The organism is Fibrobacter sp. HC4 (genome assembly GCF_023373925.1).
Classification (GTDB): Bacteria; Fibrobacterota; Fibrobacteria; order Fibrobacterales; family Fibrobacteraceae; genus Fibrobacter.
Map to the genome: position 1 here is coordinate 1 of NZ_JALCZV010000013.1, position 112,487 is coordinate 112,487.

90 protein-coding genes and 3 tRNA genes are annotated in these 112,487 nt (G+C 49.1%); 65 read left to right on the plus strand and 28 right to left on the minus strand.

Annotated features, from left to right (window positions below):
- The 3 genes from MMG03_RS09595 to MMG03_RS09605 all read left to right on the plus strand — a co-directional run.
- On the plus strand, positions 1-1,026 hold a 1,026-nt coding region (locus MMG03_RS09595), incomplete at its 5' end, for an FISUMP domain-containing protein (RefSeq protein WP_249506162.1).
- A gap of 60 nt (positions 1,027-1,086) precedes the next feature.
- On the plus strand, positions 1,087-1,185 hold the full coding sequence (locus tag MMG03_RS16125) for an LEPR-XLL domain-containing protein (protein WP_158535447.1): 99 nt from the start codon (positions 1,087-1,089) through the stop codon (positions 1,183-1,185).
- A gap of 147 nt (positions 1,186-1,332) precedes the next feature.
- Complete coding sequence (locus MMG03_RS09605) at positions 1,333-2,418, plus strand: FISUMP domain-containing protein (protein ID WP_249506163.1); 1,086 nt, start codon at positions 1,333-1,335, stop codon at positions 2,416-2,418.
- 307 nt (positions 2,419-2,725) lie between these two features.
- On the opposite strand, the gene thrH is transcribed toward MMG03_RS09605, so the two are convergent.
- From thrH to sufB, 4 genes are all read right to left on the minus strand, one after another.
- Positions 2,726-3,343: a bifunctional phosphoserine phosphatase/homoserine phosphotransferase ThrH gene (gene thrH, locus MMG03_RS09610; RefSeq protein WP_073159879.1), complete on the minus strand. Its 618-nt coding sequence runs from the start codon at positions 3,341-3,343 to the stop codon at positions 2,726-2,728.
- A gap of 97 nt (positions 3,344-3,440) precedes the next feature.
- Entirely contained in the window at positions 3,441-4,361 is a 921-nt protein-coding gene (locus tag MMG03_RS09615) for an Hsp33 family molecular chaperone HslO (RefSeq protein ID WP_249506164.1), read from the minus strand.
- Between the two features lie 101 nt (positions 4,362-4,462).
- A complete protein-coding gene (locus tag MMG03_RS09620) occupies positions 4,463-5,026 on the minus strand; it encodes a DJ-1 family glyoxalase III (RefSeq protein WP_073160043.1) in 564 nt (187 codons plus the stop codon).
- Between the two features lie 445 nt (positions 5,027-5,471).
- The gene (gene sufB, locus MMG03_RS09625) at positions 5,472-6,887 is read right to left on the minus strand and encodes a Fe-S cluster assembly protein SufB (RefSeq protein WP_249506165.1); all 1,416 of its coding nucleotides are present in this window, start codon (positions 6,885-6,887) and stop codon (positions 5,472-5,474) included.
- A 98-nt stretch (positions 6,888-6,985) separates the two neighbouring features.
- On the opposite strand from sufB, the gene MMG03_RS09630 reads away from it, so the two are divergent.
- The 3 genes from MMG03_RS09630 to MMG03_RS09640 all read left to right on the plus strand — a co-directional run bounded on the left by MMG03_RS09630 (position 6,986) and on the right by MMG03_RS09640 (position 9,775).
- Positions 6,986-8,026, plus strand: a complete 1,041-nt coding sequence (locus MMG03_RS09630) for a histidine phosphatase family protein (protein ID WP_249506166.1) — start codon at positions 6,986-6,988, stop codon at positions 8,024-8,026.
- A 21-nt stretch (positions 8,027-8,047) separates the two neighbouring features.
- Positions 8,048-9,457: a sodium-dependent transporter gene (locus tag MMG03_RS09635; protein WP_249506167.1), complete on the plus strand. Its 1,410-nt coding sequence runs from the start codon at positions 8,048-8,050 to the stop codon at positions 9,455-9,457.
- A 150-nt stretch (positions 9,458-9,607) separates the two neighbouring features.
- The gene (locus MMG03_RS09640; protein WP_158535448.1) at positions 9,608-9,775 is read left to right on the plus strand and encodes a hypothetical protein; all 168 of its coding nucleotides are present in this window, start codon (positions 9,608-9,610) and stop codon (positions 9,773-9,775) included.
- 6 nt (positions 9,776-9,781) lie between these two features.
- On the opposite strand, the gene MMG03_RS09645 is transcribed toward MMG03_RS09640, so the two are convergent.
- Entirely contained in the window at positions 9,782-12,853 is a 3,072-nt protein-coding gene (locus MMG03_RS09645; RefSeq protein ID WP_112132051.1) for a type IA DNA topoisomerase, read from the minus strand.
- 33 nt (positions 12,854-12,886) lie between these two features.
- Complete coding sequence (locus MMG03_RS09650) at positions 12,887-13,351, minus strand: hypothetical protein (RefSeq protein WP_249506168.1); 465 nt, start codon at positions 13,349-13,351, stop codon at positions 12,887-12,889.
- 739 nt (positions 13,352-14,090) lie between these two features.
- Between MMG03_RS09650 and leuA2 the strand changes: the two genes are divergently transcribed.
- The 4 genes from leuA2 (at position 14,091) to MMG03_RS09670 (ending at position 19,169) form a co-directional block, all read left to right on the plus strand.
- A complete protein-coding gene (gene leuA2, locus MMG03_RS09655; protein ID WP_249506169.1) occupies positions 14,091-15,662 on the plus strand; it encodes a 2-isopropylmalate synthase LeuA2 in 1,572 nt (523 codons plus the stop codon).
- Positions 15,663-15,728: 66 nt separating this feature from the next.
- Positions 15,729-16,106 (plus strand): hypothetical protein, encoded by a 378-nt coding sequence (locus MMG03_RS09660; protein WP_073159892.1) that lies wholly within the window; start codon positions 15,729-15,731, stop codon positions 16,104-16,106.
- A 12-nt stretch (positions 16,107-16,118) separates the two neighbouring features.
- Positions 16,119-17,792 carry an alpha-glucosidase gene (locus MMG03_RS09665; RefSeq protein WP_249506170.1) on the plus strand — a complete coding sequence of 558 codons (1,674 nt, stop codon included), beginning with the start codon at positions 16,119-16,121 and terminating at the stop codon, positions 17,790-17,792.
- Between the two features lie 3 nt (positions 17,793-17,795).
- Positions 17,796-19,169 (plus strand): pyridoxal phosphate-dependent aminotransferase, encoded by a 1,374-nt coding sequence (locus MMG03_RS09670; protein ID WP_249506171.1) that lies wholly within the window; start codon positions 17,796-17,798, stop codon positions 19,167-19,169.
- On the opposite strand, the gene mqnE is transcribed toward MMG03_RS09670, so the two are convergent.
- The 8 genes from mqnE to MMG03_RS09710 all read right to left on the minus strand — a co-directional run bounded on the left by mqnE (position 19,166) and on the right by MMG03_RS09710 (position 27,505).
- Positions 19,166-20,206, minus strand: coding sequence for an aminofutalosine synthase MqnE (gene mqnE, locus MMG03_RS09675; RefSeq protein WP_073159896.1), 1,041 nt, complete (start codon positions 20,204-20,206; stop codon positions 19,166-19,168). The genes MMG03_RS09670 and mqnE overlap by 4 nt on opposite strands.
- Complete coding sequence (locus MMG03_RS09680; protein WP_073159898.1) at positions 20,194-21,945, minus strand: ATP-binding protein; 1,752 nt, start codon at positions 21,943-21,945, stop codon at positions 20,194-20,196. Before MMG03_RS09680 ends, mqnE begins: the two co-directional genes overlap by 13 nt.
- 142 nt (positions 21,946-22,087) lie before the next feature.
- Positions 22,088-22,161 (minus strand) — tRNA-Met (locus MMG03_RS09685).
- A gap of 100 nt (positions 22,162-22,261) precedes the next feature.
- Positions 22,262-23,437, minus strand: a complete 1,176-nt coding sequence (gene pgsA / locus MMG03_RS09690) for a CDP-diacylglycerol--glycerol-3-phosphate 3-phosphatidyltransferase (protein ID WP_073159900.1) — start codon at positions 23,435-23,437, stop codon at positions 22,262-22,264.
- Positions 23,438-23,468: 31 nt separating this feature from the next.
- Positions 23,469-25,121, minus strand: a complete 1,653-nt coding sequence (gene recN, locus MMG03_RS09695; RefSeq protein ID WP_249506172.1) for a DNA repair protein RecN — start codon at positions 25,119-25,121, stop codon at positions 23,469-23,471.
- A 58-nt stretch (positions 25,122-25,179) separates the two neighbouring features.
- Positions 25,180-25,956: a tRNA (guanosine(46)-N7)-methyltransferase TrmB gene (trmB, locus tag MMG03_RS09700; RefSeq protein ID WP_249506174.1), complete on the minus strand. Its 777-nt coding sequence runs from the start codon at positions 25,954-25,956 to the stop codon at positions 25,180-25,182.
- A 20-nt stretch (positions 25,957-25,976) separates the two neighbouring features.
- On the minus strand, positions 25,977-26,867 hold the full coding sequence (locus MMG03_RS09705; protein ID WP_249506175.1) for an MBL fold metallo-hydrolase: 891 nt from the start codon (positions 26,865-26,867) through the stop codon (positions 25,977-25,979).
- Positions 26,868-26,911: 44 nt separating this feature from the next.
- The gene (locus MMG03_RS09710; RefSeq protein WP_073159906.1) at positions 26,912-27,505 is read right to left on the minus strand and encodes a hypothetical protein; all 594 of its coding nucleotides are present in this window, start codon (positions 27,503-27,505) and stop codon (positions 26,912-26,914) included.
- Positions 27,506-27,734: 229 nt separating this feature from the next.
- Here MMG03_RS09710 and MMG03_RS09715 point away from each other — a divergent pair, with 229 nt between their 5' ends.
- Positions 27,735-28,541 (plus strand): exodeoxyribonuclease III, encoded by an 807-nt coding sequence (locus tag MMG03_RS09715; protein ID WP_249506176.1) that lies wholly within the window; start codon positions 27,735-27,737, stop codon positions 28,539-28,541.
- Between the two features lie 2 nt (positions 28,542-28,543).
- Here the strand turns inward: MMG03_RS09715 and MMG03_RS09720 are convergent, their stop codons facing one another.
- Positions 28,544-29,611 (minus strand): spermidine/putrescine ABC transporter substrate-binding protein, encoded by a 1,068-nt coding sequence (locus tag MMG03_RS09720; protein WP_249506177.1) that lies wholly within the window; start codon positions 29,609-29,611, stop codon positions 28,544-28,546.
- Between the two features lie 261 nt (positions 29,612-29,872).
- On the opposite strand from MMG03_RS09720, the gene MMG03_RS09725 reads away from it, so the two are divergent.
- From MMG03_RS09725 to MMG03_RS09750, 6 genes are all read left to right on the plus strand, one after another.
- Positions 29,873-37,774, plus strand: coding sequence for a cadherin repeat domain-containing protein (locus MMG03_RS09725; protein ID WP_249506178.1), 7,902 nt, complete (start codon positions 29,873-29,875; stop codon positions 37,772-37,774).
- A 105-nt stretch (positions 37,775-37,879) separates the two neighbouring features.
- Positions 37,880-38,206, plus strand: a complete 327-nt coding sequence (locus MMG03_RS09730; protein WP_073159914.1) for a translation initiation factor — start codon at positions 37,880-37,882, stop codon at positions 38,204-38,206.
- Positions 38,207-38,324: 118 nt separating this feature from the next.
- Entirely contained in the window at positions 38,325-39,959 is a 1,635-nt protein-coding gene (locus MMG03_RS09735) for a FecR domain-containing protein (RefSeq protein WP_073159916.1), read from the plus strand.
- Entirely contained in the window at positions 39,959-43,060 is a 3,102-nt protein-coding gene (locus tag MMG03_RS09740) for a right-handed parallel beta-helix repeat-containing protein (RefSeq protein WP_249506180.1), read from the plus strand. Before MMG03_RS09735 ends, MMG03_RS09740 begins: the two co-directional genes overlap by 1 nt.
- Before the next feature lie 2 nt (positions 43,061-43,062).
- Positions 43,063-43,896 carry a deoxyribonuclease IV gene (locus MMG03_RS09745; protein WP_073159920.1) on the plus strand — a complete coding sequence of 278 codons (834 nt, stop codon included), beginning with the start codon at positions 43,063-43,065 and terminating at the stop codon, positions 43,894-43,896.
- A 58-nt stretch (positions 43,897-43,954) separates the two neighbouring features.
- Positions 43,955-45,715, plus strand: a complete 1,761-nt coding sequence (locus MMG03_RS09750) for a glycoside hydrolase family 9 protein (protein ID WP_249506182.1) — start codon at positions 43,955-43,957, stop codon at positions 45,713-45,715.
- Here MMG03_RS09750 and MMG03_RS09755 read toward each other — a convergent pair.
- The 4 genes from MMG03_RS09755 to MMG03_RS09770 form a co-directional block, all read right to left on the minus strand.
- On the minus strand, positions 45,695-46,516 hold the full coding sequence (locus tag MMG03_RS09755) for an ElyC/SanA/YdcF family protein (RefSeq protein WP_073159924.1): 822 nt from the start codon (positions 46,514-46,516) through the stop codon (positions 45,695-45,697). The genes MMG03_RS09750 and MMG03_RS09755 overlap by 21 nt on opposite strands.
- Positions 46,517-46,532: 16 nt before the next feature.
- Entirely contained in the window at positions 46,533-46,976 is a 444-nt protein-coding gene (gene rimI, locus MMG03_RS09760; RefSeq protein ID WP_073159926.1) for a ribosomal protein S18-alanine N-acetyltransferase, read from the minus strand.
- Between the two features lie 18 nt (positions 46,977-46,994).
- Positions 46,995-47,642 carry a tRNA (adenosine(37)-N6)-threonylcarbamoyltransferase complex dimerization subunit type 1 TsaB gene (gene tsaB, locus MMG03_RS09765; protein ID WP_073284775.1) on the minus strand — a complete coding sequence of 216 codons (648 nt, stop codon included), beginning with the start codon at positions 47,640-47,642 and terminating at the stop codon, positions 46,995-46,997.
- Between the two features lie 168 nt (positions 47,643-47,810).
- Positions 47,811-48,845, minus strand: coding sequence for a D-alanine--D-alanine ligase (locus MMG03_RS09770; RefSeq protein WP_073159930.1), 1,035 nt, complete (start codon positions 48,843-48,845; stop codon positions 47,811-47,813).
- A 264-nt stretch (positions 48,846-49,109) separates the two neighbouring features.
- On the opposite strand from MMG03_RS09770, the gene MMG03_RS09775 reads away from it, so the two are divergent.
- Positions 49,110-50,030 carry an NAD(P)-dependent oxidoreductase gene (locus tag MMG03_RS09775; protein ID WP_073159932.1) on the plus strand — a complete coding sequence of 307 codons (921 nt, stop codon included), beginning with the start codon at positions 49,110-49,112 and terminating at the stop codon, positions 50,028-50,030.
- A gap of 117 nt (positions 50,031-50,147) precedes the next feature.
- Here the strand turns inward: MMG03_RS09775 and purF are convergent, their stop codons facing one another.
- A complete protein-coding gene (gene purF, locus MMG03_RS09780; protein WP_073236773.1) occupies positions 50,148-51,533 on the minus strand; it encodes an amidophosphoribosyltransferase in 1,386 nt (461 codons plus the stop codon).
- Positions 51,534-51,777: 244 nt separating this feature from the next.
- Positions 51,778-52,653: a geranylgeranylglycerol-phosphate geranylgeranyltransferase gene (locus MMG03_RS09785; protein WP_249506183.1), complete on the minus strand. Its 876-nt coding sequence runs from the start codon at positions 52,651-52,653 to the stop codon at positions 51,778-51,780.
- Between the two features lie 107 nt (positions 52,654-52,760).
- Here MMG03_RS09785 and MMG03_RS09790 point away from each other — a divergent pair, with 107 nt between their 5' ends.
- The 12 genes from MMG03_RS09790 (at position 52,761) to MMG03_RS09845 (ending at position 64,622) form a co-directional block, all read left to right on the plus strand.
- The gene (locus MMG03_RS09790; protein WP_073236767.1) at positions 52,761-53,138 is read left to right on the plus strand and encodes a desulfoferrodoxin family protein; all 378 of its coding nucleotides are present in this window, start codon (positions 52,761-52,763) and stop codon (positions 53,136-53,138) included.
- 93 nt (positions 53,139-53,231) lie between these two features.
- Positions 53,232-53,561: a hypothetical protein gene (locus MMG03_RS09795; protein ID WP_073159940.1), complete on the plus strand. Its 330-nt coding sequence runs from the start codon at positions 53,232-53,234 to the stop codon at positions 53,559-53,561.
- Entirely contained in the window at positions 53,551-54,816 is a 1,266-nt protein-coding gene (gene rsgA, locus MMG03_RS09800) for a ribosome small subunit-dependent GTPase A (RefSeq protein ID WP_073159942.1), read from the plus strand. The genes MMG03_RS09795 and rsgA overlap by 11 nt, the downstream gene beginning before the upstream one ends.
- A gap of 1 nt (position 54,817) precedes the next feature.
- Positions 54,818-55,225 carry a hypothetical protein gene (locus MMG03_RS09805; RefSeq protein WP_073236762.1) on the plus strand — a complete coding sequence of 136 codons (408 nt, stop codon included), beginning with the start codon at positions 54,818-54,820 and terminating at the stop codon, positions 55,223-55,225.
- Complete coding sequence (locus MMG03_RS09810) at positions 55,222-55,851, plus strand: hypothetical protein (RefSeq protein WP_073159946.1); 630 nt, start codon at positions 55,222-55,224, stop codon at positions 55,849-55,851. The genes MMG03_RS09805 and MMG03_RS09810 overlap by 4 nt, the downstream gene beginning before the upstream one ends.
- A complete protein-coding gene (locus MMG03_RS09815; protein WP_073159948.1) occupies positions 55,841-56,482 on the plus strand; it encodes a nicotinate-nicotinamide nucleotide adenylyltransferase in 642 nt (213 codons plus the stop codon). The genes MMG03_RS09810 and MMG03_RS09815 overlap by 11 nt, the downstream gene beginning before the upstream one ends.
- Before the next feature lie 197 nt (positions 56,483-56,679).
- Positions 56,680-57,672, plus strand: coding sequence for an RluA family pseudouridine synthase (locus MMG03_RS09820; RefSeq protein ID WP_073284780.1), 993 nt, complete (start codon positions 56,680-56,682; stop codon positions 57,670-57,672).
- Between the two features lie 91 nt (positions 57,673-57,763).
- A tRNA-Asn gene (locus MMG03_RS09825) sits at positions 57,764-57,836 on the plus strand.
- 84 nt (positions 57,837-57,920) lie between these two features.
- On the plus strand, positions 57,921-58,319 hold the full coding sequence (locus tag MMG03_RS09830; RefSeq protein ID WP_073159952.1) for a hypothetical protein: 399 nt from the start codon (positions 57,921-57,923) through the stop codon (positions 58,317-58,319).
- A 32-nt stretch (positions 58,320-58,351) separates the two neighbouring features.
- Positions 58,352-59,770 (plus strand): MBOAT family protein, encoded by a 1,419-nt coding sequence (locus MMG03_RS09835; RefSeq protein ID WP_249506184.1) that lies wholly within the window; start codon positions 58,352-58,354, stop codon positions 59,768-59,770.
- Positions 59,771-59,828: 58 nt separating this feature from the next.
- Positions 59,829-62,924 carry a hybrid sensor histidine kinase/response regulator gene (locus MMG03_RS16130; protein WP_249506185.1) on the plus strand — a complete coding sequence of 1,032 codons (3,096 nt, stop codon included), beginning with the start codon at positions 59,829-59,831 and terminating at the stop codon, positions 62,922-62,924.
- Positions 62,925-64,622 carry a Na+/H+ antiporter NhaC family protein gene (locus tag MMG03_RS09845; protein ID WP_073159958.1) on the plus strand — a complete coding sequence of 566 codons (1,698 nt, stop codon included), beginning with the start codon at positions 62,925-62,927 and terminating at the stop codon, positions 64,620-64,622.
- A gap of 87 nt (positions 64,623-64,709) precedes the next feature.
- Here the strand turns inward: MMG03_RS09845 and metK are convergent, their stop codons facing one another.
- Entirely contained in the window at positions 64,710-65,906 is a 1,197-nt protein-coding gene (gene metK, locus MMG03_RS09850; RefSeq protein WP_073236749.1) for a methionine adenosyltransferase, read from the minus strand.
- Between the two features lie 200 nt (positions 65,907-66,106).
- Positions 66,107-66,179 (minus strand) — tRNA-Asn (locus tag MMG03_RS09855).
- Between the two features lie 395 nt (positions 66,180-66,574).
- On the opposite strand from MMG03_RS09855, the gene MMG03_RS09860 reads away from it, so the two are divergent.
- From MMG03_RS09860 to ribD, 7 genes are all read left to right on the plus strand, one after another.
- Entirely contained in the window at positions 66,575-67,336 is a 762-nt protein-coding gene (locus MMG03_RS09860) for a Nif3-like dinuclear metal center hexameric protein (protein WP_112132060.1), read from the plus strand.
- Positions 67,337-67,603: 267 nt separating this feature from the next.
- Positions 67,604-68,524 carry a M23 family metallopeptidase gene (locus tag MMG03_RS09865; RefSeq protein ID WP_073160051.1) on the plus strand — a complete coding sequence of 307 codons (921 nt, stop codon included), beginning with the start codon at positions 67,604-67,606 and terminating at the stop codon, positions 68,522-68,524.
- 84 nt (positions 68,525-68,608) lie between these two features.
- Complete coding sequence (locus MMG03_RS09870) at positions 68,609-70,048, plus strand: lamin tail domain-containing protein (protein WP_249506186.1); 1,440 nt, start codon at positions 68,609-68,611, stop codon at positions 70,046-70,048.
- An 8-nt stretch (positions 70,049-70,056) separates the two neighbouring features.
- Positions 70,057-70,770, plus strand: coding sequence for a hypothetical protein (locus tag MMG03_RS09875; RefSeq protein WP_073236740.1), 714 nt, complete (start codon positions 70,057-70,059; stop codon positions 70,768-70,770).
- Positions 70,771-70,791: 21 nt separating this feature from the next.
- Positions 70,792-72,030, plus strand: coding sequence for a PAS domain-containing protein (locus MMG03_RS09880; RefSeq protein WP_073284789.1), 1,239 nt, complete (start codon positions 70,792-70,794; stop codon positions 72,028-72,030).
- Positions 72,031-72,043: 13 nt separating this feature from the next.
- Positions 72,044-72,487 carry a rhodanese-like domain-containing protein gene (locus MMG03_RS09885; protein ID WP_073159969.1) on the plus strand — a complete coding sequence of 148 codons (444 nt, stop codon included), beginning with the start codon at positions 72,044-72,046 and terminating at the stop codon, positions 72,485-72,487.
- 43 nt (positions 72,488-72,530) lie between these two features.
- Positions 72,531-73,892 (plus strand): bifunctional diaminohydroxyphosphoribosylaminopyrimidine deaminase/5-amino-6-(5-phosphoribosylamino)uracil reductase RibD, encoded by a 1,362-nt coding sequence (gene ribD / locus MMG03_RS09890; protein WP_073284792.1) that lies wholly within the window; start codon positions 72,531-72,533, stop codon positions 73,890-73,892.
- Positions 73,893-73,918: 26 nt separating this feature from the next.
- Here ribD and MMG03_RS16295 read toward each other — a convergent pair whose 3' ends face one another.
- Positions 73,919-74,293 carry an FISUMP domain-containing protein gene (locus MMG03_RS16295; RefSeq protein ID WP_073284795.1) on the minus strand — a complete coding sequence of 125 codons (375 nt, stop codon included), beginning with the start codon at positions 74,291-74,293 and terminating at the stop codon, positions 73,919-73,921.
- 370 nt (positions 74,294-74,663) lie between these two features.
- Here MMG03_RS16295 and MMG03_RS09895 point away from each other — a divergent pair, with 370 nt between their 5' ends.
- From MMG03_RS09895 to MMG03_RS09945, 11 genes are all read left to right on the plus strand, one after another.
- Entirely contained in the window at positions 74,664-75,263 is a 600-nt protein-coding gene (locus tag MMG03_RS09895) for a riboflavin synthase (RefSeq protein ID WP_073159982.1), read from the plus strand.
- Positions 75,250-76,461, plus strand: a complete 1,212-nt coding sequence (locus MMG03_RS09900; protein WP_073159984.1) for a bifunctional 3,4-dihydroxy-2-butanone-4-phosphate synthase/GTP cyclohydrolase II — start codon at positions 75,250-75,252, stop codon at positions 76,459-76,461. The genes MMG03_RS09895 and MMG03_RS09900 overlap by 14 nt, the downstream gene beginning before the upstream one ends.
- 9 nt (positions 76,462-76,470) lie before the next feature.
- Positions 76,471-76,932 carry a 6,7-dimethyl-8-ribityllumazine synthase gene (gene ribH / locus MMG03_RS09905; protein ID WP_073159986.1) on the plus strand — a complete coding sequence of 154 codons (462 nt, stop codon included), beginning with the start codon at positions 76,471-76,473 and terminating at the stop codon, positions 76,930-76,932.
- Positions 76,933-76,979: 47 nt separating this feature from the next.
- Positions 76,980-77,417, plus strand: a complete 438-nt coding sequence (gene nusB, locus MMG03_RS09910) for a transcription antitermination factor NusB (RefSeq protein ID WP_073159988.1) — start codon at positions 76,980-76,982, stop codon at positions 77,415-77,417.
- A gap of 22 nt (positions 77,418-77,439) precedes the next feature.
- Complete coding sequence (locus tag MMG03_RS09915; protein ID WP_073284827.1) at positions 77,440-80,505, plus strand: DUF2723 domain-containing protein; 3,066 nt, start codon at positions 77,440-77,442, stop codon at positions 80,503-80,505.
- Positions 80,506-80,541: 36 nt separating this feature from the next.
- Positions 80,542-81,465, plus strand: a complete 924-nt coding sequence (locus tag MMG03_RS09920) for a glycosyltransferase family 2 protein (RefSeq protein WP_073159990.1) — start codon at positions 80,542-80,544, stop codon at positions 81,463-81,465.
- A gap of 55 nt (positions 81,466-81,520) precedes the next feature.
- Positions 81,521-82,237, plus strand: coding sequence for a polyprenol monophosphomannose synthase (locus MMG03_RS09925; protein WP_073159991.1), 717 nt, complete (start codon positions 81,521-81,523; stop codon positions 82,235-82,237).
- Between the two features lie 18 nt (positions 82,238-82,255).
- Positions 82,256-83,842 (plus strand): glycosyltransferase family 2 protein, encoded by a 1,587-nt coding sequence (locus MMG03_RS09930; RefSeq protein ID WP_073284801.1) that lies wholly within the window; start codon positions 82,256-82,258, stop codon positions 83,840-83,842.
- A gap of 61 nt (positions 83,843-83,903) precedes the next feature.
- Complete coding sequence (locus tag MMG03_RS09935) at positions 83,904-84,149, plus strand: Trm112 family protein (RefSeq protein WP_073159995.1); 246 nt, start codon at positions 83,904-83,906, stop codon at positions 84,147-84,149.
- 14 nt (positions 84,150-84,163) lie between these two features.
- On the plus strand, positions 84,164-87,058 hold the full coding sequence (locus MMG03_RS09940) for a tetratricopeptide repeat protein (protein ID WP_101478923.1): 2,895 nt from the start codon (positions 84,164-84,166) through the stop codon (positions 87,056-87,058).
- Positions 87,058-88,167 (plus strand): type IV pilus twitching motility protein PilT, encoded by a 1,110-nt coding sequence (locus tag MMG03_RS09945; RefSeq protein WP_073159999.1) that lies wholly within the window; start codon positions 87,058-87,060, stop codon positions 88,165-88,167. Before MMG03_RS09940 ends, MMG03_RS09945 begins: the two co-directional genes overlap by 1 nt.
- 186 nt (positions 88,168-88,353) lie before the next feature.
- Here the strand turns inward: MMG03_RS09945 and MMG03_RS09950 are convergent, their stop codons facing one another.
- Positions 88,354-90,513: a carbohydrate-binding domain-containing protein gene (locus MMG03_RS09950; RefSeq protein ID WP_249506187.1), complete on the minus strand. Its 2,160-nt coding sequence runs from the start codon at positions 90,511-90,513 to the stop codon at positions 88,354-88,356.
- 362 nt (positions 90,514-90,875) lie between these two features.
- Between MMG03_RS09950 and MMG03_RS09955 the strand changes: the two genes are divergently transcribed.
- From MMG03_RS09955 to MMG03_RS09980, 6 genes are all read left to right on the plus strand, one after another.
- Positions 90,876-92,285, plus strand: a complete 1,410-nt coding sequence (locus tag MMG03_RS09955; RefSeq protein ID WP_073160002.1) for a hypothetical protein — start codon at positions 90,876-90,878, stop codon at positions 92,283-92,285.
- A gap of 6 nt (positions 92,286-92,291) precedes the next feature.
- Positions 92,292-93,602: a U32 family peptidase gene (locus tag MMG03_RS09960; protein WP_073160004.1), complete on the plus strand. Its 1,311-nt coding sequence runs from the start codon at positions 92,292-92,294 to the stop codon at positions 93,600-93,602.
- Positions 93,603-93,624: 22 nt separating this feature from the next.
- Positions 93,625-94,065, plus strand: a complete 441-nt coding sequence (locus MMG03_RS09965; protein ID WP_073236721.1) for a hypothetical protein — start codon at positions 93,625-93,627, stop codon at positions 94,063-94,065.
- A gap of 374 nt (positions 94,066-94,439) precedes the next feature.
- Positions 94,440-95,906: a DnaA ATPase domain-containing protein gene (locus tag MMG03_RS09970; protein ID WP_073160008.1), complete on the plus strand. Its 1,467-nt coding sequence runs from the start codon at positions 94,440-94,442 to the stop codon at positions 95,904-95,906.
- Positions 95,907-95,908: 2 nt separating this feature from the next.
- The gene (locus MMG03_RS09975; RefSeq protein WP_073160010.1) at positions 95,909-96,787 is read left to right on the plus strand and encodes an NAD-dependent epimerase/dehydratase family protein; all 879 of its coding nucleotides are present in this window, start codon (positions 95,909-95,911) and stop codon (positions 96,785-96,787) included.
- A gap of 51 nt (positions 96,788-96,838) precedes the next feature.
- A complete protein-coding gene (locus MMG03_RS09980; RefSeq protein WP_101478927.1) occupies positions 96,839-97,993 on the plus strand; it encodes a hypothetical protein in 1,155 nt (384 codons plus the stop codon).
- A gap of 1 nt (position 97,994) precedes the next feature.
- On the opposite strand, the gene MMG03_RS09985 is transcribed toward MMG03_RS09980, so the two are convergent.
- Positions 97,995-100,307: a LysM peptidoglycan-binding domain-containing protein gene (locus MMG03_RS09985; protein ID WP_112132065.1), complete on the minus strand. Its 2,313-nt coding sequence runs from the start codon at positions 100,305-100,307 to the stop codon at positions 97,995-97,997.
- Between the two features lie 5 nt (positions 100,308-100,312).
- A complete protein-coding gene (locus MMG03_RS09990) occupies positions 100,313-100,498 on the minus strand; it encodes a hypothetical protein (RefSeq protein ID WP_139259148.1) in 186 nt (61 codons plus the stop codon).
- Between the two features lie 75 nt (positions 100,499-100,573).
- Between MMG03_RS09990 and MMG03_RS09995 the strand changes: the two genes are divergently transcribed.
- Together MMG03_RS09995 and slyD are read left to right on the plus strand one after the other, a co-directional pair.
- Entirely contained in the window at positions 100,574-102,700 is a 2,127-nt protein-coding gene (locus tag MMG03_RS09995) for a thrombospondin type 3 repeat-containing protein (RefSeq protein WP_112132066.1), read from the plus strand.
- A 78-nt stretch (positions 102,701-102,778) separates the two neighbouring features.
- On the plus strand, positions 102,779-103,378 hold the full coding sequence (gene slyD / locus MMG03_RS10000; protein ID WP_073160026.1) for a peptidylprolyl isomerase: 600 nt from the start codon (positions 102,779-102,781) through the stop codon (positions 103,376-103,378).
- Positions 103,379-103,452: 74 nt separating this feature from the next.
- Here slyD and MMG03_RS10005 read toward each other — a convergent pair whose 3' ends face one another.
- Positions 103,453-104,229 (minus strand): hypothetical protein, encoded by a 777-nt coding sequence (locus MMG03_RS10005; protein WP_073236708.1) that lies wholly within the window; start codon positions 104,227-104,229, stop codon positions 103,453-103,455.
- Between the two features lie 114 nt (positions 104,230-104,343).
- On the opposite strand from MMG03_RS10005, the gene MMG03_RS10010 reads away from it, so the two are divergent.
- The 9 genes from MMG03_RS10010 to MMG03_RS15885 all read left to right on the plus strand — a co-directional run bounded on the left by MMG03_RS10010 (position 104,344) and on the right by MMG03_RS15885 (position 111,843).
- Entirely contained in the window at positions 104,344-105,087 is a 744-nt protein-coding gene (locus tag MMG03_RS10010) for an ankyrin repeat domain-containing protein (protein ID WP_073160030.1), read from the plus strand.
- A 198-nt stretch (positions 105,088-105,285) separates the two neighbouring features.
- Positions 105,286-106,080 (plus strand): DUF3450 family protein, encoded by a 795-nt coding sequence (locus MMG03_RS10015; protein ID WP_112132067.1) that lies wholly within the window; start codon positions 105,286-105,288, stop codon positions 106,078-106,080.
- Entirely contained in the window at positions 106,080-107,585 is a 1,506-nt protein-coding gene (locus MMG03_RS10020) for a MotA/TolQ/ExbB proton channel family protein (RefSeq protein ID WP_083538223.1), read from the plus strand. The genes MMG03_RS10015 and MMG03_RS10020 overlap by 1 nt, the downstream gene beginning before the upstream one ends.
- 12 nt (positions 107,586-107,597) lie before the next feature.
- Positions 107,598-108,356 (plus strand): MotA/TolQ/ExbB proton channel family protein, encoded by a 759-nt coding sequence (locus MMG03_RS10025; RefSeq protein ID WP_088665476.1) that lies wholly within the window; start codon positions 107,598-107,600, stop codon positions 108,354-108,356.
- Between the two features lie 2 nt (positions 108,357-108,358).
- Positions 108,359-108,763, plus strand: a complete 405-nt coding sequence (locus tag MMG03_RS10030) for a biopolymer transporter ExbD (RefSeq protein ID WP_073160035.1) — start codon at positions 108,359-108,361, stop codon at positions 108,761-108,763.
- 185 nt (positions 108,764-108,948) lie between these two features.
- Complete coding sequence (locus MMG03_RS10035) at positions 108,949-109,605, plus strand: TonB family protein (RefSeq protein WP_249506188.1); 657 nt, start codon at positions 108,949-108,951, stop codon at positions 109,603-109,605.
- Entirely contained in the window at positions 109,595-110,605 is a 1,011-nt protein-coding gene (locus MMG03_RS10040) for a tetratricopeptide repeat protein (protein ID WP_073284816.1), read from the plus strand. Before MMG03_RS10035 ends, MMG03_RS10040 begins: the two co-directional genes overlap by 11 nt.
- A 60-nt stretch (positions 110,606-110,665) precedes the next feature.
- Positions 110,666-111,670, plus strand: coding sequence for a hypothetical protein (locus MMG03_RS10045; RefSeq protein WP_249506189.1), 1,005 nt, complete (start codon positions 110,666-110,668; stop codon positions 111,668-111,670).
- 41 nt (positions 111,671-111,711) lie between these two features.
- Positions 111,712-111,843 (plus strand): hypothetical protein, encoded by a 132-nt coding sequence (locus tag MMG03_RS15885; RefSeq protein WP_254917581.1) that lies wholly within the window; start codon positions 111,712-111,714, stop codon positions 111,841-111,843.
- Positions 111,844-112,487 lie beyond the last annotated feature (644 nt).

Below are 112,487 nucleotides of genomic sequence, written 5' to 3' on the forward strand. Positions count from 1 at the left end.
ACCAGTGACGGCAATGGAGACAAATCTAGCAGCAGTGTCTCGTCTTCGACTACGAACAGCTCTTCCTCTGCGAAATCCAGTTCGTCTACAGGAGACAAGAACAGTGGCGGTGAGTCTAGCCCCGCCTCGTCAAGCGTTAAGTCGAGCAGCTCGGGAACGTCTGCGGACTCGTCGGCAGGGAATAGCAGTAGCTCTAGTAAAGCGAGAATCCCTTGCTCTGAAGAAGATGAAATGGCAACACTTAATGGAGTCGATGTTATCTGTCATGACGGCTATTGGATTCCGGCCTCCTCCAGTTCGGCTGTGCCGACCAGCAGCTACTTCGATATGACGGAACAATTCAACAAGAAGGTGTCTTACGGCGAGTTCACCGACCCGCGCGACGGGCAGAAGTATCGGACGGTGAGCTTGTACGACGACACCTTTGAAAGGACCTATGTCTTTTTTGCCGAAAACTTGAATTACGGCAAGATGATATCCGGTGGTTCTGTTCAAGACGATTCAACCAAGTACTGCTACGATGACGATCCGTGGTACTGCGAGAACGGCTGGGGCGGGCTCTATACCTGGAGCCATGCGATGAATTTCCCCACAGTGTGTGATAGTGTGTCTATGTATGCAGAGACTTGTGCACAAAAATTTGTTTATCCCAGCGGTTATGCGCAACCTCAGAACTATGTCCAGCATCAGGGAATCTGCCCGGAGGGCTGGCACATTGTTAATGCTGGAGAATGGGCTCATTTAGACCAGAGAACAGGTGGCAGTGTCGCCCACTATATGGGCTCGAAGGTCGCCGGCTTCGGTAGCAACAACTACGGCCTGTCGATACTGCCTGCGGGGTATTGGAATCCTGTAGCTCTAGAGTATGGATACATTTCAAATTCTGCGTTATATTGGCTGCCGCAACAGTATCCAGAATATGATGATTGCTCATATCGAGTGTCGGTTCGAACGGATGAGTTCAACAGAACTTTTAGAGGTATAAAGACTCAGGGCTTTTCCATCCGCTGTGTAAAAAACTACTAACTATAACAAGATTTTAAACAAATTAACAAAGCCTTTTGGGAGAAAGGCTATAGGGGTTATGTGTCTAAACTCAACAAGAAGAACAAAAAGTCCAAGAAAAACCGTAACAATTACAAGATCGAGTCTCTCGAACCGAGACTCTTGATGGATGCCAATTAATTATGAGGTATGAATTACGAGTTATGAGATTTAGCTACGCGGCGTAGCCGCCAAATTTTAACCTCGAAGCGAGCCTCGCGAGCGCGCTCATACCTCGAACCTCGTGCCTCATCAACAATTTCTATCTTCTTTCTTTGGAGTGAACAAATGAATCGACTGTTACCTTTTGCCCTTGCCCTTGTTGCGGCAACCATGTTCTTTACCGCCTGCGGTGACGACTCCGGGAGTGGCGCAAGCGACGAAATTTCCATGAACTCGAGCGACGACGAAGGCCTCGACGCCGCCTCCAGCAGCGGGAAGACTTCCAAGAATAGCTCCTCGAGCAAGGGAAGCACCGCAAAATCGAGCGAAAGTGCCGCCTCCAGCACAAGTGTCATCCCCGGCACCGACCGGGGATCTAGCAGCAGCGGGGTGGCATCGTCGAGCAGCGTCTTTTTGCCCCGCCGTTGCGAGGAGGGCGCCAAGGACACAGTTGTAAAAGAAAATTCAACTGCGTATATGACGTGTAGGGATAACTATTGGCGAACGGATACGATAATTTACCCACCCAAGCCCAAGGTTTACCCGAACATGGACCGCCAATTCGATACAGAATACGACCCTGTCTATGGAGAATTTACGGACCCGCGCGACGGCCAGGTGTATAAAACGGTCGTTCTCTACGAGTCGTATCAATCAGAAAATACCATCGAGGTTTTCGCGCAGAACCTGAACTACGGCGAGATGGTGGACTCGAGCGTCCACCGGCTGGACGACGGCAAGGTGGAGAAGTACTGCGAGCTGAACGACGAGTGGTTCTGCGAGAACGGCTGGGGCGGCCGCTACACTTGGAGCGAGGCGATGGGGATATCGTCGAAGTACGATTCCGTGCTCTGGAAGGATACGACCGGCGGCAACACCCGCATACACCAGGGCATCTGCCCGGAGGGGTGGCACATCATGAACGGCTACGAGTGGGAAAACTATGCGAAGGGCACCGGCCTGGACATGGCCTCGAAGGCGAACTGGGGCTTTGATAAAATGTATGTAAATTCATCCGGCATGTCCGTGCTGTTCGACATGCGCGACTATGAACTCAGCTGGATGCTGACTGATTTTGTATTGCCTCAAGAAATGAATGACTCATTGGCGAACGTGGTGTCTGTTAATGATGATTACGTGAGTTACGGAAAGAGTGTTGGTGCTTTTAAGAGAATGAACATTCTTTACATCCGCTGCGTCAAGGATTACTAGCCGCCTGACATAATCCAGGCCAAATTCAAGAAATTTTAAACAAAAAAGGCACGGCGATACACCGTGCAGGGGGGAATCTTTGTCCAATATCAATAGGCTATGTTCTTTCAAAGTGTAGATGTAATATAACTATCTAAAAAACACACCCTATTATAATCTGAGATTTACATATCTAAAAACTGTATCTTAGATACTTGGTCTAACCTAATTTTTGTTTGGTTAGACCATTTTTTTTATTTAAAAGTATGCGGAAACAAAAATAAACGCCGCTTTGGAGCGGCGTTTATTAGCAGTAAAGCCCTAATAATTAAAGGGTGTCCTGGAACTTATGGAACTTTTCGAGGAGCTCTGCGTAAGTCTTGGTGGCTTCCAGCTGGGGGAACTGAGCGACGATGGAATCCGGTGCGCAGAAGAAGCAACCCTTGTCTGCCTGCTTCAGCATGCCGGTGTCGTTAAAGGAGTCGCCGCTGGCGAATACCTTGAAGTTCAGGTCTTGCAGGGACTTGACCACCTTGGTCTTCTGGTCGTTCAGACGCAGGTGGTAACCCTTGATCATGTCATTTTCTACAACAAGGTTGTGGCAGAAAATGCTGGGCATGCCCAGGTTCTTCATGATGGGGTAGGCGAATTCCTGGAAGGTGTCGCTGAGGATGATCACCTGGGCTTCGTCGCGGAGTGTGTCCATGAAATCGCGGGCGCCTTCCAGCAGGCCCAGGTTGGCGATTACATTCTGGATGTCGCTGAGCTTGATGCCTTCGCGTTCCAAAATCTTGATACGGCCCTTCATCAGAACGTCGTAGTCGGGAATGTCGCGGGTGGTCAGGCGCAGGTCGGCGATGCCGGTCTTTTCTGCAACGGCAATCCAGATTTCCGGAGCGAGAACGCCTTCAAGGTCCAGGGTGACGACACATTGTTTGGTAAACATAAAAATCCCTTAGATTAGTGAACAATGAACAATGATAGCGTGGCGGCAAAGCCGCGATTATAAAATTGTTAATTGTTAACTGTTAATTGTTCATTCGTTATTTTTCTCTTTCCTTGATTAAATTCTTCAAGTCGTCGATAGTCACAGTGTACTTGGTTCGGCAGAAGTCGCAGACCAATTCAAGATCCTTGCCTTCTTTTTCCAAATCCTTTAAATCGTTGATAGGAAGCGCAGCCAGAGAACTGATGGTTCGTTCCTTGTTGCAGGGGCAGAACGCCTTGGCGCCGAATTCCTTGATGACTTCGATTTCGTAAGGACCTTCAAACTGGTAAAGCAGTTCGTCTAGCATGGTCTTGCCGCCGCTCTGCTGGGTAGCGTACATATCGGCGAACTTAGGGAGGTTCAGCACCACCTGTTCCAAGATGGTAGAATCCTTTTCTTCCATTTCAGGGAAGGCCTCTACATAGAAACCTACGGCGTAGTCCAGCTTGTTTGGGTCCTGCTTGTTGAACTGGGCCTCGATGCCCACTGCAGAAAGAATCTGTTCGGACTGGTACAAGTAGGTAGCCAGGTTCTGGCCCATGGAGGCGCTGACTGCCTGCACCATGCTTTCGTGAACGCGCTTGCCGTATTCATTCAGTTTTACCACCTGGTAGGTCTGGGGAATCAGGGCCGGTTCGTCGCCCTTGATTGCCTCGAGGTCGTCCTGGGGAATCATGGCTCGCACAAAGTAGTAGGATTCATCGCCTTCCTTGCGGCTTATGAGAGGGCTTGTATCTGCCTTGGCGTAGGAGATTTCGCCTCCGAAGGTGGCGGTTACGCTTACTGTACCCTTCATTTTGAGGCTGCTGCTCAAAAAGATGGAGGAAATCGCGGTTTCAGCCAGTAACTTTAGAGAGTAAGACTGGGCGCCGTGTTTTGCGCCAATTTCGTTCATTGTGTTGGTGATGTCCACAAGAACTAGGCGAAAAGGCGCCTTCTTGCCTGTAGAACGAATAATACGATCCTTTAAATTCATAGGGCCAAATTTAGTAAAAAAGCCCCAAAGTTTCACCTTGGAGCTGTCGCAAACTGAGCCGTTTCAAAGGCCTGCGCTTCGGTGGAGCGCGCCCCGAAGTTTTAGCGGGCTACCACCTGCTTGCGGATCTTTTCGGAGGTTTCGCGGTTGGCTGCCTGGGCCAGGCATTCAAAGGCGAATTCTTCGGCGGTACCGGCGCCGCGGCTGGTAATGATGTTGCCATCGACGACTACGCGGTCGGTAAGGAACTGCTTGCAGTCCAGTTCCACTTCGCAGCCCGGGAAGCAAGTACACTTGCGGGTCTTGAGGAGACCTGCCTTGGAAAGAACCAGCGGGGCGGCGCAGATGGCGAAAATCCACTTGCCTTTGGAATCAAAGTCGCGCAGGACGTCGGCAACGGCTGCGGAAGCCTTCAGGTTCTGAACGCCGGGGCCGCCTCCGGGGAGGCAGACTGCATCGAAGTCGGCGAGGCTAGCTGCGGCTCCTGCCATCACGTCTTTCAAGAGAACGTTTGCCTTGATGGCCAGACCATGGGCGCCTACAACTTCCAGGCTATCGCTGATGGAAGCCAAAGTCACATTCAGGCCGCCACGCTGCCAGTAGTCAAAAGGAGTAACGAATTCGGTTTCTTCAAAACCGTTAGCCATCAAGAAAAGAACGTTCATAAATACCTCGTTGTTTGCGGGTTCCATCTAGAGGGGGCCGAAGACCATGCGTTTCTTAGGTTTGTAGGAGTGGAATCCAATTTTTTCACAATATAACAAGAAATGAATCTAATCGGAGTGAAAGTGGTGTCTTTTCGGCAAAATGGGTTACTAAATATGTTTGAAGATGTGTTTTAGCAACCTCTTTTTTGAATAAATTAAACAAAAAGTGCTGGTGAAAGGAGCTTTTCCTGTGTGAGGCTCTTATTGTGGGTTACTAAAATTGATGTGTAAAGGACTTTAGTAACCTTTTAAAGAGAAAATGTTGTAGATAAACTAAATATTGGGTTACCAAAACGTTGAAATTGGTTTGTTTAGTAACCCCTTTTGTAAAAATACGCTCAAAGATGGGGGGCGGTTGTGTTTTCCGGTGACACGCGGAGGGGCGCTCAGGATGACACGCGAGTTACCCCACGCTGTGTTCCAGCTTCAATGTCAGAAGCTGGCGGGCTTCGGTGGCGAATTCGCCGGGGAGTTCCTTGAACACGTCCTTACAGAAACCGCCTACCATGGCCTGAATGGCGTCTTCGCGCTTGATGCCGCGACTCTCGAAATAGAACAGCTGGTCTTCGCTGATGCGGCTGGTGGTGGCTTCGTGTTCCGTCTGTGCGGTGGGGTTTGCCACCGTGATATACGGGAACGTATGGGCGGCGCTCTTGTCACCAACCAGCATGCTGTCGCACTGGGTGTAGTTGCGGGCGCCTGCGGCTCCCTTACGGATAGAAACCTCGCCGCGGTAGGCGTTGCTGGAGTAGTCGGCGCTGATACCCTTAGAAATAATGGTGCTCCTGGTGTTCTTACCGATGTGGATCATCTTGGTGCCGGTATCGGCCTGCATGTGTCCGTTGGTAAGGGCAACGCTGTAGAATTCGCCTACGGAGTTGTCGCCAACCAGAACGCAGCTGGGGTACTTCCAGGTGATGGCGGAACCGGTTTCTACCTGGGTCCAGCTGATGCGGCTGTTCTTGCCGGCGCACTTGCCGCGCTTGGTCACGAAGTTATAGACGCCACCAGCACCAGTTTCGCGATCGCCGGCGTACCAGTTCTGCACGGTGCTGTACTTAATCTTGGCGTTTTCGTTGGCTACCAGTTCTACGATAGCGGAATGGAGCTGCTTGCTGGAAAATTCCGGGGCGGTGCAGCCTTCCAGGTAGCTGACTTCGGCATTGTCGTCGGCGATAATCAGGGTGCGTTCGAACTGGCCTGCTTCCTTGTTGTTGATGCGGAAGTAGGTGGACAGATCCATGGGGCACTTGACGCCTGCGGGAATGTAGACGAAACTTCCGTCGCCAAAGACGGCGCTGTTCAGGGCGGCAAAGTAGTTGTCGCCTGCGGGGACCACGCTACCCAGGTACTGTTCAATCAGTTCCGGATATTCCTTGATGGCGTCGGAAATACTGCAGAAGATAATGCCCATTTCCATGAGCTTCTTCTTGTGGCTTGTATAAATACTGACGGAGTCGAACACGGCGTCCACGGCTACGTTGGCCAGGCGCTTCTGTTCGTCCAGGGGAATTCCCAGCTTTTCGAAGGTGGCCAGAAGTTCCGGGTCCACGTCTTCGATCTTTTCGTGGGATTTCTTGTTCTTGGGAGCGGAATAATAGACGATGTCCTGCAAATCTACAGGTTCAAAATTCAGTTCGCCCCACTTGGGCTGCTCCATGGTCAAGAGCTTTTCGTAGGCCTTCAGGCGGAAGTCCAGCATGAACTGAGGTTCGCCACGGAGAGCGCTGGCACGGCGGATGATATCTTCGTTAAGACCCTTTTCAAAAGCCTCGTTCTCGATATCAGTCACAAAACCATACTTGTAATTTTCGCTCATGATCAACCTACGTTCTTTATAAAATTAGCGGCTCAAATATACAAAAATTAAAAAAGTGGAAAATCTTGAAAAAGATCATCTTACTATATTGGAACATTATGATGAAGAAATTTTTATTGCCCATTTCTATAGCCGCCATGCTCTTTAGTGCATGTGGTAGTGATAGTTCCAATGATTCTGGTGTGGCCGTCAATCCGCCTGCCGATGATCCGCAGACTCCTCCCATAGAAACCCCGGTTAATCCGGCCAGCTCTGCCACGGTTGGTGATGATCCCAACTCGCAGCCCATCGAATCTTCTGCCTCGCTGGAAATTTCTTCTGCATCCGAGATGCCTCTGGACACTTCCTTTGTGCCCGAGGGCGATACCTCTTCTATCAGCGGCATTACCGGTAACGATATGCCCTTCGAAATCCTGACTGAAGAAATCGAAAAGGACCGTCAGTATGTCGCTGCTTCGGCCATTACCGATTACGAAACGGTTCAGTCTGTTTATGAAAGCCTGGAAGAGGGCGACAAGGTTGCCTTTATCATTCGTCATGGCCGTCGCGAAAGTGGTGTCGGTGTTGAATCCAAGCTGACCGAGGCCGGTATCGAACAGTCTCAGCGCCTGGGCGGTTTTTTGGCCAGTTCCGAAGCTTTCTCTTACGGTCATACCGATTTCGTGCGTACTCGCAGTACCGCAATCAACATTGCCTACGGTCGTGGTGAAGATACGACCAGCTTCCAGTCTGTCATTACCAATCGCCTGGTGGCCAGCACCTACATCAAGGACATGGAACTTTTTGAACAGTACAAGAAGGATTCTACCGCCAGTATTAATGAAGGTGAAGTATACTCCCAGTGGGCCTTCGATGGTTTGCTGACCTCTGCCTTCTATGACCTGGAAGCCCGTGCCGTTCAGACGATTGTGCAGGGAATCATTCCCAACATGTCTGAAACCAACCGTGTGAATATCTTTATTAGCCACGATATGTTCCTGATGCCCTTGATGATTTACGTCTCTGACCGTAAGATTGATCGTTTGCGCTACCATGTTTCCAAAAAGGGTGTGTACTACCTAGATGGCGTGGCCGTAGTTATCAAGGCTAACGGAGAACGTCGCTACCACGTTGTGAACGGCATTGAATTTGGAACCTAAGAAATCTGCGGGTTATTGAAAATGAATCAAAGAGAAAATTTTAAATCTCGTCTTGGCTTTATTTTGATTGCGGCGGGTTGCGCCATTGGTATCGGTAATGTTTGGCGTTTCCCCTTCATTACGGGCCAGTACGGTGGTGCCGCATTCATCCTGATCTACTTGTTCTTCCTGGTAATCTTGGGCTTGCCCGCCCTCATTGCCGAATTTGCTGTCGGTCGTGCCAGTAAGCGCGGTATCGGCCGATCTTTCGAAGAACTGGAACCTGCCGGTTCCAAGTGGCATATTGCCAAGTATCCCATGATCGTCGGTGACTACCTGCTGATGATGTTCTACACCACGGTGAGCGGCTGGATGATGTACTACTTCTACCACATGGCGGTGGAAGGGGATATTCATGGCCTGTCTCCTGAACAGGTGGGTGAACGATTCGGCACCATGTTGGGGAATCCCAGCGTGCAGGTGGGCTGGATGGCTATTGCTACCATTCTCGGTCTGGGAATCGTTTCTCTGGGCTTGCAGAAGGGCGTGGAACGTGTAACCAAGAGCATGATGTCTATGCTTTTCTTGATCATGATTATTCTTGCCATCCGCGCTGTGACCTTGCCCGGTGCTGAAGAAGGCCTCAAGTTCTACTTGCTCCCGGACTTTGCCCGTCTGCAGCAGCAGGGCGTTACCGAAGTAATCTTTGCCGCCATGGGACAGGCTTTCTTTACCTTGAGTATCGGTATCGGTTCCATGTCCATCTTCGGAAGCTACATCGGCAAGAAGCATACCCTAGCCAAGGAAGCGGTGAATATCTGCGTCCTGGATACGGTGGTGGCCTTGCTTGCCGGTTTGATCATTATTCCCAGCTGCTTCGCTTTCAATGTGGAACCGGGTGCTGGTCCTGGCCTTGTGTTCGTGACTCTGCCCAACATCTTTAGCCAGATGCCTGCGGGTCGCTGGTGCGGTGTGGCCTTCTTCCTGTTCATGAGCTTTGCCGCCCTGAGTACCTTGGTGGCCGTGTTCGAAAACATTATCTCTTTCTGGATGGACCTGAAGGGTTACGACCGCAAGAAGGTGGTGAAGTGGAACATTCTGGCGATTATCGTTCTTTCCTTGCCTTGTGCTTTGGGCTTTAACGTGCTTTCTGGCTTTCAGCCCTTTGGTGCTGGCAGCGGCGTTCTCGACCTGGAAGACTTTATCGTTTCTAACACCTTGCTGCCTCTCGGTAGCTTGTTCTTCGTGGTGTTCTGCAACTTCCGTTACGACTGGGGCCAGAAGAATTTCTACGATGAAGTCAATACCGGTAGCGGTATGAAACTTCCCGTAAACGGGATTGTCCGTTTTTACATCAAGTGGATTCTGCCCTTGATCGTGCTGGTCATTTTCATTATGGGTTACATCCAGAAGTTCGCTCCGGATTTCTACAACCAGATTCTTGGTAAGTAGTTTTGCAGGCTGTTAAAGTCTAACTGATAAATGATCGACAAATAAGTCCGGCGGGTAAAACCGTCGGTCTTTTTTTGTATATGAAATTGTCAGAAATTGACGCGAATGTAAACCTATATTTGTACACGTAAAAAAGAAAAAGGATTAACTATGCACAATATTCTGAACATCCAGCGCAACAACACTCTCTTCGGTCTTCTTCTGGCAGCAGCTCCCGCTGTTTTCTGTGCAATGCTGGTGGGGGCCGGCAGTGTCGTGGCTGCAGCCGCTGTTACCGTAGCTTACCTGAGCGTTCTTGTGGGCGAACGGATCGATTAAGGTTTGCTATTTCTGCTTGATGACTTCAACAGTCAACTTGTTAAAGCCCAGCTTTCCGCCTTCGCGGATTTCTAGGGCGGCACGGAAGGTGGTGACGTCCTTCTTGAACGGTTCTAGCACCGGCGAGAACTTGTTCTTCAGCAGATTTTCCACTTCTTCGTCAGAGAATTTGCGCTGGTAGAACACTTGCGGAATGCCGTAACCGCATTGCATGCACTGGTAGCCGCCATCTACCTTGCGTAGGAAACCTCCGCAACCGGGGCAGGGGTATTCGCGACGGAGGAACTCAAATTCTACGCGGCCTACGGGGCTCATTTTCAGGAAGGCGTCAAAGTTTTCGCCCTTCTTGTTCTTGAATCCGCTAATCAGTTCCGTTTTTTCGCCGTTGAGCAAGGCCTTGATGTCGGCGGCACGGAGTTTTTTGCCTGCGATGGTCTTGAACAGGGTGAACTTGCAGTCACAGGGATTGCCTTGTTCATCGCGGTCGGAACCTTTACCTGTGCAGAAGATGGCGTTCTTGTTTTCTTCTAGGGTGTGTTTGCAGATGGGGCACTTAAACTTGGTTTCGGTACCGTGGAAGTGTCCGTCATTTTCGAAGGCGAAGGTGGCCTTGTGATCGCTATCCCAGACCACCTTGGCGCTAAAGGCCTGGCCCTTCTTAGTGATAAAGTCGGTGATGACGTCGGTGGTGCCGTTGCTGAACAGCTCCGCCATTTCTTCGTCGCTCATGACGTGGCCGGCGATAGTCTTATAGAAAACGAAATCGCAAGGCTCTTCGCAAATGAGACGGTTGCCTAAACTTTTTAGTTTCTTTTGGCACTTGGGGCAGGTATAGTCTGTGGGGGCTGCGTCCTGGGGTTCGTCGCTAAATTCAAATCCGATGTTGCCGTCTTCGCCAAGAACCAGGTTGGCGCTGAAGGTGGTTCCCTTCTTGCTCTTGAAGCCGCTGAGCAAGTCAGATTTGCCGGTGGCCAGAAGCTTGCCCATTTCGGCGTGGCTAAGGGTGCGGCCTGCAATGGTGTGGCCTGCCTTGAAACCGCATTCGCCATTCTTGCAGACGTATCCCCAGGGGGCGATTTCCATGGGCTGGCTGCACTTGGGGCAGGGGAGAGCTTCTGTTACGGTTTCTCGTTCAAACTGGCTGCCGTATTTTTCGTGAAGCTGAACAAAAAGTTCCTTCACATATTCCACGATGCCGTCGCGGAATTCCTTGGGATCCAGGTTGCCCTTTTCTACTTGGGAAAGCTTGTATTCCCATTCGCCGGTCATTTCGGGGGACTTGACTTTTTCGTCCATGAGGGCGATGACTTCGCGGCCGCGGGCGGTACTGACCAGATTGTTTTTCTGGGCTTCGATGAATCCGCGCTTTTTCAAGGTCTCGATGATGCCTGCCTGAGTGGCTGGAGTTCCAAGACCGCGGTCCTTCATGGCTTCGGCCAGTTCTTCGTTGTCGATCTGCTTGCCTGCAGTCTTCATGGCGGCAAGGAGGGTGGCTTCGGTATAATACTTGGGCTTGGACTTCTTTTTCTTCTGAAGTTCCAGGGCGTCGAAGGGGGCCTTGTCGCCGATTTTCCAGTCGGGAAAGGATTCTACGATATTGGTGATGTCGTCAGAATTGCCGCTGTCGTCGCCGGATTTTCCGTCGGCTGCGGCGGAGTCGGCGCCTGCGTCGCCCTTCTTCTTGGATTTGGCCTTCTTCTCTTCTTTGACTAGGGCACGGAAACCTAAGTCCTCGTTCTGCTTCAGCTTAAGGCGGAAGGTTTCTGCGTCACTGCCCGCAGGGGCGGTCAGTGTCACTTCCATTTCATTCCAAACATAGGGTTTCAGCCATGCCTGGACAAAACGTTCCTTGGCCAGATTGTAGATGTTCTCTTCCATTTCGGGGAGGCCACCCTTGATTTCGTCGGGCTGTTCCCCGGTAGGAATAATGGCGAAGTGGTCTGTGACCTTGCTGGAGTTGATGAAAACGAAGTTCTCCGATTCCGGACGCATGATCCCTTGCTGCTGGGGCGTTGCCAGGCGTTGTGCCAGGGCGTAAGCTTCCTGCTTCATGGTGTCGGGCAGGTAGGCGGAGTCGGTACGGGGATAGGTAAGCAACTTCTTTTCGTAAAGATTCTGGGCGCAATCCAGCACTTGCTGGGCGCTGTACTTAAAACGCTTGTTGCCTTCTTTCTGCAGTTCCGTCAGGTCGAAAGGTTTTTGGGGGAACTGCTTTTTCTGCTGGACGTCAATGCCTGCGATGACCGCATCTTCGGGCGGGGCGCATTTGTCCACTACGGCCTGGGCCGGTTCCTCTTTTTCAAAGACCGCCACTTTCAGGGCAGGGCCTTCTGCGCTGTCCTTGCCAGAATCCTTGGCGTCGCGGTCGGGGCGCAGCAACTGTGCCTGGAATCCTTTCCAGGTTCCCACTACGCTGTAGTAATACAGTTCCTTGAACTGTTCCACCAGGGCGTCTCGTTCTACAATCAAGTTTAAAGTGGGTGTCTGCACGCGGCCCACAGAAATCATCTTGCCGCGGCCAGCCGTAAGCGTATAGGCTCGAGTGGCGTTAAGGCCTACCATCCAGTCGGCGCGCTGACGCAGGCGAGCGGCATAACTCAAGTTTAATCGCTGGGTGGCATCTTCCAGATTTTTCCAGGCCTTGTCCAGATCCTTGGCCACATAGCTGTTCACCCAAAGACGCTTGATCTGCTTTTGCTTAAAGGCGGGGGTAAAATCAAGGACCAGGTCAAAAATCAGATTACCTTCGCGGCCGGCATCGGCGCCGTTCACGAGGACATCCGCCTTACTCATCATTTCTCGCACAACAGTTAGCTGTTTTCTTGTGCTTTCAATCTCCATAAGGCGGAACTTTTCGGGGAGCAAAGGCAAGTTGCCCAACTTCCAGCCCCCTTCGAAACCGGGGTAGGCATCAAGGGGGGCCAGGGTAATCAAGTGACCCACACACCAGGTAATGCAATGGTTCTGCCCAATCAGGCAACCATCTCCCTGTGTGAATTTTTCGCCCTCCAGGCGTTCCAGCATAGGTTTGTAATGTTGGTTTGCAACGGAAGGTTTTTCGGCCACTAATAGAATCATGGGGGCAAAGATAATAAAGTTCGAACTTTTTTATTACAGGATGGGGTCCAAGTTCTGCAAAGCCTTGGCGGCGGCTCCCTGGGCGAATTTCTGTTCCAGATCCGTGAACTTCTCGTTCCAGAATTTTGTTTTTTCGCAGGAGAGGCGCGCTCCCCGTTCATAAATCCACAGGAAACAATCCTCGTCGACGACTTCGTAATCGGATCCGCCGTTGAACACATTGGCTACACCGTAAACTTCGTGGTCCTTGCTCAGGATGACCTTGCAACCCAGAAGCATGGAGAGATTTTGACAAGCCTGTTCCAGGGCGGCATTGTCCAGGTCCTCGCTCTTCATCGAGAATCGGGAAACGTTCCGCTCGTCGATTTTCAAACCCAGGGATTCGAAGTCCTGTTCGACCCAACTCATCTTGTTGATAAACTTGCGAAGCGAAGAAATGTCCTGAACCTGGTCCGGTTCCGGAAAAATTCGCCCTCTGACAGTATACTCGTGTTCCATAAAAAGAAAAGTAGAAAAAACGCAGCGCGATTATAAAACTAGTATCTCCCCGCTTTGTCGCCTTTTACGAAGAAATCCACCTACGTTTCCAAAGCCCGAATACGAGCAGAATGGTCTGCGATATCCGCCTGCTGTTTTATCCATGGGGGCGAGGATCGCATTTCCCGTAGTGCGAAATAAATTCGCGGGCGATTGTCGGGCGATATACAAAAAAGTCGGTGTTTCCGACGGAAAGAATATATGAAATTCAAGAGTCATGTCTGACATCTATGTTTAAGGAAGATATGACCGTTAACAGTGCGTTCTTGTCGGTGAGCATACCATGGAACTGGAAAAGCCGGCCATGTCTGGTATCTATGTCCTTCGTGTCTCGGCAGGAAATTCAAGTCGGAACATGCTGATTAAATTCTAGTAGTCTGGTCTTGTTGAACAGCTACTAAAAAATAAGGAGTTTCCCTTGCCGTGGGGGAAACTTCTTTGTATATTCATCAGCATGAAAATGATCCTAGACCTACAACTTCTACTTTGCACCGCTCTGTGTAATACCGAGGCGAGGTTTTAGGGTATTGAATCAATAAGACTTTTTTTATTGAAATTGAACACTAAAAAGGCTTGCTTCCTCGGGAAAGCGGGCCTTTGTTTTTTGGTCAGAGGGATAAAAAAAGCTATCTTTGAGATTGAAAATTAAATGACTTTGCGTTCCCGGTGAAAATCGAAGGAAGCGGCAAGGAGATGAAAAATGAAGTGCATGATGGATTGTGCCGATCAGGCAAGAAAACCGTTTTTTTACGACGTCACTCTGCGTGACGGTAACCAGGCTCTGCCCAAGCCCTGGAATAACGCCCAGAAGAAGGACGTTTACCTCCAGTTGTTGAAGCTGGGTGTGCAGGGGGCCGAAGTGGGTTTCCCGGCTTCTAGCGAAATGGATTTTGAATCTTGTAAGGAACTGGCCCAGCTCACCGCAAAGATGGCTGAAGAAGGTGATGAAGTCGCCCAGAAGATCGTGGTGGCTGGTCTTGCCCGTTGCGTCCCCAGCGACATTCAGCGCTGCTGGGAAGCGGTCCAGTATGCTCCCAATCCTCGTATCCACACCTTCTTGGCAACTAGCCCCCTCTCCATGGAACATGTGCTGCACATGACTCCGGAACAGGTGAAGGCCAAGGCCGTGGAATGCGTGAAGTTGGCAAAGTCTCTGGTGGGTGACCGCGGTACCGTGGAATTCAGCTGCGAACATTTCGGTGACTGCCTGGAAAACATGGACTTTGTCATTGAAGTTTTGAAGGCCGTGGTGGAAGCGGGGGCAACTACCTTGAACTTGCCCAACACCGTGGAACGTTATCGCCCCATGCTGTACATCTCCCAGATCAAGCAGGTGTACGATGCTCTGCCCAAGAACGTGACTATTTCTGTTCACTGCCATAACGACCTGGGCATGGCAACTGCCGCTACCGTCGAAAGCTTCTTCGTGGGTGCAACCCAGATGGAAGTGGCCTTGAACGGTCTGGGTGAACGTTGCGGTAACACCAACTTCTACGAAGTGGCTGTGGGCCTGCACAACTCCGGTGTAGACACTGGCCTGCATCTGGAAAGAATTTACGAAACCGCCATCCTGATTTCTCAGTGGTCCGGTATCAACATCTACAATCGTGCTCCGTTGATCGGTGCCGAAGCTATCGTCCATCGTAGCGGTATCCACCAGGATGGCGCCAGCAAGACCAAGGACATGAAGAAGGGTGCATACCGCCCCATCGACTACTCCATCATCGGCCGTAACCAGAACGATTCCCTCAGCTTCACCAGCCAGAGTGGTCGTACCGCCGTGTACGAAATCATCACCAAGTTCGGTTACAAGATGAGTCTGGCCGAAGCCGCCGAACTGCAGCCCATCTTGAAGGCTTGCAGCGAAAAGGAAGGCGAGCTGAGCGCCGAACGGGTTCTGGATGTTTTCCGCGAACAGCGCGTTAACGTGAACGGCCGTTTGGTGTTCAACAACATCGAAGTTGTTCCCGATGAAAACCGTTTCGTGTTCCACTTCAAGAAGGACAAGGAGCCCATAATCAAGTCCATCACTGCCGAAGGTCCCATTGAAGCTGGCCTTATGCTCATGCGTGAAATCGGCATGCCGGTGGAACTGGTGAAGTATCGCCAGGTGGTGGTTCCTGAAAAGGATTCCATGTGGGCTGGTCGCGGTCTCAGCCGTATTGTGCTGAAGGCCAATGGCAAGGAAGTGGAAGGCCGCGGTGTTTCTAGCGATACTCTGAAGGCTAACATGCGCGCCCTGTTCGGCGGTGTGAACCTGCTGTACAGGTAGGCTGTAAGTGTCATTCCGAGCGTAGCCACGAAGTGGCGAAGTCGAGGAATCTAGAGTAGAGGAATTATGGATTTAACTGGTAGACTGACACGTCCGTTCAAGAAACGCTACGCCATGTACGCCGACAAGGTCGGTGGTTTTGTGGTGCCGATAAAGGATGCCGTGGCAGGTCTGCTGGGCCACTTTCCCGATGTAAAGGCTTTTGCCGGTTCCGAGGATCTGGCTGATTCCGATGAGGCTTCTGCCGGTGCCGAGGGTGCCGCAAATGGTGCCGCTCCGGCAGGGAAGGTGGGCCTGCTGGATCGCATTAAGAACTTCAAGAAATCCCTGAAGGAAATGAGCGACTTCCAGAAGCTGATCCTTTTGACCATCGCCGTTGTTCTGCCTGCCGGAATTTTGGTGGCCACGATTCTAGTGGGCCTGATCAAGAAGCACAAGAAATAGTTTTGACGTCGTATGCAGCGCTGGAAACATACCATTGCCTACGAAATTTATCCCAGCAGTTTCCAGGACTCCAACGGAGATGGAATCGGGGACCTGAACGGCATTACCAGCCGGCTGGATTATCTGAAGTCTTTGAACGTGGGGGCGATCTGGCTTACGCCGGTGTATGCGTCTCCCATGGTGGATAACGGCTACGACGTTTCCAATTTTTACGAAATCAATCCCCTGTATGGAACCATGGCCGACATGGACAACTTGATTGCCCAGGCCCATAAGCGTGGCATCAAGATTGTGATGGACCTGGTGTTCAACCACATGTCCGATCAGTGTGAATGGTTCAAGGAATCCAAGTCCAGCCGCCACAATCCCAAGAGCGATTGGTTCATCTGGAAAGATGGCGTTGCTGGCGAACCGGGAACGCGACCGGCTCCTCCCAACAACTGGCGCGGTATCTTTGGCGGCTCCGTGTGGGAATGGAATGAAGAACGTCAGCAGTACTACATGCACACCTTCGCCACCCAGCAGCCCGACCTGAACTGGGAAAATCCCGACGTGCGCCAGGCCCTTTTCGACATTGCCAACTTCTGGATTAAAAAGGGCGTGGGCGGTTTTAGAATTGACGCCATTCCCTACATCAAGAAACCGAACGGCTTTGAAAGCGGAACCCCTGATGCAAGCGATGGCCTGGTCAGCGTTCACACCATGACCGTAAATACCCCGGGTGTCCTGGATTTCTTGCAGGAGTTCAAGAAGAACGTGACTCAGGGCAAGGACGTGTTCACCGTGGCCGAGGCAAACGGCGTGGGACCCGACGACTTGAAATATTGGGTAGGGGAGAACGGCGCCTTCGATATGCTCTTCGAGTTTGGCCACCTGCACGATGTTGAAATCTGGTGCAAGCCGTCGCCCTACGGCATCATGGATTTTAAGAAGGCTCTGCTGGCAAGCCAGGAGGCCACTGCGAAGAACGGCTGGTATCCTGCCTTTTTCGAAAATCACGACAAGCCCCGCTGCGTGAACAATTACTTTAGCGAACGGGTGGCTGCCGATCCCAAGCTGCGCGTGTTGGCGGCTAAGGCCATGGCTACGCTGCTCTTGACCTTGCGAGGGACTCCCTTCCTTTACGAGGGTCAGGAAATCGGCATGACCAACGTGCAGTGGAACGACCTGGAAAAGTACGACGAAATCAATACCAAGGCCCAGTACAAGATGGCCCTGCAGGAAGGCTTTTCCCACGAGCAGGCCATGGCCTTCGTAAACCGTTTTAGTCGCGACAATTCCCGCACGCCCATGCAGTGGAACGCCGACGCCAACGCCGGATTCACCACGGGCAAACCCTGGCTCTCCGTGAACGACAACTATGTCGAAATCAACGTGGCGGCCCAGGAATCGGACCCAAACTCCGTGCTGAATTTTTACCGTCGACTGATCGCCTTGCGCTCTTCCAATGCCAATCTGGACGGGGGCCCCTTTACGGCGCTGCTCCCCGAACACGAACAAATGATGGCCTATAGGCGAGGTGACGGCACTGTGGTGCTGGTTAACCTTGGCGAGACGGAAGTTGAATATGATGGACGCCTGGTAGAGAACCGCAAACTATTAATAGGCAATTACGAAGGTCCGTTTGAATCGTCGGGCGTAACAAGAGTTTTAAGACCGCTAGAAGCTGTAATCTATGGGATGTAATAAATGAACCGTTTGAATGTTAGACTTTCTGAAAGGCTTCCCAATGATTTGACTCCCAGCCCCTTTTTCGAAGAGTTGGAAAAATCGAAAAAGGAAAGCGCTCCGTTTATCGACATGACCGTCAGTTCGCCGGTTCGCGTGGGACTGCCTGTGGAATTGGACTCCGCGGTAGACGAAGCCCGCAAACAGTTCGGCCATTGGTCTCCCGATGCCTCGGGCTGGCGTGAGGCCCGAGAAGCCGTTGCCGCTTACTATCGTGAAAGAGGTGGTCGCTTTACTGCAAACCAGGTCATCATTACCGCAAGTACCAGCGAAGCTTACTCTGTACTCTTTAAGACATTCTGCAATCCAGGCGATGCCATCTTGACGCCGATGCCCGGCTATCCGCTGCTGGATACGCTGGCCCAGTTGGAACATCTGGAATGCGCTCCCTATTTTTTGAAACTGATCCGCGAGAAGAAAACTGGGCTAAAGACCGTTCGCTCTTTACGTCAGGAACTTTCCGCGCATCATGCTGAGCAAAGCCCGCGGGGCGGAGTCGATGCATCTTGCCTTCCTGAATCTTCCGCTCCCCAGTTCCGCTTCGTGCTGGATACAGACAGCCTGCTGGCCGCTCCCGAAAACGCCCGCATCCTTCTGCTGGTTTCGCCCCATAATCCCACAGGCCATATTGTGGGCCTCGCCGAGTGGAATGAAATTGTTCGCTTCTGCGAAGAGAACAACTTGATTCTCGTGGTAGATGAAGTCTTCGGCGATTATGGCTTCAGCGACGAAGTCAAACGCAGTTGGCTGTATTTGCGCGGCGGAAACCGCAATGGTCTTGGTGACGGAAACATTAACGCCGACTTCTTTGACTGCGGTGGAAACGACATTGTCTTTGCTCCTGTAAACGGACCCAAGTGTCCCATTTTCTGGCTCAATGGTTTGAGCAAGGCTGTTGGCGCTCCGCAATTAAAATTCGGCTGGATGGCCTTCTATGCCCCCCGTGAAAATTTCGAAGAAATCCGTGCCGCCCTTGAATTCGTTGAAGACGCTTACTTGAGTGCTTCTTCTTGCGCCCAGTCTCTGGCGGCACCGCTGTTGGCTCGCTCCGCCGATTACGAAGCCCAAGTTCGTGAGCGTCTGCAAAACAATTGGGAAACCCTTCGTGCCGCATTCCCCGGCAAGTATTGCCCCAAGGTTCTTGGGGGCTGGTATGCCGTGTTGCATCTGGGCGACGATGACGAGGAATTGACTCTTCGCCTACTTCGCGAAAAGCGTGTGCTGGTACAGCCGGGATTCTTCTTCGATTTCGAAGATGACGGCTGGGTTGTAATTAGCTTGTTGCAAGAGCCTGCGTTGTTCGCCGAAGCGGTCGAACGCATGGTTGAGCTTTAAGAGAATCGTTCGTAAAGAGCGTCGCGTTCCACCGGTTCCAAACCTTCGTTCAAAATCAGCTGACGCATACGTTCCGGACTCATGCCCACGGGAACCTTGGCTCCTGCGGCGTGGGTAATCTTTTCTTCGATGATAGTTCCATCCAAATCGCTGGCACCGGAGTGCAATGCCTTCATGGCGGTCTCGATTCCCATCTGGATCCAGTAAGCCTTGATGTGGGGGAAGTTATCCAGGAACAGTCGTGCCACCGCCACCGTACGCAGAATATCTTCCTGACTGGTCATGTTGGGAACGATGCTGTGAAGGGCGTTGTGTTCCGGATGGTACACCAGAGGAATAAATGCGAAAAAGCCGGGGGCTTCATCTTGCAGGTCGCGGAGCATCTTCATGTGAGCGATGCGATGTTCCGGAGTTTCGATATGGCCGAACAGCATGGTGGCGTTGGTAGGAATGCCAATCTTGTGTGCCGCACGGTGTACATCCAACCATTCTTCGCCAGTTTCCTTACCCGGGCAAATCTGGTCGCGAACACTCTGCACCAAAATTTCGGCACCGCCGCCGGGCAGTGCATCAAGACCTGCGCCCTTCAACGTTTCCATGATCTGCAGGGGAGTCTGCCCAGACAGTTTGGCGAAGTGGGCGATTTCTACTGCGGTAAAAGCCTTCAGGTTGACCTTGGGAAATTCTACGCGAAGCTTGCGCAACATTTCGATGTAATAATCGAAAGGGTGATCCGGATGGAGGCCGCCAACAATGTGCAGCTCTCTTGCACCGCCTTCAATGGCGAAAGCCGCCTTGTCGCGAATGGTGTCGTAATCCCAGTCGTAGGCGGTAACGCTATCTTTCTTGATCTTGCTGAAGGCACAGAACTTACAATGCAGAACGCATACGTTGGTGTAGTTGATCTGGCGGTTGTTCACCCAATAAACTGATTTGCCGTGGCGACGTTCCTTCTCTACATTTGCCCTGGCGCAAAGTTCTTCCAGGGGGGCGTTCAAAAATAAATCAAGAGCTTCGGATTCTGTTAGACGCGACATATAAGATTCTTCGGTAGATATTTCAGTACCATTTTTTCAAGCTGGTCGGCATGGATCGGCTTTGACAGGTAGTCTACAAAACCCTCACTCAGGTATTGTTCCCGTGCGCCTTCCAGTGCGTTGGCTGTCAACATGACAACAGGCGTATTAGGATTCATGTTGTCTAGAGACCGCATCAGACGGAAGGTTTCGACACCGTCCATCTTGGGCATCATGTGATCCAGGAAAATCAGGTCGTACTGTTTTTCGCGAACCATCTTCAAACATTCTTCGCCGCTGACGGCCGTATCGATTTGCATCTGGGTCTTCTTGAGAAGTCCCGAGAAAACCTTCAGGTTCATAGATACGTCGTCGACGACCAGGATGTGGGCGTTGGGGGCGTGGAACTCTTCGTGGTAAGTAGGTTCCTCTTCCTGAACAGAAACATTTATGTCGCCTACCGGTGTTGCAGAAACAATCTTTTGGGGAAGGCTAACCTTGAATGTGGATCCGCGTCCTGCAATGCTTTCGACTTGAATGGTTCCGTTCATCAGTTCGACCAACTGCTTGGTGATGGCCAGACCCAGACCGGTTCCTTCGATATTGCGGTGAAGCCTTTCATCAATTCGGCTAAAAGAATCAAACAGGTACTTCAGATTGTTTTCGGAAATGCCTACGCCAGTATCCTGGACTTCGATAATCAAGTTGATCCAGTCTTTTTCGCCAATGGTCGTATAAACGCGAAGCGTAACGGAACCGCTCTTGGTGTATTTGATGGCGTTGGTCAGCAGGTTGCTGCAAATCTGGCGGATACGGGGTTCGTCGCCTAGCAGGACCGAGGGCGCAGCCTGTTCAACATCTGTTCGCAGTTCCAGTCCCTTGCTTTCTGCTCGGTTAGCAATCAGGTTGAAGGAATCCTTAACCAAAATTCCCAGGTTGTATTCTGTGGGAATGATGTTCAGTTTACCCGATTCGATCTTTGAAAAATCAAGAATGTCGTTAATAAGGGAAAGCAAGGCCTTGCTAGATGTCTTGATATTCTTTGCGTATTCCAGGGAATCAGGTTCCTGGGATTCTCTCAGGATCAGTTCGTCGTTTCCCAGAATGGCGTTAATGGGGGTGCGAATCTCGTGGCTCATGTTTGCGAGAAAATCGCTCTTTGCCTTGCTGGCCGCTTCTGCCTTTTCCTTGTATTGGATGTTCTGGCGGAGCAGGTGGTTCATGTATTTCTTGTTCAAGTTGATATTTCGCTTGAGCAAGATGGCTATGGCGACTTCAGCTGTGTAAATGAAGGGGAGGCGGACGCGTACGGATTCCTGGTACTGGTAGCAGTATTCAAAGACTGGAGTGAAAAAGGCGATGGCTAGGATGGCACCGATGAACAGAGGGAAGCCTACCGCTAACTTTGTGTGGAAACAGTAAAGGGCGATGACAGGGACTAGCACCACCCACATGACACCGAAACCTTCGTGACCGCCATTGATGATGTAGGTGATAATCAGGACGGTCAGCATCAGCATCGTGACGGGGGTTGCAACTTTTAGGGAGTCGAAACGGATGATGGTGAAGTAGCTGAAGAACATGATGAACGCGATACCACCATTGATGGCGGCGATCAGGGGCTCTTTTTGCATGATGTTCACCGCGATGAACATGGTGCAGATTATGGCGAAAACCAATGTCACAATCCTCATTGCGGGAATGTACAGGATTTTATCGTCGTTAATCAGTCTTGAAAAATTGTCGTCTTTTTCCTTCATCGGTGGGCAATTTAGAAAAATATGGATGTTTTTTAGAATACTATCAATTGGGTGTGAGGTTAATAACGTTGTTTTGGAAACAATGCTAACTAGGGGAAATGCAAAAAAGAAAAGAGATCTAAACTAGATCTCTTTTCTTTAGTAGCGGGGGCAGGACTTGAACGCTGCGACCTCCGGGTTATGAGCCCGACGAGCTACCAACTGCTCTACCCCGCGTCGATGTTGAGACCATATATAGAAAAAGCCTTGAACATTGTCAAGGCTTCTTGTGCATTTTTTTTGTCCGTCGGACGTACCGACTAGATCGGTATACCGATTAGACGAACTTCTTAAGGATATGCTTGCTAGAAACGAAGTAGTCTACGCCACTGAGTACAGTCACTGTGGTAATGACGCCCATGACAATCTGCGGGAAGTTTTCCCAGATGCTATCAAAGCCGGGAATCATCATGCGCACGGGGTCAATAGCGCCTAGGAGAATGGCTACAATGCCTGCGCCCTGGAGGGCTGTCTTCCATTTACCGCTGCGACGGGCCGGCATAATCAGACCTTCGCTTGCCGCCAGAGTGCGTAAGGTTTCAACGCTGGATTCGCGGAAGTAAATAATCGCGACCATCCAGACGGGTGCGTAACCTGTTGCGATAAAGCACATGAAAATGGTCATGTTGGAAATCTTATCGCTGAAGGGGTCCAGATATTTTCCGAGGGTGCTGACTTCACCCATTTTGCGGGCGAGATGTCCATCCAGAAAATCGGTCAGCATAAAGCCAAGAACCATCACTAAGGACAAAGTCTTAAAGACCAGGCTGTTGTTGCTGTAGTTCAGGTCGTTGTCGTAGAAGAATACCCACAGGAAGAAAGGCGTCAGAACAATGCGGCTCATGGTGAGCTGGCTAGCAATAGAAAGAGGCTTGCGGTGTGCGGGGTCGCGGTAGTACCAGTAAGCGTAAGCTGCTGTTGCTGCAAGAACCAGCAGGATGCTGGTGACCATGGCAATCTGCTGATAGTCTTCCAGGTTCAGCAGGTAGACACCCATAGTTACTGTAATAGAAATGTTTGAAAGCTTGCTCCAGCGGCGCTTACGGGGAAGTGTCTTTCCTTCGCGAAGAACTCCAAGAGAAAACAGAGTGTGCGCAATGGTTCTTGCCAGTAGAACTACGCAACCTACTGCCAGCAGCTTTTCCGCCTGGTCATTCTGCATCAAGTCGCGAATGAAAATGCTGGTCAGAACGGTAAAGGAGAGCATCCCGTCGATAAAGTTCAGCCACAACCTGTAATAGGGCTTTTCGATTTCCTGGGATCTGAGCTGGTAAAGATTGACCCAACCCATGATCAAGGCGATGCCGACAAATGCACAGGCCGTCTTGGCCATGCCAAGCCAGATGAAGGCGATGACCGCTAAAAAGACAACAGCGCGCATAGCGCTCCAGATACGAGTGCGTAGTCTTACTTCAGATTTTTTCTCTTCAGTTAAGATAGTTTCTTCAGTCATTTTTTTGTTCTCTACAAATTCCGTATAAAATCTACAAGTTTTCGTCCAACAATTGTTTTGCGTGTTCGCGAACTGTATCGGAATCACCCCCTAACATGCGGGATATCTCGGTGATACGCCCATCTCGGTCTAGTTCGACCACAGAAGTGAAGGTTCTGCCGTCAATTTCCTTCTTGCTGACGGCCAGCTGGTTCTCTGCGCGGCTGGCGACCTGGTGCAAGTGGGTGATGGTCAAAATCTGGTGGTGCTTGCCCAACTTGCGGAGTGCGTCTCCGATGCTGTTTCCCACTTCGCCGCTGATACCGGTGTCCACCTCGTCAAAAATCAGCAGGGGCACGCGGTCCAGTTCCGCCATAACGCTCTTGATGGCCAGAAGCATACGGGAAAGTTCACCGCCAGAAACGGCCTTCTGCAGGCTCTTGAATCCTTCGCCGGGGTTGGGGGCCAGCAGGAATTCAATGCGGTCGGCGCCGTTGGGCGTGAGGGCCTGTTCCTCGATGGAGGTCTTGAATTCAGCCTTGGGCATGCCCAAACTATGGAGAATTTCGCTGACGGCGCTGTCGTAACGTTCGGCGGCGTTCTTGCGGGCTTCGGTCAAAAGGCCTGCGATGCGGTTCAGTTCCGCCTGTTCCTTGTTTGCCTGGCGTTCCAGTTCCTCAAGGTCGGCGTCCAGATTTTCAAGACTGTCCAGTTCGGTGCGACGCTGCTCGGTCAGTTCCATAAGGCCTGCCACGTCGGTGCGGTACTTGCGCTTCAATTTCTGGATCTGGGCGATGCGGGCATTGGCGCGATCGATGTCTGCTGCACTTACCGCTGCAGACGGCGACAGTCTCATCAAGTCCTTGCAGATACTTTCAAAGGGGTCCGCCACTTCAACCAGGGCGTTCAAATCTTCGTCGTAGTCGGGAACCTTGGCGGCCAGGGTGCGCATCTTGGCCTGCAGCAACTGCACCTGGTCTAACAGTCCGTTTTCACCGCCGAGAATTCCCTGGACTTCATCCAGGTAACGGCGTTCCGCTTCCACCTTGGAGGCGCTGTTTACCTTTTCTTCAAGAGCTTCTTCTTCGCCTTCTTTCAGGTTGGCCTTAGAAAGTTCCTCGAACTGGAACTTTAAAAAGTCCTTCTGGGCCGCAAGATTCTTGGCCTTTTCTTCGGTTTCTACAATCTTGGACTTGATACCGTTCCATGCAGACCAGTGGCCCGCATATTCTGTCAGCAGGTTTCCGTTGCCGGCGTAGTCGTCCAGCATCTTGGCGTGGGTGCGGGTGTCGCGGAGCAGCAGCTGTTCGCTCTGGCCGTGCATCTGGATCAGTTCTTCGCCCAGCTTCTGCAGGTCAGACAAGTTGACCACGGAACCGTTTACGCGGGCTCGGCCCTTGCCGTTTTCCAGGACTTCGCGGCGGATGATCAGTTCGTCATTTCCGTCGTCCAGTTCCAGTTCCTTGAGAACGTTCCTTACGTCATCTTCGCCAGAAATGTCGAAGGTGGCTTCCACAACGGCCTTGTCGGCACCAGTACGAACAAAGCTCCCTTGAGCCTTGTCTCCGCAAACCACGCGAAGTGATTTCAGGAGAACGGACTTACCAGCACCGGTTTCGCCGGTGATTGCAGTGAATCCCTGACGGAAGGGAACTTCCGCTTCCGAGATCAGGGTGAAACCATTAATAGAAAGCTGCTTTAACATACCGCAAACAAACTAGAAAAAATAGCATGTCAAAAGATGACAAGGACAGGTTGCTTTTTTACTTCTCGAACTCGATGATGGAGCGGTAAATGGGGCGGCCTTCCTTGCGGTACTTCTTTTCAAAGCCGGTCATGATACCTTCGGTAGGCTCAGCTTCGTTGCGGACCAGCACCTTGCAGCCGGGGAAGTTGTCGAACACTTCAAGAGCCACTTCGTTGTATTCCTTGTGGTCGGTGCCCCAGTAGAAAATACGCTTGCCGGGCTTCATCACGCGGGCCACCTGTTCCAGGAAGTCGGGGCGGAGCAGGCGGTTCTTGTGGTGGCGTTCCTTGGGCCACGGATCCGGGAAGTACATGTGGAAGGCGTCTACGGTATTGTCCTTGACGCAATCGCGGAGGAAATAGAATACGTCGCCGCGGAGCATGCTGGCGTTGTTCAGAACGCCTGCCTTGTCCATCTTGCGCTGGGCGAATGCGGCCCAGGTGTAATCCCATTCGCTACCCATAATGAAATAGTCTGGGTGCTTGGCGGCATAGTCCGAAATAAAGCTGCCCTTGCCGGAACCGATTTCCACTTCGATGTGGTCGTTGTGGGTGGGGAACATGTCCTTCCAGTCAAAGTCCAGCTTGTGGGGGAGTCCGTCGGGTGTGGCGATGGGCTTGCGGTCACCGTTGGTGCGGAATACATAGTGCCAAAGGGCCTTGGCGTTTTCGTCTTCCTTCAGGTCGCGGAAAAATTCCGGAATGACCACTTCCTTTTCTGCGGCTGCGGCGGCGCCTTCAACCACTTCTTCAACTTCGTTTTTTGCTTCTTCGTTCATAATTTCTTTTTCCATTTTTATTCGGTTTGCACGCCTTATAGCAGAACCACAATTTTATCCTTGAATTCTTCGGGAATAGCCTTGGCTATTACATCGCGGATGTACTTGTCGGAGTACTTCATGGAGAAATGGCTCAGGATGATCTTTTCGCACTTGACACTGTCGCCCATTTCCTTGAGGGCGTGTACAATGTGGTTGATGTGGCTGTGTCCTTTCTTTACACTCATGGCCTCATCTTCTGGCGAAAGGAATGTGCATTCCGTAATCAAAATCTTGGACTGGAAAACACGGTAGTTGTCCAGCAGGCTTTCTCCCAGGCAGTCTCCCATGAAGCTGACCAGGGGCTCGTAAACTTCGCGGGTGATTTCCACCTTGTTTTCGCGGAGGGCGATCAGCTCGGCAGGGGTTTTCTGCAGGAATTCTTCCTTCAACTTTTTTTTGTAATGGTATATGGTGCCGCCCATAGCCGGTATGGAATGCTTTACTTCAAAGGCTTCCAGGGCCAGGTCCTTACGGTACTCCAGGAACTGCAATTCGTTTGGGGCCACGGGGACAATGGTGGGCAGACGGAACTTGTTTTCGGCGACCCCTTCGAACAGGGCTTCGGCACGGATCCAGTCCTTGGCCCGTTCCGCGATGTTTTCGGGAATGTAATAGACGCTATCCCGTTCTACACCCATCATCTTGCGCAGGCTGTGATGACGCATCAGGCAGCGAGCATGGTCGCCATGGGCGTGAGTCAGAAATACATGATTGATGGAGGTGGCCGACAGGGGGCATTCGCCCAAATCAACGCAGAAATCCAGTTCGGGCATCTGCAAGTAGGTGGCCAGCCCCGAAATAGAGAAACCCGACACAGAAGTGGTCGGTGTTTCTACATGAACTTGCTTCAGGGCATTATGGATGTATTTATTTTCTGCAGCCATTAAAAACCAGTCAATTTTTATGGCGCAAATTTAGAAAAACCAATTTATTTGGTCTTTGCATTCTCTTCGATCAGACGATCAAAGTCGGCACAGCTCAGAGCTTCGATATGGTTACCCATGGCGACGCTACGAGTACGGGCGTTACCCTTCTTTTCGGGAATGCGGAAGCAGAAATTATAGATGTTACCCTGGTCGGTGGGGATGCCCATCTTGAAGACGCGGATACGTTCTGCACCCTTGTTGTAAATTTCGTGATAATCGTAAGTGTTCTTGATCTTCTGCAGGCGCTTTTCCTGGCTGAATTCCATTTCGTCGACGATAGGGCCGTCCAGATAGAGGGGGAGGGAGTTCTGGAAACGGAGCTCCAGCATGTTGCCGCTCTTGACGATGGAAGTTTCCTGAGGCTTGATCAGGTAGCGCTGCTGAGGAATGTTCTTATAGGCGCGGCTCTTGACCGTTCTTACACCGCACATTTCGCGCATATCGGGTTGTTCCACAAAGTCGATGTCTCGGCAGATGGGGGGCAGGTTTGTGGGAACTTCAAGATTCTCTCCGCTGGAAGAACCGGCGCAGCCAGTCAAAAGGGAGATTGCAGACGAAAATACGATGCCAGATAAGAACAGAACTTTAGATTTCATGGTTTTAAATATACGTTTATTATTTGGATTTGCGTTTTTTTTATTAAGATAATTAAAAAAGATTTAACGTTTTTATAAGTACATTTTGTAAACTTAATTTAACAAAGTCGCTTTTTTGTGTGTTTTTGGGCATGAACCTCCCTAAGTGAAAAAACGAACACTTTTTTTGACATTGAATGACAGGCTAAAAAAGCTATCTTTGGCGCCGAAACTAAAGATTAGGTGTCGAATGAACATTTATAGTTGGAACGTCAATGGCTTGAGATCTGCTGCCAAGAAAGGCTTTGCCGATTGGTTTAGCTCCACAAAGCCGGATATCCTCTGCCTGCAGGAAGTGCGCGCAGAAGAAGATCAGATTGACGAAGCTATTGCACATCCCGAGGGCTATTTTGCCTACTGGAACGCCTGTAAGCGCAAGAAAGGCTACAGCGGGGTGGGTGTCTTGTCTCAGATTGAACCTGATCGCGTGAATTACGGCTTCGATATCGAAGAATTTGACGACGAAGGCCGTGTTTTGCAGTTGGTCTTCCCGGACTGGGTGCTGAACTGCATCTATTTCCCCAATGGTGGCTCCGGCGACGACCGCCTCGACTACAAGCTCCGCTTCTACGATGCCTTCCTTGAAAACAGCAAGCGCTGGTTGGACGATGGCAAGCATGTGGTGACCGTTGGCGACTACAATACCTGCCACAAGGAAATCGATATTGCACGTCCCAAGGAAAACGCCGATGTCAGCGGCTTCCTGCCCATTGAACGCGCCTGGATGGATAAGTATGTGGAAAACGGCTTTGTGGATAGCTTCCGCAAGCTGCACCCCGAAACCAAGGACGTCTATTCCTGGTGGAGCAACCGTTTTGGCGCCCGTGCCCGTAACGTGGGCTGGCGTATTGACTATGCCTTTGTAGATGCCGCCCTGGTTCCTAACATTGTCAGCGCCGAAATCCACACCGACGTAAAGGGTTCAGACCATTGCCCCATCAGCATCGAGCTGGAACCGCCCTTTGCCCCTCTTCCGATCAAGAAGAACGAAGGCTAGTTTTATCTTCGTTTGATGTATTCCCAGGCCTGATCGTAGAATTCTACGGCTTCGCCCACATCTTTCAGGAACACCAGTCGAGAAATGTCGCCCCTGGTGGGGTTGACTACATTGTTTTTCTTGAAAACGCTGTCGATGATGTTCAATGAGGACTTGTTGGGGGTGGCGTAATTGATGTATTTGGCCAATTTAGCCCCGGTCTTGGTGTCGAGAATGTAATTCATGAAGGCATAGGCTCCCTCAGGGTTCGGGGCCTTGCTGCTCAGGAGCATGGCGTCTACCCACATGAAGGAACCCTCGATTGGAATGGCGAACTGTAAGGTCGGATCTTCTGTCATGGCGGCCATGGCTTCTCCGTTAAAGACCACTGCGGCCCAGTTTAGCCGAGAAAGGACCTTGTTTTTACCGCTGACAGAGCCGTCAAACCCTAGGAAGTTCTTCGATTTGGTAATGCCCTTGATGTACTCTGCGGCTGCTTTGATCTGTTCGGGATCGGTGGAGTTTGCGTCATACCCCTTGGCCATAAGGGCCATGCTGAGCATGGAACGGCTTTCGTCAAGGAGGCTAAAGGACCCTTTGTTCCTTTTTTCATCCAAAAGTGTGTTGTAGCTGACCTTAGAAGGGCTTAGGGTTGTGTCGCGGTAAAGGATTCCCGTTGTACCCCACAGGTAAGGCACGGAATATTCGTTGGTGGTGTCATAAGGCGGGTTGAGGAACTGTTCTGCAATATTTCTTCGGTTGAACACGTGGTTCGTATCAATTTTTCCGATGAATCCCAGGCGGATCAGCTGCGGAATTACCACGTCGCTGGCGATGATGACGTCATATTGACTGTTGCCGGAGGTCTGTATCTTGCTGATCATCTCTTCCTGGGCTTCGTAAAGTTCCAGGTGGAGTTTGTAGCCGGTCTTCATCTGGAAGTCTGTCAGCATGGACGGGTCAAAGTATTCGCTGTAAATCATTACAGTTACTTTGTTTGGGTTTTGGTCCTTGTTCTGATCGCTTCTGCAGCCAGCCATGAAAACGGCCAGGAAGACGAAAGAAAACGTGATTAGAAAAAACTTTTTCATTTACAAGAGAAAAAATAACAAGGAAATCGTAATAAAAAAAACGCCTTTTGTGTAAAAAATGATGCCTTAGGTCACTGAATACCCGTTTTTTGACGATTTTAGCCCACTTTTGGGGGTGTTGTGTAGATATTCCTGTTGAAAAAAAATTGTAAAACTTTTATATTGACCTATTGTAACTAAAAAAGTTACGGACTAAGTTGTTCGTGGTTGGATTATCTTGGTCGGCATTGGTTTGGTTTTCATCTTAAAGGAGATGAACTAATGTGGTTTGGAAAGAATAAGTTTGCAAAATTTGCCATGGCTCTTGCTATGGCAGTCTCTGCTGTCAGTCTGACTTGGGCTGAAGAAAGCGTTGATATTCGAGATACGCTGTATCCCCTGTACTTCAAGAATGTTACCGAAGATCCGAGAGGGATGCGTGCTGAACAGCAACTTGAATGGAACTACTTGATGAAGTTCAAGATGTTCGGTGCCGAGGGCATTGAATTTGGAAACAAGGACATCAAGATTCCTGATTCCGTTGGCTGGTTTGGTACTGCAACGGGTGACTTCAAATTGGGACAGAATGGTGAAAGTAAGGTGGGTGGTCCCATCATGATTGGCGGTGACGTCATATTTGCCCAAGGTCCTGATACCATCCTGACTGGCCCCATGCGAGTCAATGGGAAAGTTAGTGTTTTGCAGGCGAATAACTTCCAGGGTAAGGAGAACTACATGGTGGGTGTCCATTGTGTAGGGGGGGATTATGCTCCTGAGTATGCCAAGTTTGTTGGCGCGGGGCTTCTGCGGAATATGGCCTCCTGCCCGGATTCCATTCCCGAAGTAAAAACGGATTTGAAAGCCCCTTCGTTTTTTTACGATGCTAAAATGATCGAGGCCGCCGATGGTGGAATGCGTCCGGCTCTGAAGGTGAATGGTGCAGAATGTGCGAGTAGGTTGAAAGATGGTAATGACTTCTGCATTCACTACATCGATGTACCTTATGATGAGTATCGCGATAACCCTTATGATATCTATATCGAAAGTATTTCGATTTCCAACGGTGGTAAGATCGTTTTTAGAATGCAGCCGAAGGGCCGACTGACCCGCGTGTTTTTCCGGGATGGTTTGAATTTGAGCCCTCGTTCCAAGATTCAGATTATGTACATGGACGAAGACGCTAAGTTTGACAAGGACAAGGGCGTCTGGTCTGGAAATGGCTCCATTGTCGAGAATAAGAAATACAGCGGTGAGTTGTTGTTCTTTACACAGAATGACATCATATTTGAAACATTTAATGCAGTTACTGATACATTACAGGGAACCTTTATCTCTGAAAAAACAATCAATGTGGCTCAGCATATGATTCTTGCTGGTCAGCTCCTTGCAAATAAGATTACCGTTGATACGGACTTTGATGGTACCGGCTTCCGTTATGTGCCTTACAACTCTCCCGAAGTAGACATTGAATTTAACAAGGCTGGAGAAGAGCTGTATCTCCTGGCAGAAGGTCATGATGTTGATACCGTTAAGATTCTGCTGGATAAAAAGGCGGAAACAAAGATCTCTCTAGAATATTGCTTTGCCTTTGGCGGTTCCGAAGCTGGCGTAAACTACGCTGACGAAGACGATATTGACCTGGAAAAGGATCCGAAATTCCCCATATGCGGAAAGTCTACGAAGTCGGTTTCTTTTGTTGTTGGTGAAAAGTATTTGGCTACCCCGATCTTGGTTTATATCAAGGATGATAAAGAAATTGAAGAAACTGAACGCATCACTTTCCGCGTCGTAAACTTGTCTGGCGCAAAACTGAAAAAGAATGGTGGCTCTAGTGGTGATTTCCCGCTAGAAATTGAAGATAACGATAAACAGTTAATCAGTATCGATGGTCTTGAAATCAACGTGATCGAAGATGAAAAGTTCATCTTTAGTCGTGATATTTTCCCCATATTTGAAATGGGCGGCGACCCCTGGGCAGGGGATTTCGGTATCTATGTCGTAACTCCCCCGAAGAAAGATAGCCTGAAGACAATGGTTAACTGGGGCGATGATAAGGGTTTGGAAGAAGCTGTTGACTATAATCGTAAGATTGGTGGTAAATATGTTGGCGTTCCCTCTGGAATTTTGGATGGTTCCATGGGTTGGAATCTGGTTTATAATCCGCCCGAGGATGCTTTTGGTGAAAAGTATGATTTCTTGAAGTTTAGGGTTTTGCGTGATGGACTTTTGTCTGATGATACCTATACTCTGTACATCAACATCATTCCTGTAAACGATCCTCCGGATGCTCACGACACTACCTATAATTTCCTCGAAATGGTAGACACTAAGAATGGTGCTGTTCCCGCCAAGGAAACTATTCGTGTCGAAGACAAGGATGATGTTGCTTTCACTTATTCCTTCAGTACAACGTATGAAGACAAATACACCGAAGCAGTTCATGATCGAATTCTTGAACTTTATGAACTGGATCCTACGACCGGTGTCCTTTCTGCCAAGAAGGGTGCTGTTCTTAACTATGAATCTTCTGACAGTGTGTTGGTTGCAAGAATTGTGGTTAGCGATGGTAATGGTCAGACCGATGACGATGACAATATCCTAAGAGATATCATTACTGCAACAATCCGAATTAACGATGATAACGACAAGCCTGTTGTTGTTCAGGGCCAGGTTTTCGTTGTTGATGAAAATGCGGGCAAGATTCCTAGTGTTAGCAGGGAAGCTGTTGCTGTGGATTCTGTGGTTCGTAAGGCTAACAACCAGGATCCGAAGAAGGTGCTGGCTGATGATGAAGACCTTAATAAGAATCCTCCTAAGGGTTGGGGTTACCTGACCTACTCTATCAAGGATGCTTCCGGTAATTTTGAAATCAATTCCAAGACCGGTGTGATTTCTGTTAAGACCGGCGCAGACATTGACTTTGAAGATGATTCCAAGAATTCCTTTAGCGTTACCGTCTACGTTGTTGATGGCGGTGGACTGAAGGATTCTGCCGAAGTGATTATCAATGTGACCGACGGTAATGATATCCCAGAATTTGTGAATGTCGAGGACCTCTATGATACCGATGAACATGTGGCTAAAGAAACCGTTCTTGGCTTGATTGAAATCAGGGATCCGGACGCTAGCGATGCTGAACCGTCTGACTTCAATGTTTCCTTGAAGGACAACAATCTGGCTTGCGGCGCCTCTTGCGCAGAACTCTTGTTCAGTACTAGCGTTATTAAGGATGAAGGCAAACTTTATGTTCAGCTCTTTGTTTTGGATAGCTCCCTGGTAAATTATGAAGATCTTCCCAATGATGTCTTCGATGTGACTCTCACTCTGAGCGACAATGACACCTCCGTTTCCGCAGTGACCAAAATTCAGGTCAATGACATCAATGAACGTCCCTTTGCAAGTAACTTCCTTGATTCCATCGTGGAAAAGTCTCCCAACGGTACTAAGGTGGGTTCCTTGGTGGCAGGTGATCCTGATACAAAGAACAAGTCTTTCAGCACTTTGACTTACACCATTGTTGAATCTGGTATCCCCTTTGAAATGAGTGGTAAGGACATCTTGGTCAAGGATAGCACTGCCTTGAACTATGAAGATGTTACGGACCATCAGTATGTATTCCACGTAACGGTTAGCGATGGTAAACTTGACTCCACCGTCTCCGTGACTGTCAATCTGATCGACAAGAATGAAAAACCGGACATTATAACAAAGTGTGATGAAAGTGATCCTGAATGCAATTCTTGCGATGCTACAATCAAGGATTGCGATAATCCCACCACACCTCCGGATTCCACCTGTAAGGAAAATTGCGGTTATAAGGATCCTGGTTCCGATAAGATTTTCGTGAATGTGGCTGAAAATTCCAAGACCGGTATGGTCCTGTTCGAATACTTGATCGTTGACGAAGATGCCGGTGATATCGAAAAGGATATCGTATCCTTCGAGAATACCAATGGCTCAGGCGCCGATAGCCTCTTCAAGATTGAAAAGGTGAAGGATGGCGATACCTATAAGTTGGTCGTCACCGTGAAGGATGGCTCTAAGCTGGACTACGAAAAGGTTAAGGCAACTCATGAACTTGATCTGGTTGTGTCCGACCCGACTATCTTGACTCTTAGGGATACTGTTAAACGTACCATCAATGTTATCGACGTGAACGAAGCTCCTTCTGCGGAAGATTTCAAGGATTCTATTCCTGAAAATTCCCCCAAGGGCACTAAGGTTGGTACTTTGGTGGCCAGCGATCCCGATACAAAGAACACTGTCTTCGGTACTTTGACATACACCATTGTTGAATCCGGTGTTCCTTTCGAAATGAAGGGCAAGGACATCTTGGTCAAGGATAGCACTGCTCTGGACTATGAAACCGTTCCGGATCATAAGTTCGTCTTCCATGTGAAGGTGAGCGATATCGAATACGATACGACTGTTACTGTAACAATTTCACTGATTGACAAGAATGAAAAACCGGAAATCATTACAAAGTGTGATGAAAGTGATCCTGAGTGCAATTCCTGCGATGCTACGATCAAGGATTGCGATAAGCCCACCACACCTCCGGATTCCACCTGTACTGAAGATTGTGGCTATAAGGATCCCAAGTCCGATAAGATTTTCGTGAACGTGGCTGAAAATTCCAAGACTGGTATGGTCCTGTTTGAATATGTCATCAAGGACCAGGATGCCGGCGACATCGAAAAGGATTCCGTATACTTCGTCAATGTCCAAAACAAGAAGACTGGCGCCGATTCTCTCTTCAAGGTTGAAAAGGTGAAGGTGGGCGATACCTATAAGTTGGTCGTCTCTGTCAAGGATGGCTCGAAACTGGACTACGAAAAGGTTGAGCCGGTTCATGAACTTGTTCTTACCGTATCTGATCCCAAGAAGTCCGACTTGAAGGATACCGTGATTCGTACCATCAACGTTATTGACGTGAACGAAGCTCCGGTTGCAGAAGACTTCAGCGAATCCATTTACGAAAATAGGCCTAAGGGTGCCAAGGTTGGTTCCTTGGTCGCTAGCGATCCTGATACGAAGAATACCGTATTTGGTACCTTGACTTATACCATTGTTGAATCTGGCGTACCTTTCGAAATGAAGGGCAAGGATATTTTGGTGAAGGATAGTGCCGCTCTGAATTATGAAACTGTACCTGATCATAAGTTCGTCTTCCATGTGAAGGTAAGCGATATTGAGTACGACACCACTGTTACCGTAACTATTACCTTGAAGGATTTGAACGAAGGTCCTAAGATTGTGACCGAGTGCGATCCTAGCGATCCCAAGTGCAAGGATCCGGGAACTTGCGATGCTGTGTTCAATGACTGCAGCAAGCCCACTACACCTCCGGATTCCAGCTGCACCGAAAATTGCGGTTATAAGAATCCTGTAAATGATAAGGTTGTTGTAAACGTTCGTGAAAATTCCAAGACCGGTCTTGTGGTCCTTGAATACATTATCGTGGATGAAGATGAAGGCAAGAATGGCATTGATGCCGATTCTGTATATTTCACCAACACCAACAAATCCGGTGCCGATTCTCTCTTCAAGATTGAAAAGGTGAAGGATGGCGATGTGTATAAGTTGGTGGTGACTGTCAAGGATAGTTCTAAACTTGATTATGAAAGCACCGAACATCTCCATGAGCTGACTCTTGTTGTTGTTGCTAAGAATGATCCGACCTTGGTTGATACGGTTATTCGTACCATCAACATTGTTGACGTAAATGAACCTCCCTTTATTAAGGACGGTAACTTCGAAATCAAGGAAAATCTGCCGAAGGGTACAACCGTAGGCCAGGTTGTATTTGGTGATGATAAGGACCTGAAGGGAGTCTCTAACCCGGCCTTCGTGAATAACGTGGTCACTGTCATCGGTGGTGATTCCGATAAGTTCAGTGTTAGCCAGGGTGGCATGATTTCCACCAAGACTGTCCTTGACTACGAAAATGACAAGCATGACTACATTCTGGTTGTTGAAGTCACTGACCGAAATGATCCTACGCTCTCTGCCGTGGATACTATTCGAATCAAGTTGATCGATGTTGTGGAACAATCCAATGTGGAAATCACAAAGGTGGTCACAAAGGATTCCACCTACAAGAATCCCGACACCGTCTATACCAATCAGTCTAATATCACGGCTCACTGGAGAGGTGGATATACTCTGCCGGATCAGAAGACTACCTGGACCGTTAATAACGACACTTCTACTACCTTGGTACCTGGCCGTAACGTGATCCGCGTTGAATATAAGGATCCCACAGCCAACACCTCCGTCGTGGATTCTGTTGTGATTTACTATAGCAACACTCTGCCTACGGTGACCATCAGTGCTAATGGCGATGCTGCAAATGCTCATAACATCTATACCATCGTCGAAACTCCGGATGTTTCTGATACTACGATTTACGTAAATCACGAATCCAACGATGTGGTTATTAAGATTCACGATCCCGCCAAGGAAATGCTGGGCGACAAAAAGTCTGCAGATACCGTTATCGTGATTTCTATGGAATTGGGTACGGCTAAGGTTGATTCCAAGACCTACACCAACCTGGACAAGGTTGTAAAGGAAACTGTGGCCCTGGATCTTGATGCTGCCGCCGATGCCAAGCGCAATGTCAAGGCCGATGGCAAAACCGATGTGTCTTACACCGAAAAGGTGGCTGGCATCCAGGTGACTATCAGCTACACTGAAGACAAGCATGGCGACGTGGTGAAGGTCCCTGTTGTTCAGGATAATGGCAAGGTGGAAAACATCGAAGTCATTAAGGTCAGCTATGTCACTAAGGACCAGAAGGGTAACGAAATCACGGTTTCTTACTATGCCGATGCTTACACTGGAGTGGCCCTCATGTCTGATGCTCAGGGCAACCTGATGACCAGCGGTGCCGCAAGTAAGCAGGAAGGTGCTTCTAGCAAGACTTCTACTGTGGGTATCTACAACGTATCTTACCTGCCTACTATGGAATCTAAGGATACCTTGCTTGTGTCTTACACAGTGGATCGTAAGGGTAACCTGATCAAGAATGCTAGTGGCGATATCGGTTACCATGTGTCTTACACTTATACCGATGCCTGCAACAACTCCATGACCAGTTCCGTATTCATTGTGCTGGATAAGGTTAAACCTGAAGTTGTGATTCTTTCTCCTGCAAACAGGGACATTATCTATTCTAACTTCACGGAAGTGATTTGGACCGTAGATGGTGTTAATCAGGATACGCTTACGACACAGGGATTGCAGCCTGGTGGTAATACCATCGTGCGCTTCTTCCGTGATAAGGCCGGAAATGAGGCTTCCGACACTGTATTCGTAATCATGAAGGACGGCAAGAATGTTGTGCTTTCTGTTGAAAATCCGGTGACCGAAGTTTCTAAGGAAAGGGTTGATAAGTACTACAGCAAGAATCCTCCCTCCGAGGGACAGACTTATGCTGTAACCGTGCAGAATCCCAAGACCGGTAAGGAAGTTGAAACCATTAAGGGTGGCAGCTTCGGTACCAAGAAGGGCAGCGGAAAGGAACCGTATCCGGGTCTTGATGAAGATGAAGGTCACCTCGGTCCCACCTTGGTCATGGAAGTCAAGCTCCCCGTTATCTCCGGTAAGGACGGCCTGGCAACCTTGGACGACATCTTGAGCAAGGATGGTCTGTATGTTCTTAAGGAAGGTATTGACGCCGCTTCTGGTGATATCAAGGGCGTTGATCCTCTGACTGGAGAGGTTCCGGATGACGGCAAGATTCTTATCGCCGACTACGTCAGGGAACATTGCGTTGATGAAGTCCAGAACAGCTACAAGCCTGGCGATGACCTGAGCAAGCTGAACCTGTATGACACCAAGGTGAACATCAAGCTCTGGATCTACACCACGATCGGCGGCTTTGTGGATTACTACACCTTCAGCCAGGATATGAACAACCCCGACTATACCGATGAAACTGGTATGTCGAAGCTGTTCTTTGAACTGAAGCCGGATATCAATGGTAATGTTCGTGCTGAAGATGGACGTCTGATTGCTACGGGCGCCTACCTCTACAAGGTTGAAGCTTCTGTCCGCGCCAAGGCTCGCTGCGACATTCCTTCTCTGACCAGTTCCAACGGTCGTAAGAAGAATGACGTGGTCAAGAACGATGATGACCTGCTGAAGAGCTTCGGTTACAAGCGCCCGACAGAGAAGTAACTCTAACTTTTTAAAAGCGAAGACGCCCGGACATAATCCGGGCGTTTTTGCTATTTCGTGCAAAACTTTTGCTAAAATTGTGAAAAAAACAGAAAAGGGTTTAATATGGGTATTGAAGAACGTTCTACACTTGTCTATTCTACCGGAGTCGGCCGCATTAAGGAAGAAAAGCCTAAGGCTGAACGCCCTAAGGGCGATGGAGTCGTCCGTATCATGTTAAAACGTCTGGGTGGCGGCAAGATGGCTAGCGTGGTCACCGGCGTGCCCATGGACGAGGATGAACTGAAGGAACTGGGACGCCAGTTGAAGCAGAAATGCGGTGTTGGCGGTTCTGTGAAGGACTTTGCCATCGAAATTCAGGGTGATAAACGCAATATTTTGAAGGCTGAGCTGGAAAAACGCGGTTTTACCGTGAAATTAGCTGGCGGTTAGCTTGATTTGTATCACCTATTGTAAAGAATACTTGACGTTTCCCCTCAAAAAAGCATATTTTTAACATAAAAAGTGTACGAGGCGGTGCCAAAGTACGTTCTTTAAAAGTTGAGGGATTATGTTCGGTAAAATCCTTAATTCTCGAGTAAAGTTTGATTTTAGACTGGCTGTCGCTGTGGCCTTGCTTCCGGCGATGGCATTTTCTGCTCCTGCCGTGGGTAAGGTTCGTTCTGCCTTGGGTACTGTGGACCGTATCAAGATTAAGCAGAGTGAATGGTCCGCCCTTCGCGTGGGGGCCAGCGTCTATCAGTCTGACCGCGTTCGTACTGGCGTGGAATCCGAAGTGATTTTTGGCCTTCCTGATGGAAGCTCCATTACTATTGCCGAAAATGCTGAAGTCGAAATGACTAACCTTCTTGAACCAAATAACGAAGGTGGCTTTGAAACCCGCCTCGATATTAAGAAGGGGCACCTTAACTTTGCTGTTCCCAAACTGCTGAAGGACAAGTCCAAGTTCATCTTCAAGACCGGAACTGCAACGGCATCTATCCGTGGTACTGAAGGTTATATTGGCGGCGAAGGCGTTTTCTTTGCTGGTCTGAAGACCGGTAAGCTGGAAATTTCTCCCAACGGTAGCGAACAGAGCGTGGCCATCGTTGCTGGCGAAACGACTTTCGGAACCGACTCCCTGGTAGTCTTGAAGTTGGCTTCTTCCGGTGAAGCTCGCTTTGCCAAGAAAATCGAGAAACTTCTGGCCGACAAGTCCAAGAATGTTGCCGACTTGATTCCCGAAATTCAGAAGGCTGACTCGACCTATCAGGAAGAACTGAAGGAAGAAGCTCGTAAGGCAGCCCAGTCCCTTCCCGAAAACGGTTTCTCTGTTTCTACGAATTCTCCGGTGGATGTCTGTGACCAGGGCCTGATGGTAGAAGGCTTCTACCGTACCAAGGACGAAGCGGCTACCCTTATTCTCAAGGTTGGCAATTCCTATCAGTCTGCAAACCTGATCCGTGTTGCCGATGGCGTATCTCATTCCTTTGCCCAGAAGGTTGTCCTGACCGATGCAAATGGTTTGTGGAATGTCAATAAGGCTACTCTAACCTTTATGAGTGCCGGTTCTGTTACTTCCAAGACAATCGATATCAATGTCAACAAGGCCTGTTCCGAGGTTAACACCAAGGCTCCCGTGGTGACTATTTCTGCCTACGATTCTCTGCGCTGCTCTGCAACTGCCTCGGTGAGCGAAATGCAGAATGATGCAGGCGATGTTTCTGTGGAAATGGAAGGATCTCCTATTTCTGGATTGTCCATTACCAAGAATGCTCAGCATCGTGTCAAGCTGATTCCTGGCAATCATGAATACTTTGTAAGAGTCAAGGATCAGGCCGGTAACGTTTCTACGATTTCCAAGTTTATGGGATGCTATCCCAAGAAGCGTTTCAGCGTAGATGTTATCGGTGGTAATCGACAGCTTCTGAATCCTCCGCCTCCTCCGCCGGGAATGGATAATCGTATCACCCAGACATTACAGTTTAGAATAAAGATGTCTGAAAATAATCCGACTTATCTGTATAAGGTTGTTGTAAAACAGAATGGAAAAACTATATTACAAGAAACCCAATCCCAGATCCAAGGCTTGGATTATCAGATTCCTGTGGAATTGAATCGTGAATCCGTCAACAAGTTCGATATTGAAGTCATTCACAAGAGCGGATATAGGGTAAAGGCTAAGAAGGTTTACGAGGTCCGTTAATGAATTTTAGAGTTCATGCTCTAATGACGATTTTTGCAGCAGCACTCCACGTGAGTGCTTTTGCTGTTGAAACGGAATTGGGGGGCGTTTTTTCGGGTTTCATAAAGAAGGAAGGTTCTCCTTACCTTGTTAAGGAGACGTTGATTGTTCCTGATGGCAAGTCCGTTTTGGTGGAACCTGGTGTTGTCGTGAAATTTGCTGAAGGGGCTGGCCTGGATATCCGGGGTGGTTCCTTGGCTGTCGTGGGCGACTTGAACAAGCCTGTAATTTTTACGTCTGAAGATGAATCGGGTACCTGGAACGGTATTTCCATTACGGGTGTCAAGAAATCTGAAGCGCAGTACCTGCAGGTGGTGAATGCTGAATTTGGCTTTGCTGTAGAAAGCGGTGTGCTGGAACTTCGTGACGTCACCATCGACAATCCGCAGCAGGCGGGTGTCTACGTGCGAAATGGCTCTGCGGAAATGCAGTGGAGCAAGATCCGTAATGGCGTCAATATTGGTGTCTGGGCAACTCAAAGTGCCGAGGTGACTCTTGATGGTTCTACCTTAGAGAATAACCGAGTGGCCTTGGTTTCTGCAGAAGGTTCTTCTGTGATGTTGCAGCGTTCCAAGTTGCTGAACAATAAGATTGCCGTTCTCGACTTTGGACACAACGACCTTAAACAGCGGAATTCCCTGATTCAAGGCAGCAAGATCGGATATTTGTCTAAGGATTTGCCGTCTGCAGACATTAAGCGTTCCTTGAATGACAACGAAACTGCTGTCGCCCAGAATGTGGATGGCGTTGCGGAAAATTTGGGTGATGAACCTCGCAATCCCTATGCTGACGGAACAAAATCGTATAACATGTTTAGCGGAATCGGAGAAGTGGATCCTTGGAAGGTTTCTGGAAACCTGGCTCTCGATGTTGGTTACCATAAGGTGTTGATGCGCCATAATCCTACTGGTGCAGACTACCTTGCTGGTCGTGATACGGTAAAGCCTGGTGACTATTATAAGAACTATTTCCAGGTTCCGGGCTTGTTTGCCAACTGGAATGCCAGCATGGTGATGGAATCTCCTTCGGGCCAGACCATCGAATTTAATGCAGACATTTCTAATGATTCCTGGGATAAGTTTAAGGTATATACTCTGCAGATGGTTTATACCGACCAGATGAATTCCTTTACTTTGGGTGATTTTTCTCTGAGTGCCGGAGACACGTACCTGGCAGGCATTAATGCCTTTGGCGCCATGTATCAGCTGAATCTCTTTAAGAACGCCGCAGGAGAACCTCTGTTTGTGGGTACTGCCTTTGCTGGTGAAGCTCAGGCTCCCAAGATTGTTGGCGAACGCAATTATGACTTGTACAACGAATATATTGAAGACGGCGAAGCCGAAGCTCAGAACATCGTGGTGGGTGGTCGCGTTCGCTGGAATATGCACCGTCGCTTCAATGGAACCTTGGGCTTTATCGGTAGCAAGGATTACCTGGAAGATCCGTTCTTTAGGGATGGTCAGCCTGGTGATGTAAATACCGTGGACCCGCTGGTAACGTCCCGTAATTTCTTCGCCGATGGTAACTGGCTGTTCTTCCCTGGTGATATCAAGTTAAATGGCCAGATTGCTGTTGGTGCCGCAGATACGGCAAACGCGGCGAAGATTCGTGCGATTAACCAGGTGTTCCTGGGCGCCGGTCTGGATGCCTCTAACTTGGGCTTGCTCAATAAGCTGATGAAGAATCCCCAAGAGGTGAATGGCCTGTCTCGCGACCAGTTGGCATCTATTTTTGGCGAAAGCAGCATGCTTACTCCTTCCGAGATGCGTGAAGAATTGCGCAAACTTCTTGACAAGGCTTCTAGAGTCGCAAAGAATACTGTGGTTCAGGATCTTGACCCTACCAGCGGAGAATTGTGGGATCACAACCATGTGGCCTTGGCTGGATCATATGAATGGTCTAACGAGAATACGTTTATTGAAGGCTTCATGCGTTATGTGGGCAAGGAATACTACAGCGCCGGTTCTCCGGACTTGCAGCAGAATTCCCGAATGGTCGGTGGTAATTTGCGACAGAAAATCTTTGACTTCTGGCGATTCTCCTTTGGCTACGTCATGAATGTTGAAAATGCTGCCGGCGAAGGCTCCAGCTATAACATCATGGGCATGGGCGAAGGTACCAAGTGGGGTATGTTCTCTGGTGCAGAAAAGGATTGGCTGGAGGAACATGAACAGGACGAAAATAGAACGCTCTACACTCATGACGCCTATGTAGGAAACCAGTTTAGGCTGAACAAGAATATTGACCTTTCTCTTCGCTATGCCGTGAACTATAGGACTCGCAGTACCGCCCAGAGACTGTACGCCAACTACAGTGTCAATTCCGGTATTTATAACGATGAATGGTTTAAGGCAAGGGATGGCCGTCCTACAGTGGATGTGATTAACGGAAATGACACTTTGAAGATTGACTCTGCCCACTGGGCCCATTACTATGGCTTGTCTAAGTACGAATATCTGGCTACGCAGTTTGATGAAAAGATCTTAAGACATCATGCCCAGATCGGTTTGACATTTAAGTTGCCGATGAACGTTTTGAAGGTTGGCGCCTCCCTTATGGTTCGCAAGGATTATTCGGAATTTGTTCAGGATAAGTTGCTGAACGGTCTGGACTTGTCTGATGAATCTTTCGGTATTCTCGGATATCAATTCCATGGCAGTGAGTTCTTTGAACAGCGCTATCCTATTTCTCTGGCAACGACTGTTGGCGGATTCAAGAATGTGCTGTCTGTGACTCCCCGTTACAAGATTTTCAATCGCAACAACATGACTGAATTTGAATGGATCCTGGATGAAAATATGACGTTCCCCATGGCAAACCAGTTCCTGGAACTGACCTTGAATGGTGGCGTTCGTCAGAATTTCCTGGACTACGAAGTCAGAAAGCAGAAAATGGATGAAATGGAATTGGATCTGAATGGTTCTGTAGCTCTGCGCGTAAATCATTCCGATAAACTTTATACGGTTTGGACTCTTGGTACGGTCATGAATTACAGACCCGACAATCTGGCTGACGAATATAAGGACCTTTATATTATTGCATCCCTGAATTACTCATTCTAGTTATGTTGCATATCGGTTGTCATCTTTCTTCTTCGAGCGGTTTCCTTGCAATGGGGCAGACCGCTCTTTCTATTGGTGCAGATACATTCCAGTTTTTTACCAGGAATCCTCGTGGCGGTGCGGCCAAGCCTTTTGACAAGGCGGATGCTTTAAAACTGGTTGAATTGCTGGAAGCGAATCAGTTTGCCCCCATTTTGGCCCATGCTCCCTATACGTTGAACGCCTGTGCTGCAGATGAAGGCTTGCGTCAGTACGCAGAAGATGTAATGGCCGATGATATTTTCCGTATGGATCATTTTCCTGGAGCGATGTACAACTTCCATCCCGGAAGTCATGTGAAGCAGGGGGCTGAAGTCGGTATCGAATTTATTTCGGCTATGCTGAACCGTCTGCTGAAACCGTCCCAGAAGACGACTGTCCTGCTGGAGACCATGGCTGGAAAGGGCTCTGAAGTGGGTCGAACCTTTGAGGAATTGAAGGCTATTCTCGATAGGGTAGAACTTTCTAGCAAGATGGGTGTCTGCATGGATACCTGCCATGTCTTTGATGGTGGTTACGATATTGTGGATCATCTGGACGATGTGCTGGAGCTGTTTGACAGGGTGATTGGTCTGGACAAGCTGAAGGCGATACATCTGAACGATAGCAAGAATCCCATGGGTAGCCATAAGGATCGTCACGAGGTTATTGGTGGCGGTTTTATTGGCTTGGAAGCTTTAACCCGTGTGGTAAATCATCCTTCCTTAAAAAATTTGCCGTTCTATCTTGAAACCCCCAATGAATTGCCAGGCTACGCAGCCGAAATCGCCTTGATGCGGAGTCGGTTCCAAGAGTAAACGTTATTTTCAAATAAAGGAGTCCATTTGTCGGGCTCCTTTAATATATTCTTAGGGTATGGACGCCCAAGAACAGTTAAACATGCCGATTCGATATAACCATATGGGTTATTTGCCTAATGGTCCCAAGGTTTTCTTTTTGAATCCCCGCTGCCTAGATGTGGAGGAGTCTCAATGGCCGATGCTGTATTACCGTATTGTCGGTGCGTCGGGTTTTGCTGATTACAAGGGCTGTTTTGAAAAGGGCTCTTTCAAAAATGACGGCGTCTGCGGTTATACGGGGGAATCCCTCTGGAGCGGAACTTTTTCCAATGTTCACGAAACGGGCTCCTATCGTATTCTGATTTTCTTGGGTAGAAATTCCGGTAATGACCGTCTGCTTTTTGAGTCGCCTGCATTTGAAATTTCTGATGACTGGGTTCTTAGACAGCTGAAGGCCAACATCAAATCTTTTTATTTCCAGCGTAGCGGTGTTGAGCTGACCCGTGAATTTGCAGGACCGTGGGCAAGGCCTGCAGCCCATTTTGACGACTGCATCAAGTTTCATTCCTCCATGAACCGCGAAGGCGTGTGGAATGCCCATGGTGGCTGGTATGATGCCGGTGATTATGGCAAGTACATTGTGAATGGTGGCGTTTCTGTAGGAACCCTTTTGCTTGCCTGCGAACTGTGTGATGAACGTTTGCGCCAAAAGAAGGCTAAGGGAACTCTTGCCGAAGATGTGATCAACGAAGGTGGAACCTTCAATTTGCCTTTTAGTCTGAAAGATGAAATTCGTTTTGAACTGGATTTCTTCTTGAAAATGCAGGATGAAGATGGTGGCGTTTTCTTCAAGGTGACTCCCGAACGTTGGGATGGCTTTGTGACTCCGACGGTTTCTGATTCCACGCAGAAGCGTTTGATTCTTGGTAAGTCAACTACATCGACCTTGAATTTTGCTGGGTGTATGGCTGCGGCCAGCCGCGTCTATCGTGGTTCCGACCGCGCTTTTTCCAATCGGTGTCTGGGGGCTTCTATTCGGGCCTATCAGTGGGCTTGCAGGAATCCTGAGGCGGATTGGCCTCATAATACAGAAGGCAGTGGCGGCTATGGAGACTCCTGTTATACGGATGAGTTTTTCTGGGTCCGCAGCATGCTTTATCGTGAGTTGCAAGGCGTGAAGAGTTTCCCGAAAAAGTCCATGGATAGTTTGCGTTCAATCCTCTTGAAGGATATGGATAAGAACAAGATCAAGCTGGGACTGGACTGGCGTGATACCCAGAATTTTGGGTGGATTGCTCTGGCCTTGCAGGACTTTGACGTGGAACTTCGAGATCGAGCCCGTAAGACTCTAGAGGGTGCCGCCGCCGAGATAATTCGCTTACAGCAGGCGGATCCTTACGGATTGTCGATACGGAGTTTTATCTGGGGTAGCAATGGTGAAATTTCTAACCATGCGCTAACCTTGATGGTTGTAAACACCTGGCGGAAAACCGTAGAGGGGCAATCCTTGATTAAGTGGAGCCAGGAACAGTTGAATTTTGTCTATGGACGTAATCCGTTGAATGTCAGCTTTGTGACGGGTTCTGCCTGGAGTTCGCCTAAACGCCCTCATCATCGTTTGAGCCATTCAGACAAGGTGGTGGACCCTATTCCGGGGTTGCTTGTGGGGGGGATCAATGCGGATCGTCAGGACTTGCATCGTTTTCCGATATATCCTAATGAATTGCCCGGATACTCTTACACCGATGAACAGTGTTCCTTTGCCAGTAATGAAACAGCCATCAACTGGAACGCTCCGTTGACGGCTGTATTGGCTTTACTCGTTGCTTATAACTGAGTCTGTTGTTTCTTTAGCAGGCTCGGGAATGGTATCCACGGCCTTGCTTTTTTCTGAAACCTTTGGAATCAAGGACTGCAAATCTACAACAGGATTTTTCTGTTCTTCAAATTCCTTGAGGGACTGAATCCTTTTGTAGAAGGCGGAATCATTGGGTGTTAGAATTCCTGCCGGCCAGAGTTCAAATGTGGCCATAGCCAAGGCTGCCCATTCTCTAATCCAGGTCTTGCGGGATTCGCGATTGGTGTACCAGGAATCGGCGTTGTACTGATAATGGTGGATGTCTACGGTCTTGTATACAGGTTTTTCTCCAGAAAGGGTCGAGAATATTTTCTTGACTCGGTGGGAGGCGGCTGCGGAAGTCAGCAGCAAGACCGTGTCGGCATTGTGTTTCTTTAGCCAGGGGATAATGGTGAAGGCTTCGCCGATGGTGGAGGCATCGTCGTGAGGGGCGAGGAAGACCGCGTTGCTGTCGAAACTTCCTAATCTCATAAATTCTTCGACGTAGAATTCCGCGTTGCTGCGGTTGCGTAGGCAACGTCTGCCTAAAATCAAGACGGAGTCGGCCTGGCCGTTAGCGACAAGGTCTGCTGCGTAGTCAATACGTTCCAGGTCTGCTGATTGTCCGTCGAGAACGGCAACCCAGGTAACGTGGTTTATTTCGTCATCGTCAACCAGCCAATGGCCGCTTTCTGTGATGACCAGATAGAAAAGGATGATGACAATGACTGCTGCCGCTGCGATGAGGCTTGCAATAATGCGGCGTGCGCGGATCTGCTTTTTGCTGAGAGACTTTGCCAATTGAAACTCCTAATATTTAGGAACCTGTCTTGTAGAGTACAGCATCCTCTCCATCGGAATAGTACTTCTTGCGGGTGCCATAAATTTTGAAACCGTTCTTCTCGTAGAATCGTCTTGCCTTTTCGTTACCGACTCGAACTTCCAGAAAGCAACAGTCTCCTTCCGCGAAATTTAGCTGGCTGAATCCTGCGTCCAGAAGTTGCTGACCGATTCCCTTTTGCTGTTGATGGCCTTGGGTGGCGATACTTAACAATTCGGAGTCGGGGCCTAGGATATGGAAAATTGCGTAGCCGAGAATAGCTGGTTGCGGTTCGTTGTCGGATTCGTACACCAGACAGCTGGCGTAATTTGCGCGGATCTCGCTGGCGAACTGTTTTTCGTTCCATTCCTGAAACTGCAGTTCTTCCTGTATGGCAAGAACTGCTGGAATGTCTGCAATTTCCATTTTGCGGATTGACATCGATTCTCGGGTAAAACTCTATTTGAGTTTTTCGAAGTAAGATGGCTGGATGTAGTTGGCTTCCTGAATCAGACTGGGCGGAACCTTGGTAAATAGGGACGTCCACATGTTCAGAGGCTTGCCGGTGTCAAGAACGGCGGCTGCCGCGATTTCTGCAAACAGTGCGCTCAAGGTTTCATCGGCGGAGGCCGCTTCATCCACAACGACGGTCTTTACGGGATGTGCCTTAAGGCGTTCTACTACTTCGGTGGTCTCGATAAAGCTTTCTTCGGCCTTGCCATCAACTGTCTGACGTAAGTACCAGTAACCAGGGCGTGCACGGATTACCACGGCGACTTCGGCTGAATTGTCGTTACCGCCAAAGCATTCCAGAGCCTGCAAGGTACTGACTCCACAAAGTTCACGTTTGCCGCTAAAGCAAAGTCCCTGACAGAAAGCGACTCCCGTACGGAGACCGCTAAAGGATCCCGGTCCCACAGTGACTAGCACTCGTTTGATGTCGTCTAGCTTTGCGCCTACGCGGGCAAGCAGATCGTCTAGAATAGCGGATGCGGTTTCGCCACGGGCAGAAGCATCTACAGTCTCCTGGTACAATCCAGACGTGCTGTCGGATAATCCCATGGAAATCCCCTTACGGGAAGTATCTACAAAAAGATCAAGTTTCATTTGCTCTCATTTACAAAGTATGAATTATGAAGTACGAGACTAAATAATCGCGGCCTTGCCGCCTTACTTGATCTAATAATTCATAATTCGTAAGGCTAGTGTAAAGCGGAAAGGATAAAGCGTAAAGAAGAATCTATATCCTTTAACCTTTAACCTTTATTTATCCTCTTACCTCTTAATGTACAGGCTCTTTTCGATAATCATGTCGATGAGCTGGCTGTAGGTAATACCGTTGCAGGCGGCCTGCTGGGGCAAGAGGCTTGTGGGGGTCATTCCGGGCAGGGTGTTGGTTTCGATAGCGAACAGTTCACCGTCTTTGGTAATGCGGACGTCGGTACGGCTATAGCCGGCACCACCCAGAGCGTAGTGAGCGTTCTTCACCAGTTCCTGGATGCGTGCTGTCAGTTCCGGAGCAAATTCAGCCGGGGTCACTTCCTTACATTCGCCGTTGTACTTGGCTTCGTAGTCGAAGTATTCGCGGGTGGTCATGCGCATTTCGGTAGGCGGCAGGGGCTTTTCACCTTCGATGTAGCCGCAGCTAGCTTCGCCACCGGCAATGAACTTTTCGCAGAGGAGGCGGTTGGAATCCTTGAACAGGTCCTGGGCAATCTTGCCGGCTTCGTCAAGATCCTTGGCGATGCCGATACCGATGGAGGAGCCGCCCAGCGGGTCCTTGATGACCAGGGGGAAGCCCAGTTCGTCAGCAACACTTACCAGGGTGTCGCCAGTAAAGTCGTGCTTGAATATCACGCGGTAGGGCGGAGTGGGAATGCCGTTGGCGCGATAGATTTCCTTGGACTTGATCTTATCCATGGCCAGAGCGGAAGCCAAAAGACCGCAACCGGTGTAGGGGATACCCCAGTTTTCAAGAAGAGCCTGCACATGGCCGTCTTCGCCCCACTTGCCGTGGAGTGCCAGGAAGGCGATGTCGGCGTCGGGAAGTTCAGAAAGGGCGGGGTTCTTCTTGGTGTTGGCGGCAGTGCCTTCCAGACCGCGGAAGTAGTTCACGGAGAAATTGTCCTTCTGGTAGGGGGAAAGTTCGCGGGAAGACCAGTGCCAGGTACCATCCTTGTCGATAAGGACCGGGTGGATGTTGTATTTGTCGGGATTCATGGCGCGGACCACACCGGTACCGCTAACTACAGAAACATCATGTTCGGTGGACGGACCACCCATCAAAACGAGAACGCGCATACGTGCCATATAAAACCTCTTGAAAATCTTACCTTGACAATGTAGTAAATATACAGTGGTTAGTGATTAGTGGTTAGTGATTAGTGGTTAGTGGTTAGTGGTTAGTGACCTGCATCCCGAAGCCCAAACCTCTAGGAGCGAAGCTCCGACCTCATACCTCAAGCGAAGCGTTCCTCAAATGTCCCAATGTGTTTACGGGGGAAAACTTTTTTGCGTCCAGTTTTTTTTGTTTCTGGGTTTTGCTATGTATATTTCTAAAAAAAGAGGTAAAATATGAAGGTCTTTGTTACCGGTGGAACTGGTTTTATTGGTCACTATGTAGTCCGTGCCTTGCTTGCCAAGGGGCATGAAGTGGTTATCGCCACGCGTCATCCTAATAAGGTTCCTTCTTTACAGAAAATTCCCCAGGTTAGCTTTGTTGAATGTGCTTTAACCGACTTTGAAAAGATGGCTCAGGGCTTGGTGGGCTGCGATGCCTGTATCCATGTGGCTCTGGGGTGGGGTGAGACTCCCTCTACCATGCTGATGAACGATACCCGTGCGACCGTTAATTTGTTGGAAAGTGCGGCGGCAGCGGGGTGCAAGAAGTTTATTTATACCAGCAGTACCGCAGCCATGGGACGTATACGTCCTGTAATGCGGGAAGTAACCTGCAATCTGCCCATGGATCTCTATGGGGCTACCAAGGCCGCAGGCGAAGCTTTTGTGCTGGGATTTTCCCATGGTTACGGGGATCAGTTCCCCAAGGTGGAAATGGCTCGCAATATTATCCGCCCGGGGTATACTTTCGGTAATCCCGCTTACCCTGATGGTTGCTGCCAGCCGGACCGTCGCTTCTTCGATATCGTAAAGGCCGTCAAGGAAAACCGCGACATCAATATTATCAAGAATGATGGTACCCAGTTTATTTTTGCTGGTCATCAGGCTGAACTTTATGTGAATCTTCTGGAATCCGACTTGAATGAGGAAATCTTCCTCGGTATGTCTGAATGCTGGGTGAGCTGGAAGGAAATTGCCCAGATGGCTCTTTCTTTGAAGCCGGATTCCACTTCTAAAATTGTGGAGAAGGATTTGGGTTGGGGCGATGATCCGATTCTGTTCGATGTCAGCAAGATTAAGGATCGTTTTGGCCTAGCTTTTGATCCCCATGAACAGCTGATGGAACATGTGAAGTGGACCTTTGACCAGGTCTAGTAAAAAAAGGCTTTCCATTGGAAAGCCTTTTTAGCGTAAAGCGTTAATTAGCGTAAAGCGGAAAGGTTAAAGCGTAAAGGAATATCTTTAATCTTTCTCCTTTCGCCTATATCCTAGTTAGCCGCAGCGGAACTTGTCGGCGTCAATACCGATATAGTCGGGATAGTCGTTGTTGAAGCAGGCGGCGCAGTAGTTTTCTCCTTCGCCGGTACATTCCTTCATGCCTTCTACGCTGAGGTAGCCAAGGCTTTCTACGCCCAGCATCTTTGCGATTTCGTCGGGAGTCATGGAACTGGCTGCAAGTTCGCCCTGGCTGGGGAAGTCCATGCCGAAGAAACAGGGGTGTGCTACCGGAGGTGATGCAATACGGATGTGGACTTCGAGGGCGCCTGCATCGCGGAGCATCTTGGAAAGGATCTTCAGAGTGGTTCCGCGGACGATGGAGTCTTCCACCACGCAGACGCGCTTGTTCTTGAGAACGCCTTCGATGGGGTTGAACTTCAGTTTCACCTTCTGTTCGCGGACGTTCTGGGTGGGGTCGATGAAGGTACGGCCCACATAATGGTTACGGAGCAAGCCAATTTCAAAGCGGATGCCGCTGGCCTGTGCGTAGCCCAGGGCTGCGGTAGTGGCACTATCCGGAACGGAAATGACGATGTCTGCGTCTACTGGGCATTCCTTGGCCAGCTGCTTGCCCATCTTGCGGCGGACCTTGTCGCAGGACTGCTCGAAGATCTTGGAGTCCGGACGGCTGAAGTAGATGTACTCGAAAATACAGTGGGCCAGACGGTCCTTCTGGGTGAAACGTTCGGAATGGAGGCCGTTATTGGTAATGGTCAGGAATTCGCCGGGCTGGATATCGCGAACGTAGTTGGCTCCCAGCAAATCGAAAGCGCAGGTTTCGGAGGCCACGCACCAGGATTTACCCATGCGGGCTATGGAGAGGGGGCGGAAACCGAAGCCGTCGCGGGCCACGTACATGGTGTCCTTGCTGATGAATATCAGACAAAAACAGCCGGTGAATTTGGTAATAGCTTTCTTGATTGCTTGTCCCAAGTCATCGGCTTCTGTGCGTGCGATTTCATGAAGAAGAATTTCTGAGTCTGAGGTGGTCTGGAAGATGTGACCTTCGTTTTCCATTTCCTGACGCAGTTCGGTGGCGTTGGTGATGTTACCGTTGTGAACTACTGCCAGCTGGCCCCACTTGCAGCTCACCAAAATGGGCTGGGCGTTTGCCAAGGTGCTTGCGCCAGTGGTGCTGTAACGAACGTGGCCGATGCAGGTGTTACCCGGGCATTCGTCTACGTTGTGTTCTTGCAGGAGGGTGGAAACCAGACCCATGGACTTACGGACGCGAATCTTGTCGCCGTCGGTCACTGCAAAGCCTGCGGATTCCTGACCGCGGTGCTGCAGAGCGTACAGACCCATGGTAACATTGCGGACTACGTTCTCGCCATTGAAAATGCCGATGACGCCGCATTCTTCATGAATTTCTTCGAGCATAACGCCTCTTTGGAAATGAAATTCCCTCTGCCTCAGGGGCCGTAGCTCACCGCATTTGGTGCAAGCAAGGGAATCAAACGGCAAAAAAGTTAAACTCTGCCGAAAAGGACGTTAAGGGTCTTTTTTTGTTATTTTTTGACGAATTTTGCCTAAAAAAACGGTTTTCTTTACAGACTGTGTAAAAACGAACCTTTTTTCAAGTTTGCTTTTACATTTTCTGTCACCCATATTTTGGGCTTTCGGTCTATATTGCCGTGCTGATCACCAGGGCGATTAGGCCAACAAACATGGATATCTTGACTAGCTTCTGGGATTTGCGGTAGTTCTGTTTTTGTGTCTGGATAAGAATTGTCGCAAATGTGGGGGTCAGGGTCGCCAGGGTTAGAATCAGAAAAATGGTGGAATAATATCCTTGGATCGTGGGAAGGGGGAGGAGCATCCAGGTAAAGACAAGGATGGCGCCTGCAAGGCGTCGGGCTGTAGGGGCGCCTGCGGCAATGGGGAAGGTGATGATGCCTGCCATCAGGTCGCCAGATTCGTCTTCAAGGTCCTTGTAGATTTCGCGGACGGTGGTCAGCAGGAATGCAAACATCATGGCAGGGTACAGAAATCCGAATTTCGCACTCAGGCTCATGGGTTCAATGTCGGTTTCTCTGGGGATAATCGGGTAGATGAGAGTGAGGATTAGCGGGGTCGTGCATAGGAATGCTACGGTCATGTTCTTCAGCAGGGGAATGTGCTTGAGCTTTTTATTATAGGCAATAAGCAGGAGGGCTAGAGCCACAAAGAACGTACCCGAAATCAGGGAGTCGGCGAATCCACAGACGATTGTTAGGACAATCATGGTAATCCAGGAGGCATTGGCGGCTTTCAATGAAATTTTCCCGCTAGGTAAGGGGCGTTCAGGACGGTTCAGCTTATCGCTTTCAAAATCAAGGACATCGTTCTGGATGTTTCCAAAACCGATGGCTAGGGCAAAGCCTAGAGCTTGCAGAACAAGACTGTATGCTGGAACATCGCTGGTACCAAAATCGAGAACACCCTGCAGAAAATATCCGATGAACAAGGTCACCACGGCGATGACGATATTCACGGGACGAGTCATTTTGATTAAGGTCATGAGCATATTTGAAAGATAGAAAGATGAAAAAATGAAAATTTTCATTTATGGTCTAAAAAATGACTATTTGGTATATTATTATCGCCTTTATCCTAAGGAGGTAGAATATGGAAATGGCATTTTATCGTTGCAACGAAAGTGGCAATATTATCATCGACGTGAAAAGGAACGAGGCTCCCTCGGAATGTTTCCTGAATATGGAAAAACTTGTTCCAAATACAGTTGATGCGGCCAAGGAAAAGCATGTTCCTGTTGTGGTTCTTACTGAAAACGCAGCAAAGGTTTCCGTAGGTTCTGTTGCACACCCCATGGCCGCTGGACATTATATTCAGTGGATTCTTCTGGAACTGAAGAATGGGTATCAAATTAGATACTTGAATCCGGGAGATGCTCCGGCCTGTGTATTCCCCATACAAAAGGGAGACGAGGTTATTGCTGTGTATGAATATTGCAACCTCCATGGCCTTTGGAAAACATCCGTCTAGTGAGTGAATTGTTAAACTTTAATTTGTTGGAGCCGCACCTAGGAAGTGCGACTCTTTTTTTGCAAGAAATACTTTTATATATTTGTTTCTTGTATGGCATTTTTCACGAAAAGCAAAATAGAAGACCTGAGAAGAGAGGCTGATCAGCTTTCGATTTGTATCGAACATTTTTTGTATGCTTCGGAAATCGTCCCCGAATGGGATTATAAGACTCGAGGCTTCTACGACAACTGTATCGAAAAATGTAATGGACGTCTTAAGGCCATCCACTTCATTATGGAATCCATTCGCAGGGGCCGCCCTGTGACGGAAGCGGAATTGGATGAAGCCCGCGAACGGGAAGATTCCGATGCGGGCCTGGCGGCCAAGAAACGTGTGGAAGAAAAGAAGAACTTGAAGAACGGAGTGGCCGATGAGAAATGACCTGGGTCGAAATGTCGACTTTGATCAGGATTTCGATGCTGAAGAAGAACTGCCTCTCCGTTCTGTGCGTCCGACTCGCCGCGACCATCGCAGCCGTCGTATTGACGTGATGAAGGAACTGGAAAGTGGTGTTGTAGATGAACGCCCCATTAAGGAACGCTACAGCCGCGAGTTCAAGAAAGCGAAAATCAAGAAGGTGAAAAATCCCATCGAGAATATCGGTGAGGAAAATTGCGTAGAGGGCTTGGTTCTTGAAGTCCACCGCCGCACCTGCGAAGTGCGATTAGAGACGAAAAACGAGAAATTTGAGACGAAAGACGAAAGTAGCTCAGAATCCCTTTCTCCTTTAAACTCTCCGCTTTCCGCTAATATCGTCACGGCCATGTACCGAGCCACTACATCCAAGACTTTGGGCGAATTCCCTGCTGTGGGTGACCGCGTGCTTCTTGGGCAGGTAAATGACGCCGAAGATGAAGGCGATGGTGTCGGTTCCCAGAAGTATTGTGTGGTACGTGTCTTGCCCCGCAAGAGCGAGCTGAAGCGCCCCGGTCCCCGTGATAGCTTTTACAAACAGCAGACCTTGGCTGCCAACATTGATCAGGTGGTCATTGTAGCCAGCGTAACCCAGCCGGAATTCAACTATGGTTTTATGGACCGCTTCCTGCTGGCAGCAAATTTGAATGACCTGCCTTTTGTGCTGGTTTTGACGAAGATGGACCTGCTTCCCAATGGCGAGGCCGACCTTTCTGATGATATCCGCGACTTTATGTCTATTGCCGACAAGGTGATTCCCGTAAGCGTAAGGAGCGGTGAAGGTCTTGAGGTCCTTCGTGCGGAACTGGATGGAAAGTCTTCTGTTTTCAGTGGTCAGAGCGGGGTAGGTAAGTCCACCTTGATCAATGCCTTGGTTCCTGAAGCTGAACTTCAGACTGGTGCCGTCCGTGAACGTGATGGCAAGGGCCGCCATACTACAACGTCTTCTAGTCTGTTTGACCTTCCCCTGGAAGATTTCCCAAAGGGTGGTGTGGTCATCGATACTCCGGGTATCCGTTCCATTGGGCTTATGGATATGGAAGCTGAAACCCTGGCCAAAATTTTCCCGGGTTTCTTCGATGGAGACCTGTTTACCTGCAAGTACAGCAACTGTATTCATGTCAAGGAACCGGGCTGCTCCGTGTTGGCTTCCGTTGAAAATGGATCCCTATCTCGCGCTCGTTATGCAAGCTATCTCCGTATTTTGAATTCCAAGGATTGATATGGATTTTGTGGCTAAAATAACATTGGTTGCCGCGGTCGTTCTGCTGGGATATAATCTTTACCAGCTAATGACTGGTTATGAGGCTGTTTGTGACAAGGTTGAAGAATTTAAACGTCTGGCTAAGGAAAGCGAATCGGATGAGATTGCTGTTAAGCGATCTAATTTTGTGCTGACTGGCTTGATGTCCCTGACGTTTGTTTCGCTGGTCTTCTTTTCAAACTTTGCCTATTGGGTTATTGGTTTTGTTGCTGCAAAGATGATCTGTACCGTCATTCTTTCGCACATGGAAATTGTACAGATTTTTTCGCTTTCGAAAATTGACAGAAAATTTTTTATGTGGACCAAAGTTGACGCGGCTTCGAATGTGGCTGTGGGTCTTGCTGTGGCTGTGGTGTTAGTATCATGAAAAAAATTATTGCCATTGTTCTTTTTTGTATTTCGGTTGGGCTTGCCCAAGTTGCCGGTGCTACCGGTTATACGGGGGCTTCTGGGGCCGCTGGAACTTCTGGCGCTGCCGCTGGAGGGAATGCCGAAGGTTCTGCGTCTACCACGGGAATTAGGACTCCGTTTTTCGTGGGTGCAGCCTTAGGTTTTGGTTCCGGAACTGGTGTTGGTTCTGAACGCGGCCTGGGACTTCGCCAGATAGAACCGATGGTTGGTGTCTGGTATCCGGGATTTGGCTTTGTTCGCGTGGGCTACGGCTTTTTCGATTATGAAGAATCCCTAGACGGTAAGAATGACTATGAAATTGAGCACTCCGACTTTGATGTTGTGCTGGGTATTCATCTTTTGGGCGAACTTTACCTGATGGGAACCTATTCTCGTGTAAAGGAATTGAGTGATCTCGGAGACGTTGCCTGGAATGAATGGGGTGCCGGTTTTGGAACGATACTTAACATTTTTTCGAAGACGATGCTGGTTGCCGAAGTGGAATACCGCTGGGTCCTGGATCACTTCGATCCGTTTCTCGAAAAGAACGTGAACGGAAGTCGCTTGCAGTTTAATATTGGGTTTGCCGCTTATGTCTTCTAGCAATTTTGAAAAAAATGTAGCTGTTCTGGGCGGTGCGTTTGACCCTGTTCATAACGACCACATCCGAGTTGCGAAAATTTGTCTGGAACGAGGCTTCTGCGATGAGGTGTGGTTCATGCCTAGCCCCGATCGTTGGGATAAGATTCTGAATGCTAGCGCTGAAGATCGTTTTGCCATGTTGGAACTGGCCTTTGCTGGTGACAATCGTCTGGTTCTTTCCGATCTTGAAATAGAGCAAGGCGATTATCGCGGGTCTTATGTGTTCCTTATGGGGCTCAAGGAAAAATTCCCGGAAATTAATTTCCGGTTGCTGACTGGAGCTGATACTTACGAAGGAATTCCTCATTGGCGTGATCCCATGAATTTCTTTGGCACGAACTACAATGGGCACCTGTTGTTGCGTGATATCGAGTTGATTGTGTTTGCCCGCAATGGGTATCCGCAACCTGATATGAAGAAGCATAAGGCTAATGGTTATGCAGATCTTCTATGGCTTGGGCCTGATGAAGGCTTTGAAGGGATTTATTCCAGTACGGCCATCCGCAAGGCTCTGTTGTGTAACGAAAAACCCGAAGGCCTGGATCCAAAGGTTTATCAGTATATCAAGGACCACAACCTGTACAGAGACTAGTTGGGAGCGAACAATTAACAATGAACGGTGAAGCGTGTGCGTGTCATTCCGAGCGGAACAACGTGGAGTCGAGGGATCTTGCAGTTTAATTATGAATTATCAATTACGAGATACAAATTAATAAGCAAGACGCCTCCGACGCGACAATACTAACTCATATCTACTACCAACTTCCTACTGCCTACTACCTACTATCTATGCCCGTTCCTTCTGATATGTATTTTGAAAGCGTGGTTCAGCCGGAACATAACGGCTGGCTCTTGCTGGATTCCTTGTGCGCCCGTTTTACCTATCATAGCAGGACTGATTGGTCTGAAAAACTTTCCCGCGGTCTGGTAACGATTAATGGGGTTGTGGCTGACGAAAACTCTGTGGCTCATAAGAACGACAAGGTGGTGTACCATGTGGAAAATTACACCGAACCTGAAGTTCCTACGAACTATGACGTGGTTTTCGAAGATGACGAATTCATGGTAATCGCCAAGCCTGCCGGCGTTCCGGTTCATCATACAGGACGTATTTTCTATAATACTTTTACCTCCATTGTTCGTCGAGGAACGGATTGCGAAACGGCGACTCCCATGCATCGACTTGATCGGGATACGGGAGGCTTGATGCTGTTTGCCAAGTATGCAGAAACCGCTGCCCGTTTTCAGAAAAATCTGGACCGAATCTTGCTGAAGAAGTTCTATATGGCGGTGGTCCGTGGGAATTTTCCTGAGGAAGCCGTTGACTGTCAGATGCCTTTACGCGAAGATCCCAATGACCACCTGCGCTTGCGCATGCACCATTTTGACGACGGAAAACCGTGTCATACGGTTTTCCGCAAGGTCGGGGCAGGGGTAGCCTCTGCCGGGAATTATTCCGTGGTTGAAGCGGAACTGATCACCGGACGAAAACATCAGATTCGCGCACACCTGTCGGAATTAGGATATCCGATTCTTGGGGACCGCCTATATAGTTTTGATGGCCGTTTTTATGAAAAAATGTCTGATGCCGTGGCAGAAGCCCGTGCCCGAGGTGAGCTGAGCAAGGAAGAGGCCTTGTCCGATGAAGATTATGCGATTCTCGGGGCTAGAACCCAAATGCTGTACGCCTATAAAGCTGAAATACAGTTGCCCTACTGGAAAGAACCGCGAACTTTTGAGTGCCGGAATTTCCCAGACGAAATGAAAGCCCTGGTTCCATAAAGATTTTTCACTTTTTTCGAGAGAAACCCTTGACAATAGTGCAGAATAATCTATCTTTGGCACCATCAATGAGGAAACTCACTGACCTGATTGCTTCATAGCTCAGTTGGTAGAGCCCGCGACTGTTAATCGCGTTGTCCTTGGTTCGAGTCCAAGTGAAGCAGCTTAAAAGACCCGTTCGAAAGAGCGGGTCTTTTAGTTTTTCTAAGGGGGATTTAGTTATATTTAGAGAAAAACTAAGGAGCTTTATGTTTAAGAAGTTTGCGCTTGTTCTTTTGGCTTTTGTTGCCTTTACTTTTGCCGATCCTATTTCTGTGGAAGGTCGTTTGACTGAAATTCCTGGTAAGATGCCGTCTAATGACCTGTACAGCTATGTGTATGTGTTCAAATATAAAGTTCTGGCTGTTACAGCCGGCAAATTGGATGCCAAGGAAATTCTGGTAGGTGTCTATAATCCCCTGATCGCCCGCGGTAAGGTTACCGACAAGATGGCTGACAAGGCCAAGGGTAATGTTGGCGAGTTCAAGGCCAAGGCCAAGCACAAGCTGAAGTTGATTCCTCTCGAGGGCAACTGGGATGGTGCCGTAGAAGATGAATACTTCGACGACGAAGCTCCCCGCTATCTCGCTGTAGAAGTTAACGAATAGTCCTTCGCCTCTCATACCTCATACCCTTTTTCATGGTCTTTTCTTCCCAGATATTCTTGTTCTATTTCCTGCCGACGTTCCTGGTCGGCTATTTTGTGTTGTTCAAGTTGGGTGCTAGACATTCCTACCTGAACTTTTTCATAACTGTCTTCAGTTACATCTTTTATGGTTGGCTGGAACCTTGGCTAGTGTTCTTGATGCTTGGTTCCACGCTGGTGGTGTACTATTCCGGAAAATTGATTTCTGCGGAAGGGGCTTCCCGTTTCCAGCGGAATTTTGGGCTTGGCCTTGCCATGGTGGTAAATATGGGGGCGCTGGCCTTCTTTAAATACTACATGTTCGGCATGGGAGCCTTTAATACCGTTATAGAAAAGTTCGGGGGCGAACCTTTCCATGTGATGACAGTCCTGCTTCCGGTGGGTATTTCTTTCTATACCTTCCAGTCCATGAGCTACGCCATTGATATCTGGCGCGGTACTGCACCTCCTGTCAAGAACCTGGCGACCTTTGCCTGCTATGTGGCTCTGTTCCCCCAGCTGGTGGCTGGTCCTATTGTCCGCTATAATACGGTGGCCGAGGAACTGGATTCACGTACTCATACCTTGGAAAACTTTGTTCGTGGTATAATGTTCTTCTGCTTCGGTTTTGGCGAGAAAATTTTCCTGGCCAATAACGTAGGCATTATTGCAGACAGAGTATTTGCCGCCGATGCTCCGGGCGTGCTGAATAGCTGGTGGGGCGCTCTGGCCTACATGTTCCAGATTTACTTTGACTTTTCTGCCTATTCCAACATGGCCATCGGTCTTGGCTTGATGCTGGGTTTCCACTTTCCTAGGAACTTTAATGGCCCGTACAGAGCCAAGAGCATTACGGAATTCTGGAAATACTGGCATATTTCCCTAACCAGCTGGTTCCGTGACTACCTGTATATTGCCCTGGGTGGTAACCGCGTAAGCAAGGGCCGCTTGTATCTGAACCTGTTCCTGGTGATGTTCGCTAGTGGCGTGTGGCATGGCGCAAACTGGACTTTTGTCTGTTGGGGACTCTATCATGCGTTCTTCATGATTATTGAACGCGCCCATAATAAGGAAGCCTTGTATTCTCGCGCTCCGAAGCTTGTTCAGGTGATCCTGACTCAGGTGATTGTGTTGTTTGGCTGGGTACTGTTCCGTGCAGACAATATTGGCGAGGCTTTTAGGATGTGGAAATCCTTGCTTGGTCTTAATGCAGTCAGCGGAGCCGACCCGATTCTTGCTGCGGAGATATTTACACCGAGCTGCGTATTCTTTATGGGTGTGGCGGGGCTTTTGTCTTTCTGGCGTTTCCGCTCATATGATTGGTGCAGTGAGATTTCTACAAAACGAGTGATTCTCGCTCTTGTAGTTTTTGTTGTGGCGGTGCTGGCCTTGTTTACGCAAAGCTATAACCCTTTCTTGTACTTCCAGTTCTAGTTCTAGCGAATAGGCGAAATTTACTTTTTTGTTATCTTTCTTCATAAGGAGAAAGATTGTGAAGTTTCGTAGCGTATTGACATCTAGGAAAGGATCGCTTTTCGAGGAATTGCGACGTTTGTCTCGCATGAGCCTCATTGAATATGTCTTGACCTTGATTGCCATGATTTCAGTTTTGCTGGTCGTGGTTGTCTACATATTCAATTCCTTCTATAAGGTGGTGAAAGACCAGACTTTGAACGATGGGCTGACCAATGTGGGTATTGTGGCTGAACGTTTGGACAATACCATCGAAAGGGCAATTGATGCCGTCAATGTTAGCAGTTATTCCCTGGAATCCCTGGTTGAACCGTCTTATGGGAACCTGGAAAAATTCCTGGTGACCCAGAACAAGATTTATTGCGAAAGCGTAAGTAACAGCTTTAGTTCCATCTATGTGCGCTACGACAGCATTTTTGTCAGCGGTGATGGATGGATTCCGCCGGAAGGTTTTGACTTTAACTCCCGTCAGTGGTATAGCGAGGCTCGCAAGCATCCTGGCGAGGTGGCTATCATTACCCCCTATGTGGACGAAGATACCAGGAAGCAGGTGATTTCCATAAGCCGGACTTTTGCAGATGGTCATGGTGTGGTTTCTGTCGATATTCACATGGATGTTTTCTCCAAACTTCTTGAAAACGTTAATCAGGCCGGCTTGAAGAATAGCTTCATCGTTTCTAAGGATGGCTTTGTAATGGTCAGTGCCGATTCTTCTATTACAGGGAAGAATTTCCTGGAGATGGATTTCTGGCAGACCGAGAATGCAAATCTGGTTAAACTGTTGTTGCAGAATGACCGTGTCGAATCCCAGAAGGATACTGTCCTTACCAATAGGGTGCTGAAGACTCGTCTTCATGGGTCGAACAACGTCGTGTTCTATCGCGTTGTATACGATTCCTTCTTTGTTGTCATGGTGGCCGATGAAAATGAACTTTATGATTCCGTGCAGCGAATCCTGGTGCTTAGCATTATCCTTTCGTTGTTCGTGATTCTTGTGATTGGTGCGTTTGTGACGACCAGCTTTATCAATGGTGCTGTCGCTAGTCGAGCCGCACGTGACCAGCTGAAGATGAAGAAGGAACTCCAGAAGAACTTTGATATTATTAGCACCTTGGCTGGTACTTTTGATTCTGTTTGCTATGTGGACGTCTCTACCAAGTTGGTGTTCCCTTATTCTATGGGGGATACCTTCGCCGAAAAATTAGGGTCTGCCGGTTTTGTTGACTTGTCCTATGATCAGGCTTTGGTGCTCTTGCTTAGGTCTATTGTCCATCCGGATGATATGGAACTTGTTAGTAGGGAGTCTAGTTTCCAGAATGCGATTGAAAACCTGAGAGGAAAGAAATCCTTTGGTTTCCAGTGTCGAGCTCTTGAACATGGTGTATACCGTTTCCACAAGATTTCCTTTATCAAGTCTGACGCATCCGAAGAGGTGTCCTCCTTTGTCGTGGCCATTGCCGACGTAGATGATGAAATCCGTCGTCTTCAGAGTTACCAGCTTGAGCTTGAAAATGCAAAGACCCGTGCAGAAGAAGCCAATGTGGCCAAGAGTAGTTTCCTGGCAAACATGAGCCATGAAATCCGTACGCCGATCAATGCAATCATGGGCATGAACGAGATGATTCTTCGTGAATCCAGTGAATCTCAAATTCATTCCTATTCTGAAGACATTAAGGGCGCAAGCCAGATGTTGCTTTCCATCATTAACGACATTCTTGACTTCTCCAAGATTGAAGCGGGTAAGATGGAAATTGTGGAGGTCCGTTACGATCTGGGATCTGTCTTAAATGATGTGTCTACTATGATCGGGGTAAAGGCCGAACAGAAGGGCCTTGAACTGAATGTCTATGTAGACGAAACGATTCCCAGTTTGCTGTTTGGCGATTCCGTTCGTATACAGCAGGTGATGCTGAATATCCTTAACAATGCCGTGAAGTACACTGAAGCGGGACATGTGGATTTTCGGATCAATATGGAAAATCGTAGGGTTGATCCTGAGTGTGGAAACATGGCTGACCTTGTTATCCAGGTGGAAGATACGGGTATTGGTATCCGCGAACAGGATCAGTCCCGCCTGTTCAAGAGTTTCCAGCGTCTGGACTTGGTGCAAAATAGAACGATTGAGGGTTCTGGACTGGGCTTGGCCATTACGTCAAAACTGGTGGAATTCATGCATGGTTCTATCAGTGTGAATAGTGTATACGGCAAGGGTTCTACGTTTACCGTTGTAATCCCCCAGATGATTATCGGTAGCTCTCCCATTGGAAATTTGCAGAAACGTTATCTGGATTCCAAGAATCAGGATTCTGTTTCTCAGGATTGTATGACTGCGCCTGATGCCAAGGTACTTGTTGTGGATGATAACAACATGAACCTGCGTGTGGCTCAGCACTTGATGAAGCATACGCAAATTCAGGTGTCTACATGCAACAGCGGTATGGAATGCCTGGAACTTATGAAAAAGGAACATTTCGATGTCATCTTCCTGGATCATATGATGCCTGGTATGGATGGTATGGAAACCTTGAAACTTTCGAAGAAGTTGTTCGGAAATAAGTGCGCAGGTGTTCCCATTATTGCATTGACGGCTAATGCTATCGTTGGTGCCAAGGAAATGTACCTGGAGGCGGGTTTTGATGGCTATATAGGCAAGCCAATCAGAATCGAAGACCTGGAAAAGGCTCTCTTGAAATTCCTGCCTAAGGATTTGATTCGCTATTCAAAAAAATCATCTCCCGTAATAGAAAATGTTTCGGAAGTTGTTTCGGAACCGGAAGAACAGCTGATTGATGAAAGTGTCGGTATGAATTACTGTTCCGGCAACCGCGAATTTTATATGGAAGCGCTGGAAATGTATGAAGAAGCGTTTGCAGAAAATGAATTGCGTTTGAAGCGGAATTTTGAAAATAAGGATTGGCAGGATTATAGCATTGTCGCACACTTCATCAAGAGTAATTCCATGATGATCGGAGCCCTGAAATTTTCAGAGTTGGCCAAGAGTCAGGAATTTGCAGGAAGAGACTGTCAGGAAGCGCAGATTCTTTCGCAGTTTGAAACATTCCTTGCTGATTACAGGAAAGTATGCGAAGCCTGTAGAAAGATTAGGCAGGCTTAGATGAACTGGATCCGACGTCATAAATTTGTGGGAGCCATAAGCTTCTTTATCGTGCTTCATATTTGGCTGTTGCTGGTCTATGAAGAAGGAATGGTGGGGTCTGTCTGGTGCCTGTTGCCTGCTATAACCGCCATTTCCATGTGTGTTGTGACAAAGGAAGTTTTCTCGTCGCTGCTTTACGGGTGTTTTTCCGGGGCTATTCTGATGATGTCTACCAATGACCTTGCAGATATTCCTGGTAAGGCGCTCCTCTGTATGGTGGGCGGCGATGGAAGCAACGTGGGGCTTCTTGACATATTGGGCAATTCCAGCAACCTTGGAATTATTTTGTTCCTGGTTTCGGTGGGAATTGTTGTGGACCTAGTTAACAGAAGTGGAGGGCGTTTGGCCTTTACCCTTTGGCTTTCTTCCCATGTGAAGAATCGTCGCGGGGCCCTACTGTTTACCCTATTGCTTGGTGTTGTCTGCTTTATTGATGACTACTTCAACTGCCTTACCGTCGGGACTGTGGTCCGCCCGGTTACAGATTCCCATAAGATTAGCCGTGCGAAGTTGGCGTACCTTGTGGATTCTACTGCAGCCCCTGTTTGCATGATCGCTCCGCTATCTTCCTGGGTTGCTGCCGTTTCGGGTTATGTCGAAACCGATAAGATTAACGGCATTGACCTGTTCTTTATGCAGATTCCTTACAACTTTTACTGTCTGCTGACAATCCTGATGATTGTTTTCATTTCGCTGCTGAATATTGACTTTGGCCCGATGCTTCGTCACGAAGCCAATGCGCAGCTTAATGACGATGTCTATTCTACTCATGACCGCCCCTTTGAAGATGAAGAAAAGAAGGAATCTCTAGAACATGTAGGTTCCATGTGGGACTTTATCATACCTGTGGTGGCTTTGTGCGTGTGTAGCCTTGTGGGCATTCTCGCGACTGGCGGTCTTTTTGACGGGGTTGGCTTCCTGGATGCCTTTGCCAACAGCGATGCTTCCAAGGGACTTGCCGTAGGTGGTTTTGTAACGAACATTTTTGCCCATTTCTATTTTAGATTACGTCAGAGCGTTTCCTTTGCGGATTCCATGAAGTCTATACCCGACGGCATTAAACAGATGGTGGTGCCCATTGCCATTTTGACTTTGGCCTGGCTCTTTGGAAATATCGCTAGACAGGGGCTTGGAATCGGAATTTTCTTTACGACTTTCATTGGCGATTTTGGTGCCTATGTGAAGTTCCTTCCGGCGTTTATCTTTCTGCTGGCTTGCTTCATGGCGTTTGCGACGGGGACAAGCTGGGGAACGATTGCGATCTTGGCTCCGATTGTTGTTTCGATCCTTAACTACGCGCAAACTCCGTCAACCTGTGTGATTGGCCTGTCGGCGGTCTGTGCGGGAGCAGTCTGTGGAGACCATAGTTCTCCTATTTCTGATACGTCCATTATGGCTTCTACGGGCGCTCATTGTTCCCTGATGGACCACATTGTTACGCAGCTCCCCTATGTGGTTCTTGTAGTATGCATTTCCTTTATCGGCTTCTTGATGACAGGCTTTGTTCAGAATCAAGTTATCTGCCTGTTCATGACGGCGATTCTCTTGATGGCATCCCTCTTGGTGATCAAGGCGATTGTCATGGTTCGGCATGTGGGACTATTCGAAGAAATGGCCGATGCCAATGGTGATTTTAGCGATATAGATGAATACTAGGTCGCGGGCCTAGAACGCTAACTTTATAGAGAACATAAAAAAGAGGGCCGTTGAAAAACGGCCCTCTCTTTTCGTCTTAAACGGAAGTTACTTGAGCTTAGCGGCTGCGGTCTTTAATGCTGCTGCCTTGTCGGTCTTTTCCCAAGTGAAACGTGCACCTTCACGACCGAAGTGGCCGAGGGCTGCAGTTGCCTGGTAGCCGGGCTTCTTCAGGTCCAGCATCTTTACGATGCCAGCGGGAGAAAGATCGAAGTTCTTAGCGACGATAGCTTCGATGTCGCGGTCGCTGATCTTGCCGGTGCCGAAGGTGTTCACCAGCACAGAAACCGGCTTGGAGTAGCCGATGGCGTATGCCAGCTGGACTTCGCAACGGTGGGCGAGGCCTGCAGCCACAATGTTCTTTGCAACGTAGCGGGCTGCGTATGCGGCAGAACGGTCCACCTTGGAAGGATCCTTACCGGAGAATGCGCCACCACCATGACGACCCATGCCGCCGTAGGTGTCCACGATGATCTTACGACCGGTGAGGCCGCAGTCGCCGTGAGGTCCGCCAACCACGAACTTGCCGGTGGGGTTGATCAGGTAACGGGTGTTCTTGTCGAGAAGCTTGGCAGGAACAACCTTCTTGATGAGCTTTTCGATGATTTCCTTTTCGATAGTCTTGTGCTTCAGTTCCTTGCCGTTCACGAATTCATCGTGCTGGGTAGAAATGACCACTGTGTCTACGCGGACCGGCTTGTCGTTTTCGTCGTATTCCACGGTGACCTGGGACTTGGCATCCGGACGGAGCCACTTGATCTTGCCCTTTTCGCGGAGGTTCTGAATTTCTTCCATGAGCTTGTGAGCCAGGCTAATGGGCAGGGGCATCAGTTCCTTGGTTTCGTTCACGGCATAACCGAACATCATGCCCTGGTCGCCTGCGCCCTGCTTGTCGTCTTCCTTACCGTCGGCAGCCTTGGCGTCCACACCCTGAGCGATATCGGGGGACTGCTTGTCCATGGCGACGAGAACGGAGCAACCCTTGTAGTCGAAGGCCAGTTCCGGATTCACGTAGCCGATGCCCTTGATGGTCTTGCGGGCAATCTGCTGGTAGTCGATCACTGCCTTGGTGGTGATTTCACCGGAGATAACCACGAGGCCGGTGTTCACGAGAGTTTCGCAAGCGACGCGGCTGTTGGGGTCCTGTGCAAGGCAGGCATCCAGGATGGCGTCGGAAATCTGGTCGCAGACCTTATCCGGGTGACCCTTGGATACGGATTCAGAAGTAAAGAGATAATGTGCCATTATTGGCTCCTTATGTAACAGCACCGAAAAGAATGTCGCGTTTTTGACAATCCCAAGCGCTGAAAAACAACTATTTGTGTCGACCCACGAATTTAGCAAAATGCGTAAACATGGACCATGAAGCGAATCGTTAAATCTGTAAAAAACGTCTAGTTTTTTGAAAAACTAAAAGACCCGTTCTTTCGAACGGGTCTTCTAAGCTGCTTCACTTGGACTCGAACCAAGGACAACGCGATTAACAGTCGCGGGCTCTACCAACTGAGCTATGAAGCAATCAGATCAGCGAGTTTCCTCATTGACGATGCCAAATATAGATAGTTTCCTTACTTTGTCAAGGGGTTATGACTAATTTTTGTTGAAATGTGTATGGACATCTGGTCCAAAAGAGGGCTTAACCTAATTTTTAGTAGGGTTTGTTCGCCCCCAAATAGGCTCAACCTAATTTTCAGAGAGGTTGAGTCGTTGCGAAATAGATTCAACCTGTTTTTGTTGAAAATGGGATGCCCCTAAAATAGACTCAATCTATTTGTTTATGCAAATTTTAAAGATATAAAAATTATTATTCTTTAGAATAATCATATTTCTAAAGTTTTCTTGGATATTTATATATTAGTGCTAGATTATGTATCATAATTGTAGTGTTTGAACAGTTATGGGAGTAATGAATTATGGATATTAATTTTTTCTCTGCCTGGTTGAATGATTTGCTTGACCCAAAGTCCTTCAAGGATTATTGCGTTAATGGTCTTTGTGTCGAAGCGAATACTCGGGTGACTCGAGTGGTTACTGGGGTGAGTTTCCGGGACTGTCTGATTGATGCCGCAATTGAAGACGGCGCTGATTGCATTATCGTACATCATCCCAATGGATTTTGGAAAAATGAAGACCGTGTGCCAGTAGGCCGTTTTGGCGCTCGCATGCGCAAGCTTTTTAATAATGGCATAAATCTCTATGGTTACCACTTGCCTTTGGATGGCCATATGGAAGTGGGAAATAATGTTCAAATTGCCAAGGCGATGGGGCTTAGCAACGTTTCGGGATTCTTGCAGGAAGGTGAAAAGACCATTGGCGTAGTTGGCGAGTGGGAAACTGCTGCGACTCAGACGGAATTTATGGAAAGCGTAGCCAATGCGTTCCCTTATGGATTGCAGAATGCCATGATGTATGGTTCTGATACCATTAAAAGGGTGGCTATTTGCAGCGGCTCGGGCTCAAGCGCCATTGAAGAGGCTATGAAGTTGGACTGCGATGTCCTGGTAACAGGGGAAATTAAGGAACATGTTCCGATTGACTGTGAGGAATTGGGATTTAATTTGGTCAATTGTGGTCATCATCGAACAGAGGTCTTTGGCGTTCGTGCCTTGGCCGAAAAAATCCAGGAAGAATTGAATATTCCTGCAAAATTTGTTGATTTTGACAATCCGGTTTAACACTTGATTATCATTTTTTGAAAAAAATACTTTGTAAATTACACATTTCGCCCATTGGGGGCGAAATGAATTGTCTTGTTTTTCCCTATTGCGATTTTATATATGTAACTTGTTGATTCTCATGGAGTTAACAGTTTTACAAATCTTTTTTATGTAGAGAAATCTGACAAAAAATCCAGCTTTTTGTGTAAAAATTGTTCCCTCCATGTTTCATGTTGTGTGAATTTTTACGTTCGCTTGGTCATATTTTTTACTATCTTACCCGCCGTGAATTTTGTTAAGACCACCATACACTTCCAGAAGTCATCGAAATCGATGACCCTGCATGTGCCTGCCGTCCTGTTCAAGGCATGGCCGGTGCTTCGTGTTTTTGTGGTTATTGGCGCCATCCTTTTTGCTGTGCAGATGGTGACCACCACCATTTACGAAGGTGTGTTGAACCACCAGCTGGATGAACGTCACCGCCTGGATAGCGAAATGTCCCAGATTCAGGGGACTCTGGATTATCTGGCTGGCACCACGTCTGACTTCCTCCGTGACGAAAATCGCCTTTATGCTCGATTCAGCCTGCCCACTCAGGATGAATCTTCCCGTGAAATGGGTACCGGTGGCGCCATTGGCGAGGATTCCCTGTTGCTGCGCACCACGTCTCCTGTTGTAGAAAGAATGGCTCTGCTGGGCGAAACGGCCAAGCGTTTGCAGTCCAAGCTCCACAATAACGACGCTTCTTTCCACAACTTGGGCAAATATATGGACCAGAAACTTTCCATGTGGCGTTTCGTTCCGTCTATTTCTCCTACCCAGGGGCGTTTCGCTTCTTCTTTTGGTCCCCGTATTCACCCTGTCACGGGTGAAGTGGGCAAGATGCATCAGGGTGTCGATATTTCTAACGAACGCTGGACTCCGATTTTCGCCCCCGCCGACGGTGTGGTGGACGTTGCTCAGCTTAGTTCTTCTTTTGGTTACTTCGTGGCTATTGACCACGGGAATGGAATCAAGACTCGTCTGGGCCATATGCAGATGTATATTGTTCATCCGGGGCAGTTCGTTCATCGTTACCAAGTTATTGGATACATGGGAAATACAGGTCGATCTGTCGGACCCCATCTTCACTACGAAGTGTGGGTGAACAATTCTCCTGTAAATCCGCTTGCCTATATGTTGCCCAACGATCATTCTGTAGATTGATTTCTACCGATCGTAGGCAAACCGCCTGAGAAAATGGCGCCGGCTCGAACTGGCTAAAGGCGGCTCACCCCAAGGGGTGATTTCTTGAAAAATCTAGGATTCGGGGCTGCAGTTCTTGCAGTTCTCTGCTTTTTATGTTTTGGCTTGGGTTCCGCTCTTGCCTGCCCTCGTTTTGTGGAATTCTTTTCTGATCCCAAGGATGTTCCTGATCAGGAAGGAGAATTCGTCGAGATTCGTCTGGATGATTGTGGGGCGGAAAGCCTATGGGTGCAGATGGATGAAAAAACGGCTTTATCTTTTGCCTTGCCCAGAGGTAATTCCTGGGAGTCCGGTTCGACCTTCAAACGATTCGTCCTGGTTCATGATAGCCTGTATTGCCCTAAGGGGAATGGGGTGGCGTGTGGCTTACTGGGAAAGTTAAGTCTTCCGAATTCCAGGAGGTCTACGTGGCGTCTTTGGGCGGGTTCGTGTGTGGATTCCGTTGAAATTCCAGAGCCTAAGGCGGGAATGGCGTTACAGCGGGTGAAAGATTCTGACCATTGGATTTTGGCGGAACCGACCATAGGGTGCGCTAACCCGCAATATGAAGTCGGAGTGGCTGACTGCGGCCTCGCTCCTGTTTTGCGGGACCATGACAAGTATACGGTTTTCTTGACGGGGTGTGATTCTGCCTGGCTGCGGTTGGAGCGCATCCCCCTGGATGGAAGTGCAAGTGTGATTGACTCCTTGTGGGTGGTTGGGAATTTTAGCTGGGAATCTTCCCGGGATTTTTGGATTCGCGGGAATCTACCGCCCGATGAAGCTCCCTATAACGATTCGCTAGACACCTTGCTATTTGCGCCAGGTGGGGGGCCGCTAGTGGTTTCGGAGGTGCATCATTGCCCCCAGGAGCCTGAACCGGAATGGGTGGAAGTGTACAATCGTAGTGCGGTAGCCGTCCCTCTTGAAAAATTTCGCTTTTGTGGCCGAGGTGGAAGCTGGGGTGTCGGGTTTATAGACCCTTATGAGACCATCGTGCTGACCAAGGATACCGCACAACTCAGGGAATATCTTGGCTATAGGGATGTGGGGCTGGTTCAGGTTGCGCTTGGTTATCTGAATAATTCGTCGGGATGCATTTCCATTTGCAGCGGGGAGGCTGTGGTGGATAGCGTTTGCTGGGATCGGCATATGGTGTCATGTCCGTCAGGCTTTAATCCCTTGACTATGGAATCGGAGAATACCCCAGGTTTTGTGCGGTCTAATGGGACGAACGAAAAAATCCAGTCTCCTTTTACATACAAGCTTTCTTCTAGGGTGGTTCGCCTAGGAGGTATTTCGTTAAGAGTTTATGTTGAAAGCGAATTTCAGGTATCTCTCCGTCTGCTGGATTCTGCTGGGCGGGAGCGTTGGAAGGCCGATGTGCCCCCTGGATTTAATGCCTGGCGTAAAGTGTCTCTTGATGGAATGGGCTTGGGGGTTGCTTACGTGTCTATCTCGACGGGCAAGTTTGAAAATGTTGTGGGAATTCTGATTCGTCCGTAGGGCTTCGTATGAATAAAATTGCGTTTTTGCTTCTGCTGGTTGGGTTCGCCTTTGGTAATGATATTTCCTGGCTTCTTTCTGATTATTCCTCGTCGCCGGCTCGTTTTGCGAATCCTGGATTCAGTATGGATTTTTACCGTTTGCCGGAAACGGATCAGTTGGCATCTTCTGTTTCTGGGGAATGGGGCGACTCCAGGTATCGAGGGGCTTTTATTGGTTCTTATGAATCAATGGATTCGTTATACAGAAAAATTTATACAGAATGGGGCATGTCTGTGAATGGCGATTGGCTTGCTGTTGGGGGCGCCTATGGATTTTCGATGGAGTGGACTCCCGGTGATGAATTGTGGACGTCCCATCGTTATAAGGCGGGCGCATCTATTGTGTATGGACGATTAATTTTGTGGACGTACCTGTGGAATTTTTTTCATGAACCATTAAAAAATATGCAGTACCTTTCTGGCGTTACCATAAAACCTGGCGATAGCCTAGATGCTTTTTTTCAATGGGATGGCCGTTCTGCTTATATGGGTTCTTCTCTAAATTTTAGGTTTGTCTCTTTGTCTACTTTTTACCGGTTTCCCGGTTTTTGTGTGGGGCTAGGCGTGAATTTTCATTTTGATTTGTGGAATGTTGGTGGTTCTATTGGAAAATCTGATCATTCTCTGGACTGGTTTGGTCTAAGTGTTAAAAAGAAAATTGGAAAAAAGACTATCTTGTAGATTGTAATTTGGACTGAATTTATGTTTATCTCGCTGAATATCATTGCGGCTTCACTTTTTGCCTTTTTCCTGGTTGGGGTGGCGTTGGTCATTTCGATCTTGCTGATTAGGGATTCCCGCGAAAAGCAGAAGGCCTATTCCAATTTTTCGGAATACCTGGGTGAATTTCAGGTGGTGCTTTCTATGGATGGCAACCTGATTGATGCCACGCCGCGATTCATTGCGGATCCTCTTTTTGAACGTATTTGCCAGGAACAGAACTTCAAGAAGATTCTTTCGGCTCAGGAATATGCACGTCTGAAGGATTATACCAAGGGGTTGGCTTCCTATCCGGATATTCCCTTTATCTTTAGTTACGATAGTGAATTAGGCTTGCGCTGGTACGAGTTGCGTGCTTTTATCCAGAAGAAGACGGGCGAAGATAACACCGTTCTTCTGATCAAGAATGTGACCTTGGATGTGGAGTCCAGAAACCAGCGCGATGAACTGAAACAGAATATCGATATGCTTCTGCAGAATACGGGGGACTTCCTGTGGTCTCTTGATGTGGATTCCCGTCGCTTCACCTTGCTTACGCCTCTTATCGATGAAGAAGGTCGTGTGGTTCCCCGCTCCGTGGGTGTTCAGAACCTTAAAAACATGATGCCGGCGAAAGACTGCGAAATTTTTGAAAAGATGCTGAATTCCCGAATTGTGGATTTCAGAGCGTCGGGTCATGATAGCGAGGATCGTCGAGGTATTTGCCTTCGTTTGCTGAGGTCTGACGGGGCTACGGACTGGTACTCCTTTAATGGCCGTTTGACCATGGAAGAAGGTTCCAATATGGTGTTTAAGGGGGCTGCCCGCCGCATGGAACTGCTGCAGGATAATCCTGTGCTGGAGGATGGCGTCGATAGTAGCGATTTGCTGGCTTCTGCCTTGAGACTCCCGGATATTCGTGTGGTCTGGGTTGACAGAGATTATAAGATTGCCGGGTGCAATCAGGCTTTTTCCCTGGCCTTTGGAAGGGAATCTCCCAAACAGGTCGAAGGGGTTCGTTTGCTGGAAGTGGTGCGCCCGAAGTACTTCTCGCTTTTCCATAGATATTTGTCTGAGGTTTTTGAACGAGGACGCGCTGTTGCCTGGAAAGGTGTTTTTGGGGCTTCAGATTCTTTGCTTTGGATGAATGCCGTTCCGATTAAAAATCTAGACGGTGAAACGCACAAGATTTTGATGGTGTATATGCTGCTTGGCGTAAATGATTTTATTGAAAAAAAATAGTAGGAGTAATAAAATGAATAAGTTGATGATGTTTGCTTTTGCCGGAATGTTCCTGATGGCAGGCTGTAATGAACAGAAGGCTGCTGAAAAGGCTCCTGAAGCTGCTCCCGTGGCTCAGCCGGCTCCGGCTCCTGCCCAGCCTGCAGCTCCCAGAAACATTGTTGATGAAGTGAAGAACATTGACTGGAATAAGGCCATGGAAATGAACGCCTCGGGTGCAATGTACCTGGACGTTCGTAATCCGGACGAACTGAATGATGGTTATGCTCCCCATGCCGTGAATATTCCTCTCAGTGAATTGAAGTACCGTCTGGCTGAAGTGCCCAAGGATAAGGACGTCCTGGTTTACTGCCGCTCTGGTCGCCGCAGTGAAGCTGCTACCTTGATTTTGATGCGCAATGGTTATGACCGCGCTTACAATGTTCTTGGCGGTTTCTTGGCTTATCCCAAGAAGTAGTGGTTAGTTCAATAGTACGTTTGACTAAAAAACGAAGCTGTAAATGAACTTTCTTAGGTTGGCTCTTGATGAGTCCGTCTTTTCTGTTGGCGTGAGCCGCCCCAATCCGGCGGTGGGTGCCGTTGTGGTTAAAGATGGAATTATCGTGGGGAAGGGGCGTACGCAGCGCCCCGGAAGTGCCCATGCCGAAGTCATGGCGTTGCGTGACGCGGGCGAACTGGCTCGTGGTGCGTCTATCTACGTGACTTTGGAGCCCTGCTGCCATTACGGCCGCACGCCTCCCTGCACCAAGGCCGTCATTGACGCTGGAATTGCGAAAGTCTTTTACGCTCACGGGGACCCCAATCCTGTTGTCCGCGGGAACAGCCGTAAGATTTTGGAAGAAGCCGGAATCGAAGTTTTCGAAGGCGTGGACGCCTGCATCGCCGCTGAAGTGGATGATGGCTGGGACGATTGTGGATGCGGCGAATGCAACTGCCTGAGTGAACCTTCGCATGTCATGCTGAGCGAGTCCTCGGGTGTCATGCTGAGCGAAGCGAAGAATCTTGCAGGAAAGTCTCGCGAGGCGGAAGGTCGTACCGTCTTCCACGACGTAGAACGTTACTTCGAAGCTTACGATTTCTACGTTCGCAACAAGCGTACTTTTGTAGAAGTAAAATGCGCCGTCTCCCAGGAAAATTTCATGGGCGTTGTTGGTTTGAATGGCGAACATTTGCCTGTCCGCATTACTGGTGATGGGGCCAACTGCTGGAATCATGAACTCCGCGCCATCAGCGATGCTGTTCTTGTTGGGGCAGGAACCGTTCTTGCTGATAATCCTAGCCTGAATGTCCGTAACGCTGCCGGAAACGATCCCGTAAAAATTGTGTGGGCGGGACATCATAAATTTTCCGCAGAAGAAGTTTCGAAGCTGAAAGTCTTCTCTCTGAATCAGGAAAAAAAGATTCTCGTTTTCTCCTGCGTCCCACAGCCTGCTTTTTCTGAACGCTCCCTCCCGTGTCATTCTGAGCGAAGTGCGGAGCGCGAAGTCGAAGAATCTAACGAAGTGCCTTGCGTCATTCTTTTGACTGGATCCACTTTCGCTGAAAATTGGACTTCCATGATCGACGATCTTTCTGCCCGTGGTATGCATCGTCTGATGGTGGAACCGGGCGCAGGTCTCGCCAATCAATTGTTTGCCGACGCCGTTTCTACTGGCGAAACCATTGTCGCTCCCAAACCTCTTTGGAACCGCCTGAATATCTGGCGCTCCACCGACTGCCGCATCGACGATGCCATCGCAGATCTCGCTGCCTCTGGCAACATCAAGGAAGGCCTGGAATTTCCGGAACTTCCCAAGAACATCGTGGCCAAGGAATCCTTCATGGCCGGCTCTGATGTGCTTACCGTCTATTATCCTGCATAAACGCAATAATCGGGTTTAGTAGTCCTTTAAGCAACGCACTGAAAATGCGTGGTATTACTAGATCCCCAGCCAGATTGGGCTTTAAGGATGTGTCCTGCAACTTTATTGCCTCCAAGCTTGTTCACCAGATCGTTCCATTCTGTCTGATTCGGCAAATGCCATCCTTCAGGGCGCACTCCCTGCGTTCTTTCTGGAGGATCACAGATTACTCCGTATTCGCATTGGTCTATATTGATGGCGGTGTCCCATCTGTAGAGGTATCCATGGGTTTCACAGTTGGTTGAATCCATGTCATAGCAGTAGCTGTATCTACCTTCAACCGGATAATCAAGATTTTGCGCAGTCCAGACTTGGTTGGATATTCGGATGGTCTTGTATACCTTGTTATTTCTCTCGTCCAAGATTTCGCCGTATTCTCCCTCAGTCAGGAGTTTCTGGTTTAGGTATTGTTTGTTACAGGATTACTTGACTCGTTGTCTCCACAGGCGACTGGTATAGACGCTGTGGTAAAGCCAATGATGGCTGCCTTTATAGGGTGTTCAAAAATAATCATGATTCCTCCGTCCCAATGAGATAATTCCTGTGGGTAAATGTAGGGTAGTATATTCCCCCCCCCTAGCCATTACCTGTAGGAAATTACCGTTGTATAATATGAATGTTAGCTAAATCTAACTTACAGTACTGGTCCGACCTCAAAATTAGCGTTTTTCGCCTGATTTTCTCCTTGTGCCGTACATCTCGTAGTCCCTATTTTTCTATCTTGCGCCCCGTATGTTTACTGGTATTATTCAAAGTACGGGAACCATCCTTTCTCTGGAAACGAGAGGGGATGCGCTGACCATGCGCTTATCCGCACCCGGTTTCTTTAAGGGTTGCAATTTGGGCGATAGTGTCGCTAACGATGGCGTGTGCCTTTCCATTGAAAGCTGCACCGACGACGAGGCTACCTTCTGCCTGATGCACCAGACGGTGGAAAACACCTCTTTCAAGCAAGCTGAACCGGGAAAACTTGTGAATCTTGAAAAGGCCTGCAGGGCAGATTCCTTTATGGGCGGTCATTTTGTGATGGGCCATGTGGATACTTCCGTGAAGGTCTTGGCCGTTGCCAATCGCGAAACGGGCGTGGAAGTGGATTTGGAACTCCCTAAGGACTTGCGCCGCTATGTAATCCGTCGCGGTTCCGTGTCCTTGAACGGCATTAGCCTTACGGTGGCCGAAAAGTTCGAGGATTCCATCCGCGTATGCATTATTCCCGAAACGCTGGCCCGCACCAATTTGCGTAACTGGGTTCCCGGTACTATTGTGAATGTAGAAGTAGATATGCTTGGCAAATATATCGAAAATTATTTGAAGGAGCGTGACCTTGCTTAATACGATCGAAGAAGCCCTTGAAGACTTCAAGGCCGGTAAATTCCTCATTGTCGTCGATGACGAAGATCGTGAAAATGAAGGCGACTTTGTAATCGCCGCCGAAAAGATTACACCGGAAAAGGTGAATTTCATGCTCCACGAAGGCCGTGGCGTTCTTTGCTGCCCGCTGCCTATCAAACGTTGCCACGAATTGAATCTGACCCGTCAGACCGCAGAAAACACATCCATTCTGGGTACCCCGTTCACTATCATGGTGGATAAGATCGAAGGTTGCTCCACTGGCGTTTCTGCCCATGACCGTGCCGCCACCATTCTGGCTCTTTCCGATCCTGCTTCCAAGCCCAGCGATTTCGGCCGCCCTGGCCACATTTCTCCGCTGTACGCCCAGGAAGAAGGCGTGCTCCGCCGCGCAGGCCACACGGAAGCTGCCGTGGACCTGGCAAAGCTGGCTGGACTTCGCCCGGCTGCCGCTCTCATCGAAATCATGAACGAAGACGGCACCATGGCCCGTATGCCTCAGTTGCAGGAAGTGGCCAAGAAGTTCGACATCAAGATTATCTCTATCCACGACTTGATCGCCTACCGCCTGAAGAACGAAAAGCTGGTGCAGCGTGTGGCTGCTCCCAACGTCCCTACCAAGTACGGCGAATTCAAGGCCTACGCCTACCGCAGCTCCACCGACGGTGTGGAACATGTGGCCTGGGTTGCTGGCAATCCGGATTTCAGCAAGCCGGTTTATGTTCGCGTCCATAGCGAATGCCTGACGGGCGATATTTTCGGCAGCATGCGCTGCGACTGCGGTGAGCAGTTGGAAGCCTCCATGAAGTTCATTGGTGAACATGGGGGAGTGCTCCTTTACCTCCGCGGCCAGGAAGGTCGTGGTATTGGCCTCTGCAACAAGCTCCGCGCTTATGAATTGCAGGAAAAGGGCCTGGACACCGTAGAAGCCAACATCAAGCTGGGCTTCAAGTCTGATTTACGCCAGTATGGTACCGGCGCACAGATCTTGGCTGACCTGGGTGTGAAGCAGATGCGTTTGCTCACCAATAACCCCAGCAAGATCAATGGTATTTCCGCTTACGGTCTTGAAATCGTGGAACGTGTTCCTATCGAAATCAAGCCCAATAACATTAACCGTTTCTATCTGCGAACCAAGAAAGAAAAGATGGGCCACGACCTGAAGTTGGACGAGGCTTAAGGGAGTATTATGAACGAACTGAAGAATTCTCTGAATGGAACTGGCCTGAAGGTGGCGATCGCCGTGGCCCGCTTTAATGAAATCGTGACGGATAAACTGCTGGATGGTGCACTCCGCCAGCTGCAGATCCTTGGCGTAGATGAAAAGGATATTACCGTGGCTCATGTTCCGGGCGCTTTTGAACTGCCGGGTATTTGCCGACGCATGGCGGATTCCAACAAGTTTGATGCCGTTATGGCACTAGGTGCAGTTATCCGTGGCGAAACTGGCCACTACGACGTGGTTGTGAACAATTCTACCAGCGGTATTGCCGGTATTGCCGCCGAAGGCAAGGTTCCCATGATTCTGGGGATCCTCACTACCGATACCGTAGACCAGGCTATGAACCGCGCAGGCCTTAAGGCTGGCAACCTGGGTTGCAGCTGGGCTTCTACCGCCGTCGAAATGGCAAACCTCTACAAGCAGATTTAATAAAAAAAGAAACGTAAACTGAGACTTATAAAAAACGAGAAAGTTTTATGGCACAAGTAAGTTTTAGACCCGCCCGCGTATTTGCAATGCAGTTGCTGTACGCCATGGAAATCACCGGACAGACTGTGGCTCAGGCCCTTCCTGGAGTTCTTGAAGCTCAGGAAATTCACGACAACCAGAAGAAGTATGGCATGAGACTGGTGGACCTGATCCAGGAACACCGCGCTGACCTTGACGAAAGCATCAAGGCTGCCGCCGCTCATTGGGAACTGGACCGTATGGCCAGCCTGGATCGTATTCTTCTGCGAATCGCCATGGTGGAACTGACTTACATTCCCGAAGTCCCCATGAAGGTGGCTATTTCCGAAGCGGTTCAGATTGCTGCCAAGTTCAGCACTGATTCTTCCTCGTCTTTTGTTAATGGTTTGCTGACCGGCTTCTTGCAGAGCCGCGGCATCGTGATTCCGGGTACTAAGGAGAAGTAACGTGTTCAATAAAGAAAAGTGGATGAAGCATATTTTTGCAGGTATCACCTGCTTGGTTGCCTTGGTTGTCTATGCCATGACCATGGCTCCCACCGTTTCCTTCTGGGACTGCGGTGAATTCGTGGCCTGTGCTAACACCCTCGGTATTCCCCATCCTCCTGGAACCCCCTTCTTCGTTTTCTTTGCCCGTGCAGTAATTGTTCTTCTGCCTTTTGTTGAAGAAATCGCAAAGCGCGTGAACTACATTTCTGTGGTTAGCTCCGCTGCGACTGTTTATGTTACCGCCCTTTTCGCCTGGGAACTTCTGGCAACCGTCCTTAAGACCGACGCCCTTGCTCAAAAGATCTCCGAAAAGGTTCGTTATATTGTTCTCGGTACCGCAGCCCTGGTGGCTGGTTTCTTGCTGACCTTCTCTGATACCTTCTGGTTCAACGCCGTGGAAGCTGAAGTTTACGGCATTGCCATGCTCATCTTGATGCTGGTGTCTTACCTGGGTCTGGTCTGGTACAACAAGCGCGAAGATGAAGATTATGCAAACCGCATTCTGATTTTCATTTGCTACATCGCATTCCTCGGTGTTGGCGCTCACTTGTACACAATGCTTACCGTTCCTGCCGTGTTTGCCTTGCTGCTGGTGGCAGAACCTAAGAAGATTGTGGAACGCATTCCTGTGTGGATCACCGGTACTCTCCTGTGCTCCGTGATTTACATGGTGTCCGCCTTTATTGAAATTTCCCTGGGTTGCCTTGTGGTCTTGGCTATCCTCAGTGTTGCAAAGCCTTTCCGCCCGCGCATGAACAAGGCTGTACGCCTTTCTCTTGCCTTTGCTTTCTTTGCCCTGATTGGTTACAGCACTCATCTTTATATTCCTATCCGATCTGAACTGAACCCCACCATCGACGAAAATAACCCGGAAATCAACATCCGCGATGATCAGGGCAACCTGCAGTTGGGTAACCTGTTCAAGGCTGAAAACTGGGATGCCTTTAACGCCTTTATCGAACGTAAGCAATATGGCTCCGAAAGCATGATTAGCCGTGCCTTCTACCGCCGTGCCCGTACCGCCCATCAGTTCCTCAGCTTCCCTCATATGGGTTACGGTGGATACCAGATGGCCCAGTACCTGCCTTACAAGGTGGGCGAGGTGAACTATGCCAATGGCGTTTACACCTTTGATTCTGCAGACAATCAGCCTGTGGAACGCTTTGGTTTCAAGTTCCCCACTCAGATGAGCTTCATGGGCGATGCTGTCTTGCCGCAGCTCTTGATCTTCCTCATCTTTAACGGTCTTATCGTTATGGTTTGCGTCTTTATCTGGAGACGTAACAAGAAACTTGGCGTATTTACTTCTATTCTTTATGCCCTTTGCTCTCTCGGTTTGCTGTTCTACATCAACTTCGCCGATGGCACCCGTATGGAACAGCGTGACCATGACTACTGGGTCAGCGTCATGACTCGTAATGTTCAGGATCTGAATTCTCGTGGTGTAGGCATTAACGCCCTGCCGGATCCCAACGAACTGATCGACATGCGTCAGAATATCGAACATACCAAGATCCGCATCGAAATGCTGAAGGGTCGCGAAAATACCCAGGGTCGTATTGCTGAATTGCAGAAGCAGCTGGAAACATACACCAACTCCTCTGTATGGCAGAACTGGACCAAGATCGAACAGGGCTTTGCCCAGGTGGGTAGCCGCGCACCGTTCCCCGAATCCGTTCATCTCGAAGTTCGCGAACGTGACTACTTCTATACTCCGGCCTTCATTTTCATGAGCCTCATCTTCGGTATCGGCGCTGGTATCCTGGTGTTCCTTTGCGCTACCGGAACTATGCCTACCTTGGCCGCTCCGCTGGCAGCCGCCCTGGTGCTTGTTTCCTTTGTAATTCCCTGTGCTTCCAACTACAAGGAACATGACCGTTCTGGCCTGTGGGTTCCCTGGGATTACGCATTCAACCTGCTGAACAGCTGCCGCCCCAACGCCATCCTCTTTACCAATGGCGATAACGACACCTTCCCGCTGTGGTTTGCACAGGAAGTGGCCGGAGTCCGTAAGGACGTGCGCGTGGTGAACCTGTCTCTGGGTAACACCGACTGGTACATCAAGCAGATGCTTGAAAACGAACCGATTCTTAAGCTGAGCTACACCAAGGAAACCATTGATAGCGATATGGTTCTTGATAATAGTTCCGCAAACAATCCCAACCACCAGACTTCTACTTGGGTCAAGAAGGCTCAGCGCCTGATGCCTCAGCTGAAGAGCCGCATCGACGCTATGGAAGGTCAGCAGCTGTCTGCCGCAGATTCTGTTAAGCTGCTGCAGTTCAAGGTCCACTATCAGGTTTGGGATGCCTTTACTGAATGGGCTGCCCGTACTCGTAGTTCCATGATGCTGACCCAGCATAAGCTGGTTGTCGATCTTGCTCTCCAGAATATGGATCGCCCCATTGAAATTTCTACCACCGTTGGAACCTCCAACTTCATGGGTCTCGAAAAGTACATGGTCCAGGAAGGCATGGTCTACAACCTGGTGAAGGGTGACCTGAATCCCAAGCGTAATGCATTTGACGCAGCCTATACCGCAAACCTTATTGATAACGTCTATAAGTACCGCGGACTTGGTGATGGTACCGCCTATATCAATGACGAAACCATCCGTCTTCTGTCCAGCTACATTTCTCTGTACCTGCAGATTTCCTTCGATGCTCGCGACAAGATCGAAAAGCTCCGCAACAGCCATCCCTTTACAGCCGACAAGAAGGCTCAGGTGGATAGCCTTGCTACAGCCTCCGCCAAGTATTTGGAAATGGGCATTAAGCAGTTCCCCGATGAATGGCGTAACTACTGGGCTGCCGCATTCGTCTACCAGGCTGCAGGTATGAAGCAGCAGGCTATCGAAGTGGCTAACCGCGGTCTCGAAGCCGTTCCGTCCTTCGAAGAAGGTGGCCGCGCCCGCTTGATGATGGCTATCCGTCAGGCAGAAACCCTTTCCGACGAACCTCTGAAGGTTGAAGAACCGGCTCCTGCCGCTGATTCTGCAGCCCCTGCCGATAGCGCAGCCTCTGCGGTTATCGCTGCTGCAAACTAACTGTTGAAACTTGAAACTCGAAACTAGCGATTTTATATGGATTTAAGTCTTGTTATCCCGGTGAAGGAAGAAAGCGAAAATCTTCCGGATCTTCTTAAGGAAATCGTTGCCGCTATTGAACCCACTGGCTTTACCTACGAAGTCATTATCATTGATGATGGTAGCCGTGACAGCACTTGGGAAGTGGTGGAGTCCCTGTCGAAGGAATATTCCTTCCTGAAGGCTTTCCGCTTCCAGTTCAATTGCGGTAAGGCTGCTGGCTTGGCTTTCGGATTCTCCAAGGCTACCGGCAAGTATGTGGCGACCCTTGATGGCGATCTTCAGGACGATCCTCTTGAAATTCCCAAGATGATTAAGATCCTCGATGAGGGATATGATCTGGTTTCGGGTTGGAAGATCCGTCGCCTGGATCCCTGGCACAAGACTTGGCCTTCCAAGTTGTTCAACTTGACTGTGTCTGCAGTTTGCGGACAGCGCCTCCACGATTTTAACTGCGGCATCAAGGCTTACCGCAGTTCCGTGGTCCGCTTCATTCACCTGTATGGCGATTTCCATCGCTTTATTCCGGTGATGGCCAAGTGGCAGGGTTTCCGCATTACCGAAATGCCTGTGGCTCATCGAGCACGCGTTCATGGCGTTTCCAAGTATGGCGTTTCCCGTCTGGTTTCTGGATTCCTGGATTTGCTTTCTCTCATGTTCCTGCGCAGCTTTGCCGCAAAGCCCTTGCATTTCTTTGGCTTGCTTGGCTTGATCTTTATGCTGGCCGGTTTTGGCATTTGTGGCTACTTCGGCTATGAATGGATTAAGCTGGGCGCCCTGCATGTTCGCCCCCTCTTGCTGGCTGGCGGTTTCTCCCTGGTCATGGGCGTGCAGTTCTTTAGTCTTGGGCTTCTTGGTGAAATGATGAATGGAAACAAGAAACAGACTTATCCTGTGGCGGAATCCATTAACGACAAGTAATGTTTGTTATTTTAACTGTTGATTTTTGATTAGAAACGTTTTGGAGTACAAAAGCATGTCTTATCCTAAGAGTTTGGTAATTGTTCCCACCTACAACGAGAAGGAAAATATCCTGCTGATCATGTCTGCTATCTTGAAGCAGAACGAATGCCTGGAAATCCTGGTGGTGGACGATGGATCTCCCGATGGTACCGGAGACATGGTTGAAGCGGAAGCTGCAAAGAATCCCCGCATCCATCTTCTTCGCCGTCCCGGCAAGATGGGCCTGGGTTCTGCTTATGTGACTGGCTTCAAGTGGGCTCTTGAACGTGACTTCGAACGCGTCTTTGAAATGGATGCCGACTTTAGCCACAATCCTGCCGACTTGAACCGCTTCCTGGAAGCTGCAGAAAATGGTGCTGACCTTGTGCTGGGTAGCCGTTATCTGGATCGTAAGATTAGCGTGGTCAACTGGGATCTGAAGCGTTTGATTCTTAGCTATGGCGCTAATGTCTACACCCGTATTGCAACTGGTCTTCCCATTAGCGATGCTACCGGTGGATTCAAGTGCTACTGTCGTAGCGCCCTGCAGGCTCTGAACCTGGACAAGATGAAGAGCGATGGCTACTGCTTCCAGATTGAAACTACCTTCAAGATTTGGAAGAAGGGACTTACCGTCAAGGAAATTCCCATCGTGTTTACCGACCGTACCCGCGGCACTTCCAAGATGAGCGGTGGCATTATTTCTGAAGCATTCTTCCTGGTCCTTAAGCTGCGTCTGGGTTTGGCATAATCTAAACAAGGGTGTTCCATGGCTGTAGATTATTCCTGCTCCGTTATTATTGTCGCCTACAATTCCTGTGACTTTATTCCTGCCTGTCTAAAGTCCGTCCGTGACGCAAGTGAAGGCTTGGATACCCAGGTCATTGTGTTGGACAATGGTTCGCCTGAACCCATATCTGCAGAAATCAAGGCGTTCTTCCCTGAAGTCCTGTGGATAGATTCCAAGGAAAATCTGGGCTTTGGTAAGGGATGTAATCTTGCTGTAAAGTCGGCTACCAACCCCTATCTGTTCTTTATCAATCCGGATACTCTCGTTTCCAAGGATTCCTTCCGCAAGATGCTGGAATTCGTGCAGGAACATCCGGAAACGGGTCTTGCCGGCAGCCGTATCCTGAATGAGGATGGTTCCCTGCAATTGGCTTGCCGCCGTTCGTTCCCCACGGCGTTCTCTGCCATTTCAAAGACGGTGGGGCTGGCCGCCTTGTTTCCCAAGAGCAAGCTGTTTGCTTCCTACAACATGACCTACGCCGACCCCGAAGAGGTTACGGAAGTGGATGCCATCAGCGGATCCTTCTTCTGCATGCGTCGTGACTTGTACGAACAGCTGAAGGGCTTTGATGAAGACTTCTTCATGTATGGTGAGGACCTGGACCTTTGCTTCCGTGCAAAAGTGGCTGGTTTCAAGAACTATTACACTCCGGCAACCAATATCCTTCATTTCAAGGGACAGAGCTGCAAGACTCGCCGTTGGAAATCCTATGTGGATTTCTACAAGGCCATGATTATTTTCGTGAAGAAGCATAAGGACTTGTACTTTGTGCCGACACTGTTTGTGACTTTGGGTATCCTGTTTGCTGCCTTTGTGGGAATGTTCTCCCGCCTGATTCCAAAGTTCTGGAAAATCTTCCTGGATTTGGGTGTGGTGGCTCTGTGGGGACTTGTGGCCAACGTCCATTTTGAAAACGGCTGGTTGATTGCGGGTGTTGTAGCCTTGATCAATATCGTCTTCCTTACCTTTAGGGGGGAGTACGCTAACGGTAGTTTGAAGGGGGAGAGATTTATCCGCTTTCTGCTACCTCTAAATATACTGGCTGTGGCAGGAGTCTGTTTGCCTTATTTGTTGCCTCTGGACGACATGCCTAGCGCTAAGAGTCACTTTATTCACGCTCTGCTTGAATTGGAAGTGTCCTGCTTATTTATCCCCCTGGCCCTCAAGGCCTGGCGTCGTGTGGCTTTCTGGATAAACTATTTCTACCGCATTTTTGCCAAGAAACGTCATCGTTCCATTTTGCTGGGCGGCTCCCAGGATTCTCTGGACAACTGGTTTGACCGTTACAACGTGATTCCCGGTATCGAAATTCTGGGTTGCGTATCCAATGACCCTAAGGCGGTTTCCGAAAGCAATCGTCAGCACCTGTTGGGCCCCCTTTCCAGTATGGAGTCTGTTTGCAATCGAACTGGCTGCCGCGAACTTCTGGTGGTGTCCAATTTCTCTGGATATTGTGAGCCCTACGACGTAAATTGGCTTGAAAAGTTGGGTTTACGTGTGTTTTTGCTCATAGGAAACGGAAAAGATGGCGATTATGCCCTTGTAAACCTTAAATACCTCCATTAGGTCTACAACGTTTTCGCGAAATGATATTATTTTTGTGTAAGTAATTGGTAATAAAGGTCTTATGTTAGATTCTAAGCTTTTGGATATTATTTGCTGCCCCGAAACTCGTGCAGCCCTCAAGTTGGCAGATAGCGAACGTCTTTCTGCCTTGAATAGTGCTATTTCTGCCGGAACCCTCAAGAATGTGGGGGGTGAAACAATTACTGAATCCTTGACCGAGGCTTTGATTACTGCTGACGGTTCTAGGGTTTACCCTGTCCGTGAAGGAATTCCTGTCCTTTTGTCTGACGAAGCAATTTTGCTCTAATTGTAGAGGTGTTTATGGCGGTGACGTTGGAATCTCTAAAAAAGTCTGTAGGCAAGAAAAACAGTAAGTCCAAGATTTTTGCCTGGCTTGCCGATATGGAACTTGCTGCAGGTGATTTGGACACTGCTCTTCAGAGAGTCAACGGTGGTTTGACCCTTTATCCTGGTGATATTGCGGCTAGACTTGTTCGTTCCAAGATTCTCTTTCAGAAAGAAGAATTTGAAGATTGCGTACAGGAATGCACCAACATTCTTGTGATGGATCCGTTTAACCTGGCTGCCCAAAAGATTATGGGCGACGCTTATGATCGCCTGGGAAATGTCGCCGAACGTAACCGCTGCTACCGTCGCTACCATGACATGGATCCCCTGAACAAGTTCTGGAAGGATGAATACGATGTCATTCCTGAGGCTGCAGTCGTGGCCGAAGCCGCTGCTGTTGCTGGCGCCGCTACCGAAGAAGTTTCTGGTGGCTTTGACGTTCCGTCTGATGGTGACGATTCTCTGAACTTCAATCTTTCTGATGCCCTGTCATCCGGAAATGATGATGAATCCTCCGATGGTGGTCTTTTCGAAAAATCCAATTCTAATACTGGACTCTTTAGCGGTCCTGATGATTCTGCTGACGATGAATCTCTTGGGGGAGGCTTGTTTGAAAAGTCTAACTCCGGTGGCCGCTCCTTTGAAAAGGCCTTTGGTGAAGCTTTCGGCGAAACCTCTGACGATGATGTTGCTTCTGAAAGCATGGGTTCGTCGGGTTTGTTCAGCTCCGGTATGCAGGAGGATGACGCTCCTGCAGAACAGTCTTCCTCTTTTGGTTTTGGCTTTGCTTCAGAGAGCAGTTCGTCTAACGATGATGATCCGTTTGCTGCTCTTGCCGCCATGCTTCCGAACAGCGATTCCGGTGATGATGCCGCAATCGATGAACTGACTGCTTCGCTTGATTCTGTTATGGATTCCATTAGGGCTGACGATGATATCGATAAGCCCATTGAAGAATTCCCTGCAGATGACAATGTTTCCGGCAACGATGTTAATGCCGCCCTGTCGGATATGTTCGGCCTAGATGATGATCTTGAAGCCGAAGAAATGCCTGCTCCCAAGGCTGCTGATTTCTCTGCATCTGTTGTGGATGAAGCTGCCGAAGCAAATGCATCCAAGATTTTTGAAAGCCAGTCTACAGCTTCTGCTGACAAGCCCCTGAGTGTAGATGACGCCTTCGATTCTATTTTCGGTGAAGATGAACTTCCTGAAGAATTCGGTTCCGCACCTGCAGCCTCTGCTGCAGCTCCTGCCGCTCCGGCACCCGTAGAACCGGCTGCCGAAGAATCTTCCTTGTTTGAAAAGTCATCTTCTTTTGCCGATGATTCCTTCTCTTCTTTGACTTCCTTCGAAGAACCCGCTGCACCTGCAGCTCTGGAAGAACCTGCCGCTCCGGCTGCACCTGCCGCAGACAAGCCCTTGAGCGTGGACGATGCCTTTGATTCTATTTTCGGCGAAGATGAACTTCCTGATGAATTTGGTTCTGCACCTGCCGCTCCGGCTGCACCTGTTGAAGCCGCAGCACCTGTAGAAACAATTGCTCCTGCTGCCGAACTGGCTGACGAACCGGCTGGTTTCTCGATGTTTGAAAAGTCCGCCGATGCAGACTTTAGCACTACATCTCTGGATTCCATGTCAGACGAACCTCTGTCTGAATCTATTTCCGCTTTGTCTGATATTCCTGCCGTACCGGAGGCTCCGGTCGCAGCCGCTCCCGCTGCCGATAAGCCTGTGAGCGTGGATGACGCCTTTGGTTCTATTTTCGGTGAAGATGAACTTCCCGAAGAAAATCTCTTTGAAAAGTCCAGCGAATCTTCTGAACTGTCTCTTGGCGGTGATGACAATCTCTCCTTCGACGCTCCGGTTGACATGCTTGCCGAAGGTCAGGCTGAACAAGCTGCAGAAGAAACATTTGAAGTTCCTGCCCTAGAAACTACCGAAGAACCGAAGTTTGTATCGGAAGTGGATGTTCCTTCCGATCCGCAGATCGCTTCTCCCATGTCGTTCATGGATGACGATTCTGAAGTTGGTTCTGCTTTCAATTCCATCTTTGGCGCGGATGATGATCTGCCCGAGGAAAAGGCTGAAAAAACACTTGTTGAACAAGTTAATTTGGCTGAATCGGAATTGACTATGCCCGAAGCCCCTGTTTCCGAAAAACAGGAATCTACTGATATTGCTCAGGAAATGGGCGGTGCATTTGCATCCATGTTTGGTGATGACGATGATTTGGATTTGCCTGGCATGAATTCAGAAACCGAATCGTCTGACTTGAATTTTGAATCCGCACAGCAGCTCACGACTGCCGCTGTAGAAGAATCTCTGCAGAATCCTGCATCGGGTAATTTGGAAACGGATTTGAATAAGTCCTTCGACAGTCTTTTTGGTGGCGATGATGATTTTGTCGCCCCTGAGGTTGGTTCCGCGGCTCCTTCTGAAGTTGCTCCTGAGGCAGACGTTTCTTTCGTCGAAAAGCCCGTTGCCGGAAATCCGGACCTGGCTTCTCTGGAAAGTGAAGTTTCCGGTGCCTTTAAGGGTCTGTTCGACATGGAAGATGATGCGCTGACCGAAACACCCAAGACTACTGGCAGCGGCATGGATTTCTTGATGTCAGGTGACTCTGACGATGAAATCACTGCTGGCCTTGTAAAGAATCCGGATGCTCCTATCGAAAGGGGCGCACTGAATCTTGATGATAGCATGGGAACTAGAACCTTGGCAGAAATCTATTTTGACCAGGGACTTTATGCCGACGCTCTCAAGATGTACCAGGAACTGGTTCAGCGTGAACCCGGTGATCAGGAACTTGCGGCCCGTAAGGATGAAATTGAAAAGATTTTCCGTGACAAGTTTGGAGGTAACACCTAATGGCAGAACAGGCTCAGCTTCGTATTGAACAGCTCTTGCGCGAAATGGTGAATCGCAAGGCTTCTGATATGCACATTCGCGTGGGTGTACCTCCGGTCTACCGTATTAACGGTGCCCTGACTAAACCTTTTGACATCCGCGTCGATGGCGGTATGATGGATTCCTTCCTGGATGATATCATGAATCGTGACCAAAAACTGCGTTTTGAACAGAATAAGGAATGCGACTTTGCTGTGGGCGCCCGCGATATGGGTCGTTTCCGTGTGAACGTGTTCCGTCAGCGCGGTTCCATCGCTATCGTTATCCGTCATATTAAGGCAAAGATTCCTCCCTTCGAAGAACTGCACTTGCCTGAAATCATCAAGAAGTTGGCTTTGACCAAGCGCGGCCTTATTCTGGTGACGGGTACGACGGGTTCTGGTAAGTCTACCACCTTGGCTTCTATGCTGGATTACATTAACCAGAGCGAAGCGGTGAACATCATTACCGTTGAAGATCCTATCGAATACCTCTATAAGGATAACGTCGCCATTATTTCTCAGCGTGAAATTGGCGTAGATACCCTTTCTTATGCGAATGCCCTTCGTGCCGCTCTTCGTCAGGACCCTGACGTTTTGCTGGTGGGCGAAATTCGTGACCTGGAAACCATGCAGATTGCCATGACCGCTGCTGATACCGGTCATATGGTGTTCGCTACGATTCATACCACCAACGCAACTGAAACTATTCACCGTGTGCTTTCTATGTACCCGCCGCACCAGCATGATGAAATCCGTCTGCTTCTGGGTGAAGTTCTGGCGGGCATTATTTCTCTGCGCTTGCTGCCCACCAAGGATGGCAAGGGTCGTGTTCCCGCAGCAGAAATTCTGGTGAACACCGGTGCCGTTCGCGAGTACATCCAGGACAAGGATAAGAACGATCTTATTGAAGAAGCTATCGCTGATGGTCATATGCAGTACCAGAGCCAGACCTTTGACCAGGCCTTGCTGGAACTGTATCAGACCGAACAGATTACCCTTGAAACTGCAATGAATGCCGCTACCAACCGTGATGACTTCGATCTTAAGATCCGCGGTATTTCCGGCACTTCTGATCGCGGCTGGATGTAATCGTTCTAGACCTTGCGAATATTTCCGCAAATTTTGCAAAGAACACCGGTTAAAAGCCGGTGTTTTTTTTGTTTTCCTCAGGGGTAAACTGCGCGGAATTTGATTGCTGGGGGAGGTGTGCGCTGCTTTTGGAAAAGGACCCTCCGACGAATCGGAAGGTCCTTTGGGGGTTAGGAGGGTAATTTCTTAGTTGTAGTAAACGGTGCTTCCGTTGGGGAAGGTGACGTTCTTGCTATAACTGTTGATGTTGCTTATGGTAGAAACCTGGCTGGTGCCTTGGATGTAGCTGCCGGAAGTAGTGGGCTTGAAAGCGATGCTGGAGTTACCGTAGTAGCCGTTGGTGTTGAAGCTTACGTTGTAGCTGGTGCCCGCCTCGGACTTACTTTTGCTGAAGCCGAGAAGTGTCTTTGTGGTGAGTGTTGCTGTGCCGTCAGAGTCGAAGGAACCGCCCATGCCGCCGCTAATCTGGCATTCTACCACCACGACGCCGCCGGAAATGGTCAGTTCGCCGTTGGAGTCGATGCCGTCGGTATCACCGGAACCTGTCTTTACGTAGTGTACGCCACCGGTTACAGTAAGATGTCCGCTGGAACTGCCCATGCCGCCCATGCCTCCGCCGAATCCACCGGGACGATTGCCCCAGTTGTTGCCTCCAGTCTGCGTGCTGTTGCCGGAACCGTCATTGCCACCAGCTGCATTCCAGCCGTCATCGGAACCGTAAACGTCAGTAACGCCACCGCTGATGGTGATGTACCAGGCCTCAAGACCTTCGTAGGAGTCCTTCACGTAGACGGTACCGTTTGTGATGCGTAGGGAGGAGTCTGCATGGACTCCGTCATTGCCCTTTGCGGTAATCGTTGTAAATCCGCCGTTGAAGTCAATATTCAGATTGCTGTGGACGCCGTCGTCGCCGGAAGTCACCGTGTTTTCGCCGCCGTTGATGTAGACGCGGTTCTCGGAAACGATGCCTTTGCCCGTGGAATTCACCTTGATGGAAGGAACCGAGACGCTATCGGAAATCATCACATAGTTGAAGGCCTGAATGCCGTCATCACCGGCCTTGGTAATGTTGATGGAGCCGCCCTTGATGCTTACGATGCCCTTGCCTTCAATAATAGTGGTATCGCTTCCGTTTACGGTGCATTCATCGCTCTTGATGCCATCGCCGGAAGTGGCTATGATGGTGATGTTGCCTTTTTCAACATCTACGAGGCCCTTGCCCTTGATGCCGTTGTTCTTGGCGGTGACATTGATGGTGGTTTCGCCGCGGAAGCGGAGATCGTTGGAACTCTGGATGCCGTTATTGTAGTTGCCGGTGACGTTCAAGGTGCCGGTTCCCTTGAAGGTCATGTCGTCCTTGGAGTAGATGGCTGCGTTTGTGGTGTCTGTTTTAGTAACGCCGTTGCTGTTGACGTAGGTATGGGTCTTGGTGCGGGTGTTTCCGTCGCTTAGGGTGTTGACGGTTTCACTTTTTGCAACTACGAAAGTCTTGCTTGCCTGTTGCACGTAAATGGGAGCGTCTGCGGTGTTTTCGAGTGTGAGACCGCGAAGGTTCAGGTAGACTCCGGAATCTGCCTTGGGGGAGTTGACGCGGATCTGGGCGTCGGCTCCCTTGTAGCTACCGCTAAATTCATATTCGCCGGCGCAGGTGATTTCTACTTCGCCTCCGTTTACAGTAACGCAGCCGTTGTCATTTGTGAGGGTTGCGCCAGATGTAGCGTAGGTAATGGTGGGGGAGTTCCCGTTGGAGGCGGATTCGTAGCTGCCGCTAGAAACGGCTATGCCTGTAGAAGAGGAGCTGGCGGCCCCAACCGGATTTTCTGCGACGCTTGTGCTGGAAGCGGGAGTGTCCGTACCCTCAATGGGGTTCGTGTCGGTAGATGGGGTGCCGGCCGTGGGTTGGGTCAAGATAATCTTGTTGCAGTTGGCGTCGTACATGTAGGTGCTGCCATCTGCGCTAGAAATGACAGTGTTGATGGCGACGGTTCCGTCAACGGGATCGACGCATACATTGGTCGCCGGAATATCGGGACTGGGATTTTCAATGGACGGATCGCCAGAAGGAGTGGTTTGTGTTGCATCTCCGATGGTGGCGTTGGTGGTGTTTCCTGCGGCGTCTACAAAATATTGCAGCTGGTTGTTTGCATCGAAGCAATAGGTCGTGTTGCTGGTTTCATCAAACAGAGAAATCAAATCACCGCACAGGCTCTGTGTGCCGGCTTCGATTCCGCCCTGACCCAGTACTTCTGCAGTGTTTGCATCGACGGAACTGTCTGAACAGCCGCCCATTAGACCGAAAGAGAGGCTTGCGAAAGCCGAAATACCCAAAAACTTCCTTGATGTCATAATAGCCCTTTGAATTGAGTTTTCCTTACACTGCCTTGAAAGATATGTTTTGATTGAATTGTCTAGATGAAATAAAATGATGAATTTTATGGTAAGCCTACTATTAAATGGGATGAATTGTTCCAGGTGGAACAAAAATGACCGAAATCGTGTTAACGTACTGGTCCCCTAGAAAAGCAGGACGAAAAAAACTAAATTTATGGTCCACGATTCTTGAAAAATCAACATCTATGAAACATTATTTCTTGAAACCCATTTGTCTTTGGGCCATTTGTTGTAGCCTAGTTGTTTCAGCTTTTGCTGCATCTCCTGTCGTAGCTCCTGAAAACGTTCGCAATTTGCGGTTGCTTGAAAATTCACCCATGCTGTTTGAATTGCATCAGGTGACAACAGGGGAGGGGCGTCAGTTCTTCTCTTACCCGCGTCGCGATACCACCTTCCGCAAGAATTTCCTGAAGACCGAAGGCAATGCTCTTCTGGGTTATGATAACGTCCACGGCGGATCCATTTTAGGAAAGGGACGTAGTGCTGATAGTGCCCAACCGAGAATTGCCTTGGCCGTTTCACTGGTGGGTGGCCTGGATTATCGCGGTGGTGAGGCCTTGGGTGATACCGTTTGGCCCAGCATTGATGGTGGAATCTATCTGCGGGGTTTTGCGGATTCTGTTGATTTTGTTCTTGATGCCCGCATTTATGATGAAGGCCATTCTGCATCCAATCCGAAATCTTTTGACGGCGAATTCCTGGAAGTTCAGAAAGAGGAGAACAACTCCGGTATCGAATATACAAGCTATGCCCGCTACAGAACACACTTCGCCTTTAATCATGACTGGTTCAGGTTGGATTTAGGTCGAGATGTCTTGCACTGGGGCCCCGGCTATTACAATAACTTGTCCTTAAATCAGTTTGCGCTCCCGTACAACATGTTGACCATGGATTTGACCTTTGGTCCGTTGCGCGTTGTATCTTTCTATGCCGATCTTCGTATCTACTCCAGTATGAGTATGAAGAATAAGGATGAAAGCCGCAACCTGTTTGGACATCGTTACGAACTTGCTGTAGGGAACGGCACTTTCGGCATCAGTGAACTGCAGATGCTGTACGATAATATGAAACCTTGGCTCTTTGTTCCTACGGCTCCGCTGTTCATGGAAAAGGGCAACTACTCCGAAGACAGCAATAATGGTTCCTTGTCCTTTGATTTCAACTATCGTCTCTTTAGGTCAGTCCGTCTGTATACGGAATTCTTCCTGGATGATATGGAAAGCCCGGTAAGCCTGGTCAAGAACGACAATATCGAGGCCAAGTGGGCTTGGATGGCTGGCCTCCAGGGTGCTCATGACTTTGTTATAAAGGGACATCTTCTGGAAGCTGGTACCATTGCGGAATACGCCCGCATCGAACCTTACGTCTATTCTCATTTCCACAAGAACACGGCCCAGTTGGCTCATCTTGGTCGCCCCATTGGCAATCAGAACGGCCCTAACAGTCAGACTATTGACTGGACTGTTTATGGTCGATTGGACCACCGCATTTTCGCTTCCCTCCGTAATACCTGGTATTGGAAGGGAACGGACTATGGTAGTGCTTTGAATGATACCACGCCTCGTGTGGACCATATGAAAATTCACAAGGATTTCCTGAATGGTGCCAAGATGGAATATTCCCTGACGCCGTCTGTAAGCTACGAAGGCGAACGCCTGTTCTATCTGGCCGAAATAACTTTGTTCAACGATGAAAAAGTCTACCTCCGCGGTGGATTTAAGTGGTAAGCTCCTATGATCAAGCCTGAACTCCTTGCCCCTGCCGGGGACCTGACCCGAATGAAGTATGCCTTTGCCTATGGTGCCGACGCCGTATACGCTGGGCAGCCCGCTTTCTCTCTGCGTGCTCGTGAAAATGGTTTTAAGAATCTGGATGATCTGGCAGAAGGTATTGAATACGCTCATAAGCTGGGCAAGAAATTCTACCTGACCAGTAACGTTATTGCCCGCAATACCAAGGTGGAGGCTTTCCAGAACGCTCTTCTGGCCGCAATCGACAAGGGCCCCGATGCGCTTATCGTTGCCGATGCCGGTATTATCGGTTGGCTTCGCCAGGTGCGCCCCAACGTAGAAGTTCATGTGTCTGTACAGGCCAACACCACGAACTACATTACGGCAAAATTTTGGCATGATTTGGGTTGTACCCGCGTGATTCTGAGCCGCGAACTTCGCCTGCCCGAAGTCCTTGAAATCAAGGAAAAGAATCCGGGGCTTGAACTGGAAGTGTTCGTGCATGGTGCTGTATGCATGTCCATGTCTGGCCGTTGCATGCTGTCTAACTGGGTGACTCATCGTGACGCTAATCAGGGTGCCTGCGACAACTCCTGCCGCATGCCTTACCGCCTATATGCCAATGAAGGTCCTCAGGTGGAAGATTACCGCGAACATGAAGGCAATTTCACCTTGCAGCGTACAGACCGCCCGGAACTGGATCCCATCGCTCTGGATGAGGATACCTGGGGTACCTATTTCATGAGCAGCCGTGATCTTTGCGCCATGGATGTGATTCCCGAATTGATGAAGAACAATCTGGAATCTTTCAAGATTGAGGGCCGAACCAAGTCTGTCTATTATCTGAGTCAGGTGGTTCGCGCCTACCGTCTTGCCATTGACGCCTGCTATGCCCAGGCCCAGGCCGGTCAGGAAATGAGTATTCCCGATGTGGCTCGCGAGGCGATTTCCTTCCTGGACGGTCGTGGTTTTATGACGGGTTTCATGAAGGGACCGCTGCCCCAGAACTATGAATCGACCCATCTGGACGCCGATGCCGGTTGTGTGGCCGCCCAGGTTCTTGATTATGACCCTGATACCCGTTCCTGCCGCGTCAATGTGAAAAATCCGTTTACGATGGATGATTCCCTGTTGTTGATGACCCCCTCTGAAATGGCCCCCTGTGAAGTGGTTTCCATGAATGATTTTAGGGGAGGCGCTGCCGACCGTCTGAATCCGGGAACTGAGGGAAGAATCTTCTTACCGGAAGGTGTAAAAATTTCTTCTGAAAATGCTAAATTCTGCTTTTTTGTGAAGAAATTCCCCAATAAATAGGAATATTTGATAAATTTAAAGCATGGCCGTAGACGAAGCTACCAAAAAACAGGACGAGCTAGAGCTTTATCAAATTGATGATAAGGCTATTGTTCCGTTTTTTGCCAGCCACCTGGATGAACTGAAAAAATTCATCCAGGAACATAAGGATCAGCATCTTTCCCTGCTGGAACTACTAAAGCAGTTCATCAGGACTTATAAGCTTCCCTTTAATATGCAGCGTTATATGGCCGTGCAGACCACCTATATCAGGCAGACTCTGCAAGAGAAAATGCTTGACCGTCAGGTTGCCGTAAGCCATTGGATTCAGGAACATGCCGGCAAGCACCGCAATCGTATGATTCAGCTCCAGTGCCTGTATCTGGATCGCATTAAGGACCGCCTTCTGCCTGAAATCGAGGCCATGCTGGAACACCGGATCGAGACTCTTCAGTCTAAAATGGACCGCCACGAAGAACAATAGTTCTAACTCGTTGAGTTTCAAGGAATTCCGAAAAAAATGGCGAAATCTGCTTAAAAAGGGCAGGTTATTTTTTTATATGCTTTAAGATTAGATGTTTTTTGCTCCCTTGGAAAGGGCGTTTTTTTTGTCAAGAGATTGTTCAAAATTTTTCTGTTGATAAGTTGTGTTTTTTAGTGTGGTGCAGTTTTGATTGATGCGTGATTAATTGAGTGCGTAAATTGGATAGAACGGTGGATTTTGAGGTAAAAATTTTTTTTTGCCTTTTTTGATTGAAAAAACGCGTTTTATAAGAAAAATTTATGGTAAGGGCTCAATCCTGGAGCCCTTTACTTAACTTTAGACCACGTTTGTAGTTTTTCTTACTTTGGTTTTGCGTGTCGAATACTGTTTCTATTTTTGATGTTGTTGAGTCGCCCTGGAAGTCTGTGCTGGACTTGGTGCGTCAAGAATGCAACGACTATTTTGGGCTTACTATTCTCGATGCAGTCGGGTTTGATGGGGTGCGCGATGGCTATGCACTTCTGACCGTTCCCGACGAACTGCGCGAAAACTGGATCAATACCCATTACGGCGACATTCTTCGTAAGGCTTTCAGGTCTGTATTCGGCACAGAATTTGTTGATTACCGTATTCGTCAGGTGGCACCCACGGCTCCCGTTCCCGAAATGAGTTTTTCGGCCCCGGTGCCTCCGCGTCCTGTTATTGCCCGCCCCAAAAAGGTTGTAAAACGTAGACCTAAGCTAAATCTTTATGCGGCCTATACCTTTGAAAATTTTATTGAAGGTGAAAGTAATTCGACCGCCTATAAGGCTTGCAAATCTGTTTCCGAGAATCCTGGCGACCCTGCCTTGAATCCGCTGTTTGTATATGGCGATTCTGGCCTTGGTAAAACACATCTTTTGCAGTCTATAGCAGCAAGTATTCAGAAGAATCGTCCCGAGGCAAGGATTGTTTACTGCCACGCCTATGATTTCTTGCGTGATGCGACAGCAACGGCCAATGCTCTGAAAAAGAAAACGGGAAATGTGCGTGAACTGGCCGAAGCCTTTCAGGATAAGTACGAAAATTGCGATATCCTCCTGCTGGATGATGTCCAGCTACTTGAAAGGGGTATTCGGTCCCAGGAACGCCTTGCGATCCTGATTCGTCATCTTCGTGCAGTGGGTAAGCAGGTTGTCCTTTCCTGCGATTGCCATCCGTCAAAGTTTACCATCGCAGATACCAAGGAAGATGCAAAGAAATGCGTTTCCTCGGGAATCCGCTGTATATCCACTAAGCTTTTGGCTCCCATTGAATCTTGTGTCGCCGTAGGAATTGATGAACCTGATCTGCAGACAAGAATGCGACTTATCCAGAAGATGGGTGTTTCTGTTCCCTTTGCAGATCGAGACAGGGAAGAAATCTATAGATTCCTCTCTATTCCGCGTCGTCAGAATGTTCGTGTACTTGAAGGTATGCTTCATTGGCTTGGCGCCATGAACCGTTTCTGTCAGGAAAATCTGGATTTGAATGCGGTACGTCGCTTGACTGCACCTAACGATTCCTCTGCTCGTGAGGCGTTGACCTTGAAGAGCATTGCCGAAACGGTGGCTTTTGAATTTGAAACGGACTTGATTTCCTTGGGGAGCAAGCGCCAGGATGCTGGCATTGCCTTGCCCCGTAAGGTGGCCATGTTCCTTTGCCGTGAAATGACGACGGAATCTCTCCAGAATATTGGGGCAACTTTCAACCGTGACTACGCCACAGTTATCGCCGCCATCCAGTCTTTGAAAAAGCAGATGGGTATCGATGAAAACCTTGCCCGCAAGGTTCAAGATATCCGGTATTTGCTGGAAGCCTAGCAATGCTTGCTTTGGTGACGGGGGGTGCTGGCGTCGTAGGGAAGGCGCTATGTCGGGAACTCATGGCACAGAATGTGTGTGTGCGTGTCTTGACTCTTCCGGGCGATACTTTGGCTAGTTCGTTGCCGAAGGAAGTTGAAGTTTTTTATGGGGATGTTACTAAACCCGAAACCATGAGAGCTGCCTTTGATGGGGTAGACGTGGTTTACCACCTGGCGGCAATACTTCTTTCTACAAAAGCGGGTGCCTTTGACTTTGTGAATTTTCAGGGGACCAAGAACGTTGTTGACGCGGCTCTTGAAGCAAAGGTTAAACGTTTTCTGTATGTTTCCAGTATATCCGTTACTTATCCTATACTGACTGCTTACGGACAAAGTAAATTAAAAGGGGAGTCCTATGTAAAGGCCGCAGGGGAACACGGCTTGCGTTGGACCATTGTGCGTCCTACCCTTGTAATCGGAGATGGTGGCGGAATTGAATACAATATGTTTGCCGCCTATGTAAAACGTTTCCCTGTTTATTTTTTACCGGGGGGCGGAAAGTCCTTGAAGCGTCCGGTCCGGAGCGTTGACCTTGTAAAGGGTATCGTGGCGGCTGGTCTTTCGGAATATACTCGTGGCAAGACTTACGCTTTGGCTGGCTCCACTCCCATATCCATGGCTCAAATGGCTAAAAAAATATTGGCTGCCGCTGGCAAGCGACATTTGATGATTCCCATTCCCTGGTGGATTGCCCGAAAGGTGGCTGTACTGAAAAGCTGGATTGGGGGCCGTCCCGTAACGGCAGAACAGGCTCTGGCTGGCTTTCTTTATGATGCTGTTCCCGAAATTGACTCCGCACGCCGCGATTTGGGGTATAATCCGGGAAACCCCTTTGCATAATGTAAATTTTTAGTTTATATTCTTTGTTGAAAAGAAAATTGAGGTTTTTCAATGAAGAAATTATCCGTCTTTGCTGCCGCAGCAGCCATGTCTCTTGCCTTTACTGCCTGTGGCGGTGATAGCAGTTCTTCCAATGTTGAACGTGAAGAAGATTCCTCCAGCAGCGTCGAAGAATCTTCCTCCTCTGTAGCAGAAGAATCCTCCTCTTCCGCAAAGGAAGAAAAGGGTGACCTGCCTAAGGGCGCACGTGTTGCCACTCTGGAAGACCTGGAAAAGAATTATTCTCTTCCCCTGTTTGGTACAGATCTTTACTTGGCTACAGGCTCCAAGCTGGGTGTGTTCTCCTTGTGGATTCCCGATACCGCATGGGTGGCTTTCCGCTCTGATTTCAAGGACGGTGTCCTGGAATTTTCTGAAGAAGGCAAGAACGGCAGCTTCCTGGGTGCTGATTTCGCCGTTGCCGATTCCCTGCAGAAATTGTTCAAGAAGGGTGCTACTATTAAGCTCATCGTGAACAGCGAAGACCAGCTTCAGTATTCCCTGAACGGTAGCAAGTATGCCGACCTGAAAACGGCTAAGGTTAAAATTTCTGAAAACGTGATTTCCGATGGTAGCAAGTTGAATGGCTTGACCTTGGAATGCAAACAGGAAAAGTCAACTGTTAAGTATTCCTTCTACGAAGGCCGCTACGTTGCTGAATCAGGTGATGAATGGGAAGCTGGTTACTATGATATCCAGCGCAGCAAGTTGTTGATGCTTCCGACCTTTATCGAAAAGGAATCCTATTTGCCGCTGGTGACCATGACTGTGGGTACCGACTATACTATGGATGACGCCACTGGTGGTCAGCAGACTTGTAAGTCTTCCAGCAACAAGTATGAAGCTATTAATCACGAGAAGATTGCTGGCGAATGGGTTGCCGACAAGGACGGTTATGACTGGACCTTGACGTTGAAGGATTCCGGCAAGTACAGTGTCGACTCCAAGAAGGGCAACACCACCGTCCTTAACAATTCCGGTGTCTGGGATGTTTATGGCAATGTGCTTCTGATCAAGAATACCGCTTGTAGCGAACCTGAAAAATGCCTGACTGGCATTAAGGGTGTCGTTAGCGGTTTCGATGCCAAGAAGGGCTTCAACTTGGATCACTCCAATACTGAAGAACCGTCCATGCCGACTGTATGGACCATGCCTCAGTATGAGTAATCTAGCGCTTGATTTTTAAGCGGTCGCCTGCACGTACCTTGGTGTCGTTGAGGTTATTCCATTTGACGATATCTTCGATGGTAACCTTGTACTGGCGGGCGATGTCCCAAAGGCTTTCGCCTTTCTGAACTTCATGAATGCGGTCATCTTCTTCGGATGGCTGCATTTCTTTTTTGGGTGCCGCAGGAACCTTAAGCTTTTGTCCCACGTCGATAACCGTGTTGGCGCCCATGTCGTTGAGTTCCTGGATTCTTTGTACCGTGGTCGAGAACTTTCTGGAAATGGCGGTAAGGTTATCCCCAGGTCTGACTGTATAGACTGTCAGCTTTTCTGCGGAATTAGACTTTCGTTCGCTCTTGTATTCGGCGCTCTTGGCCTGCTTTGCCGGTTTGGAAGGCGTGTGCTTGAATTCGGGAATCACGATGGAATCGCCGACGGCAAGACGCTTCTTGAATCCGTTGTTGGCCTGCAGAAGCAAAAGCACGGGAACTTCGTAGGACTTGGCGATGGCGGCATAGGAGTCTCCCGACTTTGCCACGTACTTTTCACCCTTGGCCAGCTTCGGACGTTCAACAGGAGTGGTGGCAACTGCGGCGGTCGGTTTCAATTCGGGCTTCGAAACGAAAACAGTGTCGCCTGCATTTACGAAAGAGGCGGCGTCCATGGAATTCCAGGCGCGGAGGTTTTCCTGGGAGGTTCCGAACTTGCGGGCGATCGAGGCCAGATTGTCGCCGGGCTGGACCACGTAAGTGCGGACTTTTTCAGGCTTCTTTCTGGCAGAAGAGGCCGACTTGGGCTTCGGCGTAATCCTGATGGGAATGAGCAAGGACTGTCCCGCCCTGATGCGGGTGTTCTTCATGTCGTTGGCTTGCTGCAGTTCTGAAACCTTGATGCCGTACATCCTGGCGATAGAACCCAGATTCTCGCCTCGCTTAACCTTGTGGTGGTGCCAGCTGGAGAAGTTGTTTTTCTCCATCTTGTCATAGCCGTCAACGAAGGCCGCTCTTGTACCGACAGGCAGACGCAACAGGTAGGAGTCCTTGTTGGGGGGCGTGCACCATTTTACCAGTTCCATGTTAAGGCTGCGGAGGGTGTCTTCCTTGACCTTCAGAAGGTTTGCAACTTCTTCGAGAGGGAATGAATCGAAAACGGTTACCGTATCAAAGTCCGGCTGACGTTGCGGTTCCACAATCATATCGTACTGCTCGGGGAAGTGACCGACCACCATGGCTGCAAGAATACGGGGAACATAGCGCATGGTTTCCTTGGGAAGGTCCAACTCCCAGTAAGTGACGGCAAGGCTGGAATCTCTAGTGGAGTCTGCCTTCATTTCCTTGACCAGTCTGCGGACACGGCCTTCACCACAGTTGTAGGCGGCCATGGCCAACAGCCAGTCGCCGAATTCATCGTGCAGTCGCTTAAGATATTTGAGGGCCGCCTTTGTCGCCTTTTCCGGGTTGCGGCGCATGTCTACCCAGTAGTCTACTTCAAGACCATAGCGCTTGCCGGTTTCGGGAATGAACTGCCACATGCCAGATGCCTTGGCGCGGCTGTAGGCTTTAACCTTGAATCCAGATTCCACCAGGGAAAGGTAGATCAAGTCCCGCGGCATTTGGGCTGCATCCAGCTGGGCGTAGATCAGGGAATCGTAGGCGGTCTTTCTGTTCAGGGAGCCGGACATGAAGGACCGGGCCTGGTTGGTCATGTAGTAGATTTCCTGCATGACGCGGTCGTTGAATTCCACCGGCAGGGAGAACTGTTTTAGGTCAACGGTATCCAAAAAACTTTCAATGACTTGCAGAGTGGCGCTGTCGGCCTGGTTTTCGTCAAGATCGTCAATGCCTTCAATTGAAACTTCGTTCCTTACGAAATTTTCGGCGCTTTCTCCCATTTCGGCAACGTTGGGGTACACTTCATCAAGTGCCGAGACGATGCGCTGTGGCATGGTGGCTCTATAGAGGGAGTCTTCCTGGAACGAAATATTCTTGTAGGTGGAATCGTACTTTTCAGAAACGAGCTGCCTAAGGGATTCGTCCAGGTAATGTCTTGCCAAAAGCCACTCCTGATTTTCCATAGCCTGCAATGCGTACTGGTAGTACGTCCATGAAGGCCTCGAGGCGATAGCGTCGGAAACTTTTTCCTTGAGAGCCTGTTCCGTATAGGAATCATTCGTGGTATCTGCCGTCGTTTGCGGAGTCGGTTCCACTATAGGAGTTACCGGTGCGGGCTTAGAGGCGCAGCCTGTGAGGGTAAGGACTGCCAATGCAGAAAGTGTGCTTGCTAAAGAAATCTTATGGCGAAAAAATTTTTTCATCTTGCTTAACGAAGTACACGGTCTACTCCGAACCAGATGACGCCTGCCATGACAAAGGCGGCTATGATTTGGAGGATGATGATAATTTTATTTACAAAATAGGCTTTTTGTGATTTACGGTGCCAGGAAGGGTAGACATTCCGATCTTCACTTTCAATCTGTTCTTCGTTTTGTTTTTGAGTATCGTTCATTTCGGGGAGAAATATACTCATTTAAAAAGGAGGCCTCGTGAGCGTTTCCAAAAATTTTTAACTTCTAGGGGTCTTATGAGAAAACTCCTGCTCCTCATTGCAGTTTGCGTGTCCTGTGCACTGGCTCAGATTGGCTTGGCCCAGTCTGAAAGCGGTCTGTACGCCCCTTCTGCCATGACACTTGGCCAGGGATACCTTTTTGTCTCAGGCAGTTTTGAAATGGTCAGCAATGGTGAAACTGCCAGCATGGAAGGGTACTATACCGCAGACGGTAAACAGGTTGACCTTGGCAGGAATACTCCGTCAAACGACGAGAATTTGTTTGTGTCGTTTGGTGTCCTGGATAATCTGGATTTGTCCTTTTCTGTACCGTTCCACTACGACGGGGACATTCCCGGTGATGATTTTAATGGACTTGGACTGGGTGACATTCAGGTTGCTGGCAAAATTTCGTTCCCTTTATCTGACTGGATTTATCTTGGCCTAGGGAGTGAAATCATCGCGCCTACCGGTATTGAAAATAAAGGCTTTAGACCGAGACATCGGTGGTATATAGAACGTGACGGTTCGTCTTATGCGTATACGGCGGGCAACTGGGTTGTGGGGGCGAATGCCTACTTGACGATTGTCGGTGGAGAGTTTGTTACCTTTAACAGCTATGCCGCTCTTTTAAAAGAAGTGGGTGCTGACGAAACGTTTGTCCTGTGGGGCGGCGGTTTCAATATTTTCCCAGAAAAAATGCTAACCTTGATTTTGGAAATGTCCGGCGAGAGTCCCATACGTTCTTCCCATGTGCATCGCAGTGTGCTGAACAGTCCGTTCCGCTTTACTCCTGCCCTCAAGTTGCATTTGCCTCATGACGCCTTCCTGACAGTATTCGCCGACGTAGGCCTCAATTACTTCCGTTCCGACGATCTTGATAATGGATTGCCAGTTCATCTTGAAAATTCTTCTTCGGATATAGACTTTACCATATCGGGTAGCCCTACGGTTTCAATGGGCATAACCTTGAGCAAGACTTTTGATTTTAGCTGGCATGATGACGATGGTGACGGGGTCATAGACCGTAAGGACCTGTGCCCTAATACAGGCCGTAATCAGGTTGTGAACGCTCGTGGTTGCCCTGTGGATGAAGACCGCGATGGCGTGCTGAACATCGTGGATATGTGCCCTGGAACGCCTCTCGGTGTAATCGTCGGTCGAGACGGTTGCCCTCTGGACTTTGACCACGACGGAGTGCCGGACTACTTGGATAAATGCCTTGGCACGAAAAAGGGATTTGCTGTGGATTCCACAGGATGTATGCTGGATACCGATGGCGATGGAATCGATGATAACAACGATAAATGCCCTAATACCATTCCCGGTGATCCTGTAGACAGTACAGGTTGTCCTTTGGATCAGGACCATGACGGCATTCCCAATGACGTTGATAAATGCCCTGACACACCCTCCGATGTTTCGATTGACTTGATGGGTTGCCCCTTGGATTTTGATCAGGATGGCGTGCCCGATGGATATGACCGCTGCCCTAATTCCCTGTCGGGTGAAATTGTAGACCAGTTCGGCTGCCCCAATGATGCTGATAAGGATGGTGTTCCCGATACGAGAGATTTATGCCCCGATACTCAGGAAGGTGTGGCTGTCAATAGCGATGGCTGCCGCGTGGATTCCGATGACGATGGCGTCTTTGACGAAGAAGACAAGTGCCCGAGAACTCCGGCTGGTGCACCTGTAGATTCGCTGGGTTGTGCCATCGATTCAGACCATGACGGCATCCCCGACTGGATGGACTATTGCCCGGGAACTCTTGCCAAGGTGGCGGTGGATATTGAAGGCTGTCCCATGAATGCCCGATTGAACTTCAATTCCATGGCTCAGAGGATCAAGTTCAAACATGGGGACACGACGTTGGTCCACTCTAGCTACACAGCCCTGAGCGATGTGATTGCCGCAATGCGCAAGCATCCCATGATGCTAGAAATCCAGTGCAGTGCCAGCGATGTTAGCCCTGACCGTGCCCAGGAACTGTCCGAAGCTCGAGCCCGTTCCATATTCAATTTCCTTGAGATGAAGGGTATCAGTGAAGACCGTCTAACCTATAAGGGGTACGGAAGCAAGCTTCCGCCGACCCAGACGCAGAAGAATGGAAGTTCCGCCCTGATTCGGCTTGTTCCGGTCTTGATGAAGACTGAACCCTAAAAATTTTCTATATTAGGCCAAACGTACTAGAACAAGACGGGCTTGCGAGAATGCAGCTCGATTAAATAAAGGATTTTTATGAAGATTGCTGACAAGACCGTTGTCCTGATGCACTACACTCTTACTTCTGACGAAGGTCAGGTGATTGACTCTTCCGCTGGCCGCGACCCGCTGCAGTACATCCAGGGTGCCCATATGATCGTTGTTGGTCTCGAAAAGGCCATGGTCGGTCATGAAGTTGGCGACAAGTTCGACGTCAAGGTGATCCCCTCCGAAGGTTACGGCGAATACGACGAACGTATGACTCAGGAAGTTCCCGTTAGCGTTTTCCAGGGTGTCGACAAGGTTGAAGCCGGTATGCAGTTCTATGCCCAGACTCCGGCAGGTCCCATGCCCATTCGCGTCAAGTCCGTCAATGGCGACAAGGCTGTTATCGATGCTAACCACGAACTGGCCGGCAAGAACCTGAACTTCGCTATCGAAGTGGTCGAAGTCCGCGAAGCTACCGAAGAAGAACTGAAGCCTTTTGAACCGCATCAGTGCCATTGCGGTAAGGGTGAAAACTGCTGCCATGGCGAAGATCCTGACTGCGAATGCCACGGCGAAGGCCACAAGGAAAACTGTGATGGCAAGGGCGGTTGCGGCTGCAAGCATCACGATGAACATCATAACGGCTAATTTTTAAAGTTAGCGTTTAGAAAAAGGCGTCTGGTTTGAACCAGGCGCCTTTTCTGTCTGACTACCCCAAAAAATTAGAATAGGGTAATGCCAAAACTGAGGAACGGCTGGAAGTTTGAATTCAATTCCAGCTTGAATTCGTCACCGCTCTTGTCTTTGGAAGTCTTTCTTTCGAAGTTAGTGTGGAATGTTTCGTAGCTGTTCTTGAGACCGGTAGAGATGTAGGCCCCATGCCATGCGATTCGGAGGCCGGCGCCATAGGCGTAGCCGTAGAGTACCGGAGACAGGAACTGGGTATTGTCAGAGAAGAAGGTCTTACCGAATATACCTGCTCCAAATAGATAGGGCTTGAACATGAACTGGTAATTGTAGCTTGCGATAAGAGGGTAGGCCAGGTCAAATCCCAACTGGAAGAGGGCTGTGTGGATCTGATGTCGGCCGTCGATGTCGGACTTGCTGATGGGGGAGTCGCCGAAATAGTCTTCGTAAAGTGCCTCGAAATCCTTCATAACCTTGTCCCTGTTTGCAGGGTGGTGGCTGACGCCAAGGAACTGGTATCCTGCCATGACGTAGATGTCGAACCATCCGGTAATGGGGAGGGTTCCCGAAGCTCCGTATATGTATGAATTGTCTACTGAAATATTGTATTTCTGGTTGTGGACTTTGTAGGTGTAATCCACGTTGCCCATGCTGACGTTGCTGAATTCAATGTAAGGGCCGAATGATCCTCGGTCTTCATATTCATGGATATCGCTCCTTTCAGCCGCCGCCATGGAATTATCAATGACGATTCGGTCGGCAAAGGCAAGGGTAAGGGAGCAAAGGCTCAACGTTATAATCTTTCTAAACATGAAACAAAAATTAATTTTTTTCGTGTAAATTGAAATTTTTCGTGAATTATTTGTGAAAAAAGTGTATTTTTTCGGTCATAAAAAGCAAAAACCTCTATTTGGAGCTGTAATATTATGAACAAGAAGATTTTGGGTGCCCTTTGCGCTGCCAGTTTGATGTTTTCTTTGACGGCTTGTGACGATAAGATGGATCCTAACGATCCGGCTTCCGTCCGTAAGTATCTGACTAAGCAGCAGATTGCCTTTACCCCGAACCAGTTTGTCTCCTTCGCTGTTAATGGCGATACCGCTAAGATGACCTTGTTCCTCCAGGCATCTTTCGAAATCGACCAGCCCGCCGACAACGGCAACAACGCTGTTGCTATCGCTGCCAACAAGGGTAACATGGTTGTTCTGGACTACCTCTTTGCCCATGGTGCAAAGGCTGACGTCCGCAACGGTAACGGCGAAGCTGTTATCGACAACGCTGTCATGATGGGCAACAAGGAAGTTGTTTCCCGCCTCCTCACTCAGCTGAAGGCCGAAGGCGCTGATCCCCAGACTCTGGGTACCGCAGTTCTCCTGGCCGCTAAGGCTGGTAAGGTCGACATGCTGGAAATCCTCGCCAACGCCGGTGCTTCCCTGGAAACCCGTAGCGCCGATGGTTATATGCCCATCCACTGGACTGTCAAGAACGGTCAGTATGACGCTATGATGTTCCTCATTGGTAAGGGTGTTGACGTGAACGCCAAGTGCGGTCAGGGCTACTCTGTTCTGGACTGGGCAACCAACGAAGGTTACACCCGTCTGATCAAGGCTCTGAAGAAGGCTGGCGCCAAGAATACTCCGCAGTACTTCAAGGATTCCAAGGGCAAGTAAGATTTGAGGGGTGAATTCCCTTGGAATAGTCAAAAATTCGAAAAAATCCGCAGTTTTTCTGCGGATTTTTTTGCGTTTAGGGGAGTAGACCGCCTGATTTTCTGCCTATCGGGGTGAAGTTTGTTCTTAATTGCTTATAATTCCGTTTTTTTTGAGAATTTCTGCATTTTACGCAATGGTTCTTTGTATTTTTAGGTTATGAAGTTCTCTTTACTGACCAAGTTGTGTCTATGCTTGTGCTTGACTGGCGTTTTTGCCGGTGCCCAAGAAACGGTTGAAAGCGTCCGTCGTCAGATTAAGGCGGTGGAAGCCGAAACTGCCCGCGAAAAATCCATGCACGATGCCGAAAAGAAGCGCCACGCCGAATTTGTGGAAGTTGGTCGCAAGAAAGTTCAGGCTCTTGCTACCCAGAATAAGACCTTGAAGGCCGAAATCGATTCCCTCAAGGCCGAAATCAAGAATTTGGCTGAAGCACGCCAGAAGACCGCCGGTACCATCAAGTACTTTGAAAACCGCAAGGCCAAATACAATGAATCCCTGGCTAAGGTTATCGATTCACTGGTTCCCGTGTTTGAGTCCGATTTCCCGTACCGCAACGAGGAAACGGTCACCAGCGTTAAGGAAATCGCCAATCAGCTTCATAAGAGCCTGATCGAGGCTGACGATGGCCTCAACCGCACCTTGGAAGTTTTCTATGACCGAATCCGCCTTGGGTACACCACCGAAGTGTGGAACGGGTTCCTGCAGGTGGATGCACGCAACGTTGCCGGCAAGTTCATGCGTTATGGTGCCGTGGCCGCCATCTTTGTGAGCAACGACGGTAACGACGTTCTTTGGTTGACCCGCACCGATAAGGGTGCCTATAAGTGGAAGAATGTTTCTGACGACCTGGCCATGCGTACCGTCCTGAAGGACGTGATGAAGGTGGCCGAGGGCAAGACTGCTCCCCGTCTGGTTACAATCCCTGTATTTATTCCCGCGGAGGCTAAGTAATGAAGTTCTTTAACCTTCGTAAGTTGATTGCCCCTGTGGCTGTTGCCGCTGTTCTCTGTGCCGCTCCCGCAATGGCTCAGAAGGGCGGAGAATCCATTGATGCTGTAAAGCAGCGTGCTGAACTGAACAGCGCCAAGGCTGACTTGGAAGAAGCCCGCAAGAAACGCGACATGGCCGTGGCCGCCCGTTGGAAGGACCGCGAAACCGCCAATCAGGAACGTGAACTTTTTAACGAGAAGTATCAGGAAAACAAGGAAAAGGTTGACGCTCTCATGAGCGAACGCGCCCGTCTTTTCGAAGATGTCCGCGTTGCCCGTGAAGACTTGGCTCAGGTAAAGCTCCAGGCTGAAAAGGCCCGCGCCGAATACCTTTCTCTGGCTGCTGGTCCCGAACGTCTTGAGACGTTGGCTAAGTTCCAGGAACAGGGAATTCCCTTCAAGATTGCAGAACGCGTAGAAGTCCAGAACAAGGTGAAGAAGGAAATGGGTCTGTATCGCGATGATCCTCTCCGTATTGCCAAGTCTATCTTGAATGTGGCCAAGAACGAGATGGCCTTTACCCGCGAAGTGCAGGTGGAACAGGCCGAATTGGTGTTCGGTACCGCTGTGGCCCAGGGTTACCGCATGCGTCTGGGTGGCTTGTTTGCCATGCAGAAGTCTACTGCGGTCATGGATTCCGCCGGCAATAGCGCCTCTGCCTTGATGCTCCCTGTGGCTGGCGAAAAGAAACGCTCCTTCAGCTGGCAAGAAAATCTGACTCCCGAAACAAAGACTCAAGTTACAACTGCTTTTGGCAGTTACAAGGATTCCGCCCATGTTATGGTGCCGGTGGACGTGCTCCTGAGTACAGAACTGAGCAGTGAACTGGCTAACCACCAGGAAACCACCTGGAAGGATGAACTGAAGACTTTCTTCAAGAACGGTGGCATTTTGATGTACCCCATCGTGGCCATCTTCGGTCTGGGTCTGTTGATTGTGGCCTGGCGCCTGCTGTGGCTCTTGATCTTTGGCTTTGGCGGTCTTGGCGTTCGCCGAACCTTGAAAGCTTTGGATAAGGGAGACATCGAAGGGGCCCGCAAACATGTAAAGAAGGCCCATGGGGAAGTCGGAAAGGTACTGAAAACCGTTCTTAACAAGGAATATGGTGGCCGCGCTGCAGCAGAAAAGGCCTTGGAAGGCGTATTCTCCGCAGACGTTCCCAAGATTGAATCTGGACTTACCTGGGTTTCCGTGTTTGCGGCGACGGCTCCGCTCCTTGGTTTGTTGGGTACCGTGATGGGTATGATCGAATTGTTTGATGTCATTACCATGCATGGCACTTCCGACCCCAAGCTTTTGGCTGGCGGTATTTCCATTGCCCTTGTGACGACGGAAGCTGGCCTTATTGTGGCTATTCCGCTGCAGCTTCTGCATACCTTCCTGGCTAACCGTGCCGACGCTCTTCGTGGTCGTATGGAAAAGGCTGGCTTGGCTGTATTGAATGCCCTTTGGATTAAAGAAAAGTAATTCGCGGTTGTTATGGATCCCATAGTGATTGCAGGCGTAGATCAGAATTCCGTCTTGGAAGCGGCTTTCGGCATCCTCTTTAGAGGGGGCTGGGTCCTGGCACCGATTTTTGTGCTGGGATGGTTTGGCTGGTTTCTGATGCTGGAACGCTATGGCTACTATTTTATGCTCCGCGGAAAGTCCCAGTCTTCTTTCTGGCGGTTGCTGAAGAAGAAGGGGGTGGACGCCGCCTTTGCGAAACTCCGCAAGCGCCCCTACGGTTACTTTTTGGCCTTGGCCGAAGACGTACGCAACCATCATCATGAAGGTCCTGTGGCGGTACGTAATGCTATGGAAGCTACTCGCCATCGCATTTCGCTGAACTTGGCGAAGTCTTTGAAGACCATTTCTACCTGCGCCGCTATTGCGCCTATGCTTGGCCTGTTGGGTACAGTTAGTGGCATGGTCCATACTTTTGAAACCATCCAGCTTTTTGGTTTTGGAAATCCGGTGCTTCTGGCTGACGGCATTTCCGAAGCCCTGCTTACGACCCAGGCCGGGCTCCTGGTGGCTTTCCCCCTGATGCTTGCCTACAACTACTTGGCAAGCCGAGTAGAAAAAGTGGAAGATGAAGCCTGGAGCGAAGCCCTGAAATTTGAAGCTTATGTGTTTGATTCCGAACGTGGTCTTGATGCTTCTTTAGTGTGTCATCCTGACTCCTCTTCAGAGAGCCAGCCTGTGTCCCCTTCAGAGAGTCATTCTGAGCGTAGCGAAGAATCCAGTGAGGTATAAAAATGAGTTTTATTCGTAAACGTAATCGCGACGCTGGCGGCATCGATGTCTCTCCCATGCTGGACATGGTGTTCATCTTGTTGATCTTCTTTATTGTGACTTCCACTTTTACCCGCGAAACCGGTGTGGACGTTACCAAGCCCAAGGCCAGTTCCGCCAAGGATCTTGCCAAGGAAAGTATTCTTGTGGGCGTTACCCGCCAGGGAACCATTCACATTAACGAAACCCAGGTGAATCTTTCTACCCTGCAGACCGTGCTCCGTCAGATGATGGCCGAGGCTCCGGATCGTCCGGTGATTATCGTTAGCGACCGTGACGCACCCAATGGCGTGGTGGTGGATATTTTGGATGAATGTAATATTGCCAAGGTCCGCAAAGTCTCCATTTCAGCAAATAAGGAAGAGTGAGCGATTGGCAATTAACAGTGAACAGTGAATAGTGAAGGGGGCTGCGAGAGAGGTGTCATTCTGAGCGAAACGAAGAATCTGGAAGCTTAGATATGAATTATGAGACATGATTGAGTGTGTCATTCTGAGCGAAACGAAGTGGAGTCGAAGAATCTAACAATTTTGAGTCTAAAAGTAGAATTTATATGAAGAACTTTTCGTTCACAGATTTTATGGTCAAGTATTTCCGCTTTCCGGCGGCATTCGTGCTTTCCTTTGTGGTGAGTGCGGTGTTCTTCTTGGCTGTTCCTGTGATCAACGCATTGTTCTTCGATAAGGGCGTTAAGGCCGAAAAGGAACTGGAAGCCGTTACCGAGGTGGAAGTCCTTGTTAGCGAAAAGAAGCCCGAAGTTCAGAAAAAGGTTTTACGTACTGTTGTGAATCCCAACCCCTTCAAGATCTCTTCCAATATGGGAATGGCCCGCAGTCAGAACTTCTCTATGGATTTGTCCCTGGCTCGTGGTGCTGCAGGCGATGGTGTTGCCGTTGGTACTGGCGGCATGGAAAATGTTGTTTATGAAGCTGGCGAAGTGGACGAACAGGCCGGTGTATTGCGTGAAGTGCAGCCTAAGTTCCCTGCAAAGGCCAAGCGCATGGGTGTTTCGGGTTACGTGAAGGTCTTGATTGTGATTGACGTTTACGGCGATGTGGCTCAGGCTCAGGTGTTGACCCAGGAACCTGCAGGTTATGGCTTTGATGTGGAAGCCTTGAATGCTGTTCGTCAGTGGAAGTTCAGTCCCGCTCAGTTAGGCGGATATCCCGTGGCCCAGAAGGCTACAAAGGAGTTCCGCTTTGTTAACTAGAGTGTGTCATTCTGAGTCAAAGAATCTAGTGCTTTCGTTCTTTGTCTGCATTCTTTTCTTGCTTTCTTCAACGGCATTTGCTGCCGACGATTACTTTTTCAAGGCAAACGAACTTTACGACCAGGGCAAGTACAAGGAATCTGTTCCACTGTATCGTGCAGCCATTGATGATGGCAAGTACGAACCTTTTGCCTGGTTCAATTTGGGTAACGCACTTGTTCAGCTGGGGCGCAAGGAAGTGGCCTTGGTGGCTTACCGCCGTACTGTGGAACTGCTGCCCAATTTCGAGAAAGCCTGGATGCTCATGGGCGACATCTATTACCTGGCTGGGGATGCGGGAGAGGCCATTGCTGCCTATAACCGCGCAGTGGAACTGGGTGTAGAATCGGACCATGTCCATTTTGCCTTGGCTGAATGTTATTTGAAGGGCCGCGATTGGACTCTTGCCCAGAAAAATTTTGAACGGGCTCTCCAGCTGAATCCGGATCGTATGGATGCCTGGTATGGCTTGGCCGAAGTCTATGAAAAGTTAGGCGATTATGAATACGCTATCAAGACTTTGCAGAATGCCTTACAGATGACCGCCACCGCTGGCGCAGATGTCCACTTTACCATGGCTTACTACTATCGTAGCATGGATTCCACCAAGAAGTCCTTGAACGAAATGGAAAACGGACTGCTGATGGATCCGGAAAATGTTTCTGCCCGCCGTTACCTGGCTCAGATGTACGTGAAGCAGGAATCCCCCTGGATGGCCATCTTTACCTTGGAAGAAGGTTTGCGCCATAAGAAAGGCGTCGCCGATTTGAATCTTGATCTAGGCCAGATTTACTTCAATCAGAAACGCTACGACGAAGCCTTCGAATGCTATATGAAGGCTTGGCTTGCAGGCAATTCCCAGGGACGCATCGGTGCCGAAAACGTGGGCCATGTGTTCTCTAACGAAGGCGATACTGAAAAGGCCGAAAGCCTGTACAAGCGCATCCGCGAAAAGAAATAAAAAATTAGCGAATCAATCTTGCTAAATTTTCCCCAAAATGCTTATTTCAGGGGATATAGAATGAAAAAAATATTTGCTCTGACTTTTATTGCTGCCATGGCATGCTTCGTAAATGCTGAAACAACAGGTTGCCCGTCCGGTAGCAACGGCCCAATTGTTTATTCTACAGATAATGGCTTGTGTGTGGCTACGATTTATGCTGATGCGGGAGCTTCGGCGACTGTACAGCTCAATGATAATAATCCAACATTGCTCTATAAACGCAAGTTTGAAAAAAATGGAGCTGTTACAGTTGATAAGGTTGTTTATCAAAGAACTGATGAAGATAAGGCTAATCGAAAAAGCGTTGTATTCCCGTTCTCAGTTCCTGAAGGATGCAACGACGGAAAAGTTTTCGCTTTTGAACAGGTTCGTAATTTTAGCGGTTCATGGATTCTTTCTGTAGTGGAAACATCATCAATAGAAGCGAATGTTCCTTATATCATTCAATTTGGGAATAAGGTTAGTTTTAAAACTAGCTCCGATAACTCTTCCTGTAAATACACCATTCAGGCTGCGGATTCAATCAAAACTGTTAGAGTAAAAGCTGACTCACTTAAAGGCTCTTGGAAAATGAAGGGCACGTATCAGGAAATTGTCTTTGATGATGTATCTAAGGTCGGAGTGTATGGTTTTTCTGGCTATGCAAAAAAAATAAGTGAAACAACGTCAATAGAAGCTGGAAAATTTGTAAAAGCGGGGAATGGTGCAAGTGTTCCTCCTCTTCGTGCTTATTTGGTTTATAATAAGAATGATACCTTGTTTAAAGCTTCTGAAGGCAAGCCGGCCCCGGAGGGAATGGCTTCTGTAGCCTCATTTTCTGATGAAAGTCTTCCATCTGAAATTGAAGTTGAGTTCCTTGACAAAGATGGTAATGTCACCGCCATCGCTCAGATGGACACCCGCACCGGTGAAATTTCTACCGATAAGAACCTCTGGTTTGATCTCAAGGGTCGCAAACTGAACAAGAAGCCCACCGTCAAGGGAACCTACTACAACAACGGCCAGAAGGTCATCATCAAGTAAGGTGTCAAAAAATATTTAAGAAAGAATATGTCGCTCCCAAGATGGACGTTGTAGAAATGAAAATCGAGACCGTTCTCATGGAGTCCGGTGGCACCGATGGTGGCCCCGAAGCCACTGAATACGATGGCGAATTCGGCTGCCTCTACAATCCTGAAATGGATAAAAAGGCTTAATTTATTTACAAATAGCCTCCACTATCACCCCGGATCCACCCGGGGCCTTTTTTTTTCGTACGTCATGCCGAACTTGTTTCTGCATCGACATTCCCGAACCAGAGCCTTCACCGCGTAAGCGATGTCTCTGAGTCGGCATTCCCATATCCCTGAGCTATACGAAACTCGCCACATCAGTGGCCTAGTTGAGTTATCCTCTTTGGAGAGGTGTCGAAGGGCACCTCGGCAGGCTCGGTGACCTTGCGAAAGCCTCCTGTAAAATGCGTAAAAGTAGCCGACAAATTGCAAAGCACCGTTTTACGCGGATGACAGAGCTTCCGCAAAATGCAAAGCACCGTTTCACGCGGATGACAATCGCAAAGGCCGGGATGACAGCGCTCCTTTGTTCGTGCTAAAAAATTTTACAATCATTTTTCAAAAAATCGGGATCCATTCCCCGCAAAAAAGCGTGTATAGGATTGGTGGCGATTTTGCCTTCCCGCAAAGGTGTGCGCAACAACCGAAAAAATACATGAACAAAAGAAAACATGACGGGTTCCTGAAGTACGTCTTTTCAAAACCGGTCAACGCAAAGGCTCTTTTCGAGATGGCGTCAAGGACTAACAGGAACCTGGCCGACATCCTCGCCGAAGTGGACCTGGATA

Coding starts and splice junctions, on each gene's coding strand:
- MMG03_RS09605 (WP_249506163.1), top strand. CDS start 1,333: ATGAATCGACTGTTACCTTTTGCCCTTGCCCTTGTTGCGGCAACCATG.
- thrH (WP_073159879.1), bottom strand. CDS start 3,343: ATGTTTACCAAACAATGTGTCGTCACCCTGGACCTTGAAGGCGTTCTC.
- MMG03_RS09615 (WP_249506164.1), bottom strand. CDS start 4,361: ATGAATTTAAAGGATCGTATTATTCGTTCTACAGGCAAGAAGGCGCCT.
- MMG03_RS09620 (WP_073160043.1), bottom strand. CDS start 5,026: ATGAACGTTCTTTTCTTGATGGCTAACGGTTTTGAAGAAACCGAATTC.
- sufB (WP_249506165.1), bottom strand. CDS start 6,887: ATGAGCGAAAATTACAAGTATGGTTTTGTGACTGATATCGAGAACGAG.
- MMG03_RS09630 (WP_249506166.1), top strand. CDS start 6,986: ATGATGAAGAAATTTTTATTGCCCATTTCTATAGCCGCCATGCTCTTT.
- MMG03_RS09635 (WP_249506167.1), top strand. CDS start 8,048: ATGAATCAAAGAGAAAATTTTAAATCTCGTCTTGGCTTTATTTTGATT.
- MMG03_RS09640 (WP_158535448.1), top strand. CDS start 9,608: ATGCACAATATTCTGAACATCCAGCGCAACAACACTCTCTTCGGTCTT.
- MMG03_RS09645 (WP_112132051.1), bottom strand. CDS start 12,853: ATGATTCTATTAGTGGCCGAAAAACCTTCCGTTGCAAACCAACATTAC.
- MMG03_RS09650 (WP_249506168.1), bottom strand. CDS start 13,351: ATGGAACACGAGTATACTGTCAGAGGGCGAATTTTTCCGGAACCGGAC.
- leuA2 (WP_249506169.1), top strand. CDS start 14,091: ATGAAGTGCATGATGGATTGTGCCGATCAGGCAAGAAAACCGTTTTTT.
- MMG03_RS09660 (WP_073159892.1), top strand. CDS start 15,729: ATGGATTTAACTGGTAGACTGACACGTCCGTTCAAGAAACGCTACGCC.
- MMG03_RS09665 (WP_249506170.1), top strand. CDS start 16,119: ATGCAGCGCTGGAAACATACCATTGCCTACGAAATTTATCCCAGCAGT.
- MMG03_RS09670 (WP_249506171.1), top strand. CDS start 17,796: ATGAACCGTTTGAATGTTAGACTTTCTGAAAGGCTTCCCAATGATTTG.
- mqnE (WP_073159896.1), bottom strand. CDS start 20,206: ATGTCGCGTCTAACAGAATCCGAAGCTCTTGATTTATTTTTGAACGCC.
- MMG03_RS09680 (WP_073159898.1), bottom strand. CDS start 21,945: ATGAAGGAAAAAGACGACAATTTTTCAAGACTGATTAACGACGATAAA.
- pgsA (WP_073159900.1), bottom strand. CDS start 23,437: ATGACTGAAGAAACTATCTTAACTGAAGAGAAAAAATCTGAAGTAAGA.
- recN (WP_249506172.1), bottom strand. CDS start 25,121: ATGTTAAAGCAGCTTTCTATTAATGGTTTCACCCTGATCTCGGAAGCG.
- trmB (WP_249506174.1), bottom strand. CDS start 25,956: ATGGAAAAAGAAATTATGAACGAAGAAGCAAAAAACGAAGTTGAAGAA.
- MMG03_RS09705 (WP_249506175.1), bottom strand. CDS start 26,867: ATGGCTGCAGAAAATAAATACATCCATAATGCCCTGAAGCAAGTTCAT.
- MMG03_RS09710 (WP_073159906.1), bottom strand. CDS start 27,505: ATGAAATCTAAAGTTCTGTTCTTATCTGGCATCGTATTTTCGTCTGCA.
- MMG03_RS09715 (WP_249506176.1), top strand. CDS start 27,735: ATGAACATTTATAGTTGGAACGTCAATGGCTTGAGATCTGCTGCCAAG.
- MMG03_RS09720 (WP_249506177.1), bottom strand. CDS start 29,611: ATGAAAAAGTTTTTTCTAATCACGTTTTCTTTCGTCTTCCTGGCCGTT.
- MMG03_RS09725 (WP_249506178.1), top strand. CDS start 29,873: ATGTGGTTTGGAAAGAATAAGTTTGCAAAATTTGCCATGGCTCTTGCT.
- MMG03_RS09730 (WP_073159914.1), top strand. CDS start 37,880: ATGGGTATTGAAGAACGTTCTACACTTGTCTATTCTACCGGAGTCGGC.
- MMG03_RS09735 (WP_073159916.1), top strand. CDS start 38,325: ATGTTCGGTAAAATCCTTAATTCTCGAGTAAAGTTTGATTTTAGACTG.
- MMG03_RS09740 (WP_249506180.1), top strand. CDS start 39,959: ATGAATTTTAGAGTTCATGCTCTAATGACGATTTTTGCAGCAGCACTC.
- MMG03_RS09745 (WP_073159920.1), top strand. CDS start 43,063: ATGTTGCATATCGGTTGTCATCTTTCTTCTTCGAGCGGTTTCCTTGCA.
- MMG03_RS09750 (WP_249506182.1), top strand. CDS start 43,955: ATGGACGCCCAAGAACAGTTAAACATGCCGATTCGATATAACCATATG.
- rimI (WP_073159926.1), bottom strand. CDS start 46,976: ATGTCAATCCGCAAAATGGAAATTGCAGACATTCCAGCAGTTCTTGCC.
- tsaB (WP_073284775.1), bottom strand. CDS start 47,642: ATGAAACTTGATCTTTTTGTAGATACTTCCCGTAAGGGGATTTCCATG.
- MMG03_RS09770 (WP_073159930.1), bottom strand. CDS start 48,845: ATGGCACGTATGCGCGTTCTCGTTTTGATGGGTGGTCCGTCCACCGAA.
- MMG03_RS09775 (WP_073159932.1), top strand. CDS start 49,110: ATGAAGGTCTTTGTTACCGGTGGAACTGGTTTTATTGGTCACTATGTA.
- purF (WP_073236773.1), bottom strand. CDS start 51,533: ATGCTCGAAGAAATTCATGAAGAATGCGGCGTCATCGGCATTTTCAAT.
- MMG03_RS09785 (WP_249506183.1), bottom strand. CDS start 52,653: ATGACCTTAATCAAAATGACTCGTCCCGTGAATATCGTCATCGCCGTG.
- MMG03_RS09790 (WP_073236767.1), top strand. CDS start 52,761: ATGGAAATGGCATTTTATCGTTGCAACGAAAGTGGCAATATTATCATC.
- MMG03_RS09795 (WP_073159940.1), top strand. CDS start 53,232: ATGGCATTTTTCACGAAAAGCAAAATAGAAGACCTGAGAAGAGAGGCT.
- rsgA (WP_073159942.1), top strand. CDS start 53,551: ATGAGAAATGACCTGGGTCGAAATGTCGACTTTGATCAGGATTTCGAT.
- MMG03_RS09805 (WP_073236762.1), top strand. CDS start 54,818: ATGGATTTTGTGGCTAAAATAACATTGGTTGCCGCGGTCGTTCTGCTG.
- MMG03_RS09810 (WP_073159946.1), top strand. CDS start 55,222: ATGAAAAAAATTATTGCCATTGTTCTTTTTTGTATTTCGGTTGGGCTT.
- MMG03_RS09815 (WP_073159948.1), top strand. CDS start 55,841: ATGTCTTCTAGCAATTTTGAAAAAAATGTAGCTGTTCTGGGCGGTGCG.
- MMG03_RS09820 (WP_073284780.1), top strand. CDS start 56,680: ATGCCCGTTCCTTCTGATATGTATTTTGAAAGCGTGGTTCAGCCGGAA.
- MMG03_RS09830 (WP_073159952.1), top strand. CDS start 57,921: ATGTTTAAGAAGTTTGCGCTTGTTCTTTTGGCTTTTGTTGCCTTTACT.
- MMG03_RS09835 (WP_249506184.1), top strand. CDS start 58,352: ATGGTCTTTTCTTCCCAGATATTCTTGTTCTATTTCCTGCCGACGTTC.
- MMG03_RS09845 (WP_073159958.1), top strand. CDS start 62,925: ATGAACTGGATCCGACGTCATAAATTTGTGGGAGCCATAAGCTTCTTT.
- metK (WP_073236749.1), bottom strand. CDS start 65,906: ATGGCACATTATCTCTTTACTTCTGAATCCGTATCCAAGGGTCACCCG.
- MMG03_RS09860 (WP_112132060.1), top strand. CDS start 66,575: ATGGATATTAATTTTTTCTCTGCCTGGTTGAATGATTTGCTTGACCCA.
- MMG03_RS09875 (WP_073236740.1), top strand. CDS start 70,057: ATGAATAAAATTGCGTTTTTGCTTCTGCTGGTTGGGTTCGCCTTTGGT.
- MMG03_RS09880 (WP_073284789.1), top strand. CDS start 70,792: ATGTTTATCTCGCTGAATATCATTGCGGCTTCACTTTTTGCCTTTTTC.
- MMG03_RS09885 (WP_073159969.1), top strand. CDS start 72,044: ATGAATAAGTTGATGATGTTTGCTTTTGCCGGAATGTTCCTGATGGCA.
- ribD (WP_073284792.1), top strand. CDS start 72,531: ATGAACTTTCTTAGGTTGGCTCTTGATGAGTCCGTCTTTTCTGTTGGC.
- MMG03_RS09895 (WP_073159982.1), top strand. CDS start 74,664: ATGTTTACTGGTATTATTCAAAGTACGGGAACCATCCTTTCTCTGGAA.
- ribH (WP_073159986.1), top strand. CDS start 76,471: ATGAACGAACTGAAGAATTCTCTGAATGGAACTGGCCTGAAGGTGGCG.
- nusB (WP_073159988.1), top strand. CDS start 76,980: ATGGCACAAGTAAGTTTTAGACCCGCCCGCGTATTTGCAATGCAGTTG.
- MMG03_RS09915 (WP_073284827.1), top strand. CDS start 77,440: ATGAAGCATATTTTTGCAGGTATCACCTGCTTGGTTGCCTTGGTTGTC.
- MMG03_RS09920 (WP_073159990.1), top strand. CDS start 80,542: ATGGATTTAAGTCTTGTTATCCCGGTGAAGGAAGAAAGCGAAAATCTT.
- MMG03_RS09925 (WP_073159991.1), top strand. CDS start 81,521: ATGTCTTATCCTAAGAGTTTGGTAATTGTTCCCACCTACAACGAGAAG.
- MMG03_RS09930 (WP_073284801.1), top strand. CDS start 82,256: ATGGCTGTAGATTATTCCTGCTCCGTTATTATTGTCGCCTACAATTCC.
- MMG03_RS09935 (WP_073159995.1), top strand. CDS start 83,904: ATGTTAGATTCTAAGCTTTTGGATATTATTTGCTGCCCCGAAACTCGT.
- MMG03_RS09940 (WP_101478923.1), top strand. CDS start 84,164: ATGGCGGTGACGTTGGAATCTCTAAAAAAGTCTGTAGGCAAGAAAAAC.
- MMG03_RS09945 (WP_073159999.1), top strand. CDS start 87,058: ATGGCAGAACAGGCTCAGCTTCGTATTGAACAGCTCTTGCGCGAAATG.
- MMG03_RS09950 (WP_249506187.1), bottom strand. CDS start 90,513: ATGACATCAAGGAAGTTTTTGGGTATTTCGGCTTTCGCAAGCCTCTCT.
- MMG03_RS09955 (WP_073160002.1), top strand. CDS start 90,876: ATGCTGTTTGAATTGCATCAGGTGACAACAGGGGAGGGGCGTCAGTTC.
- MMG03_RS09960 (WP_073160004.1), top strand. CDS start 92,292: ATGATCAAGCCTGAACTCCTTGCCCCTGCCGGGGACCTGACCCGAATG.
- MMG03_RS09965 (WP_073236721.1), top strand. CDS start 93,625: ATGGCCGTAGACGAAGCTACCAAAAAACAGGACGAGCTAGAGCTTTAT.
- MMG03_RS09975 (WP_073160010.1), top strand. CDS start 95,909: ATGCTTGCTTTGGTGACGGGGGGTGCTGGCGTCGTAGGGAAGGCGCTA.
- MMG03_RS09980 (WP_101478927.1), top strand. CDS start 96,839: ATGAAGAAATTATCCGTCTTTGCTGCCGCAGCAGCCATGTCTCTTGCC.
- MMG03_RS09985 (WP_112132065.1), bottom strand. CDS start 100,307: ATGAAAAAATTTTTTCGCCATAAGATTTCTTTAGCAAGCACACTTTCT.
- MMG03_RS09990 (WP_139259148.1), bottom strand. CDS start 100,498: ATGAACGATACTCAAAAACAAAACGAAGAACAGATTGAAAGTGAAGAT.
- MMG03_RS09995 (WP_112132066.1), top strand. CDS start 100,574: ATGAGAAAACTCCTGCTCCTCATTGCAGTTTGCGTGTCCTGTGCACTG.
- slyD (WP_073160026.1), top strand. CDS start 102,779: ATGAAGATTGCTGACAAGACCGTTGTCCTGATGCACTACACTCTTACT.
- MMG03_RS10005 (WP_073236708.1), bottom strand. CDS start 104,229: ATGTTTAGAAAGATTATAACGTTGAGCCTTTGCTCCCTTACCCTTGCC.
- MMG03_RS10010 (WP_073160030.1), top strand. CDS start 104,344: ATGAACAAGAAGATTTTGGGTGCCCTTTGCGCTGCCAGTTTGATGTTT.
- MMG03_RS10015 (WP_112132067.1), top strand. CDS start 105,286: ATGAAGTTCTCTTTACTGACCAAGTTGTGTCTATGCTTGTGCTTGACT.
- MMG03_RS10020 (WP_083538223.1), top strand. CDS start 106,080: ATGAAGTTCTTTAACCTTCGTAAGTTGATTGCCCCTGTGGCTGTTGCC.
- MMG03_RS10025 (WP_088665476.1), top strand. CDS start 107,598: ATGGATCCCATAGTGATTGCAGGCGTAGATCAGAATTCCGTCTTGGAA.
- MMG03_RS10030 (WP_073160035.1), top strand. CDS start 108,359: ATGAGTTTTATTCGTAAACGTAATCGCGACGCTGGCGGCATCGATGTC.
- MMG03_RS10035 (WP_249506188.1), top strand. CDS start 108,949: ATGAAGAACTTTTCGTTCACAGATTTTATGGTCAAGTATTTCCGCTTT.
- MMG03_RS10045 (WP_249506189.1), top strand. CDS start 110,666: ATGAAAAAAATATTTGCTCTGACTTTTATTGCTGCCATGGCATGCTTC.
- MMG03_RS15885 (WP_254917581.1), top strand. CDS start 111,712: ATGGACGTTGTAGAAATGAAAATCGAGACCGTTCTCATGGAGTCCGGT.